Origin of the sequence: Streptomyces inusitatus (assembly GCF_014651115.1) — a bacterium.
Taxonomy (GTDB): domain Bacteria; phylum Actinomycetota; class Actinomycetes; order Streptomycetales; family Streptomycetaceae; genus Streptomyces; species Streptomyces amakusaensis.
In genome coordinates this window covers 1-112,946 of the sequence record NZ_BMWG01000006.1, presented here as the reverse complement: position 1 = coordinate 112,946, position 112,946 = coordinate 1, and the positions used below count along the sequence as shown (strand labels likewise).

General features: G+C 72.0%; 103 protein-coding genes (1 of these 103 running past the window's edge). 53 read left to right on the top strand and 50 right to left on the bottom strand.

Annotated elements, in window-relative coordinates; translation table 11 throughout:
• Window positions 1–1,475, top strand: the 3' portion of a protein-coding gene (locus IE247_RS13080; protein ID WP_229869085.1) for a GDSL-type esterase/lipase family protein. 1,831 nt of this gene lie to the left of the window's left edge; 1,475 of the gene's 3,306 nt are visible here — the last part of the coding sequence; its start codon lies beyond the left edge, outside the window; the stop codon is at window positions 1,473–1,475.
• 153 nt (window positions 1,476–1,628) lie between these two features.
• Window positions 1,629–1,790, top strand: a complete 162-nt coding sequence (locus IE247_RS13075; RefSeq protein ID WP_190123224.1) for a hypothetical protein — start codon at window positions 1,629–1,631, stop codon at window positions 1,788–1,790.
• Window positions 1,791–1,843: 53 nt separating this feature from the next.
• Here IE247_RS13075 and IE247_RS13070 read toward each other — a convergent pair whose 3' ends face one another.
• From IE247_RS13070 to IE247_RS13030, 9 genes are all read right to left on the bottom strand, one after another.
• Window positions 1,844–2,788 (bottom strand): class I SAM-dependent methyltransferase, encoded by a 945-nt coding sequence (locus tag IE247_RS13070; RefSeq protein ID WP_190123223.1) that lies wholly within the window; start codon window positions 2,786–2,788, stop codon window positions 1,844–1,846.
• Window positions 2,789–2,831: 43 nt separating this feature from the next.
• Window positions 2,832–3,974: an endonuclease/exonuclease/phosphatase family protein gene (locus IE247_RS13065; RefSeq protein ID WP_190123222.1), complete on the bottom strand. Its 1,143-nt coding sequence runs from the start codon at window positions 3,972–3,974 to the stop codon at window positions 2,832–2,834.
• Entirely contained in the window at window positions 3,971–5,005 is a 1,035-nt protein-coding gene (locus IE247_RS13060; RefSeq protein ID WP_190123221.1) for a glycosyltransferase family 2 protein, read from the bottom strand. The genes IE247_RS13065 and IE247_RS13060 overlap by 4 nt, the downstream gene beginning before the upstream one ends.
• Window positions 5,006–5,047: 42 nt before the next feature.
• Complete coding sequence (locus IE247_RS13055; RefSeq protein WP_190123220.1) at window positions 5,048–5,968, bottom strand: UbiA prenyltransferase family protein; 921 nt, start codon at window positions 5,966–5,968, stop codon at window positions 5,048–5,050.
• Between the two features lie 10 nt (window positions 5,969–5,978).
• Window positions 5,979–7,001: an NAD-dependent epimerase/dehydratase family protein gene (locus IE247_RS13050; RefSeq protein ID WP_190123219.1), complete on the bottom strand. Its 1,023-nt coding sequence runs from the start codon at window positions 6,999–7,001 to the stop codon at window positions 5,979–5,981.
• A complete protein-coding gene (locus tag IE247_RS13045) occupies window positions 6,995–8,395 on the bottom strand; it encodes an aspartate aminotransferase family protein (RefSeq protein ID WP_190123218.1) in 1,401 nt (466 codons plus the stop codon). The genes IE247_RS13050 and IE247_RS13045 overlap by 7 nt, the downstream gene beginning before the upstream one ends.
• Window positions 8,382–9,407 carry a lysylphosphatidylglycerol synthase domain-containing protein gene (locus IE247_RS13040; protein WP_190123217.1) on the bottom strand — a complete coding sequence of 342 codons (1,026 nt, stop codon included), beginning with the start codon at window positions 9,405–9,407 and terminating at the stop codon, window positions 8,382–8,384. The genes IE247_RS13045 and IE247_RS13040 overlap by 14 nt, the downstream gene beginning before the upstream one ends.
• Window positions 9,404–10,399, bottom strand: a complete 996-nt coding sequence (locus IE247_RS13035; protein WP_190123216.1) for a glycosyltransferase family 2 protein — start codon at window positions 10,397–10,399, stop codon at window positions 9,404–9,406. Before IE247_RS13035 ends, IE247_RS13040 begins: the two co-directional genes overlap by 4 nt.
• Before the next feature lie 142 nt (window positions 10,400–10,541).
• Window positions 10,542–11,486, bottom strand: coding sequence for an aldo/keto reductase (locus IE247_RS13030; RefSeq protein WP_190123215.1), 945 nt, complete (start codon window positions 11,484–11,486; stop codon window positions 10,542–10,544).
• Between the two features lie 216 nt (window positions 11,487–11,702).
• On the opposite strand from IE247_RS13030, the gene IE247_RS13025 reads away from it, so the two are divergent.
• The 3 genes from IE247_RS13025 to IE247_RS13015 all read left to right on the top strand — a co-directional run bounded on the left by IE247_RS13025 (window position 11,703) and on the right by IE247_RS13015 (window position 16,575).
• Complete coding sequence (locus tag IE247_RS13025; RefSeq protein ID WP_229869084.1) at window positions 11,703–15,041, top strand: S8 family peptidase; 3,339 nt, start codon at window positions 11,703–11,705, stop codon at window positions 15,039–15,041.
• Window positions 15,042–15,175: 134 nt separating this feature from the next.
• Complete coding sequence (locus IE247_RS13020) at window positions 15,176–16,252, top strand: VanZ family protein (RefSeq protein ID WP_190123214.1); 1,077 nt, start codon at window positions 15,176–15,178, stop codon at window positions 16,250–16,252.
• Between the two features lie 11 nt (window positions 16,253–16,263).
• Window positions 16,264–16,575, top strand: a complete 312-nt coding sequence (locus IE247_RS13015) for a hypothetical protein (RefSeq protein WP_190123213.1) — start codon at window positions 16,264–16,266, stop codon at window positions 16,573–16,575.
• Between the two features lie 90 nt (window positions 16,576–16,665).
• On the opposite strand, the gene IE247_RS13010 is transcribed toward IE247_RS13015, so the two are convergent.
• Window positions 16,666–17,106: a VOC family protein gene (locus tag IE247_RS13010; protein ID WP_190123212.1), complete on the bottom strand. Its 441-nt coding sequence runs from the start codon at window positions 17,104–17,106 to the stop codon at window positions 16,666–16,668.
• A 59-nt stretch (window positions 17,107–17,165) separates the two neighbouring features.
• A complete protein-coding gene (gene ku, locus IE247_RS13005) occupies window positions 17,166–18,269 on the bottom strand; it encodes a non-homologous end joining protein Ku (RefSeq protein ID WP_190123372.1) in 1,104 nt (367 codons plus the stop codon).
• 49 nt (window positions 18,270–18,318) lie between these two features.
• Here ku and ligD point away from each other — a divergent pair, with 49 nt between their 5' ends.
• The 9 genes from ligD to IE247_RS12960 all read left to right on the top strand — a co-directional run bounded on the left by ligD (window position 18,319) and on the right by IE247_RS12960 (window position 28,841).
• On the top strand, window positions 18,319–19,194 hold the full coding sequence (ligD, locus tag IE247_RS13000; RefSeq protein ID WP_190123211.1) for a non-homologous end-joining DNA ligase: 876 nt from the start codon (window positions 18,319–18,321) through the stop codon (window positions 19,192–19,194).
• Complete coding sequence (locus IE247_RS12995; RefSeq protein ID WP_190123210.1) at window positions 19,191–20,216, top strand: ATP-dependent DNA ligase; 1,026 nt, start codon at window positions 19,191–19,193, stop codon at window positions 20,214–20,216. Before ligD ends, IE247_RS12995 begins: the two co-directional genes overlap by 4 nt.
• Window positions 20,217–20,271: 55 nt before the next feature.
• Window positions 20,272–21,003, top strand: a complete 732-nt coding sequence (locus IE247_RS12990; protein WP_190123209.1) for a class I SAM-dependent methyltransferase — start codon at window positions 20,272–20,274, stop codon at window positions 21,001–21,003.
• Window positions 21,004–21,247: 244 nt separating this feature from the next.
• Entirely contained in the window at window positions 21,248–23,422 is a 2,175-nt protein-coding gene (locus IE247_RS12985) for a PBS lyase (RefSeq protein ID WP_190123208.1), read from the top strand.
• A complete protein-coding gene (locus IE247_RS12980) occupies window positions 23,419–23,796 on the top strand; it encodes a zinc ribbon domain-containing protein (protein ID WP_190123207.1) in 378 nt (125 codons plus the stop codon). Before IE247_RS12985 ends, IE247_RS12980 begins: the two co-directional genes overlap by 4 nt.
• A 109-nt stretch (window positions 23,797–23,905) precedes the next feature.
• On the top strand, window positions 23,906–24,640 hold the full coding sequence (locus IE247_RS12975; protein ID WP_190123206.1) for a hypothetical protein: 735 nt from the start codon (window positions 23,906–23,908) through the stop codon (window positions 24,638–24,640).
• 92 nt (window positions 24,641–24,732) lie between these two features.
• Entirely contained in the window at window positions 24,733–25,959 is a 1,227-nt protein-coding gene (locus IE247_RS12970) for a histidine kinase dimerization/phospho-acceptor domain-containing protein (RefSeq protein ID WP_308433227.1), read from the top strand.
• 45 nt (window positions 25,960–26,004) lie between these two features.
• The gene (locus IE247_RS12965; protein ID WP_190123205.1) at window positions 26,005–27,384 is read left to right on the top strand and encodes an FtsW/RodA/SpoVE family cell cycle protein; all 1,380 of its coding nucleotides are present in this window, start codon (window positions 26,005–26,007) and stop codon (window positions 27,382–27,384) included.
• Window positions 27,381–28,841 carry a penicillin-binding transpeptidase domain-containing protein gene (locus tag IE247_RS12960; RefSeq protein WP_190123204.1) on the top strand — a complete coding sequence of 487 codons (1,461 nt, stop codon included), beginning with the start codon at window positions 27,381–27,383 and terminating at the stop codon, window positions 28,839–28,841. The genes IE247_RS12965 and IE247_RS12960 overlap by 4 nt, the downstream gene beginning before the upstream one ends.
• 3 nt (window positions 28,842–28,844) lie before the next feature.
• Here the strand turns inward: IE247_RS12960 and IE247_RS12955 are convergent, their stop codons facing one another.
• Window positions 28,845–29,462, bottom strand: coding sequence for a Uma2 family endonuclease (locus IE247_RS12955; protein ID WP_190123203.1), 618 nt, complete (start codon window positions 29,460–29,462; stop codon window positions 28,845–28,847).
• Between the two features lie 105 nt (window positions 29,463–29,567).
• Window positions 29,568–30,464: an ADP-ribosylglycohydrolase family protein gene (locus IE247_RS12950; RefSeq protein ID WP_190123202.1), complete on the bottom strand. Its 897-nt coding sequence runs from the start codon at window positions 30,462–30,464 to the stop codon at window positions 29,568–29,570.
• A gap of 251 nt (window positions 30,465–30,715) precedes the next feature.
• On the opposite strand from IE247_RS12950, the gene IE247_RS12945 reads away from it, so the two are divergent.
• The 3 genes from IE247_RS12945 (at window position 30,716) to IE247_RS12935 (ending at window position 33,109) form a co-directional block, all read left to right on the top strand.
• The gene (locus IE247_RS12945; RefSeq protein ID WP_190123201.1) at window positions 30,716–31,654 is read left to right on the top strand and encodes an AurF N-oxygenase family protein; all 939 of its coding nucleotides are present in this window, start codon (window positions 30,716–30,718) and stop codon (window positions 31,652–31,654) included.
• A gap of 49 nt (window positions 31,655–31,703) precedes the next feature.
• Window positions 31,704–32,429 carry a TetR/AcrR family transcriptional regulator gene (locus IE247_RS12940; protein WP_190123200.1) on the top strand — a complete coding sequence of 242 codons (726 nt, stop codon included), beginning with the start codon at window positions 31,704–31,706 and terminating at the stop codon, window positions 32,427–32,429.
• A gap of 122 nt (window positions 32,430–32,551) precedes the next feature.
• Window positions 32,552–33,109 (top strand): hypothetical protein, encoded by a 558-nt coding sequence (locus IE247_RS12935; protein ID WP_190123199.1) that lies wholly within the window; start codon window positions 32,552–32,554, stop codon window positions 33,107–33,109.
• A 35-nt stretch (window positions 33,110–33,144) separates the two neighbouring features.
• Here the strand turns inward: IE247_RS12935 and IE247_RS12930 are convergent, their stop codons facing one another.
• Entirely contained in the window at window positions 33,145–33,678 is a 534-nt protein-coding gene (locus tag IE247_RS12930) for a DinB family protein (RefSeq protein ID WP_190123198.1), read from the bottom strand.
• A gap of 254 nt (window positions 33,679–33,932) precedes the next feature.
• Here IE247_RS12930 and IE247_RS12925 point away from each other — a divergent pair, with 254 nt between their 5' ends.
• The 3 genes from IE247_RS12925 (at window position 33,933) to IE247_RS12915 (ending at window position 36,069) form a co-directional block, all read left to right on the top strand.
• Window positions 33,933–34,343 (top strand): MerR family transcriptional regulator, encoded by a 411-nt coding sequence (locus IE247_RS12925; RefSeq protein ID WP_190123197.1) that lies wholly within the window; start codon window positions 33,933–33,935, stop codon window positions 34,341–34,343.
• 51 nt (window positions 34,344–34,394) lie between these two features.
• Window positions 34,395–34,712, top strand: a complete 318-nt coding sequence (locus tag IE247_RS12920; RefSeq protein WP_190123196.1) for a DUF8847 domain-containing protein — start codon at window positions 34,395–34,397, stop codon at window positions 34,710–34,712.
• Window positions 34,713–34,842: 130 nt separating this feature from the next.
• Entirely contained in the window at window positions 34,843–36,069 is a 1,227-nt protein-coding gene (locus IE247_RS12915) for a C40 family peptidase (RefSeq protein WP_190123195.1), read from the top strand.
• Here the strand turns inward: IE247_RS12915 and IE247_RS12910 are convergent.
• From IE247_RS12910 to IE247_RS12890, 5 genes are read right to left on the bottom strand one after another with little or no spacing between them, the layout of a single operon-like run.
• Window positions 35,997–37,253, bottom strand: coding sequence for a styrene monooxygenase/indole monooxygenase family protein (locus IE247_RS12910; protein WP_190123194.1), 1,257 nt, complete (start codon window positions 37,251–37,253; stop codon window positions 35,997–35,999). The two genes, IE247_RS12915 and IE247_RS12910, sit on opposite strands and share 73 nt — an antisense overlap.
• A 29-nt stretch (window positions 37,254–37,282) precedes the next feature.
• A complete protein-coding gene (locus IE247_RS12905) occupies window positions 37,283–37,948 on the bottom strand; it encodes a GTP-binding protein (RefSeq protein WP_190123193.1) in 666 nt (221 codons plus the stop codon).
• Window positions 37,929–38,354 (bottom strand): DUF742 domain-containing protein, encoded by a 426-nt coding sequence (locus IE247_RS12900; protein ID WP_190123192.1) that lies wholly within the window; start codon window positions 38,352–38,354, stop codon window positions 37,929–37,931. The genes IE247_RS12905 and IE247_RS12900 overlap by 20 nt, the downstream gene beginning before the upstream one ends.
• Window positions 38,351–38,833, bottom strand: coding sequence for a roadblock/LC7 domain-containing protein (locus tag IE247_RS12895; RefSeq protein ID WP_190123191.1), 483 nt, complete (start codon window positions 38,831–38,833; stop codon window positions 38,351–38,353). Before IE247_RS12895 ends, IE247_RS12900 begins: the two co-directional genes overlap by 4 nt.
• Complete coding sequence (locus IE247_RS12890; protein WP_190123190.1) at window positions 38,830–41,649, bottom strand: sensor histidine kinase; 2,820 nt, start codon at window positions 41,647–41,649, stop codon at window positions 38,830–38,832. The genes IE247_RS12895 and IE247_RS12890 overlap by 4 nt, the downstream gene beginning before the upstream one ends.
• Before the next feature lie 374 nt (window positions 41,650–42,023).
• Here IE247_RS12890 and IE247_RS12885 point away from each other — a divergent pair, with 374 nt between their 5' ends.
• Complete coding sequence (locus tag IE247_RS12885) at window positions 42,024–42,809, top strand: hypothetical protein (RefSeq protein WP_190123189.1); 786 nt, start codon at window positions 42,024–42,026, stop codon at window positions 42,807–42,809.
• Window positions 42,810–42,834: 25 nt separating this feature from the next.
• On the opposite strand, the gene IE247_RS12880 is transcribed toward IE247_RS12885, so the two are convergent.
• Window positions 42,835–43,317 carry a MarR family winged helix-turn-helix transcriptional regulator gene (locus tag IE247_RS12880; protein WP_190123188.1) on the bottom strand — a complete coding sequence of 161 codons (483 nt, stop codon included), beginning with the start codon at window positions 43,315–43,317 and terminating at the stop codon, window positions 42,835–42,837.
• Window positions 43,318–43,549: 232 nt separating this feature from the next.
• On the opposite strand from IE247_RS12880, the gene IE247_RS12875 reads away from it, so the two are divergent.
• Window positions 43,550–44,401 (top strand): lysozyme, encoded by an 852-nt coding sequence (locus IE247_RS12875; protein ID WP_190123187.1) that lies wholly within the window; start codon window positions 43,550–43,552, stop codon window positions 44,399–44,401.
• A 99-nt stretch (window positions 44,402–44,500) separates the two neighbouring features.
• Here IE247_RS12875 and IE247_RS12870 read toward each other — a convergent pair whose 3' ends face one another.
• Complete coding sequence (locus IE247_RS12870) at window positions 44,501–45,337, bottom strand: pentapeptide repeat-containing protein (protein WP_190123186.1); 837 nt, start codon at window positions 45,335–45,337, stop codon at window positions 44,501–44,503.
• A 71-nt stretch (window positions 45,338–45,408) separates the two neighbouring features.
• Window positions 45,409–47,820 (bottom strand): endopeptidase La, encoded by a 2,412-nt coding sequence (gene lon, locus IE247_RS12865; protein ID WP_190123185.1) that lies wholly within the window; start codon window positions 47,818–47,820, stop codon window positions 45,409–45,411.
• 221 nt (window positions 47,821–48,041) lie between these two features.
• Between lon and IE247_RS12860 the strand changes: the two genes are divergently transcribed.
• From IE247_RS12860 to IE247_RS12825, 8 genes are all read left to right on the top strand, one after another.
• Window positions 48,042–48,611 carry an RNA polymerase sigma factor gene (locus IE247_RS12860; protein ID WP_229869082.1) on the top strand — a complete coding sequence of 190 codons (570 nt, stop codon included), beginning with the start codon at window positions 48,042–48,044 and terminating at the stop codon, window positions 48,609–48,611.
• Window positions 48,608–49,678 (top strand): zf-HC2 domain-containing protein, encoded by a 1,071-nt coding sequence (locus IE247_RS12855; protein WP_190123184.1) that lies wholly within the window; start codon window positions 48,608–48,610, stop codon window positions 49,676–49,678. The genes IE247_RS12860 and IE247_RS12855 overlap by 4 nt, the downstream gene beginning before the upstream one ends.
• Before the next feature lie 20 nt (window positions 49,679–49,698).
• The gene (locus IE247_RS12850) at window positions 49,699–50,505 is read left to right on the top strand and encodes an ATP-binding cassette domain-containing protein (RefSeq protein ID WP_190123183.1); all 807 of its coding nucleotides are present in this window, start codon (window positions 49,699–49,701) and stop codon (window positions 50,503–50,505) included.
• Entirely contained in the window at window positions 50,502–51,899 is a 1,398-nt protein-coding gene (locus IE247_RS12845) for a hypothetical protein (RefSeq protein ID WP_190123182.1), read from the top strand. Before IE247_RS12850 ends, IE247_RS12845 begins: the two co-directional genes overlap by 4 nt.
• 116 nt (window positions 51,900–52,015) lie before the next feature.
• Window positions 52,016–52,729: a spermidine synthase family protein gene (locus tag IE247_RS12840; protein WP_373305548.1), complete on the top strand. Its 714-nt coding sequence runs from the start codon at window positions 52,016–52,018 to the stop codon at window positions 52,727–52,729.
• Window positions 52,730–52,830: 101 nt separating this feature from the next.
• Window positions 52,831–53,568, top strand: a complete 738-nt coding sequence (locus IE247_RS12835; protein WP_190123181.1) for a response regulator transcription factor — start codon at window positions 52,831–52,833, stop codon at window positions 53,566–53,568.
• A complete protein-coding gene (locus tag IE247_RS12830) occupies window positions 53,565–54,653 on the top strand; it encodes a HAMP domain-containing sensor histidine kinase (RefSeq protein ID WP_190123180.1) in 1,089 nt (362 codons plus the stop codon). Before IE247_RS12835 ends, IE247_RS12830 begins: the two co-directional genes overlap by 4 nt.
• 278 nt (window positions 54,654–54,931) lie before the next feature.
• On the top strand, window positions 54,932–58,804 hold the full coding sequence (locus IE247_RS12825; protein WP_190123179.1) for a multifunctional oxoglutarate decarboxylase/oxoglutarate dehydrogenase thiamine pyrophosphate-binding subunit/dihydrolipoyllysine-residue succinyltransferase subunit: 3,873 nt from the start codon (window positions 54,932–54,934) through the stop codon (window positions 58,802–58,804).
• A gap of 74 nt (window positions 58,805–58,878) precedes the next feature.
• Here IE247_RS12825 and IE247_RS12820 read toward each other — a convergent pair whose 3' ends face one another.
• From IE247_RS12820 to IE247_RS34235, 4 genes are all read right to left on the bottom strand, one after another.
• Window positions 58,879–62,190: an SAV_2336 N-terminal domain-related protein gene (locus IE247_RS12820; RefSeq protein WP_229869081.1), complete on the bottom strand. Its 3,312-nt coding sequence runs from the start codon at window positions 62,188–62,190 to the stop codon at window positions 58,879–58,881.
• A 5-nt stretch (window positions 62,191–62,195) separates the two neighbouring features.
• Window positions 62,196–63,206 (bottom strand): AAA family ATPase, encoded by a 1,011-nt coding sequence (locus IE247_RS12815; protein WP_190123178.1) that lies wholly within the window; start codon window positions 63,204–63,206, stop codon window positions 62,196–62,198.
• Window positions 63,207–63,342: 136 nt separating this feature from the next.
• Window positions 63,343–65,334, bottom strand: a complete 1,992-nt coding sequence (locus IE247_RS12810) for a VMAP-C domain-containing protein (protein WP_190123177.1) — start codon at window positions 65,332–65,334, stop codon at window positions 63,343–63,345.
• Window positions 65,331–65,846, bottom strand: a complete 516-nt coding sequence (locus IE247_RS34235) for a CU044_2847 family protein (RefSeq protein ID WP_229869080.1) — start codon at window positions 65,844–65,846, stop codon at window positions 65,331–65,333. The genes IE247_RS12810 and IE247_RS34235 overlap by 4 nt, the downstream gene beginning before the upstream one ends.
• A 182-nt stretch (window positions 65,847–66,028) precedes the next feature.
• Here IE247_RS34235 and IE247_RS12800 point away from each other — a divergent pair, with 182 nt between their 5' ends.
• Window positions 66,029–66,214, top strand: a complete 186-nt coding sequence (locus IE247_RS12800; protein WP_064729792.1) for a DUF6104 family protein — start codon at window positions 66,029–66,031, stop codon at window positions 66,212–66,214.
• A 43-nt stretch (window positions 66,215–66,257) separates the two neighbouring features.
• Here the strand turns inward: IE247_RS12800 and IE247_RS12795 are convergent, their stop codons facing one another.
• Window positions 66,258–67,073 (bottom strand): hypothetical protein, encoded by an 816-nt coding sequence (locus tag IE247_RS12795; protein ID WP_190123176.1) that lies wholly within the window; start codon window positions 67,071–67,073, stop codon window positions 66,258–66,260.
• A gap of 165 nt (window positions 67,074–67,238) precedes the next feature.
• Here IE247_RS12795 and IE247_RS12790 point away from each other — a divergent pair, with 165 nt between their 5' ends.
• The 4 genes from IE247_RS12790 (at window position 67,239) to IE247_RS12775 (ending at window position 70,900) form a co-directional block, all read left to right on the top strand.
• Window positions 67,239–68,126, top strand: coding sequence for a DUF4097 family beta strand repeat-containing protein (locus IE247_RS12790; protein WP_190123175.1), 888 nt, complete (start codon window positions 67,239–67,241; stop codon window positions 68,124–68,126).
• A gap of 2 nt (window positions 68,127–68,128) precedes the next feature.
• Complete coding sequence (locus IE247_RS12785; protein WP_190123174.1) at window positions 68,129–69,043, top strand: PadR family transcriptional regulator; 915 nt, start codon at window positions 68,129–68,131, stop codon at window positions 69,041–69,043.
• 70 nt (window positions 69,044–69,113) lie between these two features.
• Entirely contained in the window at window positions 69,114–70,022 is a 909-nt protein-coding gene (locus tag IE247_RS12780) for an aminoglycoside phosphotransferase family protein (RefSeq protein ID WP_190123173.1), read from the top strand.
• A gap of 77 nt (window positions 70,023–70,099) precedes the next feature.
• A complete protein-coding gene (locus tag IE247_RS12775) occupies window positions 70,100–70,900 on the top strand; it encodes a DJ-1/PfpI family protein (protein WP_190123172.1) in 801 nt (266 codons plus the stop codon).
• A gap of 16 nt (window positions 70,901–70,916) precedes the next feature.
• Here IE247_RS12775 and IE247_RS12770 read toward each other — a convergent pair whose 3' ends face one another.
• The gene (locus IE247_RS12770; RefSeq protein WP_190123171.1) at window positions 70,917–71,861 is read right to left on the bottom strand and encodes a GlxA family transcriptional regulator; all 945 of its coding nucleotides are present in this window, start codon (window positions 71,859–71,861) and stop codon (window positions 70,917–70,919) included.
• A gap of 67 nt (window positions 71,862–71,928) precedes the next feature.
• Window positions 71,929–72,780 (bottom strand): S1 family peptidase, encoded by an 852-nt coding sequence (locus IE247_RS12765; protein ID WP_190123170.1) that lies wholly within the window; start codon window positions 72,778–72,780, stop codon window positions 71,929–71,931.
• Between the two features lie 143 nt (window positions 72,781–72,923).
• On the opposite strand from IE247_RS12765, the gene IE247_RS12760 reads away from it, so the two are divergent.
• Complete coding sequence (locus IE247_RS12760; RefSeq protein WP_190123169.1) at window positions 72,924–73,940, top strand: GlxA family transcriptional regulator; 1,017 nt, start codon at window positions 72,924–72,926, stop codon at window positions 73,938–73,940.
• On the opposite strand, the gene IE247_RS12755 is transcribed toward IE247_RS12760, so the two are convergent.
• The 4 genes from IE247_RS12755 to IE247_RS12740 all read right to left on the bottom strand — a co-directional run bounded on the left by IE247_RS12755 (window position 73,898) and on the right by IE247_RS12740 (window position 77,349).
• On the bottom strand, window positions 73,898–74,452 hold the full coding sequence (locus tag IE247_RS12755) for a Clp protease N-terminal domain-containing protein (RefSeq protein WP_190123168.1): 555 nt from the start codon (window positions 74,450–74,452) through the stop codon (window positions 73,898–73,900). The two genes, IE247_RS12760 and IE247_RS12755, sit on opposite strands and share 43 nt — an antisense overlap.
• Entirely contained in the window at window positions 74,452–74,661 is a 210-nt protein-coding gene (locus IE247_RS12750; RefSeq protein ID WP_190123167.1) for a helix-turn-helix domain-containing protein, read from the bottom strand. The genes IE247_RS12755 and IE247_RS12750 overlap by 1 nt, the downstream gene beginning before the upstream one ends.
• 211 nt (window positions 74,662–74,872) lie before the next feature.
• Complete coding sequence (locus tag IE247_RS12745; RefSeq protein ID WP_190123166.1) at window positions 74,873–75,838, bottom strand: zinc-binding dehydrogenase; 966 nt, start codon at window positions 75,836–75,838, stop codon at window positions 74,873–74,875.
• Between the two features lie 275 nt (window positions 75,839–76,113).
• The gene (locus tag IE247_RS12740) at window positions 76,114–77,349 is read right to left on the bottom strand and encodes an NAD(P)-dependent malic enzyme (protein ID WP_190123165.1); all 1,236 of its coding nucleotides are present in this window, start codon (window positions 77,347–77,349) and stop codon (window positions 76,114–76,116) included.
• 528 nt (window positions 77,350–77,877) lie between these two features.
• Between IE247_RS12740 and IE247_RS12735 the strand changes: the two genes are divergently transcribed.
• The 3 genes from IE247_RS12735 to IE247_RS12725 all read left to right on the top strand — a co-directional run bounded on the left by IE247_RS12735 (window position 77,878) and on the right by IE247_RS12725 (window position 80,668).
• Complete coding sequence (locus IE247_RS12735) at window positions 77,878–78,879, top strand: ABC transporter substrate-binding protein (RefSeq protein ID WP_190123164.1); 1,002 nt, start codon at window positions 77,878–77,880, stop codon at window positions 78,877–78,879.
• Between the two features lie 86 nt (window positions 78,880–78,965).
• On the top strand, window positions 78,966–79,910 hold the full coding sequence (locus IE247_RS12730) for an amino acid ABC transporter permease (RefSeq protein WP_190123163.1): 945 nt from the start codon (window positions 78,966–78,968) through the stop codon (window positions 79,908–79,910).
• The gene (locus IE247_RS12725; RefSeq protein WP_308433224.1) at window positions 79,907–80,668 is read left to right on the top strand and encodes an amino acid ABC transporter ATP-binding protein; all 762 of its coding nucleotides are present in this window, start codon (window positions 79,907–79,909) and stop codon (window positions 80,666–80,668) included. The genes IE247_RS12730 and IE247_RS12725 overlap by 4 nt, the downstream gene beginning before the upstream one ends.
• Window positions 80,669–80,746: 78 nt before the next feature.
• On the opposite strand, the gene IE247_RS12720 is transcribed toward IE247_RS12725, so the two are convergent.
• Window positions 80,747–81,508 (bottom strand): class I SAM-dependent methyltransferase, encoded by a 762-nt coding sequence (locus IE247_RS12720; protein WP_190123367.1) that lies wholly within the window; start codon window positions 81,506–81,508, stop codon window positions 80,747–80,749.
• Window positions 81,509–81,642: 134 nt separating this feature from the next.
• Between IE247_RS12720 and IE247_RS12715 the strand changes: the two genes are divergently transcribed.
• Window positions 81,643–82,275 (top strand): CGNR zinc finger domain-containing protein, encoded by a 633-nt coding sequence (locus tag IE247_RS12715; protein WP_190123162.1) that lies wholly within the window; start codon window positions 81,643–81,645, stop codon window positions 82,273–82,275.
• Here the strand turns inward: IE247_RS12715 and sodX are convergent.
• On the bottom strand, window positions 82,179–82,598 hold the full coding sequence (gene sodX / locus IE247_RS12710; RefSeq protein WP_190123161.1) for a nickel-type superoxide dismutase maturation protease: 420 nt from the start codon (window positions 82,596–82,598) through the stop codon (window positions 82,179–82,181). The two genes, IE247_RS12715 and sodX, sit on opposite strands and share 97 nt — an antisense overlap.
• A 152-nt stretch (window positions 82,599–82,750) precedes the next feature.
• On the opposite strand from sodX, the gene sodN reads away from it, so the two are divergent.
• Entirely contained in the window at window positions 82,751–83,146 is a 396-nt protein-coding gene (gene sodN, locus IE247_RS12705; RefSeq protein WP_190123160.1) for a superoxide dismutase, Ni, read from the top strand.
• Window positions 83,147–83,189: 43 nt separating this feature from the next.
• Here the strand turns inward: sodN and IE247_RS12700 are convergent, their stop codons facing one another.
• Window positions 83,190–84,137, bottom strand: a complete 948-nt coding sequence (locus IE247_RS12700) for a GNAT family N-acetyltransferase (RefSeq protein ID WP_229869079.1) — start codon at window positions 84,135–84,137, stop codon at window positions 83,190–83,192.
• Window positions 84,138–84,252: 115 nt separating this feature from the next.
• Between IE247_RS12700 and IE247_RS12695 the strand changes: the two genes are divergently transcribed.
• Window positions 84,253–85,431 carry a DUF1266 domain-containing protein gene (locus IE247_RS12695; protein WP_190123159.1) on the top strand — a complete coding sequence of 393 codons (1,179 nt, stop codon included), beginning with the start codon at window positions 84,253–84,255 and terminating at the stop codon, window positions 85,429–85,431.
• The gene (locus IE247_RS12690; protein WP_190123158.1) at window positions 85,428–86,585 is read left to right on the top strand and encodes a DUF1266 domain-containing protein; all 1,158 of its coding nucleotides are present in this window, start codon (window positions 85,428–85,430) and stop codon (window positions 86,583–86,585) included. Before IE247_RS12695 ends, IE247_RS12690 begins: the two co-directional genes overlap by 4 nt.
• Window positions 86,586–86,639: 54 nt before the next feature.
• Here the strand turns inward: IE247_RS12690 and IE247_RS12685 are convergent, their stop codons facing one another.
• Both IE247_RS12685 and IE247_RS12680 read right to left on the bottom strand, forming a co-directional pair.
• Complete coding sequence (locus tag IE247_RS12685) at window positions 86,640–88,670, bottom strand: glycosyltransferase (RefSeq protein ID WP_190123157.1); 2,031 nt, start codon at window positions 88,668–88,670, stop codon at window positions 86,640–86,642.
• A 399-nt stretch (window positions 88,671–89,069) separates the two neighbouring features.
• Window positions 89,070–90,029 carry a LysR family transcriptional regulator gene (locus tag IE247_RS12680; RefSeq protein ID WP_190123156.1) on the bottom strand — a complete coding sequence of 320 codons (960 nt, stop codon included), beginning with the start codon at window positions 90,027–90,029 and terminating at the stop codon, window positions 89,070–89,072.
• Between the two features lie 178 nt (window positions 90,030–90,207).
• Between IE247_RS12680 and snpA the strand changes: the two genes are divergently transcribed.
• Window positions 90,208–90,867 carry a snapalysin gene (gene snpA / locus IE247_RS12675; RefSeq protein WP_190123155.1) on the top strand — a complete coding sequence of 220 codons (660 nt, stop codon included), beginning with the start codon at window positions 90,208–90,210 and terminating at the stop codon, window positions 90,865–90,867.
• A 141-nt stretch (window positions 90,868–91,008) separates the two neighbouring features.
• Here the strand turns inward: snpA and IE247_RS12670 are convergent, their stop codons facing one another.
• From IE247_RS12670 to IE247_RS12660, 3 genes are all read right to left on the bottom strand, one after another.
• On the bottom strand, window positions 91,009–91,449 hold the full coding sequence (locus tag IE247_RS12670; protein ID WP_190123154.1) for a DUF6304 family protein: 441 nt from the start codon (window positions 91,447–91,449) through the stop codon (window positions 91,009–91,011).
• Window positions 91,450–91,781: 332 nt separating this feature from the next.
• On the bottom strand, window positions 91,782–92,813 hold the full coding sequence (locus IE247_RS12665) for a family 2 encapsulin nanocompartment cargo protein polyprenyl transferase (RefSeq protein ID WP_190123153.1): 1,032 nt from the start codon (window positions 92,811–92,813) through the stop codon (window positions 91,782–91,784).
• A 113-nt stretch (window positions 92,814–92,926) separates the two neighbouring features.
• Window positions 92,927–94,348: a family 2B encapsulin nanocompartment shell protein gene (locus IE247_RS12660; protein ID WP_190123152.1), complete on the bottom strand. Its 1,422-nt coding sequence runs from the start codon at window positions 94,346–94,348 to the stop codon at window positions 92,927–92,929.
• Between the two features lie 288 nt (window positions 94,349–94,636).
• On the opposite strand from IE247_RS12660, the gene IE247_RS12655 reads away from it, so the two are divergent.
• Together IE247_RS12655 and IE247_RS12650 are read left to right on the top strand one after the other, a co-directional pair.
• Complete coding sequence (locus IE247_RS12655; protein ID WP_190123151.1) at window positions 94,637–95,227, top strand: N-acetylmuramoyl-L-alanine amidase; 591 nt, start codon at window positions 94,637–94,639, stop codon at window positions 95,225–95,227.
• Between the two features lie 73 nt (window positions 95,228–95,300).
• A complete protein-coding gene (locus IE247_RS12650; RefSeq protein ID WP_190123150.1) occupies window positions 95,301–96,284 on the top strand; it encodes a 1-aminocyclopropane-1-carboxylate deaminase/D-cysteine desulfhydrase in 984 nt (327 codons plus the stop codon).
• On the opposite strand, the gene IE247_RS12645 is transcribed toward IE247_RS12650, so the two are convergent.
• Window positions 96,251–97,861 carry a Na+/H+ antiporter gene (locus IE247_RS12645; protein ID WP_190123149.1) on the bottom strand — a complete coding sequence of 537 codons (1,611 nt, stop codon included), beginning with the start codon at window positions 97,859–97,861 and terminating at the stop codon, window positions 96,251–96,253. The genes IE247_RS12650 and IE247_RS12645 overlap by 34 nt on opposite strands.
• Before the next feature lie 84 nt (window positions 97,862–97,945).
• On the opposite strand from IE247_RS12645, the gene IE247_RS12640 reads away from it, so the two are divergent.
• The 3 genes from IE247_RS12640 (at window position 97,946) to IE247_RS12630 (ending at window position 100,036) form a co-directional block, all read left to right on the top strand.
• Window positions 97,946–98,206 (top strand): UBP-type zinc finger domain-containing protein, encoded by a 261-nt coding sequence (locus tag IE247_RS12640; RefSeq protein WP_190123148.1) that lies wholly within the window; start codon window positions 97,946–97,948, stop codon window positions 98,204–98,206.
• A gap of 421 nt (window positions 98,207–98,627) precedes the next feature.
• The gene (locus IE247_RS12635; RefSeq protein ID WP_190123147.1) at window positions 98,628–99,041 is read left to right on the top strand and encodes an ATP-binding protein; all 414 of its coding nucleotides are present in this window, start codon (window positions 98,628–98,630) and stop codon (window positions 99,039–99,041) included.
• Window positions 98,930–100,036, top strand: coding sequence for an RNA polymerase sigma factor SigF (locus tag IE247_RS12630; RefSeq protein WP_229869077.1), 1,107 nt, complete (start codon window positions 98,930–98,932; stop codon window positions 100,034–100,036). The genes IE247_RS12635 and IE247_RS12630 overlap by 112 nt, the downstream gene beginning before the upstream one ends.
• 77 nt (window positions 100,037–100,113) lie before the next feature.
• Here IE247_RS12630 and IE247_RS12625 read toward each other — a convergent pair whose 3' ends face one another.
• Window positions 100,114–100,530: a hypothetical protein gene (locus IE247_RS12625; RefSeq protein WP_190123145.1), complete on the bottom strand. Its 417-nt coding sequence runs from the start codon at window positions 100,528–100,530 to the stop codon at window positions 100,114–100,116.
• A gap of 100 nt (window positions 100,531–100,630) precedes the next feature.
• Here IE247_RS12625 and IE247_RS12620 point away from each other — a divergent pair, with 100 nt between their 5' ends.
• Together IE247_RS12620 and IE247_RS12615 are read left to right on the top strand one after the other, a co-directional pair.
• The gene (locus IE247_RS12620; RefSeq protein WP_190123144.1) at window positions 100,631–101,599 is read left to right on the top strand and encodes a diacylglycerol/lipid kinase family protein; all 969 of its coding nucleotides are present in this window, start codon (window positions 100,631–100,633) and stop codon (window positions 101,597–101,599) included.
• A gap of 316 nt (window positions 101,600–101,915) precedes the next feature.
• On the top strand, window positions 101,916–102,173 hold the full coding sequence (locus tag IE247_RS12615; RefSeq protein WP_003953983.1) for a WhiB family transcriptional regulator: 258 nt from the start codon (window positions 101,916–101,918) through the stop codon (window positions 102,171–102,173).
• A gap of 226 nt (window positions 102,174–102,399) precedes the next feature.
• Here the strand turns inward: IE247_RS12615 and IE247_RS12610 are convergent, their stop codons facing one another.
• Together IE247_RS12610 and IE247_RS12605 are read right to left on the bottom strand one after the other, a co-directional pair.
• Entirely contained in the window at window positions 102,400–103,890 is a 1,491-nt protein-coding gene (locus tag IE247_RS12610) for a sensor histidine kinase (RefSeq protein WP_190123143.1), read from the bottom strand.
• Between the two features lie 333 nt (window positions 103,891–104,223).
• Entirely contained in the window at window positions 104,224–104,838 is a 615-nt protein-coding gene (locus tag IE247_RS12605) for a TetR/AcrR family transcriptional regulator (protein ID WP_190123142.1), read from the bottom strand.
• A gap of 80 nt (window positions 104,839–104,918) precedes the next feature.
• On the opposite strand from IE247_RS12605, the gene IE247_RS12600 reads away from it, so the two are divergent.
• Window positions 104,919–105,707, top strand: a complete 789-nt coding sequence (locus IE247_RS12600) for an SDR family oxidoreductase (RefSeq protein WP_190123141.1) — start codon at window positions 104,919–104,921, stop codon at window positions 105,705–105,707.
• A gap of 13 nt (window positions 105,708–105,720) precedes the next feature.
• Here the strand turns inward: IE247_RS12600 and IE247_RS12595 are convergent, their stop codons facing one another.
• From IE247_RS12595 to IE247_RS12575, 5 genes are all read right to left on the bottom strand, one after another.
• Entirely contained in the window at window positions 105,721–106,791 is a 1,071-nt protein-coding gene (locus IE247_RS12595) for an SIS domain-containing protein (RefSeq protein WP_190123140.1), read from the bottom strand.
• 78 nt (window positions 106,792–106,869) lie between these two features.
• A complete protein-coding gene (locus tag IE247_RS12590; protein WP_190123139.1) occupies window positions 106,870–108,423 on the bottom strand; it encodes a glycoside hydrolase family 3 protein in 1,554 nt (517 codons plus the stop codon).
• A gap of 9 nt (window positions 108,424–108,432) precedes the next feature.
• Window positions 108,433–109,299 carry a carbohydrate ABC transporter permease gene (locus IE247_RS12585; protein ID WP_373305554.1) on the bottom strand — a complete coding sequence of 289 codons (867 nt, stop codon included), beginning with the start codon at window positions 109,297–109,299 and terminating at the stop codon, window positions 108,433–108,435.
• A 44-nt stretch (window positions 109,300–109,343) separates the two neighbouring features.
• Window positions 109,344–110,363: a carbohydrate ABC transporter permease gene (locus tag IE247_RS12580; RefSeq protein WP_190123138.1), complete on the bottom strand. Its 1,020-nt coding sequence runs from the start codon at window positions 110,361–110,363 to the stop codon at window positions 109,344–109,346.
• 110 nt (window positions 110,364–110,473) lie between these two features.
• Window positions 110,474–111,781, bottom strand: coding sequence for an extracellular solute-binding protein (locus IE247_RS12575; RefSeq protein WP_190123137.1), 1,308 nt, complete (start codon window positions 111,779–111,781; stop codon window positions 110,474–110,476).
• 303 nt (window positions 111,782–112,084) lie between these two features.
• Between IE247_RS12575 and IE247_RS12570 the strand changes: the two genes are divergently transcribed.
• A complete protein-coding gene (locus IE247_RS12570; RefSeq protein WP_190123136.1) occupies window positions 112,085–112,849 on the top strand; it encodes a GntR family transcriptional regulator in 765 nt (254 codons plus the stop codon).
• Window positions 112,850–112,946 lie beyond the last annotated feature (97 nt).

Below are 112,946 nucleotides of genomic sequence, written 5' to 3'. Positions count from 1 at the left end.
CGGTGATGCCGCTGGGTGACTCGATCACCCTGGGCGTGGGCAGCAGCACGCGCACCGGCTACCGGCCCCTGCTGGCGCGCCGTCTCGCCGACACCACCGACGCCCTGCGGTTCGTGGGCTCCATGCGGGACGCCGACGGAACCCGTCACGAGGGGCACTCGGGCTGGCGCATCGACCAGCTCCAGGCCAATATCGGGCCCTGGCTGACCGAGGCGAAACCCAATGTCGTGCTGCTGCACATCGGCACCAACGACATGGACCGCGATCACCAGGTCGGTACCGCGCCCCAGCGGCTGGGCGCGCTGATCGACCAGATCCACACGGCCTCGCCCGCCACCGCGGTCGTCGTCGCCTCCCTCGTACCCGCGACCGAACCCGCCGTCCAGGCCCGGGTCAACGCCTACAACCGGGCGATCCCCGGCATCGTCGCCGACCGGGTCGCCAGGGGCTACCGGATCACCCAGGTCAGCATGGACAGCCTCACCACCGCCGACCTCGACGACACACTCCATCCGAACAACGCGGGCTACCAGAAGATGGCCGAATCCTTCCTCGGCGGGATCGCGACTCTCTCCCGCAACGGCTGGATCACGGAGAAGATCGACGTCAAGCCCCTGCCGCCCCAGCAGCCGGCCACGGCCGGCGACTACGACGTCGACATCAACGGCGACGGCCGCGCCGATTACCTCGTCGTCGACGACAACGGCGCCGTCCGCGCCTACACCAACACCGCGAACGCCAACGGCACGGTGAAGTGGACCGACCAGGGGTACATCGCCTCCGGCTCCACCGGCTGGACCGGCAGCCAGGTCCGCTTCGCGGATGTCGGCGGCGACAGCCGCGCCGACTACCTCGTCGTGGAGCCCAACGGGGCCACCCGCGCCTTCCTCAACCAGGGCGGCGACGGACGCGGCGGCTGGCACTATCAGGGCTATATCGCCTCCGGCTCCACGGCCTGGACCGGCGACCGGGTCCGCTTCGCGGATGTCGGCGGCGACGCCCGCGCCGACTATCTGATCGTGGAGCCCAACGGTGCCACCCGTGCCTTCCTCACCACCGCCCATGCCACCACCGGCGCTGTGAAACTGGTCGACCAGGGCGTCATCGCCTCCGGCTCCACCGCCTGGACCGGCGACCGGGTCCGCTTCGCCGACATCGGCGGCGACGCCCGCGCCGACTACCTGATCGTCGACGACAACGGCGCGACCCGTGCCTTCGTCAACCAGGGCGGCGACGGACGCGGCGGCTGGGAGGACCGCGGCACCGTCGCCTCCGGCTCCACCGCCTGGACCGGCGGCCAGGTCCGCTTCGCCGACATCGGCGGCGACGCCCGCGCCGACTACCTGATCGTCGACGACAACGGCGCCATCCGCGCCTTCGCCAACACCAGCGCCCCCACCGGCCCCGTGAAGTGGACCGACCAGGGCGTCATCGCCACTGGTACGGGGGCGCCCGGCAGCCGGGTCCGTATCTAGTCCGCCCCCCGGGCCTCCCGCGCCTCCCGCGCCTCCCGGGAGACACTCCCGCCCATGAGGGATAATGACCCACATGCCCGTAATGACCTTCCCTTCGCGCGTGTTCGAGCCAGACCGGCCCCAAGGCGGGGCGTCTGGGGAAGGACTCGAACGATGGCGCATTCACCGCATCGGCGATGGAAGGGCTGCTGCCTGCTCTGCGCGGGGCACAAGGTGCGGGGCACCGGCCGGTCGGAGAAGGATCCGGCGGCCGTGCGGCGGCGGCTGGGGAAGTCCCGGCGGCTGAGCCGGCGGGATCTGGGTGATCAGGGCTGATGTTTTCGCCGCTCTCGGGCCGCGGTCATGGCGACCGCGGCCCGAGGGTGTTTTCAGGCCGCGTGACGCCACCAGAAGGAGCCGGGGTCGTAGTGGTGGGTGACGCCGAGGCGGTTCCAGAGGGGGGCCAGGAGGCGGCGGAGGGCGGGGTCGGAGTGGATGAAGGCGTTGGGGAGCTGGATGTCGAAGCGGTGGGGGGCGGCCGTCATGAGGGCGGCGAGGAGGTACTGCTCGGAGTAGTGGCGCCAGCGCCAGGACTCGGGGTAGTCGGCGGGGAGCATGATGTCGTGGACGTGGATGAGGACGCCGGGCTTGAGGCGGGGCAGTAGCTCGAAGAAGAAGACCATGACGTCGGAGCCCATGTGGAGGCGGTGGGAGCCGTCGAGGAAGAGGATGTCGCCGGCTTCGAGCTCGTCGAAGACGCGGAGGTCGGCGTTCTGGAGGGGGACCCGCTCCAGCCGGTCGCAGAGGTGGTCGATGCCGGCGCGGGGCTGGGGGTCGATGGAGATGATCTCGGTGGTCAGGCCGAGGTCCTCAATGGCGCGGCGGGCGAACTTGGTGGAGTTGCCGGAGCCTATCTCCAGATAGCGGGCGGGGCGCTCGGCGGCGAGGAAGCCGTAGAGGGAGAGGGCGTCCAGCGGGGGGAGCCAGGTGTTGCCCCAGTAGGCGGTGGAGGCCTTCTCGACGCCGCGGAGGGGGATGCGGGCGAGCAGGTCGCCGTGTTCGAGGAAGCCGCGCAGCCGGTCGGCGTAGCGCTCACGGTTCTGCTCCAGCAGCTCGCGGACCTCGGCGAGTTCGGCGCGGGGCTCGGGGGTCACCACATGGTCGAGGAAGACGGGCTTCGCGAGGCCGAAGGCCCACATGAGCAGGCCGAAGGGCAGGGGTTTCCGCTCCAGCCGGTTCAGGGCGCGCCGCAGTACGGGGGCCTTCTCCAGCAGGGTGCGGGAGGGCTCCGGGGCGGTGGCGGGAGCGGGGGCGGGGGAAGGGCGCGTACGCATGGCGGTGGTCCTTTCGGCGCGGGTCAACCGGCCGGTGAGCCGGTCAGAGGGAGATCCACAGGTCCTGCATGCGGTGCTCGGAGATGCCGTCGGTGGGGCGGAAGTCATAGCGGTGTACGTGTACCGGGCCGGCGGTGAAGCTCCAGTCCAGCCGCCACAGGGGGTATGCCCGGTGGATCGCGGCGTTTCCCGCGAAATCGGCGCGGGCGGGGAACTTCCAGCTCAGCGGGGTGAAGTCGGTGTTGGCGCGGAGTGCGTCCGAGGCCCGGTCGCGGAGGGGGCGCAGCTCGCGCATCGAGTCGGAGGAGTTGAAGTCTCCGGTGATGAGCTGGGGGTGGGGGTTGGCGGCCATGTCGCGTTCCAGGCCGCGGAATTCGGCCTGTCGCCAGGCGTGTTTGCGGCGGAGGTAGGCGTTGAGGTCGAGGCCGGAGAAGGGGTTGAGGTCGAGTGCGAGCTGCACGGTGATGTGGACGTTGTAGACGCTGAGGGTCTTGTCGCCGATACGGAGGTCGGTACGGAGGATCTTGTCGCGGAGGAAGACCCGCTCGAAGGGGGCGTCGGGGCCCAGTTCGGCCCCGGGGCCGACCGGGGGGCTGGCGGTGATGGGGTGGCGGGAGAGGGTGAGGAGTTCGCCGCGCCGGGCGATGTGGTGGCCGGGGAACTCGGCGCGGAGGCGTTGGTCGTCGTCGAGGCGGGCGTAGCCCTTCTCGCCCCGGCCGGGGGTCCAGCGGACGTGTTCCTGGAGGAGGTAGACGTCGGCGTTCTGGCGGTGGAGGAGGGCGTAGAGCTTGTCGGTGCCCGCGCTCCGGCCCCAGTACTGCGTGTTCAGGGAGACGATGTGCAGCGCGCCCGGCGGGACGGGGTGTTCGGAGCGCCACAGGGCGGGCCAGTTGAGTCCGGAGCCGGTGGTGAGGGCGAGCAGCAGGGCGGTGGCGGACAGGAGCGCCGCCCGGGTGCGGCGGGGGCCGCAGGCTGCCGCGGCGCAGAGGAGGAGGAGCGCGGGGACGGCGGTGAGGAGGAGGGGCGGGGTGGCGTCGAGGGGGATGGCCCAGTGCCAGCGGCCGCTGAGGAGCCAGCGGACGGTGGCGTAGAGCAGCCAGAGGGCGGCGAGGGCGAGCAGGGTTCTCCCGTACCAGAGGCGGGCGGTGCGGGCGGCGCGGCGGCGGGAGGAGAGCGGCCCCGTCATGCGGTGGCGGCGGGGGCGGGGGCCTCGGCGTAGAGGCGGCGGAAGCGGGGGCTGACGGCGTACTGCGCGAGCCCGGCGGCGAGTCCGGCCGTCACGGCGGCGTTGACGAGGAGATGGGCCAGGGTGAAGCGGAGGAGGAAGGCGGTGCCGCGTTCGCGGTGGACGAAGCGGTACTGGCCGAGATCGGCGAGTACGGAACCGGCCAGCGCCAGGGCGGTGACGAGGGCGGCCGAGGGGTGCCGGGGGATCAGCGGCAGGGTGGCGAGGGCGACGGCGGCGAGCAGGGAGGCCACCGCCCGGCCGCCGGTCTCCATGCCGCGCATCGCCCGGCCCCGGTCGAGGTAGAAGGGGACGCGGAGCCTGCTGCGGACGAAGGCCTTGCGGAGCAGCGGGCGCAGTCGGCTCTCGTCGGAGAGCCGGCCCCGGATGCGGGAGGTGAGGAGCAGGGGGCTGCGGGCGGCGAGGCGTTCGGCGTGGTCGATCTCCTCGGTCTGGCGCAGTGCCGGGTTGAAGGGCCCGGCCTGTTCGAAGGCGGTTCTGCGGACCGCGCCGAGGGCGTAGAAGCCGCCGCTGACCAGGCCTTCGGCGCTCTTGCGCCAGTAGTGGTACTGGAGGATGCGGTACTGGCCGATGAAGCCCTCGGGGAAGAGGGGTTCCTTGTCGGGGATGCCGAACACGGCTCCGTACGAGGGGTTCTCGGCGAAGAGGGCGACCGCTTCGGCGACGGCGTCCTTGTGCATGGTCAGGTCGGCGTCGAGGAAGAAGACGATGTCGCCGGTGGTGTGGTGGACGCCGAGGTTGCGGGCGGCCCCGGGGCCGCCGTTGTGTTCGGCGCGGACGAGGGTGACGGGGTGGGCGGCGGCGAGTTCGGCGGAGCCGTCGGTGCTGGCGTCGTCCACGACGACGACTTCCAGCCTGGGGTGGCTCTGGGCCCGGATGGATCTCAGACAGAGGTCGACGGTCCGGCGGTCGTTGTAGAGGGGGACGACCACCGAGACGAGAGGAACGAGAGGGACGAGAGGGACGGGCATACGGGTCCTCGGGGGGGTCGGTCTGCCGAGCGGGAAGGAAGGTCAGAGAAAGAGGTGCGCGGTGGCGAGCAGACCCGCCCAGAGGGCGAAGGCGGCGACCATGGCCCGGTCGAGCAGAAGGGTGCGTACGGGATCGCCCCCGCCGCTGCGCACGGTCACGATCTGGAGGTACCGGAAGAGCGCGAAGAGGGCGCAGGGCGCGGTGAGCGGGGCGGCGACCGCCGTCAGGCCCGATTCGAGGCGCAGATGGAGCAGATAGCCGACCGTGGTGAGGGCGGCGCAGAGCACGAGGACGAGATCGAGGAAGTGGGCCGAGTACCCGGCGAGGGCCGGGCGGTGGCCGGTGCCGGAGACGCCCAGCTCATGGCGGCGTTTGCCGAGGATCAGCAGCAGGCAGAGGGTGAGGACGGTCAGCACCAGCCAGCCCGCGACCGGGCGGCCGGAGGCCGCGTAGCCGCCGAGGAGCCGCAGGACGAATCCGCCGGCGACGGTGAAGACGTCCAGCAGGGGCAGATGTTTGAGCCGCCAGCTGTAGGCGGCGTTCAGCGCGAGATAGCCGAGCACCGGCCAGGATCCGGCCGGGCCGAGCGCGATCAGCGCCCAGGTCAGCAGGGCGGCCAGGAGTGCGCCCAGGGCGAGGGCGGTACGGGTCCGCAGCCGGCCGGAGGCGAGGGGGCGGTGGCGTTTGACGGGGTGGCGGCGGTCGCGCTCCACATCGGCGATGTCGTTGACGATGTACACCAGCGAGGAGGCGAGGACGAAGGCCGCCGTCGCGAGGGCGACGGTGACGGTCGTGTCCCACCGGGCGGTCGCGCCCAGCAGCGGCAGCGGGACGACGAGCAGGTTTTTCGGCCACTGGCCGGGGCGGACGAGGGCGAGCGGGGCGGGAAGCCTTCGGCGGGTTCCCGGCCCGGGGGACGCGGGCGGCGGTGTCGTGGGGCGGGCGCGGCTCACCAGGGTCATCGCGCGCCCCTCAGAAGAAGATCTTCGCGGCGGACAGCAGGCCCTGGCTCCATGGGTCCCGGCTGGTGCGGCCGGTGGAGCCGCCGCCGGGGCGCTCGTGGCGGGCGGTGCGCCACCACTCGTACGTCCGCAGGATCGCGTCCTGGTTGGAGAGCTTGGGGGTGAAGCCGAGGCGGTCGGCGGCCTTGTCGATGCTGACGTACGAGTCGTCCATCAGCTTGTGGAGGAGCCGTCCGTACACCGGCGACAGCCTGGCCCGCTGGAGCCCGGCGAGCACGGTGAGCGCGGGGCGGGCGGGGAGTCCTATGACGCGTTTGCCGTGGCCCGCCGCGTCCAGGACGGCCTGGAAGTCCTCGCGGAGGGTGCGGAATTCGGCGGCGGCGAGGTTGTAGGTGTCGTTGGCGACCGGGTCGGGGGCGGTGAGGACGGTGGTGACGGCGTCGGTGAGATCGTCGATGCCGAACATCTGGATGCGGACGTCGCCCTTGCCGAGGACGGGGAAGTTGCGGCCCTCCTCGGCCCATTCGAAGAGCATGGAGAAGAGGCCCATGCGGCCCGGTCCCACGAAGGTCTTGGGCCGGAGGATCGGTACGCACATGCCCTCGGCGCGGTGGCGTTCGGCGATCTCCTCGGCGGCGGCCTTGGCGCGGCTGTAGGTGTCGACCGGTTCGCGGGGGTGCGACTCCGGGGTGGGGACCCGCTTGGGGAGTCCGTAGACGGCGGTGGAGGAGATGTGGACGACGCGCGGGGTGCGGGCGGCGCGGGCGGCGGCGAAGACGTTCTCGGTGCCGCCGACGATGATGGAACGTATCTGCTCGTCCGGGTAGCTGGGCAGCGCCGCCGCCGCGTGGACCAGCGCGGCGGAGCCGTCCAGGGCCCGGTCCATCAGGGCGCGGTCGCGGATGTCGCCGACGAGCTCCACCCCGGGGGCCGCGCGCAGATCGACGCCCCGGACCCGGTGGCCGTCGGCGGCCAGCCGTTCGGCGAGCCTTGAGCCGAGCATTCCGGCGGCGCCGGTGATCGTGATCACCACTGGGATCTCACCTTCTGCTTGATGAAGCGGGTCACCAGCCGGGTCAGCCCCAGGTCCAGCACCTCGCCGAGTGCTTCGACGGCGCGCTTGGCCTCGGTGGGCGGGGTGACCAGGGAGGGGCCGAGGACCAGCGGATTGAGGCCGTTGAGGGTGTAGTACGCGTAGATGTCGTGGTCCTCGTAGAGGGCGTTGATCACCGCGCAGGTCACCAGCTTGGTCTTGAAGCGCGGGTCGCGGGCGAGTCCGCCGGGGGCGAGCCTGGCGACCAGGTCGAGCAGCCGGGGGCCGCCGTCGACGAAGACGCCCCAGAGCGCGCCCGCGCCGGTCACCCGGCCGATGGCGTCGGGGTACTCCCTGGCCAGGGCGTTCAGGCCCGGTCCGAGGACCGCGCCGAGCGCGCGGGCACGGGCCGGATAGTCGTCCTCGACGGCGATGTTGACCGCCTCCAGCGCGGTCGCGCACTCCTCGCCGAAGCCGTAGTAGGTGGTGGAGGTGGACTGGAGGAGCGCGTCGCCGAGATTGTCGTAGGCGCGGCGGAGCACGGGTTCGCGGGCGATGTAGGCGGAGACGGAGGACTTGCCGCCGCCGAAGGACTTGGAGGTGGTGAGGATGTCCGGGACGAGCCCCTCGTACCGCATGAAGTGGAAGAGCGAGCCGGTCTTGCCCCAGCCGCTGTAGATCTCGTCGAAGATCAGCACGATGTCGTGGCGGGTGCACAGCTCGCGCAGGCCGCGCAGGAACTCCTCGGAGCACTGCTGGACGGTGGAGGCGCTGAACGGCTCGATGAGGAGGGCGTAGACATCGCCGGGGTGGGCGGCGACCGCCGCGCGGACCGAGTCGAGATCGCCGTAGCGGAAGGTCCCGATGCCGGGGATGGTGGGGAAGGGGAACTGGCTCTGGCCGGTCAGTCCGCCGGAGCCGAGCAGTTTGCCGTGGAAGGCGCAGTCGGCGCGGAGGACGGTGCCCCGGCGGCCGTTGTGGTATTTGTACGCCAGTTTCACCGCGCCCTCGACGGCCTCGGCCCCCGAGTTCGGCAGGAAGGACATGGTCAGATCGCCGGGGAGGACTTCGGCGAGATTGGCGGACAGGGCGGCGAGGTAGGGCGAGAAGTAGGTCTTGTGGACCTCCATCCGCTTCTCGCGGGCGAAGCGCTCGCGGACGGCGAGGATGCGCGGGTGGTTGTGGCCGTGGTTGAGGACGCCGACCCCGCCGGTGAGATCGAGGACGCGGCGGCCGTCGGTGAGGGTGAGATAGGGGCCTTCGGCGTGGTCGACCAGCTCGCGGCCGAAGCCGAAGGAGGTCATCAGGGACACCTGGCTCTTGTTCACATGGCGTCGGTAGAGGTCGTGGACCTCGCCGATGTCCAGGCGCTGGGCGTCGTCAAGGGTGTACACGGGGGTCTCCCACGGGGGTCGGGTTTCTGAGGTCTCTGTGCCGTGCCCAGGTGAGGACCACGGCCGAGCCGCCGAGTTCGGCGGCCACGCACACGGCCCGGCTGGCGATCGCGGCCGTGGCCGCCGCCCCCGCCGGGAGCACCGCCGACAGGGCGGCGGTGATCGTCAGCTCCCGTACGCCCCAGCCGTCGGGCACGATCACGGCCAGGCTGCTGACGACCGCCGCCAGGGCGAACGCGCCGACGGCCGTGGTCAGTCCGGACCAGGGCGGGGCGTCCAGGGCGAGCACCAGGAACCACAGGTGGAGGCCGGAGATCAGCCAGGACGCGAGGGCCAGCAGGATCGACCGGCGTACGGCGCTGTCCGGCGGCGGCTGGACCGACTGCCCGAAGAGCCGCAGCAGCGCGGTGACCGGGCGGGTCGCCAGCGCGGGGCGGACCGTGCAGGCGAGCAGGGCGAGCGCGGGGAGGCAGAGCCACGGCCAGTGGCCGCCGCCGGGCAGCGCGGCGGGCGCGGCGAGCAGGGCGACGCCCGCGCCGGTCACGATGGTCAGGGCGAGGGCCAGCAGATAGGCGGAGGTCATCCGCGCGCCGGTGACGCCGGCCGCCCGCCCGTGGGTGACATGGGCGAGGAGTCCCCAGATCCGGCCGGGGATGTACTTGCCGAGCTGGCCCAGGAAGAAGATCCGGGCGGCCGTCAGGCCCCTGACCCGGTGCTCGCCGGGGACGAGCGCCCGCCAGGAGCGCACCGCGAGGAACAGCCCCGCGAGATACGCCGTGAGGGAGGCGGCCAGCAGCGGCAGCGCCTCGGCGCGGGCGAAGGCGCGGGCGGCGGCCGGGCCCTCGTCGCGCAGCAGCAGTACGAGGCCGATGAGCGCGGCGAGGACGACCACGGGGGTGAGGAAGCGGCGTACGGCGCGGTCGACGGCCGGGGAGAACAGCCGGGCGGCGAGACCTGCGCCGGGACCGGGACTCGCGTTGGGGCCGGGTCTCGTGCCGGGACCGGTGCTCATGCCGGGCTCCGGTCGCCGGTCGGCGCCGGGGCGGGCCTCGGGGCGAGTGCCATGCGGACGGCGCCGGTGGCCGCGCCGGTCAGCAGGGCGCCGTGGACGAGGAGATGGAGCCCGGCGACGTACGGCGCGAAGGCAGGGCCCCGGTGCCGGGCCGCGAAGCGCAGCAGGCCGAGATTGGCCCCGCAGAAGGCGAGGGCGGCGAGCGCGGGCACGGCGGGGCGCACCGGGAGCAGGGGCAGGGTGGCGAGGGTGAGGGCGGCGGCGGCCACCGAGGCGGGGGTGTTGGCGGTGAGGTTGCGCCGGCCGCTGCGGCGGGCCGAGGCGAGCGCGGGCACCAGCAGCAGCGCCCGGCGGTAGGTCTCGGCGAGCAGCGGGAGCAGCCGGTGCTCCTCGTCGTGGTGGGCGACGATGCGGTCGGTGAGCACGATCCGGTAGTGGGGGGCGAGCCGGTCGCTGAACTCCAGGTCCTCCGAGTCGCGGAGGCTCTCGTCGAAGCCGCCCACCCGCTCGAAGACCTCGCGCGGCAGGGCGGCCTGGGCCAGGAACGCGGTCTGCGTCTCGCCCACTCCGCGCGCCCGCCACCAGTGGGCGTGGAGCACCTTGTACCGCTCGACGGGGCCGTCGTCGTACAGCGGATCGGGGGCGATGACGCCGTGGACGCAGCCGCAGCGGGGGTCGGCGCGCAGGATGTCGACGGCGGCGGCGACCGAGCCGGGGGTGAGGGCCTCGTCCGAGTCGAGGAAGAAGACGATGTCGCCGGTGGCGGCGGCGACACCGGTGTTGCGGGCCGCCGACACGCCCCTGTTCCGTTCGTGACGCAGCAGGGTGCAGGGGCGGGTGCGGGCGATCTCGGCCGTACGGTCGGTGCTGGCGTCGTCCACCACGATCACCTGGTGGATCCGGGAGGTCTGGGCGTAGACCGAGTCCAGGCAGGCGGCCAGGGTCCGGGCGGAGTTGTGGGCCGGTATGACAACCGATACGGAGAGCGTCATACGGACAGTTCAGTCGCGCGCCGTATCGGTTGCGTATTCCGTGGCTATCGTGCGGTTATCACGTGACTATTGATCAGCTATCGGCCGATTATCAGTCGATTATCGGTCGGCTATCGACACGATATCGATCACCGGAGATCCTTCAGCGGCCCGCGCTGTCGAGACGGCGGCGCTGGTCGTCGTCCAGCCGGAGGGCGAGCGAGCCCATGGCCTCCTCCAGCTGGGCCACGGAGCTGACGCCGACGATGGGCAGGGCGGCCGGGTCGCCGTCGAGCAGCCAGGCGAGCACGGTCTGGTTCACGCTCGCGCCCAGTTCGTCCGCGACCTCGCGCAGGGCGGCGAGGCGGGGGCCGGTGCCGGGGTGGTCGTAGGCGGCCGGGAGGGCGACGTCCTTCCGGGCGTAGCCGCCGGAGAGCAGCGCGCTGTAGACCCAGAGCCGCAGATCGCCCTCGGCGCCGACGTAGTCGAGGAGTTCGGGGGTGACGTGCCGGTGGCCGGAGGAGGGCAGCGGTATGTCGAAGCGGGGCTGGAGATAGGAGTGGCGGTACTGGAGGTGGGTGTAGCGCGGCCGGTCCCCGGCGAGCGCGCGGGCCCGCTCCACGCTCCACACGGCGTGGTTGCTGACGCCCAGCTCGGCCGCCTTGCCCTCGTCGACCAGGGCGGCGAGCGCGCCGACGGTCTCGGCCAGGGGGACGCCCCGGTCCTCGACGTGGGACCAGTAGACGTCGATCCGGTCGGTTCTCAGCCGGCGCAGGCTGTCCTCGGCGGCGGAGCGGATCGCCTTCGCGGAGAGGCCCTCGGTGCCGCCGGGGCCGGGTCCGGTGCCCGAGGCGGCGGGCCGGCCGCCGGCCTTGGTGCTGATGACGAAGTCCTCGCGGACGCCACGCCGGGCCAGCCAGTTCCCTACTGTGATCTCGCTCTCGTCACCGGTTCCTCCCTCGACCCAGTAGGCGTAGTTGTTCGCGGTGTCGAGCACCGTGCCGCCCAGTTCGGCGAAACGGTCGAGAATCGCGAAGGACAAAGGCTCGTCCACGGTTGTGCCGAAGGCCAGAGTGCCGAGTGCGATGGTGCGATCAGGTGTCGTCATGCGATCACTCTGACAGTTAGAGCTGACTCACAGTCAATTGATAGCGCCGCTGAGCCCGTTGAGTTCGCGTGTTCTCTCGCGGCATACTGCGAGGCCCCGGGGGGACGGGCTGCGTACAGCCTGTCGACCAACCCCCCGGACGGGTGAACGAGCCACGTTCACCCTCTTCGCTCATCTCCAGGGGGAGACTTGCGTAGTCAAGTAAGCAAGGTGGCCGTGACCACGATCGCCGCGGCGGCAGCCGTGGCACTGACGGCGGGCATGACCGGCCCGGCGGCAGCGATCGAGGAGCGTGCCGAGACCCAGAGCGCCGCCTTCGCCCAGTCGGGCAAGGCCGGCGCCGGGCGTACCGAACACCGGATCACCCTGATCACCGGCGACCGTGTGCTGGTGGACGCCAAGGGCCGGGTCACCGGTCTGGAGCGCGCCAAGGGCCGCGAGGACATACCCGTGCAGACCCGCACGGTCAACGGCGACACCTATGTCATTCCGCTCGACGCAGCCGAGCTGATCAGCTCGGGCAAGCTCGACCGCCGCCTCTTCAACGTCACTCAGCTGAGCAAGGCCGAGAGCCGCAAGGCGCACCGCGACGGCCTCAAGGTCATCGTCGGCTACCGGGGGGCCTCGGCCCAGGCGGCCAAGGCCGATGTGCGGGCGGCGGGCGACACCGAGGTGCGCCGCAGCCTGAAGACGCTGAACGCGGACGCGGTCACCACGCCCGAGCAGGACGCGACCTCCCTGTGGGAGGCCCTCACCAAGCCCGGCGACAGCGGGCGCGCCACGGCGGCGGGCATCAGCGGGGTGTGGCTGGACGGCGTCCGCCGCGCCCACCTCGACAAGAGCCGCGCGCAGATCGGCACGCCGAAGGCGTGGAGCGCCGGTTACAAGGGCAAGGGCGTCAAGATCGCGGTGCTGGACACCGGCGTCGACGCCACCCACCCGGACCTCAAGGACCAGGTCGTCGGGGCGAAGAACTTCACCGCCTCCCCCGACACCAAGGACCGCTTCGGCCACGGCACCCATGTCGCGTCCATCGCGGCGGGCACCGGCGCGAAGTCGGGCGGCAAGTACGCCGGTGTCGCCCCCGAGGCCAAGGTCCTCAGCGGCAAGGTGCTCGACGACAACGGCTCCGGCGACGACTCCGGGATCATCGCGGGCATCGACTGGGCCGTGGAGCAGGGCGCCAACGTCATCAACCTCAGCCTCGGCGGGTACGACGGCCCGGAGCTGGACCCGCTGGAGATCCACGTCAACAAGGTGACGGCGGAGAAGGACGTCCTCTTCGCCATCTCCTCCGGCAACGAGGGCCCCGGCGCGGGCACGGTCGGCTCGCCCGGCAGCGCGGAGGCCGCGCTGACCGTCGGCGCGGTCGACGACAACGACAAGCTGGCGAACTTCTCCAGCATCGGCCCCCGGGCCGGCGACGGCGGCCTCAAGCCGGACGTCACCGCCCCCGGTGTGGACACCACCGCCGCCTCCGCCCCCGGCAGCCTGATCGCCAAGGAGGTCGGCGAGAAGCCCGCCGGATACTTCTCGATCTCGGGTACGTCGATGGCGGCCCCGCACGCGGCCGGCGCGGCGGCGCTGCTCAAGCAGCAGCACCCGACGTGGAAGCCCGCGCAGATCAAGGGCGCGCTGGCCGGTTCCGCCAAGGGCGGCAAGTACAGCGCCTTCCAGCAGGGTTCGGGCCGTATCGCGGTCGACCAGGCCATCAAGCAGACCGTGATCGCCGAGCCGGTGTCGCTGAGCTTCGGGGTGCAGCAGTGGCCGCACACCGATGACAAGCCCGTCACCAAGCAGGTCACCTACCGCAACCTGGGCACCGCGGACGTCACCCTGGACGTCTCGGCCACGGCGACCGACCCGAAGGGCAAGCCCGCCCCGGCCGGCTTCTTCACCCTCGGCTCGAACAAGGTCACCGTCCCGGCCGGCGGCACCGCGACCGTCGATCTGACGGCCAACACCCGCCTCGGCGGCACGGTCGACGGCCACTACTCGGCGACCGTCGTCGCGACGGGCGGCGGCCAGAGCGTCCGCACGGCCGCCGCGGTCGAGCGCGAGGTCGAGTCGTACGACGTGACCGTCAAGCACACCGGCCGCGACGGCAAGCCCGCGCCCAACGGCCGCACCAGCCTCTTCAACTTCGCCAACGAGGGCCGCTGGTACGACGTCAGCGACCCGTCGGGCGAGCAGACCATCCGGGTGCCCAAGGGCGAGTACGTCGTCGACGGCATCGTCGTGGTCGACCCGGAGAGCTGGACCAAGGGCGTCGACGTCCTCGTCCAGCCCAAGCTGAACGTCAACAAGAAGACGACGCTCAACATCGACGCCCGTGTCGCCAAGCCGGTCGACATCAAGGTGCCGGACGCCAAGGCCAAGGCTTCGTTCGGCGTCTTCGAGTACAGCCTGGACTTCAAGGACGGCGGCTACGGCAGCGGCTACTTCGCCGACAGCTTCGACCAGTTCCGGACCGCCCACCTCGGCCCCGAGGTGACGGACGGCTCGCTCTCCCAGACCTTCTCCACCCAGTGGCTGGTCGGCGGGAGCACGGAGTACAACACTGTCTCCGGCGGCAAGACGAAGAAGGTCTCGGCCGGATACACCAAGCACTACAAGGCCGCCGACCTGGCCACCTTCAAGGCCGGACTCGGCTCCTCGGCCAAGAACAAGCAGGCCGAGCTGCGGTTCTGGGGTTACCTGCCGGGCTCCGGCGGCAGCGTCTCCTCCGCCGGTCCGGTCAAGGCGCCCGGCACCCGGACGGTTCACCTCTCCACCGACTCCAAGGTGGAGTGGAATGTGAACTACAACCAGATCGGCGGTGTCGACCCCGACGGCTGGCCGATCTACGACGGTGGGTACCAGATCCCCTCCACCGCGTACAAGGCGGGCAAGACCTACTCCGAGAACTTCAACACCGGCGTCCACGGCCCGGTCGTCGGCAAGGAGTTCGGCGTCTTCCGCGAGGGCAACGAGCTGGCCGGATCGGTCCCGGTCTTCGGTGACGGCGCGGGCCACGCGGGCTGGTCGGGCCTCTCCTCGGCCAAGACCACCCTGCACCGCGGCAAGACCAAGGTCGGCGAGAACAACGACCCGCTGTACGGCGAGAAGACCTTCAAGGTGGGCGCGGCCGACGCCGAGTACACCCTCGCCACCTCCCAGAAGCGCGACGCCAAGGCCGGCGCGGTCGCCAGCCGCATCGACGCCAGCTGGACCTTCCGCTCCAAGAAGCCCGCGGCCAACAAGTCGTCCCAGGTGCTTCTCTCCACCGCGCACTTCGGTGCCAAGGTGGGCCTGGACAGCACCGTCCCGGCCGGCAAGACCCAGTCGGTGCCCGTCACCGTCCACGGCCCGGCCGCGGGCAAGAACCTCAAGTCCCTCACCGTCAAGGTCTCCTACGACCAGGGCAAGACCTGGAAGAAGCTGACCGTCACCAAGGGCAAGGTCAGCGTCAAGAACCCGGCGAAGGGCAAGGGCATCGCGTACCGCGCCGAGGTCGCCGACAAGAAGGGCGGCAAGTCCTCCTTCACGGTCTACAACGCCTACCTCGGCAAGTAACCACACGCATTACTTGTACAACTGACTGAGCGCCGGGAGACCGGCGAACGAGGGCGGCCCATCGGAGACTTATCCGATGGGCCGCCGCTCTGTGCGGCAACGGACCTACCCTCTTCTGTGAGAACACCTTCGCCATGCTGACCGCTGTGTTTCGGGACCACGGAGAATTCGTGGCCCTCGCCCTCGTACTCACCCTCCTCGCCGGAGCCCTCGCCCACCGGGCCGCCCGCGCCCGGGGCGATCGTCCGGTGGTCACGGCCCTGTGGGTGGCCTGCACCACCGCGGTCCTCTCGCTGACGCTCTGGACCACGGGCGGCGCGACCGATCTGCGGTGCGTCATCGACAGGGACGTGCTGGAACCCTTCCGGCACCTGGAGGGCAGACTCAACGCGGCGATGTTCGTCCCCTTCGGATTCCTGGGCGTCCTGGCCACCCGCCGGGTCGCCCTCATGGCCTGCCTCGCCCTGGTGCTGCCCGTCTCGATCGAGACCGTCCAGGTACTGACGTCGCCCCTCACCGGCGGCTGCGACCCCAGCGATCTCGTCGCGAACACCTTCGGCGCGATCTGCGGGGTGGGCCTGGGGGTCGTGGTCAACAGGATGCGCAGAAGACCCTGTGCCCCGACGCCGCGCTACGCGCTGGCCGCCTGCGGGGTGGCCTTCGTCCTCCTGGGGGCCTCGTGGGCGGCATGGGTGAATGTCACCGTCTGGGACCGGACGATGACCCTCGCCTCGGCGAGCCCCGCGCAGAAGGCCGCCGTCGGCGAGGCCCTGAGACGGTCCTTCGGAGACCGCTACCCGATCACGGGCGTCGACTTCACGAACGGGGAGGCGGGCACCGGAACGGTCACCGCTCATTTCGCCGCCGGGTCCGCCGAGTTGTCATGGCCCGACCTTGAGCATTTCACGGTGAACCTGATCCCCCGGCGGGTCGAGGAAGGGCACGCCTTCCCCGTACCGGGCGCCAGCGGACCCGTCAGAACGCACAAGGAGGCGGAGCGTGTCGCCCTCGCCTACGCCGAGCGATTCGCCCCGTGGGGGCTGAGGCGATCGGTCATGGACGTCGAGCGCCTCGGCGAGGAATCGTCCCCCGGCTGGCTGGTCAGCTGGCGGCACCGGGACGGAGACCTGCCGACGCCCACCCGCCTGGATGTCCTCGTCGACTCCGAAGGGCACATCAGCGACCTGATCACACGCCGTGCCGGCGAGTAGAGTCTCCGCGTATGAGCCCCCCGCAGCCACCCGGTAAGCACCCCCTGGATCCGGCCGGGGCGATCATCCGCTCCGTCGCCTCGCGCATGGCGCGCCGCCTCGCGGGCCGGCCGTTGCCGGTGGGGGCGCTGTCGTCGGTCATGGAGCTGACGGAGAACGACGAGACCGAGATGGCCATGGACGAGATCGGACGGGTGATCGAGTACTACCGGCTCCCGGTTCTCCGGGCGGAGTACGGAGAGCTGCTCCTCGCCGCCGAGCAGCTCGACTCGCTGGACTCGCTCACCGACACCGGGGTCGAGCGGTTCGTCGTCGACGGTTAGCCGTCGGGGGTCGGCCCGTCGGCAGTCGGCCCGTCGGCAGTCGGCCCGTCGGCAGTCGGCAGTCGGCAGTCGGCAGTCGGCAGTCGGCAGTCAGCCGAGCTGTTCGGCGAGGGCGAGGACGATGCCCGCGGGGCCCCGGAGATAGCAGAGGCGGTAGGCGTTCTCGTAGCGGGCCACCTCGCCGAGGAGTTCGGCGCCGTGAGTACGGAGACGGGCGAGGGTGTCGTCGATGTCGTCGACGGCGAACATGACGCGGTGCAGGCCCAGTGTGTTGGGGGGCGGGGCCGCGGGCTCGGGGCGGCCGGCCGCGGGGGTGTGGTACTTCGCCAGTTCGAGCCTGCCGCTGCCGTCCGGGGTCCGCAGCATCGCGATGTCGCTCAGGATGCCGTCGAGACCGACGGTGCGGTCCGCCCAGAGTCCTTCGATCCGTGCCGTGCCTTCCAACTCCATGCCCAGCTCGGCGAAGAACGCGACGGCCGCGTCCAGGTCGTCCACGACGATGCCGACGTTGTCCATACGCTGAACAGCCATGCCTCCGACCATAAGGGCCGGGGCGAACCGCCGCCTCCGGTACCGGACCAGGACCTTGGCTAGGAGGCGTGGCGGCCGGAGGTCTTCCTGACCGCCTTCTTGGCGGTCTTGACGCTCTTGGCGGGCTTCTTCGCCGCCGCCGACGTGGTCTTCGTGGCCGCGGGTTTCCTCTCCGCGCTCTCCGCGCTCTCCGCGGTCTCCGCCCTCTTCGTGCTCTTCGTGCTCTTCGTCGCGGTCGACTTCTTCGGTGCGGCCTTCTTGGCCGCGGTCTTCCTCGCGGTGATCGTCTTCTTCGCCCCCGCTCCCCCGCCGGAGCCGCTCCCCCGGCCCTTGATCGGCGTCACCTCCGCGACCCGCGCCCCGTCGCCGTCCCCGTCGCCCCCGCGCGACTGCCTGGCGGCCCGCACGCTGTTCTCCAGCGCCGCCATGAGGTCGATGACCTGCCCGTCGCCGGGCTCCTCGCCGGCCGCGGCGGGAAGGGCCGCGCCGCCGTCGGCCTTGGCGGCGATCATGGATTCGACGGCCTCGCGGTAGTCGTCGTGGAGGGAGGACATGTCGACTTCGCCGAGGGTGTCCATCAGGGCGTCCGCGAGATCGAGTTCGGCGTCGCGGACGGTCACCTCGGACTCGGGGGCGATGCCCTCGGGGCGGCGGATCTCGTCGGGCCAGAGAAGGCCGTGCATGGCGATCACGTCGTCCACGACACGGAGCATGCCCAGGCGCTCCCGGCCCCGGAGGGCGAACTTGGCGAGGGCGACCTTCTGGCTCCGTTTGAGGGCCTCGCGGAGCAGGGTGTAGGGCTTGGCGGCGGGGACGCCGTTGGCGGAGAGATAGTAGGCGGCGTCCATCTGGAGCGGGTCGATGGAGGCGGCGGGGACGAAGGCGACGATCTCGATCGTCTTGGCCGTCGGCAGGGGCAGCGCCGCCAGATCCTCGTCGGTGATCGGGATGATCGACCCGTCCACGTCCTCGTACCCCTTGCCGATCTCGGCCGACGGGATCTCCTTCTCCTCCAGCTCGCAGACCTTGCGGTAGCGGATCCGGCCGCCGTCGGCCGTGTGGATCTGGCGGAAGGCGACGGAGTGGTTCTCGGTGGCGTTGACCAGCTTGATCGGGATGCTGACCAGGCCGAAGGAGATAGCGCCGTTCCAAATGGATCGCACCATTAATCCCTCTCCTCCGAAAAATCCTTATTCGTGGGATTCTCATCGTATGACGCCGATCACCGAGGTGGCCGGGCGGCGGCTGGCGCTCAGCAATCTCGACAAGGTCATCCACCCCGCGACCGGCACCGCCAAGGGCGAGATGCTGCACTACTACGCCCTCACCGCCGATGCGCTGCTCCCCCACCTCCGTGACCGGCCGGTCTCCTTCCTGCGGTATCCGGACGGGCCCGGGGGCCAGCTGTTCTTCACCAAGAATCCGCCGCCCGGTACGCCATCGTGGGTACGGACCACCCCCGTGCCCCGCTCGGAGGACCCGGGCGCGCGCCAGATCGTGGTGGACGATCTCCCGTCGCTGATGTGGGCGGCGAACCTGGTGGTGGAGTTCCACACCCCGCAGTGGCGGGCCGGACGGCCCGGCGTCGCCGACCGGCTCGTCCTCGATCTCGACCCCGGCCCGCCCGCCACCGCCGCCGACTGCTGCGCCGCCGCCCTGTGGCTGCGGGAGCGGCTGGCGGCGGACGGGCTCGAAGCCTGGGTGAAGACCTCGGGCTCCAAGGGGCTGCATCTGATGGTGCCGATCACCCCGACCGGCTCCCGGGAGGTGTCCGCGTACGCGAAGGCCCTCGCCGTGGAGGGGGAGGCCGCGCTGCCCCGGCTGATGCTGCACCGGATGGCGCGCGCCCTGCGGCCCGGGAAGGTCTTCGTCGACCACAGCCAGAACGCCGCCGCGAAGACCACAGCCGCGCCCTACACCCTGCGGGCCCGTGCCGAGCCGACCGTCTCCACGCCGCTGACCTGGGAAGAGGTGGCGGACCGCCGGAATCTGAGCTGTTCGCTCGCCGATCTCGCCCCCCGGCTGGAGCGGTACGGCGATCTCTTCGCCCCGCTGGCCGACCCCGGCCGGGCCCGGCCGCTGCCATGAATCCGGCCACCCGCCCCGACTCGCCGCTCCGGCCGCCGCTGCGGGTGGCCCGCGCGGAGGCGGTCAGCGTGCTGCCGCGCGGCGCGAACCTCGCGTACGAGCCGAAATTCGACGGCCACCGGATGCTGATCTTCCGGGTGGGCGGGGAGACGGTCCTCCAGGCGCGCTCCGGGCGGATCGTCACCGGCGCGTTCCCGGATCTGGCGGAGGCGGGGCGGGCGCTGCCGGAGGGCTCGGTGCTCGACGGCGAGGTGGTCGTCTGGACCGGCGGGCGTACGGATTTCGCCGCCGTCCAGCGGCGCGCCACCGCGACCCCGGGGCGCGCGCCCGCGCTGGCGCGCCGGCTGCCCGCCTCGTACGCCGCCTTCGATCTGCTCGCGGAGGGCGGCGAGGATGTCCGGGGCCTGTCGTACGAGGCGAGACGGCGGCGGCTGGTGGCGCTGCTGGCCCCGCTCGGGCCGCCGCTCCAGGCCGTGCCGATGACCCTGGACCCGGAGGAGGCGGTGAGCTGGTACGCCTCGCTGCCCGCGATCGGCGTCGAGGGGCTGGTGATCAAGCGGCTGGACCAGACGTACCAGACCCATCCGGGCGGGGCCCGGGCCTGGCGGAAGCTGCGGCACACCGCCGTGCGCGACGCGGCGGTCATCGGCTTCACCGGCCCGGCGGAGCGCCCGGCGGCCCTGGTGGTGACCGTGCCGGACGACGACGCCCCGGTGGTGACGAGTCCGCTGGCCCCGGCGCTGCGGCCGCAGGCGGCGGCCGCCCTGCCCCCGCTCGCGGCGGTGCCGGGCGAGCCGCCCCGGGCGATGGCCCTCGGGATCGGCGCCATCGCCTATCTGCCGGTGGAGCCGGGGCTGATGGCCGAGGTCGAACAGCGCACCACCCGGCACGGCACGACCTCGGTGGTACGGCTGCGGCTGCCGCAGGACCTCGACGCGGACGCCACGGGCGACACGAGTGGTACGGACGACACGGGCGGCGCGGACGACACGAGCGGCGCGGAGACGGACGACGGCCTCTGATTCGGGGCCGAAAATGACGGCGACGGCCACCTGGTTGAAGCGTAAAGTGCGGGCCGTGGATCCAGCTGACTTCTACACCGGTATCGTCGCCGAACTGTACGGACCGCTGAAAGCGGTGTCCCAGGACCCGGCCCCCTACGCGGCGTTCGTCCAGGAGGCGGGCGCTCCGGCGCTCGAACTCGGGTGCGGGGACGGCGATCCCCTGCTCGGTCTGCGCCGGCTCGGACTGGATGTCGAGGGCGTCGACTCCTCGGCGGACATGCTGGACCGATGTCGCCGCCGGGCGCGGGCGGAGGGCCTGGACGTCACCGTCCACCACCAGCGGATGGAGGCGCTCGACCTGCCGCGCCGCTACCGCGCGGTCTTTCTCGCCGGGCCGACCTTCAATCTCCTCCCCGACGACGCCACCGCGCTGGCCGCCCTCCGGGGCGTCCGCGCTCATCTCGCCGAGGGGGGCACCGCCCTCGTGCCCCTGTTCGTCCCCTCGCCCACCCCCGCCGAACAGTTCGGCCGGGTACGCACCGCCACCGCCGACGACGGCGCCGAACTGCGGGTGTCGGTGGTGTCCGAGGAGCGGGACGAGTCCGCGCGCACCCAGACGACGCTGCTGCGCTACGAGCGGCACCACGGCGGCGGAAGCACCGTCGTCGACCGCCCCTGGACGATCCACTGGCACAGCCGCGAGGGCTTCGAGTCCCTCGCCGCGACCGCCGGTCTCACCGCGGTCTCCGTCCGGGACACCACGGAAGCCACCCTTCAGGAATACCGACTGCGAAGCACCGATTGAGGGACCGGCCGCGCCGGGACCCGGCATTTGTTGGTACGGACTTATTCGCGGCATAGCGTGCTGCCCATACGCACGATGCCCCGATCCGACGACAGACGCTATCGACCATGAAATCAGGCCGGGGGCCTTCTGGGCAATATCCCCTCGATGTCCTGGGAGTGGTGCACACTCTCCCCAAGCACTCGGTCACGACAGCTCGTTCCGAGCGCGGAAGAGTTTCGCACGGCTCTTGGGAGGGGGCGGCGTGTTCGGGGGAATCGACGAGGTCGACTGGGCCGCGCTGGAGCATGCCTATGGACCGGCGGATGATGTGCCGGGCCTGCTGAGGGGCCTGGCGTCCGCCGATCCGGCGGAGCGCGAGGCCGCGCTCGACGGTATGTACGGCGCGGTTCATCATCAAGGCGATGTGTACGACGCGACATTGGCCTGTATACCGTTCCTGCTCGAATTGGCGGCGGATCCCGCGATCCAGGATCGCGGGGGCATTGTCGAGCTGCTGACCAGCATCGGCGGGATCGATCTGGACGGAGACGAAGAACTCGACCCGGATGACGAGGAGTTCGAGTACGCGGCGAATTACGCCATGGCCTCTTCGGCGGTGACGGCGGGGGCCGATGTCTTCCTCGCGCTCCTCGACTCGGACGACCGGGGGGTGCGGCTCACCGCCCCGCTGGCGCTCGCCACCCTGCACGGCGAACCGGATCTGGTACTCGGCCTGTTGCGCGAGCGGCTGAAGATCGAACAGGACTCCGAGGTGCGGTTCGCCTGTGTGGAGGCGGCCGGGCGGATAGCGCTGCGGCACGGCAGGCTCGCCTCCGAGGTGGTCGAGTGGCTGATCGAGCTGGCCCATCTGCCCTACGAGCCGGCACCGGGCCCGACTCCCGGCCCCGCTTCCGGCCCGGCCCCATGTAAAACCGTGCCCCCGGGCACCCCGGGAGCCTGGGACGCCCGGGGTTCGTACGACGCCGGGCTCCGGCTCTCCGCGCTCGCCCAGCTCGCCCGGTGCGCGCCGCAGGCGCTGCCCGCCGATGTGGTGCCGGGGGTGATGGGCCTGCTGCGGGAGGCCGGGGCGGAGACCGGGCCCGCTCACGGGGAAGCCGGCGAGGGCACGGACAGGGGCGGGGAGGGCGGGCCGCGCGCGCCGTGGACCGGCGATCTCCTCCGTACCCTGCACTCCGGCCTCGGCGACCGGGTCGCCGAGCGCACCGCCCTCCTCGCCGGACAGCTGCGCAGCCCCGACCCCGCCCAGCGGATCGACGCCATCCGGATGAGCAGCGGGCTGTTGCGCTCCTGGCGCGGCGAGTACGGCGAGCTGATCGGCCTGATCGGGGAGCAGCTCGACGCGGCGGAGCCCCGGCTGGCGAACGCCGCCGCCACCGCGCTCGGGGAGCTGTTCAAGCTGGCCGCGCCCGCCACGGACGCGCTCGCGGAGTTCGTGAGCGCCGAGCCCTCGCACTGGGTGCAGGAGTGGGCGAGCGGGCCCCGGATGCTCGGCAGCGCGGTGGCGGCGCTCGCCCGCGCCGGTGACGCGCGGGTGGTGCCGGTGCTGGGGCGGATGCTGGAGCTGCCGGAGGCCCCGCAGGATCTCGGCTATGTGCTGGACCATCTGGGCCCGGCGGCGGCCCCGCTCGCCCCCGCGCTGCGCGGCCGGCTGGCCGAGACCCGGCTGGACCACCGGCTCTACGACGTCGCGGGGCCGCTGCTGTACGGGCTCACGGCGCTGCGGGCGGTGGACGCGCTGCCGGAGGTGCTGCGCATACTGCGCGGCGCTCCCGAGTACCGCAGGGAGTGGGTGGAGGAGCTGGTGCTGCGGGCGCTCGCCGCCTTCGGCCCGGCCGCCGGGGAGGCGGTGCCCGATCTGCGGGCGCTGCTCGGCCGCGCTCCCCTGCTGCCCGGGGGGTTCGGGGTGAAGGTCGCGACGGCGTTATGGGCGGTGGAGGGCGACGCGGACGCCGTGCTGCCGACGCTGCGCGCGGCGCTGGCCTCGGCGGACTCCGGGACGCGCCGCTCGGCGGCCTGCACGCTGGGGTCGATGGGTCTCACCGCCAATCCGGCCTTCCCCGAGCTGCGGCTGCTGCTGCGGGCCTCCGATCCCTGGACCCGGGTGGACGGGGCGCTGGCGCTGTGGCGGGTGACCGACTATCCGGAGCCCGCCTGGCGGCTGCTGCGGAGCTCGTGGGGCGCGATGCCGTTCACCAGGGTGCCGATAGCCGAGCGGCTGGCGGAGCGGGCGTGGACCGCGGGCCCGCCGGTCGCGGAGTGCGCCGAGGGCGCGGAGCGGGTGCTGAGCGCCGAGCTGTCCCGGCCGAGGCGTCACAACGCCGTGGACGGGGGATACGGCAGCCATGACATCGTGAGGGACGAGAGGCTGCTGGCCCTGTGCCGGCGGGCGCTGACGAGGGAGAGACCGGGCGCATGATCATTTTCGGTACCAAGGGGTACATCCACCAGCTGGCGATACTCACCTTCGTGTGCGGCTTCTGCGGCAACCCGGCCGCGCACACGCTGCGCAAGCGGATCACCAAGTTCACGCTGTTCTTCGTGCCGCTGTTCCCCGTCTCCACGAAGTTCGCGACGCAGTGCACGTTCTGCGGCGCCGAGCGGAAGGCGAGCCAGGAGGAGGCGGACCAGCTGCTGGCGCAGAGCGCGGCCGGGCCCGGGCTCTCCGGTTCCGGCCCCTCGGCTCCGGGGGCACAGGGCTTCGCGGCAGGCGGCCAGGGGCAGGGCCAGGGTTACGGCCAGGGGCCGCAGGGGCCGCGGGGTCCGCAGGGGGGCAATCCGTACCAGCGTTGACGCGCCGGGGCCCGGCCCGGCGGGGTGCCGGGCGGTGCGCGACGTTTCCGAAATCTCCCTGCGCATATGGTGGACGGACCGACCGGCCGTCCATCCGACGAGGAGAGCCTTGCGCCCGCGCCCGCCCCGACCTCCGTACGCCGCGCTGCTCGGGGTGACGGCCGCCGTCGCCGTGCTGGCGGGCTGCGGCGACGCGGGCCGGGTGAAGAGCGCCGGGCCGACGTCGACGGCCACCGGCCCCGTACGGCTGTGGCCCGGGCTGCCGCCGGTCACCGCGCCGCCGTACGACTACGGCGAGGCGGACACCGCGCTGGTCCGGGGCGTGAAGGTGCCCTCGGGCGGGGTGCGCGGACTGGATCCGGTCGCCGTGCTGCGGGCCGAGGAGACCGTCGGCCCCGACGGCAGGCGCGGCATCGACGGGATCTACCAGCAGACCTCGGCCAAGCTCCGCGACTGCGGGAAGAAGCCGAGGTCGTGCCCGGTGCTCGTGCCGTACCACCGCGATCTGACCGGCGACGGCCGCGAGGAACTGATCATCGGGATCACCATGCCGGAGCAGCAGACGGCGGTCCGCTGCTACATGCCCGACGCGAAGGGCCGGCTGACGCGGATCATGGCCACCTCCGACCAGCTGGTGAGCGTGCAGCTGGCGGGCCGGGACATCATTCTGCGCTCGGTCTCGGCCGGGATCCCCGGGTACGAGTACCGCACGGCCTGGTCCTGGGACGGCCGGCATCAGGCGATGCTCCAGACGAGTGACGAGATCGTCCGGGTGAAGCCGCGCTCCGCCGAGCGCCCCCCGGCCCCCAAGGCATCCTCCGGCCCCCCGGCGGAGGGGCGGTGAGACGGACCGCCCGCCGCGCCCGCCTGCCCCGGCTCTCGCTGCCCCGCTGGACGGCGACGCTCACCTGGAAGGCCGCGCTCTTCATCACGGTGATGTGCTGCGCCCTCGCCGCGCTGCTGGGGGCCCTGGTGCACGCGGCGGTGACGACCCAGACGGTGGACCGGGCCCGGGAGAAGGCCCTCGGCAAGCTGGCGGAGGTCACCGAGGCGTACGAGGCGGGCGAGCCGCTGCCCCCGTACGCGGGGGTGAATCCGCCGGGGCTGCCCGACGCGCTGCGCGAGCTGGCGCTGCGCGGGGAGCACGGCACGATGGTGAGCACCCATCGGGACCGTCCGACCATGTGGGCGGCGGGCCCGGCCGACGGGCGGGCGCTTTCAGTGCGGATCGACTACACGCTGAGCGCCCGGACGATCACCGGTCTCGACCACGCGATCGTGGGCTCCTCGGTGCTGGCGATCGGGGCGACGCTGCTGGTGGGCGCGTTCGCGGTGACCCGGGTGACCCGTCGGCTGCATCTGACCGCGCAGGTGGCGCGGCGGATCAGCGCGGGCGATCTGGACGCCCGGGTGAACGACCCCAGGACCGCGGATCCCAGCAGGCCGCAGGACGAGGTGGCGACGGTCTCCGGGGCGCTGGACACGATGGCGTCCTCGCTCCAGAGCAAGCTGCTGAGCGAGCAGCGTTTCACCGCGGACGTGGCGCACGAGCTGCGCACCCCGCTGACCGGTCTGTCGGCCGCCGCCGAGCTGCTGCCGGAGGGGCGGCCCGCGGAGCTGGTGCGGGACCGGGTGCGGACGATGCGCTCCCTGACCGAGGATCTGCTGGAGATCTCCCGGCTGGACGCGGGCCGGGAGAAGGTCGATCTGGACGTGTACGAGCTGGGGCGGCTGGCCGAGCGGGTGGTGCGGGCCTCGGGCACGGAGACCGAGGTGCGGGTGGTGCGGGACACCGCCGTGGAGACCGACCGGCGGCGGCTGGAGCGGGTGCTGGGGAATCTGGTCGTCAACGCGCACCGGCACGGGCGGGGGCCGGTGGTGCTGACCGTGGACGGTCCGGTGGTGACGGTCGAGGACCGGGGGCCGGGCTATCCGGCGTATCTGCTGGAGCACGGTCCGGCGCGGTTCCGCACCGAGGGCGGCAGCGGCAAGGGGCACGGTCTGGGGCTGACGATCGCGGCGGGGCAGGCGGCGGTGATCGGCGCGGAGCTGCGGTTCCTGAACGCGGCGGAGGGCGGGGCGGTGGCCCGGGTGAAGCTGGCCCACTCGTGTCCGGCACAGCCGACGCACGGCATGACGCAAGGCATGACGCAAGGCGCATAGGGAACATCAGGGACATAAGCATGCGGGCTTGCTACGTTGCGCAGCATGACCGCAACGACGAGGGCCGCGGACGCTCCCCCGCCCGCCCCCCGCCTGCCCAAGCGGCGCGGCGTCGAACTCTCCCTCCTGATCGGCGCCGTCCTCATCACCGTCCTCGGCTACACGATCGTCGGCGTCACCCGCGATCACGCCGTGCCCCCGGACATGCCGCGCCACGGCGCGGGGCTGGCCGCGCTCGCGCTCCTGGCGCATCTCGCCGTACGGCTGTGCGCCCCCTTCGCCGATCCGCTGCTGCTGCCCATCGCGCTGCTGCTCAACGGCCTCGGGCTGGTGCTGATCTTCCGGCTCGATCTGGAGACCCCGGAGTCGGTCGCCGCCCCCGCCCAGCTGATCTGGTCCACGCTCGGCATCGCGCTGTTCATCGCCGTCGTCGCGGTGCTCCGCGACCACCGGGTGCTCCAGCGGTACGCCTATCTCTCGGTCGCCGCGGCGCTGGTGCTGATGACCGTGCCGATCTTCTTCCCCGCCGTGAACGGCGCGCGGATCTGGATCCGGGTCGGCGGACTCTCCTTCCAGCCCGGCGAGTTCGCCAAAATCCTGCTGGCCGTCTTCTTCGCCGCGTATCTCGCCGCCAACCATCACACCCTGGCCCTCGCGGGCCGCCGCTTCTGGCGGCTCCAGCTGCCGACCGGCCGGGTGCTGGGGCCCATCGCCGCCATCTGGCTGATCAGCGTGGGCGTCCTGGTGCTGGAACGGGACCTGGGCACCTCGCTGCTCTTCTTCGGGCTCTTCGTGGTGATGCTCTACGTCGCCACCGGCCGGACCGGCTGGATCGCGGTGGGGCTCACCCTCGCCGCGGCCGGGGCCTTCGCCGTCGGCACACTGGAGCCCCATGTGCACGGGCGGGTCGAGGACTGGCTGAACCCCTTCGCCTCCATCGAGGCGGGCGAGGGCCCCAGCCAGGTCGCCCAGTCGCTGTTCGCGTTCGGCGCGGGCGGGATGCTCGGCACCGGGCTCGGGCTCGGGCACTCCACCCTGATCGGCTTCGCCGCCAAGTCGGACTTCGTCCTCGCCACCGCCGGGGAGGAGCTGGGGCTGGCGGGGCTGAGCGGGATCCTGCTGCTGTACGCGCTGCTGGTGGCCCGCGGCTACAAGTGCGGGCTCTGTCTGCGCGACCCCTTCGGGCGGCTGCTCGCCGTCGGGCTCGCCTCCATCGTCGCGCTCCAGGTCTTCGTGATCACCGGCGGAGTGACCGGGCTGATCCCGCTCACCGGCATGGCGATGCCCTTCCTGGCGCAGGGCGGCTCCTCCGTCGTCACCAACTGGGTCATCGTGGCGCTGCTGATCCGGGTCAGCGACTCGGCCCGCAGACCGCTGCCCGAGGCGAGCGGGCCCCTGGTCCTCGCGGCGGGAGAGCGCCGGTGATCCGCCATGCCCGGCGCGCCGCCGCGCTCTGTCTGGTCCTGCTGGCCGCACTGCTGCTCAACGCGGCCCGGGTGCAGCTCATCGAGGCCGGCTCGCTGGACCGCAACCCGGCCAACCGGCGCTCGGTCATCGCCCGTTACGCCGAGCCGCGCGGCGACATCCTGGTCGGCGGCCGGCCGGTCACCGGCTCCCGGGACAGCGGCCAGCAGCTGCGCTACGAACGCACCTACACCGACGGCCCGCTGTACGCGCCGGTGACCGGGTTCTCCTCGCAGACGTACGGCACCACCCTGGTGGAGAGCGCCGAGGACCCGATGCTCTCGGGCACGGACCCGCTGCTCTCCCCGTTCCCGCTCTGGAACGACCTCAGCCGGGGCCGGCCCGCGGGCGGGCGGGTCGTCACCACCCTCGAACCGGCGATGCAGAAGGCCGCGTACGCGGGACTCGGCGGCAAACGCGGCGCGGTGGCCGCCCTCGAACCCTCCACCGGCCGGATTCTCGCGCTGGTGAGCAGCCCCTCGTACGACCCCGGCGTCCTCTCCGGCACCGGGCGGGCGGTACGCGAGGAGTGGGCGCGGCTCAATGCCCTGCCCACCCAGCCCATGCTGAACCGGGCGATCCGGCAGACCTATCCGCCCGGCTCCGCCTTCAAGATCGTGACGGCCGCCGCCGCGCTCGACGCGGGCGTGGTCACGGACCCCGAGGCCCCCACCGGCACCCCCGACCCGTATCTCCTGCCCGGCACCCGCACCACCCTCCCCGACGCGGCGGACGGCTGCGGCGACGCCTCGCTCGCGTACGCCATCCAGTGGTCCTGCAACACCGTGATGGCCGAGCTGGGCGTACGCGTCGGAGGGCCCGGAATGCTCGCGGCGGTCCGCCGGTTCGGCTTCAACGACCACACTCTGAGGATCCCCTCGGCCGTCGTCCCCTCGAACTTCGACACCCATATGTCGGTGGACCAGCTCGCGCTCTCCTCCATCGGCCAGTTCAACACCACCGCCACCCCCCTCCAGATGGCGATGGTCTCGGCCGCCGTCGCCAACGGCGGCGCCCTCAAACACCCCTACCTCGTGGACCGTGTCACCTCCGGCGGCGGCACCCGCACCGTCACCCAGGCCCACCAGCGCTCCTACCAGCAGGCGATGACCCCCTCCACCGCCCACCAGCTCCAACGCCTCATGATCTCCGCCGTCGAGCAGGGCACCGGCTCCTCCGCCGCCATCCCCGGTGCCACCGTCGGCGGCAAAACCGGCACCGCCCAACACGGCCTCAGCAACTCCGGCACCCCCTACGCCTGGTTCATCTCCTGGGCCCAGCGACCCGACTCCGTCCAACCCTCCGTCGCCGTCGCCGTCGTCGTCGAGGACGCCGAAGCCGTCCGCGGCCACATCAGCGGCGGCGGCAGCGCGGCCCCGATCGCCCGGGCGGTGATGGAGGCGGGGCTGCGGAGGTGAGGGTTACGGGGTGGGGCGGGGGCGGGGACGGGGGTTCAGCGTGGACAGATCGACGTCCAGGGGGAATGGACGTTCAAGCTTGAGCTGCTTGTGGTGAATTCCCATGAAGCTGTACGACTTGGCGGCCGGGTCGAGTTCGTAGACGTGCACGACGGGAAGGCCGTCGCTCTCCTCCACACGCCAGAAGTGCGGGATGCCCGCGCGGGCGTACTTGTGGGGCTTGACCTCGCGGTCGCGCTCGATGGAGTCGGCGGAGACCACCTCGACGGCGAGAAGGACGTCTTCAGGGTTGAACGAGGTCTGCCGTGCGCCCGTGTCCGCGTCCACCGAAACGACGAGCACGTCCGGCTCGGGACGATTCCTCTCGTCCAGCCTGACTGTCATCTCCGCGATCGCCTCCCACTCCTCCGGCACCTGCGACATCAGCGCGTGCACCAGGTAGTGGATGGTGCGCGTGTGGAATCGAGTCTGCGGACTCATGAGGATGAGGCTCCCGTCGATCAGCTCCGTGTGCGGAGGAAGATTCGGAAGCTTGTCGAGGTCGTCCGCTGTCCAGCCGCCGCCCGGCGGCCGCAGCCACTCGACGTGCTCGTGGTGCACGTACTCGCGTGCGGCGCTCATGATTGCTCCCATGCGACGGAGTCTGCCTGGCAGTGCCAGCGTACCCAGGAGAGATGCCATAAAGCCGCCCATACGGGTGAGCGAGACTCGCACACATTGACGCCCTCACCACTCGGGGAGTGCCTCGCGGCGGGCGAGCCAGGCCGGGGGGACGGAGTCGACGCCGGTGGCGGAGGAGACGATGCCGCCGGTGATGGCGCAGGTGGTGTCGGTGTCACCGAGGGCCTCGGCGGTGGACCAGAGGGCGGCTTCGAGGTCGTGGGGGTGGCGGGCGGCGGTCCAGACGGCGAAGGGGACGGTGTCGTCGGCGCGGGTGTGGCGGCCGTTGCCGAGGAGGGCGGCGGCCTTGTGGGGCGGGGTGGTGAGGGGGAGGGCGGCGGCGCGGCGGAGGCCGTCGTGGACGGTCCCGAGGGGGGTGCGGTCGGCGACGGCGTCGACGGAGAGGGCGTGGCGGGCGGAGAGCGCTGCGGCCACGGCGACCGCGACCGCGCCCGCGACGCCCTCGGGGTGGGCGTGGGTGACCCGGGCCGAGAGTTCGGCCTGCGCGGCGGCGCGGTCCGGGTCGGCGGAGAACCAGGCGCCGAGCGGGGCGACCCGCATCGCCGCGCCGTTGCCGAAGCTGCCGCCGTCGAAGAGCCGGGGCGCGAGCGTCCGCCAGCTCCCGGGCTCCGCCAGCAGCCGGGGCAGCAGGAGACGCATCCCCTGCCCGTAGCCGCGCGCCGGATCGTCCTCGTAGGCGCGGGCGAAGGCGGCGGCCAGCCGGTCCTGGTCGATCTCGCCGCAGCGCGAGAGCGTCTGATGGACCGCCAGCGCGAGGGCGGTGTCGTCGGTCCAGCGCCAGTCGGGCTCCTCGGGGGTACGGCGGGCCCTGATCTCGTCGAGCGCGCGGGCGGGGTCCCGGAGGGGCGGGAACCAGCGCTCCCCGAAGGCGTCGCCGAGGGCGAGCCCCTGGAGGCTGCGGAGGGCGGCTTCACGGTTGGCCTGGGTAACGGTCGAGGTCATGACGCCATGCTGCCGGAGCGGACACGCTCCGTACATCCGTCGCCCCGGCCGGGAACCGGGCCGTTTCCGTCCCGCGCGCGGACGGTCTCCGGGCGGTCTCCGGGCGTTTTCCCGCCGGGCTTCCGCCGGGTTCTCGCCGGGTTCTCGCCGGGTTCTCGCCGGGTGTTGACGAGCTTGCTGACGGGGAGTCTCATAAGGGATGACCGGGGGCGCGCCCGCGCCCCGGCCGACGCCCACGAGGGGCCGCCCGTATGACGACGACCACCGGCACCCGCGACCCACGCCTCCGGTACGACGCGCTCGGCCCGCTCCGCGACCGCGAAACGGTCGCCCGCCGACTGCTGGAGGCCTCCGCCAAGCACTCCTTCGACCCGGACCGGGAGCTCGACTGGGACGCGCCCTTCGAGGACGGCAAATGGTTCCTCCCGCCGGAGCTGGTCTCCCTCCACGGCACCCCGCTGTGGCGGCTGATGCCCGAGGAACAGCGCCGGGACCTGTCCCGGCACGAGGCCGCCTCGCTGGCCTCGCTCGGCATCTGGTTCGAGGTCATCCTCATTCAGCTGCTGGTCCGGCACATCTATGACAAGCCTCTGACCAGCCAACACGTCCGCTACGCACTCACCGAGATCGCGGACGAGTGTCGGCACTCCATGATGTTCGCCCGCATGATCGAGCGCGTCGGCGCCCCCGCGTACCCCGTCCCCCGGCGCTACCACGACATCGCCCGCGTCCTGAAGACCGTCTCCACCACCCCCGGCTCCTTCGCCGCCACCCTGCTCGGCGAGGAGATCCTCGACTGGATGCAGCGGCTGACCTTCCCCGACGAGCGGGTCCAGCCGCTGATCCGGGGGATCACCCGGATCCATGTGGTTGAGGAGGCACGCCATGTGCGGTACGCGCGGGAGGAGTTGCGCCGCCAGATGGCGACCGCGCCGCGCTGGGAACGGGAGTTGACCCGGGTGAGCTGCGGCGAGGCGGCGCGGGTCTTCTCGGTCTGCTTCATCAACCCCCGGGTGTACACGGAGGTGGGCCTAGACCGGCGCGAGGCCGTCGCCCAGGTGCGCGCGAGCGGACACCGCCGCGAGGTGATGCGTTCGGGGGCGCGCCGGCTGACCGATTTCCTCGATGACATAGGGGTGTTGGGCGGGACCGGCCGCCGGCTGTGGAGAAGCTCGGGGCTGCTGGCGTGAGCAGGGGCGACGGCGTTCGATGTCATAGCCAAGCCCTAGGCTTTCAGGCATGACGACACCCGTGACCACCCGTGCGTACCGACGGCTGAGCGTCGAGGAACGCCGGGGGCAGCTGCTCACCGCCGCGCTCAGGCTCTTCGCGCACCAGCCGCCGGAGGAGGTCTCCCTCGACGACGTGGCGGAGGCGGCGGGGGTGTCACGGCCGCTGGTCTACCGCTACTTCCCGGGCGGGAAACAGCAGTTGTACGAGACGGCCCTGCGCTCGGCGGCGGACGAGCTGCGGCGATGTCTGACCGAGCCGCCGTCCGGGCCGCCGACGGAGCGTCTTGCGCGGCTCCTCGACCGGTATCTCGCCTTCGTGGACGCGCGCGACACCGGCTTCAGCGCACTGCTGCGCGGCGGCAGCATGGCCGAGACCTCCCGTACGACCGCGATCGTGGACGAGGTCCGGCGCACCGCCGCCGACCAGATCCTGGTCCACCTCGCCGCCGCCCGCCCGGGACCCCGGCTGCGGATGCTCGTCCGCACCTGGATCGCGGCGGTCGAGGCGGCCTCGCTGATCTGGCTGGACGAGAACAAGCAGCCACCCGCCGAGGAGCTGCGCGACTGGCTCATCGACCATCTGATCGCCCTCCTCGCCGCCTCCGCGACGACCGACGCCCAGACCGCCGCCGCGGTGCGCGGCCTGCTGGCCCTGGAGCCCGGCGACGGCCGCGCGGCCCGGCTGGCCCGCCGGGTGGGGGCGACGCTGCGCGGGGCGGCGAATCTGTCCTAGGGAGCGCCCGGTGCGCGCCGGGTACGCCCCCGTGCGCCGAGCTCTCCACTGGTTCGCCCGTCGCTCCGGGCGTACGCTGCGCGCACCCTTGAACTCCACTGAGCAGTACGGAAGTTGAGCCCATGGACGAGCGCCCCGCAGACCCCGGCGACCGGCCCGACCCCGCCGGTCCGCCCGTACCGGCATTCCCTCCCCGGCCGCCGCTGCCGCCCCGACCGCCCGTACAGGAAGAGCCTTCGAAGGCGACGGTTCTGCGGCGGCGGGCAGTCGGCCTGGCGACCGGCATCCCGCACGCGGTGGGGCTGACGCTCCTGCTGCTCTTCGAGCGTTACGAGAATCTCTCGCCGAGCCACCTGGCCGAGGAGCGTCCCGTCTTCTTCATCCCGATCAGTGAACTGACGGAGTACGGCTGGTTCCTCTTCGCCAACGATCTCGCCGTCAGCCTGACTTTCGGCAAGGAGGAGGCCTTCCTCTGGGCATCCGTACTGATCGCCCTCCTGGTCCGCCTCAACCGGGCGGGACCCGCCAAACCCCAGTTCGTGCTGTCCGTGGCGGCGGCGGTCTACTGCTCGCTCATCTCCCTCGCCTTCGTGTACTACCTGCTGCAACCGAGCTGGTGGATCCTTCTCGTCCTGGGCGCGGCGGCCGGCGCCGTCGTCCGGCTGGCCACCCGGCGCTGATCCGCCGAGCCGCCGACCCGCCGGGCCCCGGCGGGTCAGAAGCCGGCGGTCCCGTCGATGCGTTCCCTCAGCAGATCCGCGTGCCCGTTGTGCCGGGCGTACTCCTGGTTCACATGGGTGAGGATCCAGCGGAGGGAGACCGTCGTGGAGCCGAGGAAATCCACCGCCCGCCCGTCGGCCTCGCCGGTCTCGTCCAGTGACTCGGCGGCGGCGCTCAGCTCGCGGCTGCGAGCCGTCTCCGTGCGCCAGACGGCGAGGACCTCCTCGTACCCCCGCTCAGGATCGAGGGCGAATCCGCCGCCGGACGCGCGCCCCCCGTACAGCTCGGGGACGTCGAGTCCGGCGAAAACGCGCTGGAACCAGAGCCGTTCGACGGTGGCCAGATGCTGGAGCAGTCCGAGCAGGGTCAGTGTGGAGGGCTCGGCGGCCGGGGTCCGGAGCTGGGCTTCGGTGAGGCCCGCGCATTTGAGTGCCAGGGTCTCGCGCTGGAAGTCCAGCCAGGCTTCGAGCGTGGTGCGTTCGTCGGCGTGCGGGGGCGGGGTGACGCGTCCGTCGGGCAGTGTGGGCATGGGTTCCAGCCTGCCACAACGGCTTTGACGGCGGCGAGGAGTTGATCAGGGGCGGCGCGCCGGGAAGCCGTGGCGGCGGGCGACGGCCACCACGATGAGGGACGGGATGCGGAAGCTTCCCGTCCGCCACAGCGGAGTCGGGAACGGCGGAGCCGGGAGCGGCGGTTCGAGCCGTGCCTGCGGTCATGCCGCGTATGCTCGAACGCTAACACTGATGTGAAGGTCAAGCGACGACGAGACGCGAGGGCGGTCACATGCGCATCGGAGAGCTGTCCGAACGCACCGGAACCCCACGCCGGCTGCTGCGCTACTACGAGGAACAGGGGCTGATCCTCGCCACCCGGGCGGCGAACGGCTACCGCCACTACGACGAGCCCTCCGTCGACCGGGTGCTCCAGATCAGGGGGCTGCTGGACGCGGGGCTGCCCACCCGGATCATCAAACAGATCCTGCCCTGTCTGGACAAGCCCCGGATCATCCACTTCCCCGACGCGACACCGGAGATGATCGGGACCCTGGAGCGGGAGCGCGACCGGATGACCCGCCGTATCGAGTGTCTGACCCGCAACCGGGACGCGCTCTCGGAGTATCTCGACGTGGTCTGCCCCGAAGGCGGTCCCGTCGGCGGCACCGTCAGTGCCCCTGTCAGCGGCCCCGTCGGCTGATCCGCGCGCCCGGTGGCGGGCCGGGGCCGGGGCTGGGCGAGACTGGCCGGTGTGAGAAGCGAGAACACCCCCTTTGTCGGCGGTCCGCTGGACGGGCGCGTACTGCCCGTGCTCGTCGGACCCACCGGCCACCCGCCGAAGTGGTACGAGATCCCCGTGCCGAACGACGACGGCCGCCCGCCGACCGCGCACGCCTACCGGCGCGAGCCCCTCGGGTACACCAAGCGGCTCGGCCTTCAGCGGGGGTGGAAGTACGTCTACGCGCCCGACGGCCGGGAGCGGCGCGAGCTGAAGTGGCCGTGGTCCAAGCCGGGCGGTGGCGGCGAAAGCGGCGGGGGCGGCAGCGGCACACGAGCCGACACGCCGTAGCCGGGGCGGACTCCGACCCGACGGGTGACCGGGTTGCGCCGATCCGGCCACCGGCGGGGCGGCCCGGGTGGCGGCCCCGCACGATCGGTGCGTGGGGCGGACCGGCCGCCCGGCGACCGGAGGTGATGTGGTGTCAGGCGGACTGCTGCGTACGGTGTGCACGGCCGCGCTGGTGACGGCCGTGGCGGTCACGGCCGCCCCCGCTCCGCCCTGGGCGGCCGCCGCCGAGCGGCGGCCCGGGGACGCCGCCGTACCCGTGCCGGGCGAACAGGGCGCCGCCGGGCCCGGGGCCGAGGCCGTGCCGGAGGCGCTGACCCGGCTCCAGACGCTGTACCGCGACGCCGAGGAGGCGGGCGCTTCCCACAGCGCCGCCGAGCGGCGGCTGAAGGCCCAGCGGGCCAGGACCGCCCGGCTCGGGCGGGAGCTGACGCGCGCGCGGGAAGAGCTGGGCCGGAGCCGGGTGGCGGCGGGCCGGCTGGCGCGGGAGCAGTACCAGGGGCACTCCGAGCTGTCCTCGCTGCTGAGGGCCCTCCTCGCCCGCCACCCCGACCAGGCCTTCGCCCAGGCCCATCTGCTGGAGCGGGCCGCCGCCCACCGGCTCACCACCACCGCCCGGCTGGAGAAGGGGGCCGAGCGGGCGGCCGCTCTCGAACGGGAAGCGCGCGCCGCGCTCGCGCGGGAACGGGAGCTGGCCTCGGCTCGGAAGCGGGCGCGGGACACCGCGACACGGCGGCTGAGGGCGGTGGAGGAGTCCCTCGCCTCCCTCACGGCCGCCCAGATCGCCCGGCTGACCTCGCCGGGGGTACGGGATCAGGTCATGGCGGCGGGCGGCCCGAGCACCTTCGGACGGCGGCCGACGGAGCGGGGCGCGAAGGCGGTGCGGTACGCCGTCGAGCAGATCGGGAAGCCGTATGTGTGGGGCGCGGAGGGGCCCTGGTCGTACGACTGCTCCGGGCTGACCTCCCAGGCGTGGGCGGCGGCCGGGCTGCGGATCCCGCGTACCAGCCAGGAGCAGTGGGCGCGGCTGACCCGGGTGCCGCTGAGCGAGCTGCGCCCCGGCGATCTGGTGGTCTACTTCCCCGGGGCGACCCATGTGGCGATCTATCTGGGCGACGGGACGGTGGTCCAGGCCCCCCGCCCGGGCGCGGTCGTGAAGGTCTCCCCCGTCGCCGCCAATCCGGTGCTGGGGGCGGTGCGGCCGGATCCGGACGGCGCGGTGCTCGGCGAGGGCGCGTACGTCCCGCCGCCGCTGCCCGAGGGCGCGGCGGCGGGGGACGACACGGGCTACTCGGCGGCGGAGGCGCCCGCCGAGGCGGTGACCTCGGCGAGGTACTCCCCGGCGAGTGCGGGGTCGTAGAAGAAGTTCTCGAAGTCGGCCGGGTCGTTGAAGCCGTTCGCGACCCGGTCCGCCACCGGCTGGAGCTGTCCGGCCGCGCCGAAGAGGTTCAGCACATGCTCGGGCGGGGGCGCGAGCATGGTGTTGGTCCACTTGGTGACGTGCTGGGCGGTCTCCCAGTAGCGGTCGAACGCGGACTGCATCCACGCGCCGTCGAAGGGCTTGTCCCCGTGCTCCACGATCGCCCGGAGGTAGGAGGCGGCGCACTTGGAAGCGGAGTTCGAGCCCTGGCCGGTGATGGGGTCGTTGGCGACGACCACGTCGGCGACGCCGAGGACCAGTCCGCCGCCGGGCAGCCGGCCGATCGGCTTGCGCACGGTGGGGGCGTAGCGGCCGGCCAGGGTGGCGCCCGAGTCGGTCAGCTCGACCTTGGAGGCACGCGCGTACTCCCAGGGGAGGAAACGTTCCAGCAGTTCGAGTGTGAGCTTCAGGTGCTCGGCCGGGTCCTTGACGCCCTGGAAGACATCGAGCGGTCCGCCGGGGATGCCCTCCCAGAAGAGGATGTCGGCGCGGCCGGAGGTGGTGAAGGTCGGCATGACGAACAGCTCGCCGACGCCGGGGACCAGATTGCAGCGGACCGCGTCGAACTCGGGGTGCTCGGGGCGCGGTCCCATGCCGTGCACATAGGCGACGGCGAGGGCGCGCTGCGGGGCGTCGTACGGGGAGCGGGCGGCGTCCCTGGCGAACATCGAGACCAGCTCGCCCTTGCCGGCCGAGACCATGACCAGGTCGTAGGCGCGGGAGAAGTAGTCCAGGTCGCCGACGGCCGCGCCGTGGATCACGAGCTGTCCGCCGCGCTGGGCGAAGGTCTCCATCCAGCCGGCCATCTTCACGCGCTGGTCGACGGATTGTGCGTGGCCGTCCAGCTTGCCGACCCAGTCGACGAGCCGCTGGGACTCCGGTCCGGCGACGGAGACGCCGAGGCCCTCGATCCTCGGGGCCTGGGACTCCCAGAAGTTGATGCCGAGGTCGCGCTCGTGCTGGAGGGCGGTGTGGAACATGCACTGGGTGGACATCACACGGCCGGTGCGGATCTCCTCGGCCGTGCGGTTGGACATCAGTGTGACGTCGTAGCCCTTCGACTGGAGGCCGAGGGCGAGCTGGAGGCCGGACTGACCGGCTCCGACAATCAGTATCTTCCGCATCCGGGGGGAGTCACCTTCGTCTGTCTCGGCTATTCGGGAGTGGTTTCGAGCGCGTGGGCCACCAGTCCGAGCAGGGACTCGATCACGGTGGTCCGGTTGCGTGCGTCCATGATCACAATCGGTACATGTACCGGTATGGTCAAGGCCTCCCGCACATCCTCGGTCGCGAAAAGCTCCGATCCGTCGAAATGGTTGACGGCGACGAGGTAGGGCAGCCCGCTGCTCTCGAAGTAGTCGAGCGCGGGGAAGCAGTCCGACAGCCGGCGGGTGTCGGCGAGTACGACGGCGCCGATCGCGCCGCGCGCGAGGTCGTCCCACATGAACCAGAAGCGCTGCTGTCCGGGTGTGCCGAACACGTACAGCACCAGGTCCTCGTCCAGGGTTATCCGGCCGAAGTCCATGGCGACGGTGGTGGTGAGCTTCTCGGGCGTGGCGGAGAGATCGTCGGTCTCCTCGCTCGCCTGGGTCATCAGCGCCTCGGTCTGGAGCGGGGTGATCTCCGAGACCGCGCCGACGAAGGTCGTCTTGCCGACGCCGAAGCCGCCCGCCACCACGACCTTGGCGGCGGTGGGGGCCCGGGTGTGGTCGAGCTGCCAGGCCTGGAGGCCGTCCTCGGCGGGATCGGGCCGCGGGTCGGGCAGGGGCTCGGGGCCCCGTATGCCGGAGCCGAGCGTGTCAGAGGCGGCGGAGTCCACTCAGCACCCTTTCGAGCAGTGCGCGTTCGGGCCGTCCCGGGCCGTGCCCGGTGCCGTACACACGGATCTTTCCCTGGTCGGCGAGGTCGCTGAGAAGCACCCTGACGACGCCCAGCGGCATCTTGAGGATCGCCGAGATCTCGGCGACCGTACGCATTCTTCGGCACAGCTCCACGATGGCCCGCAGCTCGGGCATGACCCGGCTGGAGAGATCGCCCTTGGGCAGCTCCCGGCGCTCCTCCGGAGCCTCCAGGGCGGCGACGAAGGTCTCCACCAGCAGCACATGGCCGAAGCGGGTGCGGCCGCCGGTGAGTGAGTAGGGGCGTACGCGGGCGGGGCGGCGGCCCTCGCCGCGCACGGGTAGCCCGGCGGGGGTCGAGGAGGGCGGGGGCGGTGAGGCCGTCACAGGGAGCCCTCCAGGGACTGGCGGAGTTCACTGCGGAGTTCGGGGGTGAGGACGTGTCCGGCGCGCCCCACGAAGAGTCCCATGTGGTACGCGACGACCGACATGTCGCAGTCGGCCTCCGCCTGTACCCCGAGCAGTGAGCCGTCGCTGATCGACATGATGAACACGCAGGCGCCCTCCATGGCGACCATCGTCTGTTTGACGCCGCCGCCGTCCATGAGCCGGGCGGCGCCGATGGTGAGGCTGCCGATGCCCGAGACGATGGTGGCGAGATCGGCGCTGGAGCCTCTGGGGCTCTGGCTCTCCTGCCGGGCGGCGCTCGCGGTGTTCTGCTCCGGGTCGGAGGAGAGCAGCAGCAGTCCGTCGGACGAGACGACGGCGACCGAGCGCAGTCCTGGCACCTCCTCCACCAGATTGCTCAGCAACCAGTGCAGATTGCGGGCCTCACTGCTCAGGCCGAACGTGCCGGTCGCGGTCAACTGCGTGCCTCCTCGACTGTGTCCCCCGCTTCTTGGACGGTCGTGCCGGTCGTGCCCGCGATCTCCGCCTCCGCCTCCTTGCGGCCCTTGTCGGCCGCCTGCTGGAAGCCCCCCAGCTTGCGGCGGAGTGCGTCGGCGTCGACGCTGCCGGTGCGTTCGCCCGGCGCGGCGACAGGCTTGACGATCTTGGGTGTGCGCTTGGGCAGGCCCTTGTCGGTGACCCGGTCCCAGGCGGGCGCGGGTCCGGCGGCGGGCGGCTCGGCGACGGCGGCCGGGACCTCGGGGACCTCGGGAGCCTCGACGGGCTCCGGGTCGGCGCTCTCCGGAGCGGGCTGCTCCGGCAGGCGCATGGTGAAGGTCGGCTCGTCGGCCCCGGAAGCCTCCGGGTCGCCGTCGGCGGTCCGCTCGTGCGTGTCCGGCTCGGGCTCCCGCTCCCGCTCCCGCTCCCGCTCCTGCCGTGTCTCGTCCCGTGTCTCGTCCCGCTCCCGCTCCTCCTCCGAGGCGCGGATCGCCGCCTCGGCCGCCGCGACGAGCGGATCGGCGGAGTCCTCGGCCGCCGCCCCCCGGGCGGCCAGCGGCCGGCGCTGACCGGCGGGCAGGGCGTTGGAGTTGACCTCGGCGACCGATCCCGGCAGCTGGACCTGGGTGGAGCCGGTGTCCGACATGGACGCCGGGCTCTCGGCCGGCGGCTCGTCGGGGAGCAGCCCCTGCGGCAGCACCACGACGGCGGTGACCCCGCCGGGCGACTGCTCGCGCAGTTGTACGCGCACCCCGTGCCGGGCCGCCAGCAGCCCGGCGACCCGGAGCCCCAGCCCCTCGGCGTCGCTGCCGGAGGGAGCCAGCTCGTACGCCTGCGGGTCCTCCAGCCGGGCGTTCAGCTCGGCGAGCCGCCCGGCGGTCATCCCGATGCCGCCGTCCTGTACGGAGAGCATCACCTCGCCGCTCTCCAGCAGCCAGCCCGACAGCTCGACCTGGGCGTCCGGCGGAGAGAAGGAGGTGGCGTTCTCCAGCAGCTCGGCGAGGAGGTGGCTGAGGTCGTCGGCGGCGAAGCCCGCGACCTGGGAGTGCGGCGGCAGGGACTGGATGACGACCCGCTCGTACCGCTCGATCTCGCTCACGGCCGCGCGCAGCACATCGACCAGCGGCACCGGGCCCACATGTCCGTGGCCGTGCTCGGCACCGGCGAGGACCAGCAGGTTCTCGCTGTGGCGGCGCATGACGGTGGCCATGTGGTCGAGCTTGAAGAGGGTGGCGAGGCGCTCGGGGTCCTGCTCGCGCTCCTCCAGCTTCTCGATCACCGAGAGCTGGCGCTCGACCAGGCCGAGGGTGCGCAGCGAGAGATTGACGAAGGTGTGGTCGACGGTGTGGCGCAGCCGCCGGAGTTCGGCGGTCAGCTCGCCGGTGGTCTCGCGCAGCTCGGCGCGGGCCTCGGAGAGCTTGGCGGCGAGCGCGTCGCGGGAGCCGACGGCTTGGGCGCGCTCGTTCTCGGTGTCCGCCGAGCGTTCGGCGAGTCCTCGGACGGCGCCGTGGAGGGTGTTGAGGGAGCGGACGACCTGGGCGAACTCGTCGTTGCGGCCGGTGAAGCCGATGGGCTCGGCGCTCTCGGGGGCGGCGGCGAGGCGGGCCGCGCCGATCCGGAGGACGGCGAGCGGGCGGGTGAGGGTGCGGGCGACGGCGGCGGAGACGCCGATGGAGAGCAGCACCAGGCCGCCGAGGACGGCGACCTGGATCTCCAGGGCGGTGACATCGTCGTCACGGAGCCGTTCGAGGCCGGTGATGCGCTGGGAGGCGAGGGTGGACTCGACGCCGCGCATCTGCTCGATACGAGCGGTGAGGGCGGTCTCCAGCTTCTTGTGGTCGGTGTCGCGCTCGCCGCCGGACAGCTCGGGCTGGTCGGTGAGGCGGGAGAGATAGCCCTCGGCGGACTTGACCTCGGCGCCGGTGACGGTGGCGGCCAGGGAGTCGCGGGCGTCCTTGGCGGCGGCCTGGTCGAAGTCGGCGAGGGCGGCCAGCTCGCGCACCCGGGCCTGCTGGGCGGCGGCGCTCAGCTCGGCCCGGGCCCGCCGGGCCTCCTCGCTCTCCTCGCCCTCGGTCTGGGTGGGCAGTCCGGTGATGGAGTCGACGGCGGTGACCGGCGCGGGGCCGGGCACGGCGAGGGCGGCCAGCAGCAGCCCCCGGGTGGCGGAGGCCTGTTCGACGGCGAGGCCCAGTTCGGCGGAGGCGCGGGCGGCTTTGGTGGCCCCGGCGGCGCGCGGCGGGGACATGTCGGCGAGTTCGTCGGCGAGGGCCTGGAGAGTGCCGATGACGGCGGTGTACGCCCGGTGGGCGTCGGTCGCGGAGCCCTTGCCGGTCAGCGCGGTGCGGCGGACCGAGGGGACGGTGGCCAGCTCGCGGCGGAGTTCGGCGCGGTCCTCGGGGGCGGCGGTGCGGATCTCGTCTATCTGCCGGTCGACCCGGGCGGCGCGCGCGTCGGTGACCTGGCGGCGGTCCTTCTCTGGGCCCCGCTGCTCGTCGCGTCCGGCGGCGATGTACGCGGTGACCTCGTCGCGCTCGTCGGAGAGCGAGTGGGCGAGGGTGACCGCCTGCCGGTTCAGCTCGGCGAGGGTGACCAGCCGCTGGGACTCGCTCAGCTCGGCGGAGCCGGCCAGTATTCCGGGGGCGCCCGCGCCGATGACGACGAGGCTGACGACCGCCACGCCTATGACCAGCCGGTTCCGCACCCGCTTGGCCCGGCCTCCGGCGACGGGGACCGGCGCGGGGCCCTGTGCCGGATACGTCTCAGGGACCAGGGGGGCCTGAGGCCGCTTCTTCTGCACCGGTGCTCGCAATCCTGCTTGACTCGTCCACCTTTTGAACCGTGAAGCAGAGATGACGACCGGTCACACACGTGATCCCACCCCTGGCACGACATAAGACCATTCCAGTGCATTTGGGAAGGGAGGCGCGCATCGGCCGCTCCGCCACCTGAACGAGTGAACATCACTGGGGAGTTGGCAAACAACTCCTCTCGGTTGCCGTCGGAGGCATTCCGCGGACGCTGACTGGATCTTCCGGCCGGGCTTTGGCAGGATGCGCGCCCGCAGCTTCACCCGATGGTCCGTCAGGCTTTTCGAACACCCGCTGACCTGCCCGTACGAATTGTTTGTGCGTTTGTGCAGGACGCGTGAACGAGTCATGCAGACTGGGGTCCATGCGCATGGATCTGGCCACTTCCCCCGGCTCACCCGAACGCCCCAACGAGGACTGGGCATCCGTGGCCCTGCCCGCGTCGGGCCAGGGAGGATCACTGGTGGTGCTGGACGGGGTGACTCCTCCGAGCGGGGAGTACGGCTGTGAGCACGGCGTCCCCTGGTTCACCGCCCGGCTCGGGGGCGCGCTGCTCGAACTGTCCGCTTCTCGGCCGGATACGCCCTTGGCCGGGATTCTCTCCGAGGCAATCAGGCGCACCGCCGACGCCCACCGTAAGAGCTGTGACCTTTCTCACGTTCGAACTCCACAGGCAACGGTCGTCCTCGCCCGCTGGGGAGGCCCTTCCGGCGATCTGGAGCATCTGGTGCTCTCGGACTCGGTGCTGCTGATCGAGTCGCCGGAGGGCGAGGTGCGCGCGGTGCTGGACGACCGGCTCGACCGGCTGCCCCGCGAGGCGCTGCGCACCCACGCCTCGGCGGACGCGCTGCGCAACGCGGAGGGCGGCTTCTTCACCGCGGCGGCGGACCCGGGGGTGGCCGCCCGCGCGGTGACGGGCCGCACCCCGATGGCGGCGGTCCGCTCGGTGGCGGCGCTGACCGACGGGGCCTCGCGGTGGGTGGAGATGTTCGGGCGGGGCGACTGGGCCCAGTGTCTGGGGGTGCTGCGCAAGGAGGGGAGCCAGGGGCTGATCGACCGGGTGCGGGAGCTGGAGTCGTCGGCGGTGCGCGAGGGCACGGCCCGGGGGAAGGCGCACGACGACGCGACGGCGGTACTGGCGGAGTTCTGAGAGGGGGATCCGGCGGCCCCGGCGTTCAGTCCTCCGCGCGGGTGTTCAGCTGATGCAGCAGCCGGGCCAGTTCCGAGATCTCCGCGCGGTCCCAGCCGGCGAGCTTGGCGACATAGCGTTCGCGGCGGACGTCCCTCACTCGGCGGAACCGGGTCAGACCTTCTTCGGTGAGCCGTACGAGTGACGCCCGGCCGTCCGCCGGGTCGGGCTCCCGGACCACCAGGCCCAGCTCCTCAAGGGCGCGGAGCTGGCGGCTCATCGTCGCCTTGCCGACGCCGAAATACCCCGCGAGATCGGTGGCGCGCAGCGAGCCCGACTCCTCAAGCCGGACGAGAAGACCGTAGGCGGCGGCCTCCAGATCGGGGTGGAGTTGACGGGCCATCTCACCGGCCGAGGCCCTGGCGCGGCGGTGGAAGACGGCCAACTCCCTTTCCAGTGCGAGGAATACCGGATCCGCCCCGCTTTCCTCCCGGGCTTCGACCTCGCTTCCCGTACCGCTTCCGTGCACGTCAGCACCCCTCGTACGCTTTCCGAATCCTGAAAGTTTCCGCCAACGGCACCGATAGCCGCAGCTCGTTAAGTATTTCGCAGGCATAGACCAACGGCGGCACTTCGCTCCCCTTCCCGGGCGGGTTTCTCCGCGCGTAGCGTCCTATATGACATGCCCACACCATATTGCTCCATCGCGGTATGTCGGTTCATCGTCATATCCCCCCACCGAAGGTCTTCAGAGGCACGCTATGTCCGTGCACAGATCCGGAACGACCGTTCCCCTCAGCTCGTCGGGGAGACCCCGCCGCTCGCTCCTGGCGACGGCCGGCGCTCTCCTCGCGGTCCTCTCCCTCCTCCTCACCCTCCCCGGCCCGGCCGGCGCCTCCGAGGCCCCGCCCCGGGGCTCGGCCCATCTGGGCATCGGGGTCATCGAGCACGACGGCCAGGGCGGCCTGCCGCCGGAAAGCCGCGTGGCCCAGACGGAAGGCGTCGACGTCGCCAGCCACCAGGGCAACGTCGACTGGCCGACCCTGTGGAACAGCGGGGTGAAGTGGGCCTATGTGAAGGCCACCGAGGGCACCTACTACAAGAACCCCTACTTCTCGCAGCAGTACGACGGCTCCTACGGCGTCGGAATGGTGCGGGGCGCGTATCACTTCGCCACCCCCGACACCACGAGCGGCGCGGCCCAGGCCGACTACTTCGCCGACAACGGCGGAGGGTGGGCCCGGGACGGCAGAACCCTGCCGGGGGCGCTCGACATCGAGTGGAATCCGTACGGCGACGCCTGCTACGGCAAGTCCCAGTCGGGGATGGTGACCTGGATCCGGGACTTTCTGAACCGGTACAAGGCCCGCACCGGACGGGATCCGGTGATCTACACCGCGACGAGCTGGTGGACGCAGTGCACCGGGGACTACGCGGGCTTCGGCGCGAGCAATCCGCTGTGGATCGCCCGCTACAACACCACCCCCGGGACGCTCCCGGCCGGCTGGAGCGCGCAGACGATGTGGCAGTACACCTCGTCCGGGCCCCACGTCGGGGACCACAACAAATTCAACGGGGCCCACGACCGGGTCGTGGCCCTCGCCAACGGCTGACCGCCCCACCCCGTCCTGGCGGCCGGCCGTCCCGGAACGGCCGCCCCGCGCTTCCCCCCTGGCCCGGGACCCGTATGCGGTTCAGGACCCGTATGCGGTTCAGGACCAGTGCGCGGGGCGGTCCAGTGCCGGCGGCAGCGAGGTGGCGGCGTCGCCGCGCGCCGCGTTCACCTGCGGCTGGGTGAGGAAGATGCTGCCGGTGAGATCGGCCCCCGACAGATCGGCGGCCCGCAGGTCCGCCCCGATCAGATCGGCCAGCCTCAGATCCGCGCCCCGGAGGTCGGCGGCGATCAGATACGCGCCCCGCAGGCTCGCGCCCCGCAGATCCGCGCCCTTGAGCCTGGCCCCCATGAGGTCGGCCCCCCTGCGGTCCTTCTTCTTCCGGCCGCCGCCCGCCCCCGCCCGGACCAGCTCACTCGTACGGAGCAGCAGGGTGTTGACCCGCTGCCGGTGGGCGGCGACATCGAGAGCGGCGAGGTCCTCGGGGCCGAGCAGCGTCAGGGCCTCGGTCCGGGCGAGCAGCGGCCGCAGCTCGGCGTGGAGGGAGCGCGCGGGGGCGAGGGTGAGCGCCTCGGTCAGATACCAGAGCAGTTCCTGGAGCTGCCGTACGACGGGGAAGACCTCGAACATCGAGGCCGCCGTCGCCGGGGAGCGCCGCCAGTCGGCGCCGCCGAAGGTGACCAGCGAGACCTTCTGGCCCGCGCCGAAGCAGTCGTAGACGGTGCAGCCGGTGAATCCGCTCGGCCGCAGCCGGGTGTGGATGCCGCAGCGGAAGTCCTCGCCGAGATTGCGGCACGGCTCTCCGGCCCTCTTGTCCACGGCGAAGTCCGCCGACGCGGAGAAGGGGAGGGCGACACAGCACAGGCCCGCGCAGTTCGCGCAGTCGGCCTTCAGCCCGTGCCCGGCCCGGGAGGCCCGGCCAGTGACCGATCCCATCGGCCCATTGTGCGGGCCCGCGCCCGCCGCCGGCCGCCGCCCCTCGCGGGGACGGCGGCCGGGACTCAGTGTCAGGCGGCCTCGGCGAGGACCGGCGCGGCGGCCGGGGTCAGGGCGATCTCCAGCACCTGGCGGACGTCCGTCACCGGGTGGATGTCCAGCTTCGCCAGGACCTCCGCCGGGACGTCGTCCAGGTCGGGCTCGTTCCGCTTGGGGATCACCACGGTGGTGATGCCCGCCCGGCTTGCGGCCAGCAGCTTCTGCTTCAGACCGCCGATGGGCAGCACCCGGCCGGTCAGCGACAGCTCACCCGTCATCGCCACGTCCGTACGCACCGGACGCCCGGAGAGCAGCGAGGCCAGCGCGGTCGTCATGGTGATGCCGGCGCTCGGGCCGTCCTTGGGGACCGAGCCCGCCGGGAAGTGGATGTGCACACCCCGGTCCTTGAGGTCGGCGACCGGAAGCTCGGTCTCCGCGCCGTGCGAGCGCAGGAAGCTGAGCGCGATCTGGGCGGACTCCTTCATCACGTCGCCCAGCTGACCGGTGAGGGTCAGCCCGGACGCGCCGGTCTCCGGATCGGCGAGCGACGCCTCCACGAAGAGGACGTCGCCGCCCGCGCCGGTCACCGCGAGTCCGGTGGCGACACCGGGCACGGCGGTACGGCGCTCGGCCGGGTCCTGGGCGGACTCGGGCACATGGTGCGGCCGTCCGATCAGGGCGCGCAGCTGCTCCGCGCCGATGGTGAACGGCAGCTCCCGCTCGCCCAGCTCGTGCTGTGCGGCCACCTTGCGCAGCAGCCTGGCGACGGCCCGCTCCAGGTTTCGCACGCCCGCCTCACGGGTGTACTCGCCCGCGAGCGCGCGCAGCGCCGACTCCTCCAGGGTGATCTCGGCGCTCTCCAGACCGGCCCGCTCCAGCTGGCGCGGGAGCAGATGGTCCCGGGCGATGACGACCTTCTCGTCCTCGGTGTAGCCGTCGAGACGGACCACTTCCATCCGGTCGAGCAGCGCCTCCGGAATGGCCTCCAGCACATTGGCGGTGGCCAGGAAGACGACATCGCTCAGATCGAGTTCGACCTCCAGGTAGTGGTCGCGGAAGGTGTGGTTCTGCGCGGGGTCCAGGACTTCGAGGAGGGCGGCGGCCGGGTCGCCCCGGAAGTCCGATCCGACCTTGTCGATCTCGTCCAGCAGGACCACCGGGTTCATGGAACCGGCCTCCTTGATCGCCCGCACGATGCGGCCGGGCATCGCTCCGACGTAGGTGCGCCGGTGGCCGCGGATCTCCGCCTCGTCGCGGACGCCGCCGAGCGCGACCCGGACGAACTCGCGTCCCATCGCGTGCGCGACGCTCTGGCCGAGGCTGGTCTTGCCGACTCCCGGCGGGCCCACGAGGGCCAGCACCGCGCCGCCGCGCCGTCCGCCGACCACGCCGAGCCCCCGGTCGGTGCGGCGCTTGCGCACCGCCAGGTACTCGGTGATGCGTTCCTTCACGTCCTTCAGGCCCGCGTGCTCGGCATCCAGCACGGTCTGCGCGCCCCGGATGTCGTACGCGTCCTCGGTGCGCCTGTTCCAGGGCAGTTCGAGCACGGTGTCGAGCCAGGTGCGGATCCAGGAGCCCTCGGGGCTCTGGTCGCTGGCGCGCTCCAGCTTCTCGACCTCCTTGAGCGCGGCCGTACGGACGTTTTCCGGCAGGTCGGCGGCTTCCACCCGGGCGCGGTAGTCGTCGGACTCCTCGCCCTCGCTCTCGCCGTTCAGCTCGCGCAGCTCCTTGCGGACGGCGTCGAGCTGACGGCGGAGGAGGAATTCGCGCTGCTGCTTGTCGACGCCCTCCTGGACGTCCTTGGCGATGGACTCGGCCACGTCCTGCTCGGCGAGGTGCTCGCGGAGCTGGTCGGTGGCGAGCTTGAGCCGGGCGACCGGGTCGGCGGTCTCCAGCAGCTCGATCTTCTGGGCGGTGGTCAGGAAGGGGGAGTAGCCGGCGTTGTCGGCGAGCTGGGAGACGTCCTCGATCTGCTGGACGCGGTCCACGACCTGCCAGGCCCCGCGCCGCTTCAGCCAGTCGGTGGCGAGCGCCTTGTACTCCGTGACCAGCTCGGCGAGCTGGCCGGGCAGCGGCTCCGGAAGCGTCTCGTCGATCCGGGTGCCCTCGACCCAGAGCGCCGCCCCGGGTCCGGTGGTGCCCGCGCCGATGCGCACCCGGCCGCGGCCCCTGATGAGCGCGCCGGGGTCGCCGTCGGAGAGCCGTCCGACCTGCTCGACGGTCCCGAGGACGCCGATCGCCGCGTACTTTCCGTCGACCCTCGGAACAAGGAGCAGCTCCGGCTTGCTGCCACCGGTGTGACCGGCCTGGGCGGCTTCCACCGCGGCCCTGACCTCGGTGTCGATCAGGTCGAGCGGCACCACCATTCCGGGCAGCACGACCTCGTCGTCGAGCGGCAGCACGGGCAGGGTGAGCGGTGTGAACGTCTGGGACTCAGCAGCCATGATCTCCCCTTAGGCAGTGAAGTTGAGCTATGTGGACTCAATGCACGGGAGCCTCCGGATGTTCCCGGACCTCCGTTCGCTGTGAGCGATCAGGTGGGCGGGTGGCCCGCGAGCGGCGTGAGGAGGCGCCGTGAACCGGGCGCGGGCCCGGCGGCGATAGAGCGGTCGTGAGATGGATCCGCCCCGCGCGGGCTGACACAGGAGACACGGACCCGGGACCGGTGGAGCCGGACCGCGACGACGCCGCGCTGTTACGGGCCGTGGCCCAGGGCGACGCGGACGCGCTGGCCACGCTCTACGACCGGCATGCGGGCTGGCTGCACACCCGGCTCAGCCGCCGCTGCGGCGATCCCGAGACCGTACGGGAGGTGCTCCAGGACACCTTCGTCGCCGTCTGGCGCTCCGCCGCTTCCCATCGGGGCGGCGAGGCGGGCGGCTGGCTCTGGGTGATCGCCGCCCGCCGGCTGGTCGACGCCCGGCGGGCGCACGCCCGCGCGGAGCGCCGGCCGCCCGTGCGGACGGCCGCCCCGACCGCGCCGTCCGCCGAGGACCGGGTGCTCGCCGGGCTGGAGTACGGCGATGTGGGAGCGGCCCTGGACCGGATCTCCCCCGAGCTGCGGGAGGTACTGCGCGCCACCGTCATCGACGGCCTCACCACCCGTGAGGCGGCCGGGCTGCTCGGGATACCCGAGGGCACCGTCAAGACCCGGGCCATGCGGGCCCGCCGCGAGCTGCGGGCCGCGCTGGCTCTGCTCGCACCCGACACATCCCCGCTGGGAGGCACGGCATGAGCGGCTGGCACGTGAGCGGGCCGCTGGCCGAGCGGTACGCGAGCGGCACGGCCGCCGAGGCGGAGACCTGGTCGCTGGAGAAGCACGTGGAGACGTGCGGACGCTGCGCCGCCTCGGTGTCCGCCGCCGTACGGGCGGGCGCGGCGGGCCCCGCGCTCGACGGGATCCGCGCGGCGGTGCTCGCCGAGGCCCGGCGCTTCCCGGCCCCGGTCCCGGGGCGGGCGGGGGAGGCGTCGCCCGCCGCCCGGAGGGTGTGGCCGGGAGGCCGCCGGGCCCGGGGGGAGGCGGCCGGCGCGCCTTCCGGGCCGCCGGGTCCGGGGGGAGGGCACCCGCCCGTGCCCGAAGGGCGGCGGAGGAGAGAGCGTGTGCCCGCTGCCGCGCGCCGGGCGGGGCTTTCGCGACGTGCCCCGTCCCGGGCCTCCCGGCCGGGCCCCGGCCCGCTCGCCCGGCTGCTGTGGGCGGCCGGTCCGGCGCTCCGCCCGTCCTGGCTGACCGCGCTGGCCCTGGTGCTCGGCGGCTCGCTGTTCCTGGCGTACGGGGTGGGCTACGACTCCACCCGGCCGCTGCTGCTCGCGCTCTCCCCCGCGCTGCCGCTGACGGGGGTGGCCATGTCGTACGGGCGGTACGCCGACCCGCTGCACGAGATCGCCGCCTCGACCCCCTCGGGCGGGCTGCGGCTGCTGCTCACCCGTACGGCGGCGGTGACGCTGGTGAGCGTCCCGGTGCTGGCGGCGGCGGGCGCGCTGCTGCCCCCGCCGGCCACCGAGGTGCTGAAGGTGCCGGGGCCCGCCGCCTGGCTGCTGCCGAGTCTGGCGCTGACGCTGGCGGCGCTCGCGCTGGGCTCCTTCGTGGGCTGCCGGTACGCCGCCCTGGCGGTCGCCGGGGTGTGGGCGGCGCTGACCCTGGCGCCCCGGCCGGGGAAGCCGGGGCTCCCGTTCTTCGTCACGGAGCTGCCGGAGTGGGTCTCCGGACCCTCCCCGCAGACCTGCTGGGCCGCCGCCGCCGTGGTGTGCGCGGGGCTGCTCGCCGTACGCCGCTCATCCTTCAATCGACTGGAGACGCTGTGACAGGGACGGGTGCGAGGGTCATGGGACTGACCGTCACCCACCGGAGGGCGATCGCGCTGGACAGCGTGGACCTGGACTTCGGTACGGGGGTGCACGGGCTGCTCGGCCCGAACGGGGCGGGCAAGACCTCGCTGATCCGGGTGCTGGCGACGGTCGCGGCACCCGCCGGCGGCCGGGTGGAGCTGCTCGGCCAGGACATGACGGCGCACCGGGAGCGGTCGCGGGTGCGGCGGCGGCTGGGCTATCTGCCGCAGGAGTTCGGTTTCTACCCGGGGTTCACGGTCCGGGAGTTCGTGGCCTACGTGGCCTGGCTCAAGGAGATGCCGGCCTGCTCGGTCGCGGACGCGGTGGAGCGGGCGGTGGAGAGGGTGGGACTGATGGACCGCATCGACGCCAAGGTGAAGACGCTCTCGGGCGGGATGGTCCGCCGGGTCGGCATCGCGCAGGCGATCGTGAACGAACCGGATCTGCTGCTGCTGGACGAGCCGACCACCGGTCTCGATCCGGAGCAGCGCGTCGATTTCAGAGCACTGCTCCGCGAAGTGGGCACCGCCTGCGCCGTCATCGTCTCCACCCATCTCGCGGAGGACGTCGCCGCCGCCTGCGAACAGGTCACGCTGATGGAGTCCGGCCGCGTCGCCTTCCGCGGCACGACCGCCGAGCTGAGAGAACTGGGCGAGGCCACCCCCCACGACGCGCCCGACGGCACGGTCAGCCCGATCGAGCGCGGCTACACGGCGGCCCTCCGGCTCCACCGCGCCTCCAGCTGGGACCCGGGCACGGCCCCCGATACGGGTTCCGGCTCCGGCTCGAAAGCGGGCCGATGACCTCCGTACCCACCTGGCGCGCCCACCCGGTCCGCGCCGAACTGCTGCGCGGATCCGCGCCCTGGGCGGGGGCCGCCGTCCTGGTGGTGCTCGCCGTGCCGCTCATCCTCACCGCGCACGAGTGGCAGGGCGGCTGGGCCCAGACCCAGGCCCTGCTGCGCAGCGTGCTCACCCAGCTCGCGGCCCCGCTGGCCGTCGCCGCCGGGTGCTGGCAGGGCCAGCGGGAGCACCGCCGGGGCACCCGGGAATTACTGCGGAGCGCGCCCCGCACCCGGCTGGCCCGGACGCTGACGGCGGCGCTGCCCACCGCGATCTGGACCTCCGGGGCCGCGCTGGCCGCCTCCGCCGGCGCGCTGCTCGCCTGCTGGCCGTACACGTCGGCGGGCGGCCCGGTGTTCTCCGCCGTCTTCGCCGACGCGGGCACCGTCGGCGCGCTGTCCCTCTTCGGCCATGTCGCCGGGGCGGTGCTGCGCTGGCGGCTGACGGCTCCGGTGCTCGCCCTCTGCACGCCCTTCGCCGAGCTGCTGCCCGTGATGTCTCTGTGGCCGATCCCCGACCGCCCGCTGAGCCCGGCCCCGGCGACGCCGATGCTTCAGACCTCGATCCCGGTGTGGTGGCAGCCCCTGGCGACGATCGTCTGGGTGGGCGGCCTCGGCGCAGCCGCGATCCTGCTGTACGCGGCACGCCGCCGCGTGTACGGCCTGCTGCCTCTGGCCGCGGCGCTCGTGGCGGCGACGGTCCTCGTCCAGGGCAGCGAGCACGCGTGGCGTCCCGACCCGCTGGCGTTACGTCTGGCCTGCGACGACACCGTCCGGCCCGAGATCTGTGTCTCGGGGGCGCACCCCGGGATGCTGCCGGAGGTGAGAAAGGCCCTCTCCGGTCTCACCGCCCGGCTGGAGGGGGTCGAGAACACCCATGTCCGCCTGGTGGACATCCACCAGAGAATGATGCAGGCCCACGTCACGACCCAGGGCGGCACCCATATACCGGAGCGCGACCCGGACGTTCTCACGATGCGCTCGGTCGCCCTGGTCGGCCAGGACGTGATCCGCGGCCGGCTGACCGACCCCGAGCAGTTCGCCTGGGACACCGCCCAGTCCCTCACCGGGGAGGCGATCTGGTGCGAGGCGCGCCGGAAGGACATGGAGGTCCACCGGATCGACCGGGCCGTCACCGAGTTCCTCGCCCCGAACCCCGCCGGGGCCGCCGGCCAGGACTGGAGCGGTCTCGGGTCGCCGTCGGCGCGGGACGGCGGAGAGCCGGGGGACCGGGAGGCGCTCGCCGCGGTCCTGGACCGGCTCAGGGCCATGGGCGACGAGGAGCGTCGGCGGTGGCTCTCCGAGTACTTCGCCTCCGCGCGCGGCTGCGAGTCGACCAGGGTGCCCGCGCTCTGAGACCGGCCGGGTATGCCGTCCGGGGGGGGGCGGCATACCTGGCCAAAACCGTTTGCCCTGCCCGCTTCCGGACACCAGCATGACCCCCACCGCCCCACCCCGGCCCGGAGGTCACCTTGTCCCTGAGCGTTCCCGTCGGCTCCGCCGACCCCGTCGATCCCGCCCATCCCGTCACCCTCGACCGGCGCGAGGGACCGTACGGGGAGGTCGTCCTGCGCCGCCGGGGCGAGCATCACGAGATCATCGCCAATGGCTGCTTCCTGATGGACACCTCCGACGGGCGCTCGGAGCGGCTGCTCATCGACGCCGCGCACGAGGCGCTGCGGGCGGCGGGCCGGGAGCGGCCCTCGCTGCTCATCGGCGGGCTGGGCGTCGGCTTCTCGCTGGCGCACGCGAGCGTCAATCCTCAGTGGCGACACATCGCCGTCGTGGAGCGAGAACAAGCCATCATCGACTGGCATCTGAGCGGCCCACTCGGCCGATTCTCGGCTTCCGCGCTCGCCGATCCGCGGAGCGTGATCCTCCGCACGGATCTGCTGACGCACCTCCGTGAGACAGAAGTCCGCTATGACGCGCTCTGTCTGGATATCGACAATGGGCCCGACTGGACGGTCACCGAGGACAACGAAACGCTCTACTCCCCGGCCGGACTCGCCTTGTGCCAGCGGGGGTTGACCCCCGGAGGGGTGCTCGCGGTGTGGTCCGCGCAGCCCTCCCCCGCTTTCGAAGAGACATTGCGGAATGCCGGATTCACCGGGGTAAGAACCGAAGAGATCCAGGTTGCCCGAGGCGTACCGGACGTGGTCCACCTCGCCGTCCGGTCCGCGTAGCCCGAAGTCTCCAACTGCCTTTACGCTGCTGAGCTACACAACTCTCACACCACAGATCTACCTAGCGCTGCGAGCACAGACAGCGCTTACAGGGGCGGGCGATGGAACAGACACACACCACCCACAACGGCGTGGCGGCCACGCCCGGCGCCCAGCGCAGAGTGCTGGTCGTGGAGGACGACTCGACCATCGTCGACGCCATCGCCGCCCGGCTGCGGGCGGAGGGCTTCCTCGTCCAGACGGCCGTCGACGGGCCCGCCGCCGTCGACGCCGCCGAGGCCTGGCAGCCCGATCTGATGGTGCTCGATGTGATGCTCCCCGGCTTCGACGGTCTGGAGGTCTGCCGCCGGGTGCAGTCCCAGCGCCCCGTCCCGGTGCTGATGCTCACCGCGCGGGACGACGAGACCGACATGCTCGTGGGACTCGGCGTCGGCGCGGACGACTACATGACCAAGCCGTTCTCCATGCGGGAGCTGGCCGCCCGGGTGCATGTGCTGCTCCGCCGGGTCGAGCGGGCCGCGCTCGCCGCCGTCACCCCGCGCAGCGGGATCCTGCGCCTGGGCGAGCTGGAGATCGACCACGCGCAGCGCCGGGTGCGGGTCCGGGGCGAGGACGTGCATCTGACGCCCACCGAGTTCGATCTGCTGGTCTGCCTCGCCAACACCCCCCGCGCCGTCCTCTCCCGGGAACAGCTGCTCGCCGAGGTCTGGGACTGGGCGGACGCCTCCGGCACCCGGACCGTCGACAGCCACATCAAGGCGCTCCGCCGCAAGATCGGGGCCGAGCGGATCCGTACCGTGCACGGCGTCGGCTACGCGCTGGAGACGCCGGCCCCATGAGGTGCCGCCCGGAGCAGCGGCGGCGCAGGGGCGTGTCCATCTCGATCAAGACCAAGCTCGGCACCCTGGTCGTCGTCTCGGTCTTCATCACCACCGGGCTGCTGCTCGTCGCCCTGGAGACCTCCACCGAGCTGCGTTTCATCACGGTCTTCTCGGTGATAGCCACCCTGCTGATCACCCAGTTCGTGGCGCACGGCCTGACCGCGCCGCTGGAGGAGATGAGCACGGTGGCGAAGGGGATCTCGCACGGTGACTTCACCCGCCGGGTGCGCGGCGCGGACCGGCGGGACGAGCTGGGCGACCTGGCCTCCACGATCAATCTGATGGCGGACGACCTGGAGGCGGTGGACCGGCACCGCAAGGAGCTGGTCGCCAATGTCTCGCACGAGCTGCGCACCCCGATCGCCGCGCTCCGGGCCGTCCTGGAGAACGTGGTGGACGGGGTCTCGGCGGCCGACCCCGAGACGATGCGCACCGCGCTCAAGCAGACCGAGCGGCTGGGCCGGCTGGTGGAGACCCTGCTGGACCTGTCGCGGCTGGACAACGGCGTCGTACCGCTGCGGGCCCGCCGCTTCGAGGTGTGGCCCTATCTCTCCGGGGTGCTGAAGGAGGCCAATCTCGCCGCGGGCCGGCGCGGGCTGGCGTCCGGCTCCGGGCGGCACACCCGTACGGACGTGCATCTGCATCTGGACGTGGCCCCGCCGGAGCTGACCGCGTACGCGGACGCCGAACGGCTGCACCAGGTGGTCGCCAATCTGATCGACAACGCGGTGAAGCACTCACCGGCACACGGCCGGGTGACGGTACGGGCCCGGCGCGGGGCGCAGCCGGAGTCGCTGGATCTGGAGGTCCAGGACGAGGGACCGGGCATTCCGGAGCAGGAGCGCCATCAGGTCTTCGAGCGGTTCAACCGGGGAAACGTCAGTTCCCCGCACGGAAAGGGGAGCGACGGCGGCACGGGGCTGGGGCTGGCGATCGCCCGCTGGGCCGTCGATCTCCACGGCGGGCGCATAGGGGTGGCCGAATCGGCTCGGGGGTGCCGCATCCTGGTCACTCTTCCGGGGATCCACCAAGCGCGGGGTTGACGTAAGGTTCGAGGCGGAAGCGAGCCTTCAGCCGAAAGATGATCAGGCCGGGGCCCCTGTGCGGGGGGACGGACCGGTGGATTCGCCGCCGCGTGGTGCCTCATACCAGCGGTGTGGGCCAACCGTGCTTATTTCCCGCCATACCAAGCCCCGAAACCCGTCTTTCGGTGTGACTTGCGCGACTGTCGCCCGCCCGGCCTGCACCTCTCGGCCATGGAGGCGTAGCCTTGATTCCCGCTGTCCATCACCTTGTGAAGCGGAAGAGGGCGGTTGCCGCCGTGTCGTCTCAGTCCCCCAGTAACTCCAACGCTCCGACCGACCAAAGCGCTCAGGGAATCGACCCTGCCGCCGCGTTCGGCCCCAACGAGTGGCTCGTCGACGAGATCTACCAGCAGTACCTCCAGGATCCCAATTCGGTCGACCGAGCCTGGTGGGACTTCTTCGCCGACTACAAGCCCGGCGCGAAGAACACCGCCGCCTCCGGAGCGGAGTCCGAGGGCACGCCCCCGGCCGCCCCGGCGACCCCGGTGACCCCTCAGGCCGCGACGCCCGCGCCCCGCGCGGCGACCAACGGAGCCGGCCCCGCGACTCCGCCGGCCGCCCCCGCGGCGCCCGCCGCCGCCCCGGTGGCCCCGCCCGTGGCCCCCGCGCCGGTCAAGGCGGCCCCGGCCGCCCCCGTCGCCCCGGCCGCGAACCCCGCGCCCGCCGCCGCCGCACCGAAGCCCGTGAGCGCCGCTCCCAAGGCCGCCCCGGCCAAGGCGGCCCCCGCGAGCGCGAGCGCCGACGGCCCGGAGCTGGTCACCCTGCGCGGCCCCGCCGCCGCCGTGGCGAAGAACATGAACGCCTCGCTGGAGGTGCCCACGGCCACGTCCGTGCGCGCCGTCCCGGTGAAGCTGCTGTTCGACAACCGCATCGTCATCAACAACCACCTCAAGCGCGCCCGGGGCGGGAAGGTCTCCTTCACCCACCTCATCGGCTACGCGATGGTGCAGGCCCTCAAGGCCATGCCCGCGATGAACCACTCCTTCGCGGTCAAGGACGGCAAGCCGACCCTGGTCAAGCCGGAGCACGTCAACTTCGGTCTCGCGATCGACCTGGTCAAGCCCAACGGCGACCGCCAGCTCGTCGTCGCGGCGATCAAGAAGGCCGAGACGCTCGACTTCTTCGAGTTCTGGCAGGCGTACGAGGACATCGTCCGCCGCGCCCGGGGCAACAAGCTGACGATGGACGACTTCACCGGAGTCACCGTCTCGCTGACCAACCCCGGCGGGCTCGGCACCGTCCACTCCGTGCCGCGGCTGATGCCCGGCCAGTCGGTGATCATGGGCGTCGGCTCCATGGACTACCCGGCCGAGTTCCAGGGCACCTCCCAGGACACCCTGAACAAGCTGGGCATCGCCAAGGTCATGACGCTGACCTCGACCTATGACCACCGGGTGATCCAGGGCGCGGCCTCCGGCGAGTTCCTGCGGGTCGTGGCGAACTTCCTCCTCGGCGAGGAGGGCTTCTACGACGGCATCTTCGAGGCGCTGCGGATCCCCTACGAGCCGGTCCGCTGGCTCAAGGACATCGACGCCTCGCACGACGACGACGTCACCAAGGCCGCGCGGGTCTTCGAGCTGATCCACTCCTACCGGGTCCGCGGCCATGTCATGGCCGACACCGACCCGCTGGAGTACCGCCAGCGCAAGCACCCCGACCTGGACATCACCGAGCACGGGCTGACCCTCTGGGACCTGGAGCGCGAGTTCGCCGTCGGCGGTTTCGCCGGCAAGTCGCTGATGAAGCTCCGCGATGTGCTCGGTGTGCTCCGCGACTCGTACTGCCGCACCACCGGCATCGAGTTCATGCACATCCAGGACCCGAAGCAGCGCAAGTGGATCCAGGACCGGGTGGAGCGCCCGCACTCCAAGCCGGAGCGCGAGGAGCAGCTTCGGATCCTGCGCCGGCTGAACGCCGCCGAGGCGTTCGAAACGTTCCTTCAGACGAAGTACGTCGGCCAGAAGCGGTTCTCGCTGGAGGGCGGCGAGTCCGTCATCCCGCTGCTCGACGCGGTCATCGACTCGGCCGCCGAGTCGCGCCTGGACGAGGTCGTCATCGGCATGGCCCACCGGGGCCGTCTCAATGTGCTGGCCAACATCGTCGGCAAGTCGTACGCGCAGATCTTCCGCGAGTTCGAGGGCAACCTCGACCCGAAGTCGATGCACGGCTCCGGCGACGTCAAGTACCACCTGGGCGCCGAGGGCACCTTCACCGGCCTGGACGGCGAGCAGATCAAGGTCTCGCTGGTCGCCAACCCCTCCCACCTGGAGGCGGTCGACCCGGTCCTGGAGGGTGTCGCCCGCGCCAAGCAGGACGTCATCAACAAGGGCGGCACGGACTTCACCGTCCTGCCGGTCGCCCTCCACGGCGACGCGGCCTTCGCGGGCCAGGGCGTCGTCGCCGAGACGCTGAACATGTCGCAGCTGCGGGGCTACCGCACCGGCGGCACGGTCCACGTCGTGATCAACAACCAGGTCGGCTTCACCGCCGCCCCGGAGTCCTCGCGCTCCTCGATGTACGCCACCGATGTGGCCCGCATGATCGAGGCGCCGATCTTCCATGTGAACGGCGACGACCCGGAGGCCTGTGTCCGCGTCGCGCGGCTCGCCTTCGAGTTCCGCCAGACGTTCAACAAGGACGTCGTGATCGACCTCATCTGCTACCGCCGCCGCGGTCACAACGAGGGCGACAACCCGCAGTTCACCAACCCGCAGATGGTCGCGCTGATCGACAAGAAGCGCTCGGTGCGCAAGCTCTACACCGAGTCCCTGATCGGTCGCGGCGACATCACGCTGGAAGAGGCGGAGCAGGCGCTCCAGGACTTCCAGGGCCAGCTGGAGAAGGTCTTCGCGGAGGTCCGCGAGGCCACCAGCCACCCGTCCCCGACGCTCGTCCCGGACGCGCAGGCCGAATTCCCGGTGGCCGTCACCACCGCGATCTCCCAGGAGGTCGTGAAGCGGATCGCCGAGTCCCAGGTCAACATCCCCGACAATGTCACGGTGCACCCGCGGCTGATGCCGCAGATGCAGCGGCGCGCCTCCTCCGTGGAGGACGGCACGATCGACTGGGGCATGGGCGAGACCCTCGCCATCGGCTCGCTGCTGATGGAGGGCACCCCGGTCCGGCTCTCCGGCCAGGACACCCGCCGCGGCACCTTCGGCCAGCGCCACGCGGTCCTGGTCGACCAGGAGACCAACGAGGACTACACCCCGCTGCTCTACCTGACCGAGGACCAGGCCCGCTACAACGTCTACGACTCGCTGCTCAGCGAGTACGCGGCGATGGGCTTCGAGTACGGCTACTCGCTGGCCCGCCCGGACGCGCTGGTCATGTGGGAGGCGCAGTTCGGCGACTTCGTCAACGGCGCGCAGACCGTGGTGGACGAGTTCATCTCCTCCGCCGAGCAGAAGTGGGGACAGACGTCCGGCGTCACCCTGCTGCTGCCGCACGGCTACGAGGGCCAGGGACCGGACCACAGCTCCGCCCGCCCCGAGCGCTTCCTCCAGATGTGCGCGCAGAACAACATGACGGTCGCCATGCCGACGCTGCCGTCGAACTACTTCCACCTGCTGCGCTGGCAGGTCCACAACCCGCACCACAAGCCGCTGATCGTCTTCACCCCGAAGTCGATGCTGCGTCTGAAGGCGGCGGCGTCGAAGGCGGAGGAGTTCCTCACCGGCGGTTTCCGCCCGGTGATCGGGGACTCCTCGGTGGACCCGTCGGCCGTGCGCAAGGTCGTCTTCACCTCGGGCAAGGTCTACTACGACCTGGACGCCGAGCGGGTCAAGCGCGGCATCACGGACACCGCGATCATCCGTCTGGAGCGTCTGTACCCGCTGCCGGGTGCGGAGCTCCAGGCCGAGATCGCCAAGTTCCCGAACGCCGAGAAGTACCTGTGGGCGCAGGAGGAGCCGGCGAACCAGGGCGCCTGGCCGTTCATCGCGCTCAACCTGATCGACCACCTGGACCTGGCGGTCGGCGCGGACGTCCCGCACGGCGAGCGGCTGCGGCGGATCTCCCGTCCGCACGGCTCGTCCCCGGCGGTGGGTTCGGCCAAGCGTCACCAGGCGGAGCAGCAGCAGCTGGTCAGTGAGGTGTTCGACGCCTGACATCCGGGCGAGGAATGCCTCCGAGGGGCCGGTGCCGAAAGGCGCCGGCCCCTCGGCCGTGCCCGGCGGGGGGCTCAGGGCTCCAGCCGGGCGACCTCCTGCCGGATGAGGTCCCCGGCCGCCGAGCCGGCCCCGGTGAGGAGGGCGAGCACCGCCCGGTGCTCCTCCAGCGCGCGTTCCGGGCCCGCCGTGCGCTCCAGCCGGCCCGCCCTGGCCCACTGGGCGGTGATCGCGCCCGCGAGCAGCCCGTCGGGCCCGTCCTCCTCGGCCTTCCGGTAGTGGGCGACGGCCGTCCGCAGCGGCTCCGGCGCCGCCGTGCGCGCGGCGAGCAGCGCGGACGCGAGCGCCCGGTACCACCAGGCGTACCCGGCCAGCTCCGGATCGGCGGCGGCGCGGGCGGCGGCCCCCAGCGCCCAGTCCGCCTCGTGGAGGTCGGCGACGCGGCCCTGGGCGCGGAAGCGTTCGATGTACGCCTGGCCCAGCAGCGCCCGGCGGCGCGGCAGCTCCGGGTCGGCGGCGGCGGTCGCGGCGATCGCGGTGCGCAGCACCCGTACCGCCGTGTGGACGTCGGCGGGCGCGTCCTTGTCCGCGCCGCGTTCGGTCAACTGCCGGCCGAGCGCGGTGAGCACCGCCGTACGCCCCGGGTCGGCGCGGGGCAGCAGGGGCAGGGCCTCGGTCCAGGCGGCGATCGCGGAGTCGCGGTGGGACCAGCTCCCGGTGGCGGTGTAGCGCTGTTCGAGGAGGCGGGCCATGCGCAGCAGGATGTGGGCCTGGGCCGCCTCGTCGTGGCCGACATTGCGGCGGGCCTGGTCCAGGGCCTGGAGTATGCGGAGTCTGGTGTCGTCGTCGGGGCGTTCGTCGGCGAACTCGATGGCGTCGGCGTAGTCGAGCCAGGCGCGGCACAGCTCCCGCTGGTCGACGGCGTCCCAGTCGATGCCGTCGATGCCGGTGTACAGATCGTCCCCGGCGCGCTCCGCGTGGGCGCGCGCCGCCGCCGGGTCCTGCCGGGCCGGTGGGACGGGGCCTTCGCCCCGGTGGTGGCGGGCGAGTTCGAGGTGGAGCGCGCCCCGGACGAGCAGGGCGGACTCATGGCGCTCGTCGGTGCGGAGGTCGGCCAGGGGGTCGGGGAGGCCCGCCTCGACGAGGAGGCGTACGACGCCGAGGGCGGTGGTCATCAGCTGGGTGAACCAGTCGCCGGGGGCGGCGGGGCCGCGCAGGGCGTGGGGCGCGCCGAGGACGGCGAGGCGGCGCAGTACCCGGATGCGGGCGGTGGCGGCCGATTCGCGCAGGCCGCCGGGGGAGCCGGGCGGGGCGTCGGTCAGCTCGGCGAGGGCCGCGTCGGCGGCCGAGAGAAGGACGGCGGCGACGGGTTCCGGTTCTTCGCCCGCCTGCATCCAGGCCCACTCGGGGACCAGTTTGGGGCTGAGCCGGCCGCCGGCGACGTCCTCGGCGAGTGCTTCCAGGACCCTGGCGAGGGTGAGATGGGCCCTGGGCGGGCCGCCGGAGATCGCGTTCTGCGCGGCGTCGAGCGCCTCGGGCAGATCCTCCGGCAGCGGGCGCACCAGCCAGCGGCGGAGCAGCGCGTCGGCGAGTTCGTCGTAGAGCCCGGCGCGCTCGGTGGTGCGCCGCTCGGCCTGGGTCGCCGAGCCGAGGAGGCGGATCGCGGCGTCCAGGTCCCGTACGGTGCCGTGCTCGCCGAAGTGCGCGAGGCAGGCGCGGGCCCTGGCGACCAGCCCGGCGGGGCCCTCGCTCGGCAGCCGGGCGGGCGGTGCGGCGGGCCGGTTTCCGCCGCCGAGGCTGCGCAGCACCTGGGCGGAGACCTGGGCGAAGGGCCACAGCCGGTGGGAGTCGGGGCCGGTGGGGCCGGTGGGACGCGGGTCGACGGAGCCGGTGAGGAAGGCGGCGGCCATGGCGGGGAAGTTGCGCACGGTGCGGCCGTAGCGGGACTCGACGTACTCCGAGCTGTGTTTGAGGACCAGTGCCGCGCTGCCCGCGCCGAGCCGCTCCAGGAGTTCTTCCCGTACGCCGTCGAGGAAGGCGTAGGAGGGGGCGGTGTCGTCGTCGAAGGCGGTGGCGGGGTCGGGGTCCTCGCGCCGCAGGAGTCCGCTGAGGAGGACTTCGGCGAGGACGTCGGGGCCGCTGCGGGCGAGCATGGCGCGCTGGACGAGCCGCATCACCGGCAGGGTCAGCGGGACGGCGGAGAGATAGACGGCGAGCTGGGCGGCGGCCGGGGAGGCGCTGCGGCGGAAGGCCCTGACCCGCTCGGCGGGGGCGACGCGCCGGGTGTGGCGGGGGCGGGCGGTCGCGGGCTGGTGGCGGCGGAGCACGATCCCGGCGGCGGCGCCGAGGGTCTGGCCGGTCGCGCCCGCGATCAGCCTGGTCCATGCCTCGAAGGAGGTGCGGCGCAGGGCGAGCACGGGGACGGGCAGGCCCCGGGGTACGGGGGTGCCGCGCCCGGGGGTGAACTCCAGCCGTCCGGCGGGCCCCTCCCGGCGTCTGAGGAGTCCGGGGACGGCGGGCAGATGGGTGCGGCCCCACATGCGCTGCGGCAGCGGCTGGACGACGGCGACGGGCGCAGTCGAGGCCCAGGTGTGGAGCAGCCGCTGCATCCGGCCGCTGCGCCACATCGGTCCGGCGCAGTCGCTGAGTACGAGGGTGAGCTGCCGTCCGGTGGGGTCGCCGAGCTGGGTGGGGGGCGGGTCGTCCGGGCGGATGCGGTGGACGGCGATCTCGCGGAAGGCTCCGGCGCGCTCGCAGACCTGGCGCAGCTCTTCGAGGGCGTCGCCCCAGACCGCGTTGGAGCTTGACTCGTCCATGACGAGGGCGATCCGGGCCTCGCGGCGGCGGACGGTGGACAGGACGGGGACGACGAGGCCGGTGTCGGCGGCGTGGTCGGCGGTGGCGCTCTCGTCGAGTTCGCGGCGGACCGGGCGCATCGGGGAGCGGTAGCGCTGGAGGGGGCGCAGGGAGCGCTCCAGCGCGGGGCCGTCGGGCAGGGCGGCGGGCGCGGGCACGGGGACGCGGCGCATCGCCCGGTCGGGGAGGACGCCGTGGGCGGCGGCCGACCGGGCGGAGGCGTAGAGCCCGACCCGTGAGCGGGGCGCGGGCGGCGCGGGGAAGGCGGGGGCGCCGCCCGGTTCGGGTCCGCCGGGCGGGGGCTGTTCGCCGCCGCCGTCCGCCGTCCGTCCCGTCGGGTGGGGCGGGGGTCCGACGGCGGGCGGCGCGGGGGGTACGTACCGTGCCAGCCAGAGCGCGTCGGCCATCTCCTCGGCGGTGGGGGCCAGCTCGGCCTCGCGCAGCCGGGCGACGAGCGCGACGAGGGGTGCTTCGGGCACGGACGGCACGGACGGCACGGACGGGCGGGCGGCGTCTCCCGGCGGGGGCATCGCGGTCACCGCTGGCGGGTGTCGAGGGGGCGCATCAGCAGGCCGGCGATCTCCTCGCGGCGCGCCGGATCCGTCCGGACGGTGTGCTGGGTGAGGTAGATCGCGTTCAGCAGCTGGTCGGTCGGCCGGAGTTCTCCGTCGCCGTCCTCGCTGGTGAAGCGGCTGATCAGATCGAGGTTCCCCTCGTCGGCCCCGGCTCCGAAGTGCGCCTGCACCATCGCGGCGAGCCGTTCGTCGCGCGGCGGGTCCAGATGGAGATGGATGCAGCGGCGCAGCAGGGGGGCGGGGAAGTCGCGCTCGCCGTTGCTGGTCATGACGACGAAGGGGAAGGCGTGGCAGCGGACCCGGCCGTCGCGGACCGGCACCCGGCGGCCGTCGTGGCTGAGGACGTGGACCTCGCGCTGGCCGGGCCGGTCGGCGGCGCGCTCCAGCTCGGGGAGGGCGAATTCGCCCTCCTCGACCACATTGAGCAGATCGTTGGGGAGGTCGATGTCGCTCTTGTCGAGTTCGTCGATGAGCAGGACGCGGGGCCGCCGGGTGGGCAGCAGCGCGGTGCCCAGCGGTCCGAGCCGGATGTAGCGCCCGATGTCGTCGGGTTCGCGCTGCTCGCGCTCGGCGAGCTGGGCGTCCTGGAGCCTGCCTATGGCGTCGTAGGTGTAGAGGCCGTCCTTCAGCTCGGTGCGGCTGACGACGGGCCACTGGAGGACGCGGCCGAGACCCAGTTCATAGGCGACCGAGTGCGCGAGTGTGGACTTCCCCGAGCCGGGTTCCCCGGTGACGAGCAGGGGGCGGCGCAAATAGAGCGCGGCGTTGATGAGGTCGAGCGCCCGGGCGTCCTGCGCGGGCGGGGCGCTGACCCGGGAGCCGAGCCGGCGGGTGGAGGAGGCGTCGATCGGGGGTACGGGGTCGGGCAGCGGCTCCCCGGAGAAGGCGCGCCAGGGCGGGGGCGGCGGGAGGGTGTGGATGCGGTCGGGGTCCGGAGCGCCGACGCCCCGGTAGATCAGCCAGTCGTCCATCGCTCGCTCCTCGTTGACGGCCGGTGGGTCGGTGAACCGGTGGCGGACAACGCCGGATATGTACCCAGGCCGTCGGCGTCCCATGGCCGTCGGCGGCGATCTCTCGTACGTCTCTCCATTAGGAATGCCTCCCTCCTCATGGGGAGTCGACGGGTCCGTCCTCGTCGGCGGGGAGCGGCCGGCCGGGGTCGTCGTAGAGCATGGCGACGCCCTCCGCCCAGTGTCCGCCGTTCCGCGATCCGCTGATGTCGTCCCGGACGCGGCGCAGCCGTTCGGGGAGTTCGAGGATGTCGGCGGCCTGGGCGAGGAAGCGCGCCGCGCCGTCGTGGAGCCGTTCGCAGAAGTCGGCGCAGCCTTGCTCGGGGTGGCCGTCGGTGTGCCAGAGCGCCACCGCGTGCCCGGTCTCCAGGGCCATGCCCATCGCCCGCCGGCCCACTCCGCTGCCGGCGGGCCGGCACAGCACCGGTACGGCGGAGGGCGCCGTGCCCTCGAAGTGGCGGAGTCTGGGGACCTGTCGGTGCGGGGGCGTGCGCAGCGCGGTCGGGGCTCCGGCGCGCTCCATCGCGCGCCAGCGGCGCACCCAGACACTGTCCGGTTCACCTCGTCTGGCGATATCGCGCAGCACCACCATCCGCCGTACGCCGACATACGCCGGTTGATGGAGCCGCGCCATCTCGGTGAGCTGCCAGCGGTGCACGGCGGTGTCGAAGTGGTCGGCGGGGAGCGCGACTTCCAGCGGGGCGGGCGCACCGGGCGCGTCCACCAGCGCGAAGACCTCGGCGAGCGGTTCGCGCAGTCTCCGTACGAGCTGTTCGGGCGGGATGCCCTCGCCGGTCTGCTCCTCGTGGAGCGGCTCGTTCAGATCGTGGCCGTCGTCGACGCGGATCCGCCAGTAGAAGCGGACGGCGGCGGCCGCGATGACGCGCTCCAGCTCCACGATGACCACGGCCGAGCCGTCGCCCGGCCGGGGGTAGCGGACCACGATCCGGTGCCGGCCGCCGCCGGGGGCGAGCGGGCGGCCGATGCCGGCGGGCAGGGTGGCCTGGGTGACCACGGTGTGCACGATCCGGGGCACGTCCTGGAGCCGCCGGGCGACCCACTCGGCGAGCGGGGCGGGCTCGCCGCCGCGCCCGCGTTCGTACTCGACGACCAGCTGGAGGTAGTGGAGCGCGGCGATCGCGGCGACCGGCTGCCCGGCCTCGTACAGGAGTCCGTGGCCGTCGCGCCAGGCGTACGGGAGGAGCTGGCCGGGGGGTGCGGCGACGCCGCCCCGGGCCTTCTTGGCGAGTTCCACGACGGGCCGGATGCCGTCCGGCGGGGCGACCCGGGCCAGCAGGGAGAGGGCCTCGCGGCGGTCGCGGGGGCTCCACTGGTCGCCGCCGGTGTGCACGCCCGCGCCGGGGAGCTGCTGCTGGCGCTCGGTCCAGTTGTGCCCGGTGATCTTCGGGGAGAGGCCGTGCCAGCGGTCGTGCGCGGCCATCAGCGGCTGGTAGAGGGGTCCGAAGCGGCGCAGCGCGGTCGCGGCGATGGCCATGCCGCCGTCGCGCCCGGTGCGCCGGGACTTGAGGACGCCGACGACCGCGCCGGTGTGGACGTCGAGCACGGGGGAGCCGGAGCCGCCCTTGGGGAACTCGGCCTCGGGGCGGAAGCGCAGGCCGTAGTCGTCGTCGAAGCCGTTGATCTTCGCGGTGGCCTTCCAGCGGACGGGCCGCCCGCCGTCCTCGGGGCGGTAGCCCTGGACGACGCCGCGCCCGCCGGGGTGGTCGGTCCGGTCGGTGAGCCAGACGCACTCGTGCTCGACGCCGTCCTCCATGATCCGGACGAGCGCGAGGTCCTGTTCGACGGGGACGCGCTGCTCGGGGCGGGGGTCGCCGTCGAGCAGCCAGCGTTCGAGCCGGGCGGCGAGCGGCCTGCCGCCGTTCACCTCGCTGCCGGTGACGCCGAAGACCAGCGCCCGGTCGCCGCGCAGCTGCGGGGCGAGGACATGGGCGCAGGTCAGGATCCATCCGGGGGCGACGAAGAAGCCGCTGCCCCACAGGGCGTGCGGCCCGTCGGCGACGCCCGGGGCGTGGAGGTGGACGGTCGCGGCCCGGGTGAGGGCGTCGATGACCGGGTCGGCGTCTGTCATGGCGCGGTCTGGGGGTTCGGCGGGTTCTGGGGGTTCTGCGGGTTCTGCGGGTTCTGCGGGTTCTGCGGGGGCGCGGACGGCCGGGGCGGAGCCTGGGGGGTGGGCGGCGGTGACGGCGGCGCGGCAGGCGGCGGTGGCGCGGCGGCCGGCGGGCGCGGGGGTCTGCCGTACGGCGCGTACCCCGGCTGCTCGCCCAGATACCAGACCAGGGTGACCTGGACGGAGGCCTTCGCCTCTCCCGCCGCCAGCACCGCGAGGGCCGCGCCGGACTGTACGGTCAGCTCCACCCCGAAGGAGACGCTCGCCTCGTCGGGCCGCGCGGCCACGGCGGACGCCAGCACGGTCTCGCCGACGCCCCGGATCAGCTCGTCGAGCTGGCGGACCCGCGCCGCCGCCTGGTCGGCGAACCCCACGTCCTCGTCGTCCTCGCCGTACCCCCCGCCGGAGCCGGAGAGCCGGGCGTGCACCACCGCGCCCCCGGGAAGCTCGATCCGCCGCACGCGTCCGTCCACGGTGTCCCCCGTCCTCGACGGCCAACTGGGGCCTGCCCTCCCCCAGTACGTACCGCACCTGGGGGCGCTCTGAACGGCGAACGCCGTCCGGGCTCCGTCCCGGTCCGCCTCCGGCCTCCCGGCGGGGCCCGAAGTCGCCGTAGGCTGAGGAGGTAGTCCCCCACCCGTCCCAGGAGCATGTCTTGTACTTCACCGATCGTGGCATCGAGGAGCTGGAGAAGCGGCGCGGCGAGGAAGAGGTCACCTTCGAGTGGCTCGCCGAGCAGCTCCGCACCTTCGTCGATCTGAACCCCGACTTCGAGGTCCCGGTCGAGCGGCTGGCCACCTGGCTCGCCCGGCTGGACGACGAGGACGAGGACGAGGACTGAGCCCCTGAGGGCGTAGCTCCCGGTAGCGCCCGGCTGCCCCGGCTCAGGCGATCGGCTTGGCCCAGGGCAGCCGGCGCAGCGCCACCGCCCCGTTCAGCATCAGCACCGCCCCCGCCGCGACCCAGCCCGCGCTGCCCCGCCGCAGCCCGTAGAGCGCCAGCGGCACTCCCGCCGCGAGCTGCACCGCGCCCAGCGTCCTGGCGCGGTCCTGGTCGTCCCGTTCCTTCAGCCAGTGGTCGAGTCCCTCCTCCACGGCGTGGAACTCCGCCCGTACCGCGTCGCGCCACCCCGCCCACTCCACCGTCTCCGCGCCCAGCGCCCTGGCCGTCGCCCTCAGCCGCCCGCCCGGTTCGCCGGGCAGCAGCCCCGGGGGCAGCCGCAGCCCGGCCCTGGTCAGCACCGCCACCAGCCCCAGCAGCCGGGCCCGCGCGTCGGAGGCGGTGTCCGGCCTGGTGAGCGGGTCGAGCGACTGCACATCGAGTACGGGGTCGAGCCCCAGGCGCGCGGCGAAGGTGTGCATGGCCTCGCTCTCGCCCGCCGGGGTGCCGTCCGCGAGCCATACGTAGCCGACCGGCCGCCGAAACCCCGAGGCGAGGGTGAATCCGGCGCGCTCCGCGTCCCACCACAGGGCCAGCGTGGGCCGATTGGTGGCCACCGCGACCGCCGAAGCCCATCCGGCCAGCACCCTGTCGACCTGCTCCCCCGCCTCCCGCCAGGGCTTTCCCTCGGGTACGAGCACACTCCAGTCGTCGCCCGCCGGGGCGAGCAGCTGCCGCTCGCGCAGCAGATGGGCCGCCGGCCGCACGGTGGAGGGCTCGGCCCGGCAGAGCAGCAGTGCGCCCACGGGTGTCGCGTTCATGAGGTTCACGCTAGGGCAGTTTGCCCGCCTATGACGCCTTATGGGGGTCAACCGTGGCCGGATGATTCCTTGACATCCCCTCTTCGCGATATATCGTATCTAGCAGAAGACGCGATATGTTGCGTCGAGGTCCATACGGTCCGGTTCAACGGGGAGGTCAACGTCATGGCGGAGTCGACGACGACGTGGGAGGTCGCCGAAGCCCGAAGGCTCACCTTCGACGAGCCGGTGACAGCGCTCCAGGTGCATGTCGTCAATGGGACGGTCAATGTCGTCGGCACGGAGGAAGGCTCCGCCCGGCTGGAGGTCTCCCGGATCTCGGGCCCGCCGCTGACCGTGACCCAGGACGGCTCGACGCTGACCGTCTCCTACCCCGATCTGTCCGCGAAGGGCTGGCTCAAGTGGCTCGACCCGAAGGGCCGCGACCGTGAGGTGACGGTCTCCCTCACCGTCCCCTCGGAGGCCTCCGTCGAGGTCGGCGTGGTCGGCGCGGCGGCGGTCGTCTCCGGCGTCCGGGGGAGGACCACCGTCCACAGCGTCACCGGCGACGCCACACTGGTCCGGCTCTCGGGCGAGGTCGTCGCCGAGACCGTCTCCGGGAATCTGGAGGCCCAGTCCGTCACGGGCCCGCTGAACTACCAGTCGGTCTCCGGCGATCTGACCGTCATCGAGGGCGGCGCGGGCTCCCGGGTGCGGGCGGACTCCGTCAGCGGGGACATGCTCATCGACCTGGCGGCGACCGGCGACACCACACCGACCCCCGCCGACATCAAGCTGAACACGGTCACCGGCGAGGTCGCCATCCGGCTCCCGCACCCCACCGACGCGAAGGTGGAGGCGAACACCACGAGCGGCGCTCTCTCCAACGCCTTCGACGATCTGCGGGTCAGCGGCCAGTGGGGCTCCAAGAAGCTCACCGGCACCCTCGGCGCGGGCACCGGCACCCTGCGCGCCAGCACGATGTCCGGCTCGATCGCGCTGCTGCGCAGACCGCCCGCCGACGACACCGATGACACCGACAGCACCGACGAGACCCCCGGAAAGGTGCTCTGAACATGCCTCCCGTATTCGCCCACGGCCGGCTGCGGCTGTATCTGCTCAAGCTCCTGGACGAGGCCCCTCGCCACGGGTACGAGGTGATCCGCCTCCTGGAGGAGCGTTTCCACGGCCTGTACGCGCCCTCCGCGGGCACGGTCTACCCCCGGCTCGCCAAGCTGGAGGCCGAGGGCCTGGTCACCCACGCCACCGAGGGCGGCCGCAAGGTGTACTCGATCACCGAGGCGGGCCGCGAGGAGCTGGCCGGGCGCGGCGGCGAACTCGCCGATCTGGAGCTGGAGATCCGGGAGTCCGTCTCCGAGCTGGCGGCCGAGATCCGCGACGACGTACGCGGCGCGGCCGGGAAGCTGCGCGACGAGATGCGCGCCGCCGCGGCGGAGACCCGCACCTCCCCCCGCGCCGAGAAGGAGAAGGACAAGGAGAAGGAGGAGTGGCGCAAGGTCACCCATGAGTGGCAGGAGCAGGCCCGCCGCGCCCGCGAGGACGCCCAGCAGGCCCGCCGCCAGGCCAAGGACGCCCAGGACAAGGCCCGCCGCGAGATGCAGCGCATCGCCAAACAGGTCCAGGACCAGGTCCAGGACCACTTCGCCCGCGGCGACTGGCCCACCGGCGTCCGCGAGGGCCTCTCCGAACTCACCGCCCACCTGACCGGCCTCACCACCAAGCCCGCCAAGCCCGCCCCGGCCCCCGAGCCCACCGCCCCGGCCCCCGACTGGCCCGGGACCCCCACCGACTCCACCGGCGACCCCGCCCGCGACCTCGACCGCCTCCTCGACCGCTTCCGCGACGACATCCGCGACGCCGCCCGCGACCACGGCATCACCGAGTCCCAACTCGCCGACGCCCGCGCCCACCTCGCCACGGCGGCCACCCACATCGTCGCCGACCTCCTGAAGAGGAACGGCAAGCGCTGACCCGGCCCCCGGGCGCTCACACCTGAAACCCCGCAGTGGGGAGCGGGCCGCGTCGTTACCCTTGATCCGCATGACGCATACCGAGATCGAGATCACCGCCGAACTGATCCGGGAGCTGCTGCGCGACCAACACCCCGACCTGGCCGATCACCCCGTGAAACTCGGCGCGCGCGGCTGGGACAACCAGTTGTGGCGGCTCGGCGACGAACTCGCCGTCAGGCTGCCCTGGGCGACGGAGTCGGCGGACGCGCTGCTGCGCAAGGAGCACGCCTGGGTGCCCGCCCTCGCCCCGCGCCTCCCGCTGCCGGTCCCCGTACCGCAGCGCTTCGGGGAGCCGTCCAAGAGGTTTCCCCGGCCCTGGATCGTCACGACCTGGGTGCCGGGTGAGCCCGCCGACCGGGAGCCCGTGACGCGGGGTGCGGAGGGGGCAGAGGCCTTGGCCGCGTTTCTGACGGCGCTTCACCGGCCCGCGCCCGTGGGGGCGCCCGTCGGGCGGGACCGTGGGGGGCCGCTGGCCGGATGTGCCGAGTGGTTCGCCCGCTCGTTCGCCTCGGTCACGGAGTCGGGGCTGATCCCGGCCCCGGAGGGGGTACGAACGGTGTGGGAGGACGCGGTGGCGGCGCCCGACTGGGAGGGCCCGGCGGTGTGGCTCCACGGGGATCTGCATCCGGCCAATGTGCTGACCGAGGACGGCACCCTCCGTGGTGTGATCGACTTCGGTGATCTCTGCGCGGGCGATCCGGCCTGCGATCTCGCCGCCGCCTGGTCACTGCTGCCGGACGGCGCGGCAGACCGCTTCTTCGAGGTCTACGAACCGGCCGTGGACGACGCGACCGCGCGCCGCGCCCGGGGCTGGGCGGTGCTGCGCGCGCTCGGCGGCGTCCTCATCGGGGACGCCGGTGACCACGGCCGCCCCGGGGGCAAGTCCACGTGGGGCCCGCCCGCCCGTGCCACGCTGCGACGTTTGATCACGGCGTAGGGACGGCCCGGGAACCCGGCCGGGGTCACGGCCGACTCCTGAAGCACAAGTCGCGGTGTTATCAGGAGGGTTGAGGGATGAGTGACGAGCGGGAGCGGAGTCGGCGCGGGGTGTTGCGGACGGCTGCGGGTGTGACGCTGGGGGCGGGGATCGCGGCCGGGGTCCCGGCGGGCACGGCAGCGGCGGCGACAGCGGGAAAGGGAGAGGGAGAGGGAGAGGCGCGGAAGCCCGGACCGGTGGAAGTGGCGGTGCTGCTGTACGAGGGGTTCACCGCGCTGGACGCGGTGGGGCCGTACGAGTCGCTCTGCCGGGTGCCCGGCGTACAGGTGACGATGGTGGCGGTGAAGGCCGGGCCGGTCCTGACGGACACCCGCGACATGGAGATCGTCGCGACGAAGTCGCTGCGCCAGGTCCCCCGCCCGGATGTGATGGTGATACCGGGCGGCGGCGGCGCGGGCATGTACGCCGTACTGGAGAACACCCGGATCCTCGACTGGGTCCGCCGGGCCCACCGGCACACCCTGTGGACCACCTCGGTCTGTGCCGGGGCCGCGATCCTGGGCAAGGCCGGGCTGATGCGCGGGGTGCCCGCCACCACGCACTGGGCCCTCCGCGACTATCTGAAGGAGGTCGGGGCGATCGACACACCGGGTCGTTTCGTCGAGTCCGGAAAGATCATCACGGCGGCCGGGATCTCCGCCGGAATCGACATGGGCCTGTATCTCGCCTCGCGGCTCTCGGACGAACGGGTGGGCCGGGCCCTGGAGCTGGCGCTGGAGTACGACCCGGAGCCGCCGTTCGGCACCGGCAGCCCGGGGAAGACGGACGCCGGGACGCGGACGCTGGCGCTGAAGCTGCTCGCCGACGCGGCGCCCTGACCGCCCGGCGGCGTTCTCATCTCCGGTGGGAGGCCCGGTAGGCCCTCGGGGTGGTGCCCGTCAGCCGGTGGAAGTGGCGGCGGAAGCTCGCGGGGGAGCCGAAGCCCGTACGGGAGGCGATCTCGTCGATCGTCGCGTCCTCGGTCTCCAGGAGGTGGCGGGCCCTCTCCAGCCGGGCCCGCAGCAGATACTGACGCGGGGTGAGCCCGGTCTGCCGGAGGAATCGGCGGGCGAGGCTGCGGGGGCTGGTCCTGGCGTGGGCGGCGATCTCGGCGTGGGTCGGCGAGTGGCGGAGATCGCTCTCCAGCCAGCGCATGGTGGGCTCCAGACCGGCGGTCTCGGCCAGTTCGCGGTCGATCTCCTCGCGGGTGGCCCCGGCGTCCTCGTACACGGGGGCGATCAGCCGCCGGGCGGTCCGCCCGGCGACCGACGGTCCGTGGTCGAGGCCGACGAGATGGAGGAAGAGGTCGATCCCGCCGAAGACGCCCGCCGAGGTGGGGAAAGGACCGTCCGTCACCACCGCCCCGGCGGGGTCGACCTCGATACGCGGGTGGCGGGCGGCCAGTTCGGCCGTGTGGTGCCACTCGGTGGTCGCGCGGTGGCCGTCGAGCAGTCCGGTGGCCGCGAGGGTGAACGCCCCCGTGCCGACGGCGGCGACCCGGCAGCCCCGGGCCGCCGCCGCGCGCACCGCGTCGAGCACGGCCGCCGGGGGCTCGGCGAGGAAGCCGTCATGGCCCGCGAGGACGACCGTGTCGGCGTCGGCCAGCCCCTCCAGCCCCCAGGGGGCGGCGATGTCCAGGGGCAGGGGCCCGGCCGTGGCGCGGAAGCCGGGTCCGGCGCAGATCCTCAGCTCGGCGCGGGCGGGGCGGTGGACACAGGCGGCGGCGTCCAGGACCAGGCCCGGGGTGGTGAGCTGGTGTCCGGGGACTCCGTCGAGTACGAGCAGGGCGACCACGGGCATGGGACGAAGGTATCCCGCCGTCGGACCGGGCCCGCCCGGTCCGGCCGGTCCGGCCGGTCCGCCCGGATCAGCGGTGCTTCCGGATCGTCTCCTTGATCCAGCCCTTGTGCGCGGGCACCGAGGTCCAGACGCCGGGGCCGTCGCCGCACTTCGTCTCGGCGCCCCGGGGGTTGCCGTCGCCCGAGGTCGCCCCGACCAGCTGCCAGCGTCCGCCGATCCGCTGGATCTGCGGACCGCCCGAGTCGCCCGCGCATCCCATGGCGTCGGGGACCGTCGAGCCGGTGCACAGTTCGGCCCCGGACTTGAAGGGGGAGCAGGCCGAGTCGGCGATCCGGCGGGTGTCGAGCTGCTGGAGCCGCTCGGCGAAGGACCAGCCGGGGCCGTCGACCGTATTGCCGAAGCCGAGGATCCGCGTCCGCTCGCCCACCTTCGGGGCCCGGTCGGCGATGCGCGCGGGCTGCTGGAGGACCGGCCGGTCCAGCTTGAGCAGGGCGAGGTCGTGATGGCCGCGCGGGGCGTCGCTCACGGCGTAGTCGGGGTGGATCACCTTCTTGACGACGGTGCGCACGGTCCCGCCCCTGCTCTGGTGCTCGCTGCCGACGCGGACCGTTCCCGTCGGCTCGGTGGGGAGTTCCGGATGACCGGCGCAGTGGGCGGCGGTCAGCACCCACTGGGAGTCGATCAGGGTTCCGCCGCACACCCCCTGGAACGTGCCGTCGGGCGTCTGCATCGTCTGCGGGACGGAGACCATGAACGAGTACCGCTGGGTGGAGTCCTCCCCGTTGACGACGGCCCCGGCCCCGCCGGCCAGACCGGTGACGGCGAGGGCGGCGACAGCGCCGACCGCCGCCGTACGCGCCAGGGTCCGGCGGGCGGGGCGGGTCGTCCGGTGCTGCTTCTGGGAGGTCGGCCTGGCCATGGTGAACATCCTTCTCACGGAGGTGGGGTGGGGTGCGCGCGGTCCGGTCCTCTTCTCGTTTCCGGTGCGTGCGCTTTCATCCTCCGGGCCGCCGACCGCTCGGAAACAGCCACGGCGATGCCACCCTCGGTTAAATTCTGGCCATGACAGTCGTCGCCCTGCTCGTCCTCGACGGAGCCCCCGGACCCCAGCTCACGACCCCCGGGCTGCTGTTCGGGGCCGTCTCGCGACGCACCGGCCGGGGGACGGACCCGTACGAACTGAGGGTCTGCGCCGGACCCGGCTTCCGCACCACGGCCGGGCCGGGCCCGTTCGGGCTCGCCGCGCGGTGGGGGCTGGACGGCCTCGACGGGGCGGAGACCGTGATCATGGCCGGATACGACGGCTTCCGCGAGGAGCCCCCGGCGGCCGTGCTCGACGCGCTGCGCGCCGCCGCCGGGCGGGGTCGCCGGATCGGCGCGGTGGGCACGGGTACGTTCGCGCTCGCGGCCGCCGGACTGCTCGACGGCCGCCGGGCCACCACCGACTGGCGGCACACCGGGGAGCTGGCCGTACGCCGCCCCCGGGTCGAGGTCACCGCCGGGGAGGCCGTCGTGGCCGACGGCCCGTTCCTCACGTCGGCGGGGGTCCTCGGCGGCAAGGACCTGTGGATACGGCTCATCGAGGAGGACCACGGCGAGCCCGTGGCCCGGGAGGCGGACCGACGGCTCTTCCTCCGGCTGCCCGACGCGGGCGAACTCCCCGGGCGGGAGGGCGGTCTCGCGCCGACGGTACGGTGGCTGGAGGCGGGTCTGCACCGCCCGCTGACCCTCGCGGAGATCGCCGCGCACACCGGAACCAGCGTCCGCACCCTCAACCGCCGCTTCCGCGCCGAGACCGGCCTCAGCCCCCTCCAGTACCTCCTCCGCCTCCGCGTCGAACGGGCGCAACAGCTCCTGGAACGCGGCGACCTCCCCATCGAGCACATCGCCGCCCGCACCGGCCTCGGCACCCCCGCCAACCTCCGCCACCACTTCCAGCGCCTCAACGGCACCACCCCTGGCGTCTACCGGGCCGCCTTCCGCTCGATGGTCGCCATGTTCACCCAGGACTCCCCCGAGTCCCCCGGCCACCCCGACTACCCCGGCTGCCCGCCGGGCAGCAGCCTCGCCACCGACTGATACGTCGCGCCGTGATCGGCGAGGACCTCCGAGACCACGCCCGGCGCGGTCGTCAGCGCCAGCAGAAGATGCTCCCCGCCGATGCGGCGGTCGCCGCGTTCGGCGGCGATGCGGAGGGAGCGTACGAGGGTCTCCTTGGCCGCCGGGGCGAAGGAGCCGCGCCGACGGCGCTTGGCGGGGCGGCGGGGGTGCGGATGAAGCGCGCCGGGGCCGTGATTCTCCTCGGCGCGGGCGACGACCGAGTCGATGTCGATGCCCAGACCGGCGAGAGCGTCGGACTCCGAGCGGGAGAGGCCCGCCCGGCGGTGGGCACGGGCGAGGGCGGCCTCCAGGGAGGCGCGACGGTCGTGGACGCCGAGGGCCGCGAGGGTGAACGCGGTCCGGGTGCCCTCCTGTTCGAGCATGGTGAGCAGAAGGTGCTCGTCGGTGACGCGGTCGGCCCCCGTCCGCCGCGACACTTCGACGGATCCCTCCACCACTTCGCGGGCGTCCCGAGTGAATCGCTCGAACATCACTGCCTCCCGTGCTTCTTGTGGACGGCCTGCCGGCTGACCCCCAGCTCGGCCGCGATCTCCTGCCACGACCACCCCTGGTCGCGGGCGCTGCGCACCTGAATGGCCTCAAGCCGCTCCAGCAGCCGCCGCAGGGCGGCCACCGCGCGCAGCCCGACGCGCGGGTCGCGGTCGCCCGCGCTCTCGGCGAGATCCGTCGCTTCCGTCATACCTGTCAACCTACGTTGACGAGTGAGTGACGTCAACCAAAGTTGACAGAGTCATGGGCTGCGGCGAACCGGGAGGGCGTCCGCAGCCCCGGCGAGGCCCCCGGGACCGGCTCGCCCTGGCGGCCACCGTGGGCCGTGCCCTGAAGCGACGGCGCGGCCGGGAGGCCGGTCACGTCCGGTCGGCGCGCAAGCGACGGAATCGGCCCGTCCGTCAGGAGGGAGTCAGCACCACCTTCCCGAACAGCCCCCCGCCCGCCATCCGTTCGAACCCCTCACGGGCCCGGTCCAGCGGAAGCACCTCGTCGATCACCGGCCGCACACCGGTCGCGGCGCAGAAGGAGAGCAGATCCTCCAGCTCGTCCTTGGACCCCATGGTCGAGCCCACGATCCTCAGCTCCAGGAAGAAGACCCGGGTCAGCTCGGCGTGCGAGGGACGGTCCCCGCTGGTCGCGCCGGAGATCACCAGAGTGCCGCCCGGGCGCAGCGACTTCACGGAGTGGGACCAGGTGGCCGCGCCGACCGTCTCGATCACGGCGTCGACACGGCGGGGCAGCCGCGCGCCCGGCTCGAAGGCGTCCTCCGCGCCCAGCTCGACGGCCCGCGCACGCTTGGCCCCGTCGCGGCTCGTGGCGTACATCCGCAGCCCGGCCGCCCGGCCGAGCACAATCGCGGCGGTCGCCACTCCCCCGCCGGCGCCCTGCACCAGCACCGAATCCCCGGGCCGTACGCCCGCGTTGGTGAAGAGCATGCGGTACGCGGTGAGCCAGGCCGTGGGCAGACAGGCGGCCTCCGCGAAGCTCAGCTCCTTCGGCTTGGGCAGGATGTTCCAGGTCGGCACGGAGACCTGTTCGGCGAAGGTGCCCTGATAGCGCTCGGTGAGGATGGAGCGGGGCTCGGCCGGGCCGACGCCGTGGCCGCTCTGGCCGATGACGGAGTGAAGCACCACCTCATTGCCCTCGGCGTCGACCCCCGCCGCATCACACCCGAGGATCATCGGCAGCCTGTCCTCGGCGAGACCGACGCCCCGCAGGGACCAGAGGTCATGGTGGTTGAGAGAGGCGGCCCGGACCGTGACCGTGGTCCAGCCGGGATGCCCCTCGGGAGCCGGGCGCTCACCCAGCTCCAGGCCGTTGAGGGGATTCTCGCGGTCGATGCGTGCTGCGTAGGCGGCGAACATGGCCCGACCCTAGATCCGCACCCGCCGTGACGGAACGGTCCCGGGGTGTGAGACACGCCGCCGGTCCGCCGACCCCGCCGGACCGCGGGCCGCACTGCCCATAATTGGCCGAAACCAATCCTGTGGCATCGGCCAAAAATAGCCTTATACCGTGCTGACCTGTGCAGATGCTGCAATCAGCGGACATGTTTAACCATCAACGGGAAAACGGACGGGCGGGGCTCGGACCGGCTCGCACAGCCGGTCCGGGCCCCGCCCGCACCTCGGTGGAAGGACTACCGCCGTGCGACGCCCTCGGCGCGCGCCGCCGCCGCCACCGCCGCCGTCACGGCGGGGGCGACCCGCTCGTCGAACGGCGAGGGGATGACGTAGTCGGCCGCGAGGTCGTCGCCGACCACATCGGCGAGCGCGTTGGCCGCGGCGATCTTCATGCCCTCGGTGATCCGGGAGGCCCGCACCTGGAGCGCGCCCGCGAAGATCCCGGGGAACGCCAGGACGTTGTTGATCTGGTTCGGGAAGTCGCTGCGGCCGGTGGCCACCACGGCCGCGTACTTGTGCGCGATGTCCGGGTGGATCTCCGGGGTCGGGTTGGCCATGGCGAAGACCAGCGCCCCGGGGGCCATCGACGCGACGGCCTCCTCGGCGACCGTGCCGCCGGAGACGCCGATGAAGACGTCCGCGCCCGCCAGCGCGGACTCCAGCGAGCCGGAGAGCCCGGCCTTGTTGGTCAGCTCCGCCAGCTCCCGCTTGACCGGAGTCAGATCCTCGCGGTCGCGGCTGACGACGCCCTTGCGGTCGCTGAGCGCCACATCGCCGAGACCGGCCTCCAGCAGGAACTTCGCGATGGCCACCCCGGCCGCGCCCGCGCCCGAGATCACCGCGCGCAGATCGCCCAGCCCGCGGCCGGTCAGCTTCGCCGCGTTGCGCAGGGCGGCGAGGGTGACCACCGCCGTACCGTGCTGGTCGTCGTGGAAGACGGGGATGTCCAGCCGCTCCTGGAGCTTGCGCTCGATCTCGAAGCAGCGCGGCGCGGAGATGTCCTCCAGGTTCACGCCGCCGAAGGAGGGAGCCAGCCGCACGACCGTCTCCACGATCTCGTCCGCGTCGGTGGTGGCGAGCGCGATCGGCACCGCGTCCACACCGCCGAACTGCTTGAAGAGGATCGCCTTCCCCTCCATCACCGGAAGCGAGGCCTCCGGACCGATGTCGCCGAGACCGAGCACCGCGGTCCCGTCCGTGACCACGGCCACGACCTGGGACTTCCAGGTGTAGTCGTGGACCAGCTCCGGATTCTCCGCGATCGCGCTGCACACCTTGGCCACACCGGGCGTGTACGCGAGGGAGAGGTCTTCCTTGTTCCGAACGGGCACGGTCGCCTGGACGGCCATCTTGCCGCCTCGGTGGAGCGCGAAGGCGGGATCGAAGGGCTCGCCGGGAGCACTCTCCGTACCGCTGTCGCCCTCGCTGCTCTCGCTGCTCACGCTGCGAGAATTGACGATCTCCGCTGCCATTGATTTACCCCTTAAGTCTTCATCAGTTGAGGGTTTCCACTCCCGGATGAGGAGGGTGGGCGGGCACCGTGTCCGTGCCCCGCGCCGGCGGCCTGCCGCCCTGCGGGGTGTGGTGCGGACACGCGGGCACGCCGCACACGCGCCCTGAGCCCCGGATGAGGGGTGTAAGGATCCTTCTTACCCGACCAGGGCCGTCGAGGACGAGTCGATATTCCGATACGGACGTGACTCGTCACCGATTTCAGGACACGTCGGCTAAGCGCGCTTTTTCCGGCCTGGAGGCCGCCGCACACAGCAGAACTTCCGGCCGGAGGGAGGTATTCCCGCGAAAGGTACGGCGGTGATGCGCCGTCGGCGGGGGGTCGGGGGTGTCCCGTTACCCGATTTTGACATGCGTGGCCCCCTGAATGGGCTAGTCCGAATGGCAAGATGCCGAAAACACTCAAGGTCGCGCATCTCGACGACGAGGACGCGATCGGGATACGACCACGAAATGGCAGCTCTCTGACCCGCCGGAGGACCCCGAACATGACCGCAAGCACCACGCGCCGCACGACCGCCCAGAAGGCCCGGAAGACCCTCAACTCCCGGATCGCCGCGGTCGGCGCCATCGCGGTCGCCGGCACCATGCTGCTGACCGGCTGTGGCGACCAGACGAACTCGAAGGAGGGGAGCCCCAAGGAGACCGCGGGCGGCTCCTCCTCCACCGCCGCCGCGAGCGAGAACAAGCTCCACGCGATGCTGCCCCAGGCGATCAAGGACAAGGGCGTCGTCAAGGTTGGATCCGACATCGCCTACCCGCCGGTCGAGTTCAAGGACGACTCGGGCAAGACGGTGGGAATCGACCCGGACATCGGCGCCGCCCTCGGCAAGGAGCTGGGGGTGGAGTTCGAGTTCGAGAACGGCACCTTCGACACCCTCATCACGGGGCTGCGCTCCAAGCGCTACGACATCGCCATGTCGGCCATGACGGACACCAAGGACCGCCAGAACGGCGTCGACTCGGACACCGGCAAGAAGGTCGGCGAGGGCGTCGACTTCGTCGACTACTTCACCGCCGGTGTCTCGATCTACACCAAGAAGGGCGACGACAAGGGCATCAAGGCCTGGTCCGACCTCTGCGGCAAGAAGATCGTCGTGCAGCGCGGCACGGTCTCCGAGGACCTCGCCAAGGCCGAGAACAAGAAGTGCGGCGACAAGGGCAAGATCACCATCGAGCCGTACGACAACGACCTGGAGGCCCAGACCCGGCTGCGGGCGGGCGGCGGCGACGCCGGCTCCGCCGACTTCCCGGTCGCCGCGTACGCGGCGGAGACCTCGGGCGGCGGCAAGGACTTCCAGATCGTCGGCGAGCAGGTCGAGGCGGCCCCGTACGGCATCGCGGTGGCCAAGGACAACGCCCAGCTGCGTGACGCGATCAAGGCGGCGCTCGACACGATCATCAAGAACGGCGAGTACAAGAAGATCCTCGACAAGTGGGGCGTCGCCGCGGGCGCGGTGACCGAGGCCAAGGTCAACGGCGGTTCCTGACCCGGTCGGGGCGGCGGCGGGCTCCATGAGCACGCCGGCCGCCGCCCTCCGGTCAGCACCTGATTTTCGCCACGGAAAGGCTCCCTGTGACTGCCGACATCAAGAAAAAAGGACCGGAGGACGCGCCACCGCCGCCGCCGGCGGCCGGAGCGGAGGCCATCAGGGCCGTCCCCGTCCGGCACTACGGCCGGTACGTCACCGCCGTCGTCGCCATCGCGCTCTTCGGGCTGATCGTCTACGCCTTCGCCCAGGGCCGGATCAACTGGGGTGCCATCCCCGACTACTTCTTCGACGACCGGATCATCGAGGGCGTCTGGAAGACCCTCCTCCTGACCGCGCTGTCGATGACCATCGGCATCGTCGGCGGCGTCCTGCTCGCCGTGATGCGGCTGTCGAAGAACCCGGTGACCTCGTCCATCGCCTGGTTCTACATCTGGTTCTTCCGGGGCACCCCGGTCCTGGTCCAGCTCTTCGTCTGGTTCAACCTGGGCCTGGTCTTCGAATTCATCAACCTGGGCTTCTACCGGGACGAGTGGTCGGACTTCATGACGCCGTTCCTGACGGCGCTGCTGGGTCTGGGGCTCAACGAGGCCGCCTACATGGCGGAGATCTGCCGGGCCGGTCTGCTCTCGGTGGACGAGGGCCAGACCGAGGCCTCGCACGCGCTGGGCATGAGCCACAGCAAGACCCTGCGCCGGGTCGTGATCCCGCAGGCGATGCGGGTGATCGTGCCGCCGACGGGCAACGAAGTCATCAATATGCTCAAAACGACCTCGCTGGTGGCCGCCGTCCAGTACAGCGAACTGTTCCGGCAGGCACAGAACATCGGCCAGAACTCCGGCGCACCGGTCGAGATGTACTTCCTCGCCGCCGCCTGGTACCTGGTGATGACCTCGATCCTCAGCGTCGGCCAGTACTACCTGGAGCGGCACTACGCGCGCGGCTCCAGCCGCACCCTGCCGCCGACCCCGCTCCAGAAGATCAGGCAGAGCGTGTTCTCGGTGCGCCGCCCGAAGGGAGTCTCCACGTGAACGCCATGGTCAAGGCGGAGGGCGTGCACAAGTCCTTCGGCCAGATCGAGGTCCTCAAGGGCATCGATCTGGAGGTCGCCCCCCGTGAGGTCTTCTGTCTGATCGGCCCCTCCGGGTCCGGCAAGTCGACCTTTCTGCGCTGTATCAACCATCTGGAGAAGATCAGCGCCGGCCGGCTCTACGTCGACGGCGAGCTGGTCGGCTACCGGCAGAAGGGCGACCGGCTGTACGAGCTGAAGGACAGCGAGGTCGCGCTGAAGCGGCGGGACATCGGCATGGTCTTCCAGCGCTTCAACCTCTTCCCGCACATGACCGCGGTGGAGAACGTCATGGAGGCCCCGGTCCAGGTCAAGGGCGAGACCAGGGCCACCGCCCGGGCCCGCGCGCTCCAGTTGCTGGACCAGGTGGGGCTGGGCGACAAGGCCGGAAACTATCCCTCCCAGCTCTCCGGCGGCCAGCAGCAGCGGGTGGCGATCGCCCGTGCCCTGGCGATGGACCCCAAGCTGATGCTCTTCGACGAGCCGACCTCGGCGCTCGACCCCGAGCTGGTCGGCGATGTGCTGGACGTGATGCGCCAGCTCGCCGAGGACGGTATGACGATGGTCGTGGTGACCCATGAGATGGGCTTCGCGCGTGAGGTGGGCGACGCCCTCGTCTTCATGGACGACGGCGTGGTGGTGGAATCCGGCCATCCGCGCGATGTGCTGACCAACCCCCAGCACGACCGCACCAAGTCGTTCCTCTCCAAGGTGCTCTGAGACGTACGGACGAAGAGGGCGGTACGGACACCTCCGGGCGACCGGAGGGCGCCCTGCCGCCCTCTCGCCGTACCCGGCCTACTTCAGCGCGAGCAGCAGGCCGTCGCTGGGCGAGGACCACACCGCCCGGGCCTCGCCGAAGCCCGCCGACCGCAGGGTCTCGGCGTGCCACTGGAGGGAGGGGGTCTCCCCGTCGGCGTGCCCGCCGTAGATCTCGAACCGCCGGGCGGTGGGCCCGGCGAGCGCCGGGTCCGCCGCGGCGAGCGCCCACCACTCCGCCCAGTCGACCGCTCCGCCCTCCTTGGCGCGGTCCATCACCGCGTGCCGGTGGGCGCGCTCGGCGGCGTTGATCCTCGGGGTGGTGCGGTCGATCATGCGGTCGGCGTTCATCAGCACCCCGCCGTCGCGGACCAGCCGGGCGAGCTGCCCGTAGAGGGTGGCGAGCGGCCCGCTCCGCAGCCAGTGCAGGGCGGTCGCGGTGAGGACGGCGTCGTACTCGGTGTGCGGGAGCGCCCCGGTCCAGTCGGGGGCGGTCAGATCGGCGGTGACGAAGGTGACGCGGTCGTCGCCGGCGAAGGAGCCGCGCGCGATGGTCAACAGGGCGGGGTCGAGATCGACCCCCGTGCTGCGCGCATCCGGGAACCGCCGGAGCAGCCGGTCCGTAATACTTCCTGTACCGCACGCGAGGTCCAGCACGCGTGGGGTGGGGCCCACCGTGGCCTCGACCATGTCCAGCATCACCCGGAAGCGCTCCTCGCGGTCGGGCATGTACCACTCCTGCTGGCGGTCCCAGCTCTGCTGCCAGGCCTGCCAGTCGGTCCCCGCCGTCCCCGTCCCCATCCCCGCCGCTGTCGCCGTACGCGTACCCGCCACCGTCTCCGACACTGGAAACCCTCCGTACGTAATACCCTGAATACAGAAGTACCCATTACTTCTGCCGCAACGACCATAGACCGCCCCGGTAAGGACTACAAGTGGAACTGGCCTATTACTCGGACTATGCCGTGCGCCTGGTCAACACCGAGGAGCCGGCTCGCAACAAGGACTCCCTCACCTCGGTCGAGGCCGTCCGGGAGCTGTTCGGCGAGTCCCGGCAGGCGGCCCGCCGCGCCACCGACGCCGATGTGACCCGCTTCCGCTCGGTGCGCGGCCGGCTGCGGGCGGTCTTCGCGGCGGCCGACGAGGGCGACGAGACCCGGGCGGTCGATCTGCTGAACTCCCTGCTGCTGGAGTTCCCCGTCAGCCCCCAGATCTCGGGGCACGACTTCCGCGACGACGACACCGGCCGCCCCAAGTGGCACATGCATCTGGCCGACCACCCGTCCAACGCGACGGCGGGCTACGCGGCGATCGCCGCCATGGGCCTCGCCATCCACCTCACGGAGTACGGCGTCGACCGGCTGGGCCTCTGCCAGGCCCCGCCCTGCCGCAACGCCTACCTCGACACCTCGACCAACCGCTCCCGGCGCTACTGCTCCGACCGCTGCGCCACCCGGGCCAACGTCGCCGCCTACCGCGCGCGCAAGCGCCTGGAGACCGAGCGGTCGCAGAGCACCGGCCGCACCGCGGTCAGCACCCACGAAGCCACCGCCGCCGCCGACCGCTGATCCGGCCTCCGCGGCCGGAACCTGCCGCACACCCGCCCGAGCAACAGCTCCGGGGGGACGGCCCCGAACACCCGGCTGTCCCCCTCGGCCCCCGGATTGTCACCCAGCACCCACCAGCCGCCCCCGCGCCGCTCCACGAGCCGCTTGACGATCAGCAGATCCTGCTGAAGGGGATGACGGAGCACCGCGACATCCCCCGGCCTCACCCGCGCGCCGTAGTGCACCAGCAGCTGATCGCCCTGCCGCAGCGTCGGATACATGGACGGCCCACTCACCTCCGCGACCCCGAACGGAGCCGTCGGCTCCCGCCCGCGCTCACTCATCCGCACACCTCCGGGTCACAGCGTACGGTCGGCCGCGAGTCCCATGGCGACCCCGGACTTTCGACCTAAGCCCCCGGGGGCACCCGCGAAAACGGCTCCCTCACGGAGTAATGTCCCCCCTTGAGAAGACGATCACGAGGAAGGACTGTTCAATGCTCTCCCGCCTGTTCGCCCCCAAGGTGAAGGTCAGCGCCCACTGCGACCTCCCCTGCGGTGTCTACGACCCCGCCCAGGCCCGTATCGAGGCCGAGTCGGTCAAGGCCGTCCAGGAGAAGTACCAGGCCAACGAGGACGCGCACTTCCGCGCCCGCGCCACGGTCATCAAGGAGCAGCGCGCCGAGCTGGCGAAGCACCACATCTCGGTGCTCTGGAGCGACTACTTCAAGCCCCCGCACTTCGAGAAGTTCCCCGAGCTGCACCAGCTCGTCAACGACACCCTGAAGGCCCTGTCGACGGCGAAGGCCTCCACCGACCCGGCGACGGGCCAGAAGGCGCTGGACCACATCGCCCAGATCGACAAGATCTTCTGGGAGACCAAGAAGGCCTGAACCACGGCCTCCTTCCGGGCGACACACATCCGCACCCGGGCTGTCACGGCCGCCGATCACGGCGGCCCCGACGGCCCGGGTGCGATGTTTTTCCCGAGTTCCCCAGTTCCCGAGTTCCCGAGGCCCACGCGTCCCGGTGCAGGTCCCGGACCTCCGGGCGGGGGTGGAAGCCGGCCGAGGCATAGGCGGTGACGGCGGCGGTGTTGGCGCTCGGGGTGGAGACGAGGGCGCTTGAGGAGCCGAGGGCGCGGAGGGCGGAGGCGGCGGCGAGGGTGATGGCTCGGCCGTGGCCGTGGCGGCGGTGGTCGCGGTGGACGCCCATGGGTTCGAGGAGTCCGGGGCGGCCGGGGCCGGCGGACCAGACGGTGACGGCCGCGACCGCGTCGCCGCGGGTGTTGTGGGCGAGGAGGGAGCGGGCGTCGGTGTAGGGGGCTCCGGCGGCCATCGCGTGCCAGCGCTGCTCGGTGAACTTCGAGCCGTCGAAGGCCGCCCGGTGCACGGCGGTGAACAGCCGTGCCCGCTCGGGTCCGACGGTCTCGATCCGGAGGCCCGGGTCGTCGACCGGCTCCGTGAGGTCGCGGCGCAGGGACGTCCAGGGCTCGCCGGGTTTCCAGCCGGCTTCGGAGAGCAGGTCCTGGAGCAGGGCGCCCGTGGGCGACTCGATGTCGGCCGCGCCCCCGGGGAGCACACCGCGCTCCGGGGCGGTGATGTCCCCGGCCATGCGCCGAGCGGTCTCCTCGTCCCGCAGGGCGTCCGGCGCGATCGCCAGCCGCAGCAGGCCGGGGCCGTCCAGCAGTCCGACGGCGAGGATCCGGCCGTCCCGGCTCCAGGTCCTGACCGCCTCGGCGGTCGCCTCCGGGCCCGTTCGCCAGAACCAGCCCAGGTCACCCGGGTGGAGTTGCGTCGGGGCCCCGTCGTGCTGCCACTGCCGCAGTGCGCGTACGGCCTCGTCCAGCCCGTCGGTTCCCGGCTTTCCCAGTACGGTCGTCATGCCCCCGATCACACACCACCGCGGCGGCGGTCCGCATCCGGTTTCCGGGTCGCTCCGGCGGCCTCGGGGGTACCTGACCTGCCTCAAGTCCGGGCCCGTTTCATAGGATCGGGCCGTGACGACGGGGACAGCGGGCGGCGGGGCGCCGCCGACGGAGATCGAGCGGGAGCTGGGCGCGGCGGCGGGCGGGAGCGGGTATCCGGCGGCGGGCGGGCGGCGGCTTCCGGTGCTGCGGGCGCTGTCGCGGGTGCGGTTGTATCTGCTGACCGCGCGGGTGCACGCGGACTCCCCCGGGCTCGCGGCCCCGCTGCCGACCCGGCGCGACAGCGCGACCGGGCAGCTGTCCGTGCCGGTGCTGACGGCCGGGATGCTGCCGCCCTGGCACCCGGAGTGGGTGTTCCGGGAGACGGGTCTCGCCGAGCTGGCCCGGATCTGGCCGGACGGCGCACGGCTGCTCGCGGTGAATCCGGGGACGCCGTACGCGGCGACCCTGGCCGCCCGGCCGTCGGACCGGCGGGAGTGGCCGCGCATCGCCGCCTCGATCGGCGGGCCGCCGCGAAACCGGCTGCTCACCCATGCCGACGGCCCGCTGTACGGGCCCCTCGCGCACGGTCTCGCGCTCGGCGGGCAGCTTGCCGTGCGGAACGGCATCGTCTGGAACCAGCTCGGCGCGGCCTACGTGGAGTACGGCACGGACCGGGCGTGGCTGCGCGACCCGTGGGGCGTGGGCAATCGCGCCGGGTACGAACGGGTGGTCGAGTCGCTGATCGCGACCCGGCTCGTCGGCCGGACGCACGAGTCCGTGCTGCGGACCCGCCGCGCGCTGGCGGACCGGCTGGGGCGCACCCCGGCGGAGGACGAGTGGTCCGCCGAGGTCGTGGAGACGCTGTCGCGGCGCGGTGCGCCGGGGGCCGATTTCTCGGCTGCGGCGGAGTCGATGCGGCGTGTCACGGAGTACGAGGGAAGGCTGCGGGCCGACGGTCTGCTGACGCCCGGCGGCCGGGTGGACACGCTCGCCTCGTTCGACCACGGCCGGGCGGTCAATGTCGTACGGCTGGCGCTCGGCGCGCGCTACTGCGACCCGGCGGGGGCCGAGCGGGCGGTGCTGCGGATCGGGGAGGCGGCACGGCGGGCGTACGACTCCTGGACTGCGTTCTCGCTCGGCTACACGCTGACCCGGCTGATCCACTTCGACGGCGACCCGGACGGCGGCGCGTACCACGATCTGACCGCTCCGCACCGGATCCTCGCCCAGGACCCCATGAGCCCCTACCGGAACATACCGTGGTCATGAACGCGATCCCCGGAGCCCCCTGGGCCGCGCCGTCGGTGACGGAGCATCTGCTGTACGAGGCGGGGGCGCGCGGTGACACGGAGGCGCAGCTGCGGGTGTTGGCCGATGCCGAGTTGTACATAGCCGCTCCGAAGGCGGAGGCCGACGCGCGGCCGGAGACGGTGGTGTGGCGGGTGCACCGGGATGCGGCGGGGTGGGGGCATCGGACGGTGCTGACGCGGGGGATGCTGCCGCCGTGGCATCCCGAGTGGGTGTTCCACGGGGTCTCGCTGAAGTGGGTCGCCGAGTTCGGCTGGCCGGATTCGGGGCAGTCGCTGTCGGTCAATCCGGGCACTCCGGCGGCGGTGCTGCTGGACGCGGCCCCGGGCCACCGGGCGCTGTGGCTGCGGCACTACGCGGAGAACGAGCGCCCGGACGGGGACCGGCTGATCGCGCTGCGGCACGGCGCGCTGCACGGGCCGCTCGCGTACGGGCTGGCCTGCGGGGCGCATCTGGCGGTGGGCAACGGGGTGCCGTGGAACGAGGTCGGCACGGTCTATCAGGAGTACTCGCGGCAGCTGGAGTCCTTGCGCGAGGGCTGGGGCATCACCGGGCGGGAGGAGTGGCAGCGGCGGTTGAACGCGCTGCTGGACGCGCGCGACAGCCCGCCCGAGCAGGATTTCGTCCTGCGGGTGCGCGAGCGGCTGCGGGAGGGCATCGGGCAGACGCCGACGGCCGAGCTGTGGCGGGAGACGGCGGCCGGGCACGCCCAGGACATCGGGGCGGACCCGGCGGCGGTGCGGGGGATCGAGGAGCTGGTACGCCGGGTGCTGCGGTACGAGGCGCGGTTCCGGGCCGACGGGCTGCTGGCTCCGGACGGCAGGGTGGGCAGCACCGTCGCGTACGACTACGGGCGGGCGGTGAATCTGGCCCGGTGGGGGCTGGCGGCCCGGTTCTGTGATCCGCGGGAGGCGGAGCAGGCGATCGTGTACGCGGGGGCGCTCGGGAAGTCGGCGTACCCCTCGTGGGAGGGGTTCTCCGCCGGGTACGCGCTGGGCCGGGTGCTCCGCTTCGACGGGGAGGAGTACGGGCGGTTCTACGAGCAGAACGTGATCGCGCACCGGCTGCTGACGGAGAACGAGGGCAGCCCGTGGCGGAACATCCCCTGGCGGTGAACGGCGCGTGCCCCCGGCCCGCGCGGGCGGGGCGGGGGCACGGACAGGGGTCGGTCAGATGCCGATGCCGAAGCGGCGGCGGAGACCGGCGACCGGGTCGACCAGGGCCAGCCGGACGGAGAAGACCTGGTGCTTCTCCATCGGCTTGGCGTAGGCGGGCAGGCCCCGGCGGCGGAAGCGGGCGGTGGCGAGACCGGGGGTGTTGGGCACCCAGACGGTGGCGGGGAGGTCCGGGGAGCTGAGGCAGACGGCCAGCTCCCAGACGCCGGCCGGGAGCGCCTTGTCGGCGAAGGCCTTGGCCAGGTTGACGTGGAACTCGAAGGGGCCGGGGGCGGCGAGCGATCCGGTCTGGAAGGCGGCGAGGTCGACCGTACGGCCGGTCGAGCTGGCCCGCACGACGAGGTCGCCGGGCGCGACGGCGGCGTTGACATGGCCGGAGATGACGACGGTGCCGGGCGCGTTCTCGGCCCAGGCGGCCTTCTCGACCTTCAGATGGGACTGGAGGCGGTGCTTGCGCTGGCCGACGTCGAGGGTGAAGTTGCCGTACGGCTTGGTGAAGTACGGGGTGATGACGTGGGACGCGCCGTCGGGGGTGTGCACCAGACGGGGCCGCGCCTCGGAGTCGATGGAGTCGGAGCGCTTGTTGCCGGTGCGCCCCTCCTTGACGATGCCCTGGCTGCGTACCCGCATGTGCAGGTCCCACAGGCCGGAGGGGAGCATCTGGCCGTCGGCGGCGGTGAGGGTGTCGACGGTGACGCGGAAGCCGGACTCGCCGTACTCGTACATGCCCTCGCCGACCGCCTCGGTGACCCCGGGGGCGCTGACGCTCTCGGCGGGGAAGCTGTACTCGACGCCGCTGTCGCGCTCGCGCAGTACGGCCTCGATGGCGGTGTCGACGGTGTCGACGGTGTGGATGTACGCGTGGCCGGCGAGGTGCAGCTCGGAGCCGGTCAGCTCGGCGGTGTCCAGGTGGTGGCGGACGCCCAGCTGGCGGGTGATGTCGAAGCAGTGGTCCGGGATGCCCCGGGCGGGGTCGCGGAAGTAGGGGTACGCCCCGTAGGCGCGGCCCTTCTCGACGACGACCTTGTCGCGCTTCTTCGCCTGGTCGAAGCGGGTGACCTCGCGGAGCTCCTCCAGCATGCCGTGGCCGGCGAGGTGGAGCCGGAGCCGGTGCATCGCGGGGTAGCGCTGGGCCAGCTCCTCGCTGAGGTTGGCGGTGATCATCTGCTGTATCTCGGCGAGCGCCGAGTCCCGTATCTCGGGCTCGGTCTCGCGCAGCAGGTGGCGCAGCGCCGACTTGATGTCGACGTCGAAGTGGCGGCGGAGGAGGATGTCCCGCTTGGCGCTGCTCTTGACCTCGCGGGCCAGCAGTTCGAACATCACCTTGAGGTACTTGATGCGCGGGTGGGTGCCGCGGGTGGTGCGGGTGACGTTGTTGCCGTCCTCGCGCTCGACCCAGTAGTAGCAGTCGTAGTCGGCGACGACGGAAATGCCCGAGGCGTGCAGATACGCCATGGAGACGAAGGGCTGGTCCTCGCCGGTGCGCATGTCGGTGCGGAATCGCAGTCCGAGGCGCTCGATGAGTTCGCGGCGGAAGAGCTTGAGCGGGTTGAGCGTCCAGTAGACCGCGGAGCCGAACACATCGGTCTTGGGCTGGTTGCGCTTGAACATCGACTTGGGCGCGCCCCGGCCGCCGACGCCGACCATCTTGCCGAGCACCACGTCGGTGCTGTTGGCGTCGGCCATGGCGACCATGCGCTCAAGGGCCTCTTCGCCGAGGTAGTCGTCGGCGTCGAGGAAGAAGATGAAGCGTCCCCGGGCCAGCTCGATGCCCGCGTTGCGCGGGGCGGAGGGGCCGCCGGAGTTCTCCTGGTGCACCACTCGCACCATGGAGGGGAACTCCTCGGCCAGCCGGTCCAGCTCCTCGCCGGTGCCGTCCGTCGAGCCGTCGTTGACGGCGATCAGCTCGATGCGGTCGCGGCCGAGCGTCTGGTCCACCACGGACCGTACGCACCGGGTCAGGTAGGGCATCGCGTTGTACGCGCCGACGACGACGGAGACGTCGGGGACAGCCGCATCCGGCACACGGTTCACAAAAATCTACCTTCTGGTAACGGAAGAGAACACTGCCTCGGGCACCGCCGCGTGCGCGACGCCGGCCGCGCGCCGGCGGGCGTACCGCGGCGGACGCGGTGGTGCGCGCGGGCCATGCCGGACAGCGGTGGAACCGCTCAGGCGGCCGGGATGAAAGTCATCTTAGCAGTGTATTTTCCAGCCAATTTGCTAATTAGCTATCGCTAATACAAATGGCCTTTTGAGTGCGCTCCGATTGCGCTCACCTGGGAAAGCGACAGGCGGAGGGATTCCGGTGCGGCGTTCGCGATAAGCGAAGACGGAGCGCCCGAGACCCACGGAGACACCGGCTGTCACCTGCCCTCCGGCGACGTGGTAAAGCGATTTTTCCGCTATGGGAGCCCGGCGCCCTCAGGCCGCCGGGGCGGTCAGCAGCGGGCTCTTGTGACGGAGCAGCCACTGACGGTACGCCGCCGCCCCCGAGGCCACCTCCCGGTAGGCCGCCTCAAGATCCGCGTACACCCCCGCGTACCGCTCCCCCGTGCCCGGCGGGGAGCAGAGCAGCAGCCGCACCGCGAGCGGGTCGCCGCGCAGCGGGCGGACCACCATGTCCTCGCGGGGGGCGGAGGTCGGCTGACAGGGGGCGACCGCCTCGCCGACCGCGACCAGGGAGGCCGCGGTGTGGTAGTCGCCGTGCAGGACGGAGGGGTTGATGCCGGCGGCGGCGAGCACCCGGCGCAGCCCGTCCCACTCGCCGTCCACGGTGGGGTCGACGATCCAGCGGTCGCCGGCCAGATCGGCGAGTTCCACGACGGCGTCCGAGGCCGCCGGGTGGTCGCGGGAGAGGGAGACGAACTGCGGCTCGCGCTCGACGAGCACGCGCACCGTCAGCTCCCCCGGCAGCCGCAGCGGAGAGCCCTCCACCTCGTGGACGAAGGCGACGTCGAGCTGTCCGGCCGCGACCATGCGCAGCAGCGCGTTGGCGGAGACGTCCATGTGGAGGGAGATGTCGGTGCCGGGCAGTCTGCGGCGGAGCCGGCCGAGCCAGCCGGGGAGGGCGCGGCTCGCGGTGGATCCGACGCTCAGCCCGGGGCCGCCGCCCCGGGCCGCCGCCGCCTTGGCCTCGACCACGAGGGCGGCCATCTGGGCCACCAGCGGGCGGGCCCGGGTCAGCACCGCGCGGCCCACCGGGGTGGGCCGGCAGCCGGAGCGCTCGCGCCAGAAGAGCTGCGCGCCGAGGGAGTTCTCGATACGCCTCAGCTGGGTCGTCAGCGACGGCTGGGTGACGCCCAGTTGCCGGGCCGCCTTGTGCAGGCTGCCCGCGTCCGCGATGGCGCACAGGGCGCGGAGGTGTCTCAGATCGAGCTCCATGACCCGAGAGTAGGACCGGCTCCGGCGGTCACACCAGACACACAGTTCGGGCACCAATGGACGGACATGGACATGACGATTCGTTGGTGTTATCGGGAGTTGGCATCATCCGCGAACGGGCTTCCTGCCCGAAACTCGCCGTACCGAATCCGTTCACCGGACGAGTAGGAGCCCCCACATGCGTCACCCCCGAGCCGCCTTCTCCGCCGCCCTCGGCGTCGCTCTCGCCGCCGCACTCGGAGCGGTGCCGGCCACGGCGACCGCCGCCCCCGCTCCCGCGCCCGTCGCGACTCCCTCGTACGTCGCCTACGAGGGCTCGGCCGAGGACAAGAAGGCGACCAAGGCCTTCTTCGACGCGGTGCTGAGGTCGGTCGCCGAGAAGCGCGCCGCCAACCCGGGCGCCCGGGTCGTCACGGTCACGTACAACGCCTCCACCGCGCCCACCTTCCGTGCCCAGATAGCCCGTTCCACCCAGGTGTGGAACAGCTCGGTGAGCAATGTCCGCCTCCAGGAGGGGAGCAACCCCAGCTTCCGCTACTACGAGGGCAATGACTCCCGGGGCTCGTACGCGAGCACCGACGGCCACGGCCGCGGCTACATATTCCTCGACTACCGGCAGAACCAGCAGTACAACTCCTACCGGGTGACCTCCCACGAGACCGGCCACGTCCTCGGACTGCCGGACAACTACCGGGGCCCGTGCAGCGAGCTGATGTCGGGCGGCGGCCCCGGCACCTCCTGCCAGAACGACACCCCGAACGCGCAGGAGCGCTCCCGGGTCAACGCCCTGTGGGCCAACGGCCTCGCGTCGGCGATGAAGCAGCTCTCCTCCCGCTGATCCGGGACACCCCGTGATCCGAGGCACCCGCTGATCCGGGATCCGCGATGACCCGGGGGACGTCCGGCCGGTCGGCGGCGGGACGTCCCCCGGTGCGTGCCCCGGTGACCCGGTGCGTGACCCGGTGCGCGGCCCGGACCCTCAGGCGTCGGCGGAGGTGAGGGTCGCCAGCTCGGCCCCGTCCGGGAGCTGTTTCTGGATACGGTCGAGCGCGTCGTCGAAGTCGCCCCCGGCGACTCCGGATTCATAGGCCGCCCCGCCGTAGTGCAGGGTCAGATTGAGATCCGCCCGGTCGAGCGACCCCTCGGGCCTCAGTTCGCCGAGCGTCAACAGACAGCTGAGCGTGGCCCGTTCCACCGAGCCGCCCGCGTGGACGGGGAGCGGTATGTCCCATTCCAGTACACAGGAGGAGAGAACGCCCTCCGCCCCCACCGTCTCCAAGGCGGCGAAAGTCGCCCCTTCGTACTCAACACCCCTGATGCGCGTGCGCAGTTGCCGTCCGTGCGCCGCGATCGTGACCGCTTCCGCGCCACGTCGGTCGCGGTACCAGCCCGCCCAGACTTCAGTCGACTCCGATGACATGGCGCGGACTGTAGCGGTACGGGAGCCTCCACCGAACAGCAGGGATGGCTCAGACCGTGCGTATCGTCGCACCGGGAGCGCCGGGGGACCGCTCACTCGGGGCTCCGGCGTACTCGGCACAGGCTGAATTCCGACAGGGCCCGGGGCCCCAGAAGGGGACGAAGGCCCCCAGAGTCTTGCGTCGCTCGATGACGGTACCGACAGGCTCCCCGCACGCCGGGCACCTCGGCCCGGCCTGTGGGTCGCGGACGGTCCGACGTCCATCGCTGCCCATGCCTCCAGGGTACGGCGGCGGGGAGGAAGGGGCAGCGCGGGCGGCGGGGCGGATTCATTCATCGGGTGCGGCGGGTCACGAACTCCGCCAGGGCCAGCAGATCGCCCGCCGCCGCCAGGTCGGGGACCGCGCGGGACAGCTCCTGGACGGCCACGCCCATCCGCTCGGCCGCCTGGTGCTGGGCCCAGTCGCGGCCGCCCGCGCGCTCCACCGCCTCGGCGGCGCGGAGGATGTCGGCCGGGGACATCGGGGCCCCGTAGAGCGCGGCCAGCTCCTCGCCGGCCGGGGTGCCCGAGCCGAGGGCGGCCACCACCGGGAGGGACTTCTTGCGGGCGGCGAGATCGGCCCCGGCCGGCTTGCCGGTGCGGCCGGGATCGCCCCAGATGCCGATCAGATCGTCGATCAGCTGGAAGGCCAGCCCGGCCTCCCGGCCGAAGGCGTCCAGGGCGCTCGTGCGCTCCGGCGTCGCCCCCGCGTACAGCGCGCCGAGCGCGCAGGAGCAGCCCAGCAGCGCCCCGGTCTTGGCGATCGCCATCGTCAGGCACTCGTCCAGCGACACGTCGTGCGGGGCGCGCTCCTCGAAGGCGCAGTCCGCCTGCTGGCCCGCGCACAGCTCCACCACACAGGCGGTGAGCCGCTCGATCGCCGGCCCCGAGGCGGGGTGGCGGTCCTCCGCGAGGACGCGCAGCGCGAGGGCGAACAGCGCGTCACCGGCGATGATCGCGTCGGGGACGCCGAAGACCGTCCAGGCGGTGGGGCGGTGCCGCCGGGTGGTGTCGTCGTCGATGACGTCGTCGTGCAGCAGGGTGAAGTTGTGCACCAGCTCCACCGCGACGGCCGCCCGGACGGCCCGGCCGGGATCGCCGCCGAAAGCCCGCGCGGCGGCCAGGACCAGGGCGGGCCTGACGGCCTTGCCGGTGGCCCCGTCGGCCGGGGAGCCGTCCGCGTGCTCCCAGCCGAAGTGGTACATCGCGACCCTGCGCAGCGGACCGGGGAGGGTCTCCACGCTCGCTCTCAGCTCGGGACCGACGACATCACGGGCATGCTCCAGAAGGGCGAGGGCCTCACGGCCCTCCACAGCCTCCGACATGGTCAACTCGCGGTCCTTTCGACTGGGTTCATCCGGTGCGCCGGGGAGCAGGGGTGGCGGGGGTGCGGTCGGCGCGGCCGCCCGGGGGAGCGGGCCGCGCCGCCGCGGTCGGCTCACCCCCGGCGGCCCACCTCGACGTTCTCCAGCACTCCGAGTGCGTCGGGGACCAGCACGGCCGCCGAGTAGTAGGCCGTGACCAGGTAGGAGATGATCGCCTGCTCGTTGATGCCCATGAAGCGCACCGACAGGCTCGGCTCGATCTCGTCCGGGATGCCCGCCTGCTGGAGGCCGATGACGCCCTGGTCGGCCTCGCCGGTGCGCATGCAGATGATGGACGTGGTCCGGGCCGCGGTGATGGGGATCTTGGAGCAGGGGAAGATCGGCACGCCGCGCCAGGCCGGCACCTGGCTGCCGCCGACCTCCACGGTGCCGGGGACCAGCCCGCGCCGGTTGCACTCGCGGCCGAACGCGGCGATCGCCTTCGGATGGGCCAGGAACAGCTTGGAACCGCGCCGCCGCGAGAGGAGCTCGTCCAGGTCGTCGGGGGTGGGCGCGCCGTCGTGCGGCTGGAGGCGCTGCGAGTAGTCGCAGTTGGCCAGGAGTCCAAACTCCCGGTTGTTGACCAGCTCGTCCTCCTGGCGCTCGCGGAGCGCCTCGACGGTGAGCCGGAGCTGCTGCTCGGTCTGGTTCATCGGCTGGTTGTAGAGGTCGGCGACCCGGCTGTGGATCTTCAGCACGGTCTGGGCGACGCTCAGTTCGTACTCGCGCGGGGAGAGGTCGTAGTCGACGAAGGTGTGCGGGACGACCGCCTCGCCGACATGGCCCGCCGACAGGTCGATCGCGGCCTCGCCGTATGTGTTGGTCCGCTGCGCGGGCAGCGCGGCGAACCCGGCGAGATGGCTGCGGAGCGACTCCGCGCGGTCCGCGAGATTCAGTACGTCGTCCCTGGTCAGCACGAGGACCGTACAGGCGGTGGCGGCGCGGGCGGTGTACTGCCAGACGGCGTCGGCGTCGGTGAGGGACGCCTCGCCCAGATAGGCCCCGTCGGCGAGGACGTCGACCACGGTCTCGTCGCCGTAGGGCCCCTCGCCGATCTGTTCCACCCTGCCGTGGGCCAGCAGGATGACCCGGTCGGCCGGGGTGCCCGCCTCGGCGAGCGGCCGGCCCGCCTCGTACGTCCGCTGCTCACAGCGGTTCGCCAGCTCGGCGAGGGCCGCCTCGTCCTCGAATCCGCGCAGGGCGGGCAGCTCCCCCAGCTCGGCGGGGACGACCGCGACCCGGTCGCCGGTCTGGACGAAGGTCACCCGGCCGTCGCCCACCGTGTAGGTCAGCCTGCGGTTCACCCGGTAGGCGCCGCCTTCGACCTGCACCCATGGGAGCATCCGCAGCAGCCACCGCGAGGTGATCTCCTGCATCTGCGGGACGGACTTGGTGGTGGTGGCCAAATTGCGCGCGGCGGCTGTGCCGAGGCTCTGTTGCGCCGGCCGCTGCTCATGCAGCTCGCCGCCGACTGCGCCAACCGAACCAATCGACATGGGACTTCCTCTCGATCATGCGTTTGAAGAACAGGCCTTTTGTTCGTTGCCGGCCTGCAAGAAGAAGCCTTTCAGCACGGAGAGTCCTAGCACCATTACACAAATGAGTGGGATTACTTTCAGCACGGCGGGGCAGCCCCGGCAGAATTCTGAACGAACGGGCGAGATGACTGAATCGGATCGCACAGCGGCCGAACGCGTAGCCCTGGCCCAGGAGTTGGAGTAAAAGCTGTAAATGCACAGTACGGAACATTCCGTGCACACTCCTCGCACCTCAGGGAGCCGGCCATGTCCTCACCCATGTCCGCGAAGAGCTTTCTCGACGCACTGCGCGGCGAAGGCCTGACAGTCGTCGAGGTAGGCGACTGGCGCGATCACAACCGCAACAGCAAGGGCCCCTGGGGGCCGGTGCACGGTGTGATGATCCACCACACCGTGACCCAGGGAACGGCGAACAGCGTCGCGCTCTGCCGCGACGGCCGCATCGATCTCCCGGGGCCGCTCTGCCACGGAGTCATCGCCAAGGACGGCACCGTCCATCTGATCGGCTACGGCCGCGCCAACCACGCGGGCCTGGGCGACGGAGACGTCCTGAGCGCCGTCATCGCCGAACGGACGCTGCCGACCGACAACCAGGCGAACACCGACGGCAACCGGCACTTCTACGGTTTCGAGTGCGTCAACCTCGGCAACGGCCACGACCCCTGGCCGGCCGTCCAGCTGGAGGCGATCGAGCGCGCCTCGGCCGCGGTCTGCCGGCACCACGGATGGACGTCCCGCTCCGTCATCGGCCACAAGGAGTGGCAGCCGGGCAAGATCGACCCGCTCGGCTTCACCATGGACTCTCTGCGCGAGCGTGTCCACGAGCGCCTCAAGTAACCCCGCCGCCGCCCATCGCCCGCCGCCCCGCCTCCGGCTGTCGCCGCAGGTGGGCGCGGGTGACAATGAGGGCGTGCCCCCCGAAGCGCCCGACCTCGAAGCCGCCCTGCGGCCCCGGCTGCCGTCCCCGGTCCAGCCGGTCGAGGACGAGCCCTTCACCAGCCGGGGCATACGGCTGCTGCTCAAGCGCGACGATCTGATCCACCCGGATCTGCCCGGCAACAAATGGCGGAAACTCGCGCCCAATCTCCGGGCGGCCGCGGGCCGCCCCCTGCTCACCTTCGGCGGCGCGTACTCCAACCATCTGCGGGCGACGGCCGCCGCCGGACGGCTGCTGGGCTGCCGGACCACCGGTGTCGTACGCGGCGACGAACTGGCCGGACGCCCGCTGAACCCCTCCCTGGCCCGCTGCGCGGCGGACGGCATGCGGCTGGTGTTCGTGGACCGGGCGACCTACCGGCGCAAGGACGACCCGGAGGTGCTGGCGCGCATCCTCGCCGAGAGCGCCCAGGACGGCGACGTCCAGGTGATACCCGAGGGCGGCAGCAACGCCCTCGCCGCGCGGGGCTGCGCCGACCTCGGCCGGGAACTCGACGGGACCGCCGATGTGGCCGCCGTCGCCTGCGGCACCGCCGGGACCCTCGCCGGACTGGCGGCGGGCCTCCCGCCGGGCGCGCGCGCCCTGGGTTTCCCCGTCCTCAGGGGCGGCTTCCTCGCCGCCGAGACGGAGCGCCTCCAGCTGGCGGCGTTCGGCGGGCGCACCGGCGACTGGTCACTGGACGAACGCTTCCATTTCGGCGGATACGCCCGTACAACCCCAGAACTCACCCGTTTCGCTGAGGGGTTCGAGGCCCGCCACGGGCTGGCCCTGGAACGTATATATGTCGCCAAAATGCTCTTCGGCCTGACCGCTCTGGCGGCCGAGGGCGCGTTCGCCCCCGGCACCACCGTGGCCGCCGTCATCACCGGCCGGCCGGAGCCGGCCGATCGGCCGGGGACCAGCGATCGGCCGGAGCCCGCCGGTCAGCCCGACGCCCCGTCCTCCTCGTCGCGGTAGGCGGCGGCCTCCTCCAGGTCCAGCCGGCGCAGCAGGGTGCGCAGCATCTCGTCGTCGATCCGGCGGCGGTCGCGGAGGTCGACGAAGACGGATCTCTCCGTCTCGATCATCTCCCCGGCGAGCCGCCGATAGGTGGCGTCCGCCGATTCCCCGGTGATCTCGTTGACCGCCCCGAGCCGCTCCCAGACGGCGTTGCGCCGCCGCTCCATGACGGTGCGCAGCCGGTCCTGGAGCGGCTGCGGGAGGGCGTTGCGCTCGTCGGTGAGCAGTTCGTCCAGCCGGCGGTCGGCGGCGGCGGACGCCTCGCTCTGGGCCTGGGCCTCGGCGAGGGTCTGCGCACGGGCGTCGGGCGGGGGCAGTTTCAGCGCTCTGATCAGCGCGGGGAGGGTGAGTCCCTGTACCACCAGGGTCCCGATCACGGTGGTGAAGGTCAGGAAGAGGATCAGATTCCGGGCCGGGAAAGGGGCCCCGCCGGCGGTGGTCAGCGGGATGGAGAAGGCGATGGCCAGCGAGACCACCCCGCGCATCCCGGCCCAGCCCACGATCACCGGGGCCCGCCAGTCGACGGCGGGCTCCCGCTCCCTGATGCGCGCGGAGAGCCGGCGCGGCAGAAAGGTGGCCGGGAAGACCCAGACGTAACGCACCGCGACCACCAGGAAGAAGACCGCGAGTCCGTACGCGAGGGCCTCGCCCACCCCGTACGCCCCGAGCCCTTCGAGGACGTACGGGAGCTGGAGGCCGATCAGCGCGAAGACGGTGGATTCCAGGATGAAGGCGACCATGCGCCAGACGGCCTCCTCCTGGAGCCGGGTGGCGAAGTCGACCTGCCAGCGGCGGTGGCCGAGATAGAGCCCGACGACGACCACGGCGAGCACTCCGGAGGCGTGGAACTGCTCGGCGGCGGCGTAGGCGACGAAGGGGATGAGCAGCGAGAGGGTGTTCTGGAGCAGCGGCTCGCCGAGATGGGTGCGGAGCCAGTGGATGGGGACCATCAGCAGCAGTCCGACGCCCACGCCGCCGAGCGCGGCGAGGGCGAATTCGGCGATGCCCTGACCCCAGCTCGCGGCCTCGCCGACGGCGGCGGCGACCGCCACCCGGTAGGCGGTGATCGCGGTGGCGTCGTTCACCAGGGACTCGCCCTGGAGGATGGTGGTGATTCTGGACGGCAGCCCCAGTCTGCGGGCGATCGCGGTGGCGGCGACGGCGTCCGGCGGCGCGACGACCGCGCCGAGCACCAGGGCGGCGGTGAGCGGCAGCGCGGGGATCAGGAGGTGGGCGAGCCAGCCGACGGCGACGGTCGCGAAGAGGGTGTAGCCCACCGAGAGCAGGGCGACGGGGCGCGCGTTGGCCCGCAGATCGAGGTACGAGCTGTCGAGCGCGGCCATGTGCAGCAGCGGCGGCAGCACCAGCGGCAGCACGATGTGCGGATCGAGGGTGTAGTCGGGCACGCCGGGGATGTACGCGGCGATCAGCCCGGCGGTCACCAGGAGCAGCGGCGCGGGCACGGGGGTTCTGCGGGCCGCTCCGGCGACCGCGGCGCTGCCCGCGATCAGCGCGACCAGTGACAGTGCTTCCATGCGCCGTCCTCAGGGGCTCTTACCCGTCGCCGGGTGGCGTACGCCGACGGGAAGGCGCGCCGTTCGCGCCGTACCCTGGCCATCATGAGCGAGTGTCCGCATGTGGCCGAGCTGCCCCGCCCGGAGCCGGCCCCGTTGAGCGAGACCTGCCCCGAGTGCCTGGCCGCCGGGGTGCAGCCGGTGCATCTGCGGCTCTGCCTGGTCTGCGGCCATGTGGGGTGCTGCGACTCCTCGCCGCTGCGGCACGCGAGCGCGCACTTCACCGAGACCGGGCATCCGGTGATGCGGAGCTTCGAGCCGGGCGAGAGCTGGCGCTGGTGCTTCGCGGACGGGGCCCTCGTCTGACGACCCCCGTACGGCGGGGTCCCGTACGGCGGGACCCTCGTACGACGGAGCCCTCGTACGGGGTGGCCGCGGCCCGCCCGGCGGACGGACGTACGACCCCGGGAGCCGTCCGGGACACCCCGGCGCGGCGAAGAGCTTCGGCAGGTCGGGAACCCGGGCGGCGGTTCGTCCGTCTGAAGCGTGGGTACGTCAACCATCCACCCCTTCCGCGCAATTGGATCCCGCGCACCTCTAGCCACTGCATGTGTTCATATGCTTACCATGAGTGACAGGGGCTGAGGGGTGGGGGCCCGGCGACAGCGCACCATGGATCGCGATAGCGTCGCCGAGCCAGTACCGGCTACGTACGGACTGCGTAGCGACGGCTTCGGGATCTTTCTCCCGTGGCCCGGAAAGAGCTTGTGTCACCTTGGAGGTGAGGGTGTCCCAGATCGCAGGCGAGCCCGGGACCCAGGACTTCGTGGAAGTCCGGCTGCCCGCTGCGGGTGCCTATCTGTCGGTGTTGCGTACGGCCACGGCCGGACTCGCGGCACGATTGGACTTCACCCTTGACGAGATCGAGGATCTGCGGATCGCGGTCGACGAGGCGTGCGCGATCCTGCTCCAGCAGGCGGTCCCCGGCTCCGTACTCAGCTGTGTCTTCCGGCTGATCGACGACTCGCTGGAGGTCACGGTCTCCGCGCCGACGACCGACGGGCGGGCCCCGGAGCGCGACACCTTCGCATGGACGGTGCTCTCCGCGCTGGCGGGCATGGTCGACTCATCGGTCGCCGAGGACCGCACGGTCTCCATCAGCCTGTACAAGAAGCGCGGCGCGGGACCCGGTCCGGCGTGAGAAGCGAGGACGGTCCGGTGCGCGACGAGCCTCCCTCGCTGCACGGCTTCCCGGAGCAGCACGCCCGACCGCATCCGGAGGACGGGCCCGCGGGCCCGGGGGCCGCGGCGGCCGCGGCCGACCAGGCGCGGGCCGGGGGCACGTCCCCCGGCTCCAGCGGGGATGCCCCCGCCCAGGCGGAGCCCTTGGGGAAGGCGGGCCATATGACCGAGCATGTCCATGAACAGCAGCAGCACCATCCGCAGGACCGCAGCGGGGCACGGGCGCTCTTCATCGAGCTGCGCGAGCTGCCCGACGGCTCCGTGGAGCGGGCCGAGCTGCGGAACCGGCTGGTGCGGATGCATCTGCCGCTGGTCGAGCATCTGGCGCGGCGGTTCCGCAACCGCGGCGAGCCGCTGGACGATCTGACGCAGGTCGCGACGATCGGTCTGATCAAGTCGGTGGACCGGTTCGACCCGGAGCGGGGCGTCGAGTTCTCGACCTATGCCACCCCGACGGTGGTCGGCGAGATCAAGCGGCACTTCCGGGACAAGGGCTGGGCGGTCCGGGTGCCCCGCCGGCTCCAGGAGCTGCGGCTGTCGCTGACCACGGCGACGGCGGAGCTCTCCCAGCAGCACGGCCGCTCGCCCACGGTGCACGAGCTGGCCGAGCGGCTGGGCATCTCCGAGGAGGAGGTGCTGGAGGGTCTGGAATCGGCCAATGCCTACTCCACACTCTCCCTGGACGTCCCCGACACGGACGACGAGTCGCCCGCCGTCGCGGACACCCTGGGCTCCGAGGACGAGGCGCTGGAGGGCGTCGAGTACCGGGAGTCGCTGAAACCGCTGCTGGAGGATCTGCCGCCGCGCGAGAAGCGCATTCTGCTGCTGCGGTTCTTCGGCAATATGACCCAGTCGCAGATCGCGCAGGAGGTCGGCATCTCCCAGATGCACGTCTCCCGGCTGCTGGCCCGCACTCTGGCGCAGCTTCGGGAGAAGCTGCTGGTGGAGGAGTAGGCCGCCCTCCGGTCCTCCGGCGGGGAAATACGGGAGGGGGTGGCGGGACACCGTCCCCCACCCCCTGAAGCCCTCGGCTACGCGTCGCGGGCGCCCGGGCCCCGGATGTCGAGGGCCTGGGTCGTGGTCGGGTTGACCAGCAGCACCAGGCCGGAGACGGCGACGGCCGCGACCAGCATGCCCAGCGGGATCATCCCGCCGGACGCGCGCAGCAGCGTCCACGCCGGGATCAGCGCCATGAGATGGGTGATCAGCGCCGGTCCCCGGCTCCAGCTCCGCCGCAGCAGCAGTCCGCGCGCGGCGGCCAGCGGGAGGACGCCGAGTGCGATCAGCGTCACTCCGCCCATCTCCGCCTGGGTGGGATTCTCGGGTCGGCCCAGCACTCCCATGACCAGCATGTAGACGCCGTAGACGACCAGTGCCAGGCCTTCCAGGCCGGACACCGCCGCCGCGGCGGTCAGGCGGGCAGGGCGCGGGGTCTGGTCTTCGCTCACCCGAGAAGGGTAGCCGCCGCCCGGATCCGGGGGCCGGAGCAGGGTCCGGCCCGGCACCCGGGGCTGGGCCGGGTACCCCCGGGTAGGTACGCTGCAACGCATGCGCGCACTCCTCGTGGTCAACCCGGCAGCAACCACCACCAGTGCACGCACCCGTGATGTGCTGATCCACGCGCTCGCCAGCGAGATGAAGCTGGAGGCCGTCACCACCGAGTACCGGGGCCACGGCCGGGACCTGGCGCGCCGGGCGGCCGAGTCCGGGGAGATCGACCTCGTGGTCGCCCTCGGCGGCGACGGCACCGTCAATGAAGTCGTCAATGGTCTACTCCACAGCGGTCCCGACCCCGAGCGGCTGCCCCGGCTCGCCGTGGTGCCCGGCGGTTCGACCAATGTCTTCGCCCGCGCCCTGGGGCTGCCGAACGACGCCGTGGAGGCCACCGGCGCGATTCTGGACGCGCTGAGCGAGCAGAGCGAGCGGACGGTGGGGCTCGGCCTCGCCTCCGGCACTCCGGGCACCGAGGACGAAGGGGTCCCGTCCCGCTGGTTCACCTTCACCGCCGGGGTCGGCTTCGACGCGAGCGTGATCGGCCGGGTCGAGCAGCAGCGGGAGCGCGGCAAGCGCTCGACGCACGCGCTCTATGTGCGTCAGGTGCTGCGGCAGTTCCTGGAGGACCCGCACCGCAGACACGGGATGATCACACTGGAGCGCCCCGGGCAGGCCCCGGTCACCGATCTGGTGGTCTCCATAGTCGCGAACACCTCGCCGTGGACCTTCCTGGGCAATCGCCCGCTGTACGCCTCGCCCAAGGCCTCCTTCGACACGGGCCTCGACGTGCTCGGGCTCTCCCGGCTCTCGACGCCGGCGGTGGCGCGCTTCGGCACTCAGCTGTTGACGTCCAGCCCCGAACGGGGACCGCACGGCAAGCACGCGATTACTCTCCATGACCTCACCGACTTCACCTTGAATTCAAAGGTTCCACTGCCTTTTCAGATGGACGGTGACCACCTGGGACTCCGTACGAGCGTGACGTTCACAGGCGTACGCCGTGCACTGCGTGTGATTGTGTGAGTAGAAGGCTCAAACGGCCTTTATCTCGAACGTACGGACTGGGCTCCACCCCATAGAATGACGGCTGTGACCTAGTCGACACCGAGGAATCAAAAAAAACTTCCCGGAAGGGGTTGTATCCGTCGCCGAGGTTTGCGAGTCTCTTCATGGCGATCGGGACGGCCCGCAGAATCGGCCCGCAGATCACCGGAACCCCTCCCCAAACCCTGGACCACCTCGGCATGATCGATGGTCGGCCCTTCCGTTGCGGGGGGATTCGTGAAAGCGTTCACATTCACAAGCAACTTGCAAGTCATACCAAGGAGAGGTAGCAGCCATGGACTGGCGTCACAACGCCGTTTGCCGCGAGGAAGACCCCGAGCTCTTCTTCCCCATCGGCAACACCGGTCCTGCGCTGCTGCAGATCGAGGAAGCCAAGGCCGTCTGCCGTCGCTGCCCCGTCATGGAGCAGTGCCTGCAGTGGGCGCTTGAGTCCGGCCAGGACTCCGGCGTCTGGGGTGGCCTCAGCGAGGACGAGCGCCGCGCGATGAAGCGCCGTGCCGCTCGCAACCGGGCGCGTAACGCCAGCGCCTGAGAGAGCCACCGCAGCGAGCCTTGAGCATCCGGCGGCGCGTACAGCGAGTACGCACTCACCGCCCACGAGCCGCAGCGCGCAGCAGTAACCAAACAGCATTCGAGCCCCGGACCGCATTCCAGGTCCGGGGCTCGCTGCTGTACACGGACGCACGGATACACGGACACGGACTCATCGGCGTATCGCCGTGAATACGCTCCGAAACAGTGCTCAATCCGCTCCGGAATTACTTCTGGGCAGGTACCGGGATATCGAGTACGACCCGGGTGCCGCGATCCGGCTCGGAAACCGGGAGCATGTCGAACGTTCCGCCCAACTCCCCTTCCACCAGGGTCCGTACGATCTGCAGACCGAGATTTCCGGCGCGCTGGGCGTCAAAGCCCTCGGGCAGTCCCCGGCCGTCGTCCTGGACCGTGATGAGCAGCCGGCTGACGCGTTCGTCGCCGCGCCACTCGCTCCGTACCGCCGACACCTCGACCGAGCCGCGCTCCCCCGACGGGAAGGCGTGCTCCAGGGCGTTCTGGAGGACCTCGGTGAGCACCATGGAGAGCGGGGTGGCGACCTCGGCGTCGAGGATGCCGAAGCGGCCGGTGCGACGGCACTCGACCTTGCCGGGGGAGATCTCGGCGACCATCGCGATGACCCGGTCGGCGATCTCGTCGAACTCGACCCGCTCGTCCAGATTCTGCGAGAGGGTCTCGTGCACGATGGCGATCGAGCCGACCCGGCGCACGGCCTCGTTGAGGGCCTCCCGGCCGCTCGCCGAGTCCATCCGGCGGGACTGGAGCCGCAGCAGCGCGGCGACCGTCTGGAGGTTGTTCTTCACCCGGTGGTGGATCTCCCGGATGGTGGCGTCCTTGGTGATCAATTCTCGCTCGCGGCGGCGCAGTTCGGTGACGTCGCGCAGCAGCACCAGGGAGCCGATCCGGACGCCCTTGGGCTTGAGCGGAATGGCGCGCAGCTGGATCACCCCGCCGTTGCCCTCGACCTCGGCCTCGCGCGGCGCGTAGCCGCTGGCGAGTTTGACCATGGCCTCGTCCACCGGGCCGCGGGCGGGCGCGAGTTCTGCGGTCACCTGTCCGAGGTGGTGGCCGACGAGGTCGGAGGCGAGGCCGAGCCGGTGGTAGGCGGAGAGCGCGTTGGGACTGGCGTACTGGACGATGCCGTCGGCGTCGAGCCTGATCAGCCCGTCGCCGACGCGCGGGGCCGCGTCCATGTCGACCTGCTGGCCGGGGAAGGGGAAGGAGCCCGCGGCGATCATCTGCGCCAGGTCGGAGGCCGACTGGAGATAGGTCAGCTCCAGCCGCGACGGGGTCCGCACGGTCAGCAGATTGGTGTTGCGGGCGATGACCCCGAGGACCCGGCCCTCCCGGCGCACCGGGATCGACTCGACCCGTACGGGGACCTCCTCGCGCCACTCCGGATCGCCCTCGCGCACGATACGGCCCTCGTCGAGGGCGGCGTCGAGCAGCGGGCGGCGGCCGCGCGGGACGAGATGGCCGACCATGTCGTCCTGGTAGGAGGTGGGGCCGGTGTTGGGCCGCATCTGCGCCACGGAGACATAGCGGGTCCCGTCGTGGGTGGGGACCCACAGGACGAGATCGGCGAAGGACAGGTCGGAGAGCAGCTGCCACTCCGAGACCAGCAGATGGAGCCACTCCAGGTCGGAATCACTGAGAGCGGTGTGCTGGCGTACGAGGTCGTTCATGGAGGGCACGTGTGCGAGCGTACCCGTGGCCCGCGCGGAAGGCGTCGGGCGGCCGGGCGGACTGGGGCGAAGGCGGAGCGGGGACGGGGTGAACAGGGGGCGCGCCGGGGGCCGGAGGGCCGCGGTCCCAAGCAATCCCCGCCGATCCATGGACATCCGCGAATGGTCTAGTCCACAATGAATGGGCAAGCGAAACTTCCGCTCTCCCCGCACAGGAGAGTGGAACGAGGCCCCTGCGCTCTCTGCCCTGACTGCGCTTGGACCTCTCCACGGCCGCGCGGGCCCGCACACTCGCCGGCCGGAGCACTCCGGGCTGCGGTGCCGGACGGGTTGAGGGTCCCGTCAGGCGCCGCGGCCCGCGGGTCTGTCCGGCCACGCCCGCATCGCCACCTCCACCACCTTGGCCAGCTCATCGGCCGACGCCCCGTCCCTGGCCTGCTGGGACATCCCCTGAAGCACCGCCCCGGCGTACCGGGCCAGCGTCCGCGCGTCCGTGCCCGGCGGCAGCGCCCCTGACGCGACATCCGCGCCGATCCTGCTCTCGAACGCGGCCAGACCGGCCTCGCGGCGCTCCCGCAGGGCGGCCCGCACATCGGCGGCCGTGCAGTTGGCCGCCGCGCTGATCATCAGACAGCCCCTGGGGTGCTCCGGATCCGTGTACTCCACGGCCGCCTCGCCGAGCAGCCGCCCGATGGCGGCACGCGCCGTGCCCTCCTCGGCCAGCGCCCGGCGCCCGAAGTCGCCGTAGCGGCCCGCATAGCTCTCCACCACCTCGCCGAACAGCGCCTTCTTGTCGCCGAAGGCCGCGTACAGGCTGGGTGCGCCGATGCCCATCACCCGGGTGAGGTCGGCGATGGACGTCGCCTCGTAGCCGTGCTCCCAGAACGCCATCGTGGCCTCGTGGAGGGCCTTCTCACGGTCGAAGGAGCGGGGGCGGCCGCGCTGTCTCGTCGCCATGGCCGTCATTCTATAGCGCCCACTAGATAATCTGATACGGTCCTTTCTGTAGCGACCGCTAGGTAAAGGGGGGCGCGGCCATGGGCGCGCTTGGAGCGACAGAACAGAGGTCCGGGAAGCTCGCGGGGCGTACGGCGCTGGTCACCGGCGGCGGCCGGGGCATCGGGCGGGGGGTGTCGGAGCGGCTGGCGCGGGACGGCGCCCGGGTCGCCGTGCACTACGGCGGCGACGAGGAGGCGGCGCGGAAGACGGTGGCGGCGATCGAGTCGGCCGGCGGCTCGGCCTTCCCTCTCCGCCAGGAGCTGGGCGGGCCGGGCGACGCGGCGGCGCTGTGGGCGGAGTTCGACCGGCTCACGGACGGCGCGGGGCTCGACATCCTGGTCAACAACGCGGGGATAGGCACGGCCGCGCCGTTCGCCGAGATCTCGGAGCAGGAGTACGAACGGCTCTTCGCGGTCAATACGAAAGCGCCGTTCTTCCTGGCCCAAGAGGGTCTGTCCAGACTGCGGGACGGCGGCAGGATCATCAATGTGTCCTCCGGGCTCTCCCGTGCGGCGGTGATGCCGGAGCTGATCGCGTACGCCATGACCAAGGGAGCGCTGGATGTCTTCACCCGGGATCTGTCCAAGACCCTGGGCCCGCGCGGCATCACCGTCAACTCGGTGGCCCCGGGCATCATCGACACGGACGGGACCTCGGCCATGCTGCGCGCGAGCGACGAGGCGTGGGCGGCCGCGGCGGCCCACGCCGCACTCGGCCGGGTGGGCGAACCGCGGGAGGTCGCGGACGTGGTGTCCTTCCTCGCGTCCGACGACTCCCGGTGGATCACCGGGGCCTGGATCGATGTGACCGGCGGTTCGCTGCCGTAGGGGCGGCGGGGTCTCAGCGGGTCTCGGTCACCTTCGCCAGGGCTCGGGGGGCGTCGGGGTCCTGGCCGCGGGCGATGGTGACCTCGTAGGCGAGGAGTTGCAGGGGGAGGATCTCCAGGACGGGCTGAAGCTCCTCGGGGACACCCTGGGTGGGCAGGGTGAAGCCCGCGGAGGCGGCCTCGACCTGGCGGGAGGGGCCGATGACCACCAGGTCGGCGCCTCGGCCGCGGAGTCGGTCGAGGACGGGCTGGAGGGCTTCGCCACCCTTGCCGTCGGTGACGACGGCGATGACCGGGGAGATGTTGTCGACCATCGCCAGCGGGCCGTGGAGCAGATCGGCGCCGGAGTAGGACAGGGCCGGGATGTAGCTCGTCTCCATGAGCTTCAGGGCGGCCTCCTTCGCCGTGGGGTAGCCGTAGCCCCGGGAGGTGATGACCATGCGCTCGGCGAAGCGGTAGCGCGAGGCGAGGCGGCGCACCTCGTCCTGGCGGTCCAGGATCCGTTCCGCCAGCTCCGGCAGGGCCCGGGCCGCCGCGCCGTCCGCGCCGCGCAGTCCCTCGATGAGGAGGTAGAGCGCCAGCAGGGAGGCGGTGTACGTCTTGGTCGCCGGGAGGGCCTTCTCGGGGCCGGCGAGGATGTCGATGTGGAACTCGGAGACCGCCGCCAGCGGGGAGTCCGGGTTGTTGGTGACCGCGAGCGTGATCGCCCCCGCCGCGCGGGCGGCCCGGGTGGAGTCGACCAGGTCGGGCGAGCCGCCGGACTGGCTGACGGTGATGACGAGGACGTCCCGCAGATCGGGCCGGGCCCCGTAGGCCGTGGTGGTGGACATGGAGGTCAGCCCGCAGGGCAGCCCCAGCCGGATCTCCAGCAGGTATTTCGCGTACAGGGCCGCGTTGTCGGAGGTGCCGCGCGCCGTCAGCAGCACGAACCGGGGCCGGCGCGCCGCGATCAGCGCGGCCGTCTCATGGATCCGCGGCGCACCCCTGTCCAGGATGCGCCGCAGTACCTCGGGCTGTTCCGCCATCTCGCCGGACATGATCCGGCCGGGGTGTTCGCTCTGGTCGGCCGGGTGAGTGGCGTCCATGCTGGCCTCCGGGCTTTCCGTGCGCCGGGGGCGGGGCGGCGAGCCGCGACCCGCCCCGGCGCGTACGGTCCGCTTCGGTCAGGCCCCGGCGCCCTGGCCGGTGATGACCTCCGCGGCGGCCCGCCCGCAGACGCGAGCGGCGCCGTGGGTCGCGATGTGGAGCGCGCCCTTGGGCGTCGCGCGGTTCACGCCCATCTCGACCACGACCGTGTCGGGCCGGGCGTCGATCAGCGCTTCCAGCGCCGCCGCCATCCAGGCGTGGCGGTGGACATCGCGTACCACTGCCACGATCCTACGGTCTGCCGCCTTGGCCAGCACCTCGCTCACCAGGGCCGACGCATCGGCCTCCGGCTCGCCGTAGGTGTCGGCCACGGTGCCCGGGAGCAGCTTCGCCAGCTCCGGGGCGACACCCCAGGGGGTCTCGGCGCCGACGGCGATATTGGCCACCGGGGCGAACGAGGCGACATAGGGCGTGCCGGTGACGGGCTCGTAGGGCAGTTCGCCCGCCGTGACCCGGATCGCTCGGCGCGCGGCGATCAGTCCGATGTCGGAGCGGACGGTGCCGGGCGCGCTCCCCTCCTGCTGTGCCGCGCCCGGCTCCGCCGCGGCCGTCCTGGCCCGCCGGGTCCACTCGGCGAGGGAGCGCACGCGCGCCGCCGCCTCGGCCAGTCGCTCCTCGGGCAGATCTCCGTTGCGTACCGCGTTGACCAGGGCGTCCCGCAGGGACAGCACGGTGCCCTCGTCGGCGAGCCCGCCGCCGACGCAGATCGCGTCGATGCCGGCCGCGATGGCGAGGACGGAGCCCCGCTCGATGCCGTACGTCGAGGCGATGGCCTGCATCTCGATGCCGTCGGTGATGATCAGACCGTCGAAGCCCAGCTCCTCGCGGAGCAGCCCGTTGAGAATCTGCGGGCTCAGCGTGGCGGGACGGTCGGCGTCGAGAGCGGGCAGCAGGATGTGCGCGCTCATCACGGCCTTGGGGCCGGCCGCGATCGCCTCGCGGAATGGCAGCAGATCACGGGCGTGCAGGGTGTCGAGGCCCACATCGATCCGGGGCAGCGCGTGGTGCGAGTCCACATTGGTGTCGCCGTGCCCGGGGAAGTGCTTGATGCACGCCGCGACGCCGGCGGCCTGCATGCCCTCGACGTACGCGATGGTGTGCCGGCCGACCAGCCGGGCGTCGGCGCCGAAGGACCGTACGCCGATGACCGGGTTGTCCGGATTGGCGTTGACATCGGCGGACGGCGCCCAGTTGAGGTCGACGCCGCAGGCGGCGAGCCTGCGGCCGAGCTCCTGGGCGACCTCACGGGTGAGGTCGGTGTCGTCCACCGTGCCCAGCGCGTAGTTGCCGGGGAAGGAGGAGCCGTCGCGCACCTCCAGGCGGGTGACGTCACCTCCCTCCTCGTCGATGGCGACCAGGACGTCGTCCCGCTCCGCGCGCAGCTGCGCGTTGAGGGCGGTGAGCTGCTCGGGGGTGACGATGTTGCGGCCGAACAGTCCGACCGCGGCGAGGCCCTCGCCGATCTGGCGGAGCAGCCAGTCCGGCGCGGTGGTGCCGACGAAGCCCGGCTGGAGGACGGTCAGCGCGTCGCGGGTGAGGGTGTCCGAGGACCCTCGTACAACGGTGGTCATGGAGGGTCCTTATCCCTTCACTGCGCCGGAGGTGAGGCCCGTGGCCATCTTCTTCTGGATGAACATGAAGAAGATGACGACCGGGATCGCGATCATCGTCGACGCCGCCATCAGCGCGCCGTAGTCGACGCCGCGGGCGGTGGTGAAGTTCGTCAGCCAGACGTTCAGCGTGAACTTGTCGTTGTCCTGGAGGACGATGTACGCGAGCAGGTACTCGTTCCACGCGTTGATCAGCGAGTAGATCGAGGCGGCGGCGAGGCCGGGGGCGAGCAGCGGGAAGATGATCCGCCAGAAGGCGCCCATCTGCGTGCACCCGTCCACCATCGCGGACTCTTCCAGCTCCTTCGGGATGTTGATCACGAAGCCGCGGATCATCCAGGTCGCGAAGGGGAGCGTCGAGACCAGGTAGATGACGATGACGCCCCAGTACTCGTTCAGCGCGCCGAAGTCGTTGAGCTGGAGGTAGATGGGGATCAGCATCGCGGTGGGCGGCAGCAGCTGCACCAGGATCAGCACGATCATGAAGGCCCGGCGACCGTAGAAACGGAAGCGGCCGATCGCGTACGCGGCGACGGTGGCCATGATCATCGCGCCGACGACGGCGGTGAAGCTGACAATCAGGCTGGACTTGATCGCGGTGCCGAAGTTCTCGTAGTCGATGGCACGGGCGAAGTTGTCGAACGTGAACGACGACGGCCAGAGCGTCTGGTCGTAGCTGCGGATCTCCTTGTTGGGCCGCAGGGCACTGACGACGAGCCAGTACACCGGGAAGATCATGACCACGAAGGCCACGACGCCGATTCCGTTGTAAACGAAACGGCTCTTCTTCTTACGGTCCGACGAGGGCTTCTTCTTACCGGTGGGCACGGACTTCACAGTGGTCACGGGCGTATCGGTCTTCGGCGCGGAGGCGGTGGCGCTCAATCGACCTCTCCGATCTTGAGCAGCTGGCGCAGGTAGTACACGGCGACACCGGACAGCAGAAGCACGGTGATCAGGGAGATGGCCGCGCCCTGGCTGAAGGAATTGGACTCGAATGCCTTGTTGAAGGCGTAGAGGCCGATGACTTCGTATTCGGGCTCGGGCTTGCTTCCGCGCATCAGCCAGACCTGGCCGAGCACATTGAAGTCCCAGATCACCGAAAGCGTGGCGACCATCTGGAAGACCGGCTTGATGACCGGGAAGGTCACATAGCGGAAGTTGCCGAACGCGTTGACGCCGTCGATCGCGGCGGCCTCTTCCAGTTCCTTGGGAACCTGGGTGAGAGCCGCGTACAGCGTGATCGCGACAAAGGGAATGGCTCCCCAGACGACGACCGCGCCGATGATGAGGAAGCCCTGCTTGTAATCGAGCCACCAGTTGTGGCCCTGGAAGTCGAAGCCGAGGTGCTTCGTCAGGACCATGTTCAGGACGCCGTAGTCGGAGTCCGAGAGCCAGCGGAAGATCGAGGCCTGGACCATCAGCGGAATGGACCAGGCGGCGATCAGCGCGCCGGTGATCATAAGCCGCGCCCAGTCCGACATGCGCTGCATCATGAGCGCGATTCCGAGACCGATGGCCAGGGTGGCGACCACGCAGATGGCCATGAAGACAATGGTCAGAACGACCGAGTCCCAGAAGGCCGAATCCCCGAGGATTTCCGTGAATTGCTCGAAGCCGACCCAGGGGGCCGGCGCACCGGTCCACAGCTCAGTGCGGCCCACGTCCTGGAAGGACATGATTGTCGTCTTGATCAGCGGCCAGACGAACACCGCGAGAATCGCCACGACAGTCGGGGCGATCAGGAAGTAGGGCAGCAGCGCCCCCTTGTTTCTCCGACGTCCGCCTCCCCCTGATGTCTTGGGTTCGTGGACTTCCGCTGGCCGCTTGTCGGCCACCGCGGTGTCGGAGGCTTGGGGGTCCGGTCCCCCGGGGGTCTTGAGCATGTCGGCGGCACTCATCGTGCGTGGCCTTCCGTTCGGACTGTTCACCTGAAGGCGGGGGTGATGGGGCCGCGCGGTGGCGCGGCCCCATCACCCCCGGGGAGATCAGAGGGTCTAGACCGCTAGGGTCAGGACTTCTCGTTGATCAGGGCGTTGATCTCCTCGTCGGCCTTCTTCGTGGCGTCGGCGACAGAGGTTCCACGGATGATCTGAAGCAGCATCTGCTCCAGGATCTCCTTCTTCTCGATCGCGGCCCAGCCGGGGGCGATCGGGGTGAACCAGGCGCCCTCGACGGCGTTGGCGGCCGGCGCGGTCTCGGGCTTGGTCTTCAGGACCTCAAGCTGCTTGGTGTTGTTCGGCAGCGTGTTCTTGGCGGTGAGCGCTTCCTGGTTCTTCTCGTTCGTGTAGATCGAGATCCAGTCCTCGCCCAGGTCCTGCTGCTTGGACTTGGAGATGACACCCAGGTCCGAGCCACCGATGAAGGTCGGGAGCGGCTTGCCCTCGGGGCCGGGCATGACCACGGGGTGGATCTTGCCCTTCAGCTCGCCGTTGCCGTTGCCCTCGGAGTCGGTGACGCTGCCGGCCTCCCACGCGTTGCCGTAGAGGACAGCCGTCTTCTCGTTGGCCATCACATTGGCGTGGTCCTGCTCGTCCTTGGTCTTGTCGGCCTTGTTGTACTTCTTGACCAGGTCGACGAAGTGCTGGATGCCCTTCTGGGCCTCCGGCGTGGAGAGCTGGCTCGACCACTCCTTGCTGCCCTCGTCGTACTTGGCGATCTGGCCGCCGTACGCGGAGACGTAGGACATGGCCGCGTACCAGTAACGACCCGGCAGGTACAGCGCGGAGAACGCCTTGTCGTCCTTGCCGTACTTGGCCTGCACCTTGTCCAGGGCCTTGATGAGGTCGGCCTCGGTCGCCGGCATCTTGTCGACGCCCGCGCCCTTCTGGAACATCTCCGCGTTGTAGATACCGACGCGGGCGCCACCGTAGTAAGGCACGCAGTAAAGGGTGCCCTCGTAGGTGCAGGTGTCCTTCAGACCCTTGATCCAGGTGTCCGAGTTGGCGTACTTCTTCTCGTCCTTGATGGGGGCGAGGGCCTCGTTGAGGATGTACGTCATGGTCTCGGTGTTGCCGAGCTCGACCACGTCGGGGAACTTGTCACCGGAGAGGGCGGCGTCGAGCTTCTTCGTCTTGTCAGCCCAGAGCTGGTACTGAATCTTGACGTCGACCTTCGGGTACTTCTTCTTGAACTCGTCGTTCGCGGCCTTGACGACCTCAGGCCAAGTGGACTGAGCGTCATTCATCAGCCACACGGTGAGAGTTCCCGTACGGTCCTTCGGGTCCTGACCGGCTTTGGTGCCGGAGTCCGAGCTACAGGCCGCAACCGAAGCCATCATGACCGCTACACCGACCGCAGCTATGAGCTTGCGCTTCACGCCACCCTCCTCAAGGGATGCAGATTTCCCCCCACCACCCGGGAGTCGCACAACACGCAGAGAGCAGCGCTTTTCGGTCTGCCCGTGGGGCTGGGACCTGGTCTTTAATGGTTTAGACCAGTACCCGGAGCTTGGCCTAGACCTTTAGGGGTGTCAAGGGTGTATAAGAAGGGCAGTCGCGTCCGTTATAGGACCGACACCTGAGGGAGGGCGACGACCCGTGACCGGACCGTGCCACCATGTGAGCCGCTACAGACGGAGGAGCCGGTGACGGCAGCAATGCAGGAGTCGGGAAGGCGGGCAATGACCACGGACGGGGTGGGTACGGAGACCGAGGGCGGGCCCCAGACTCGTACCGCGCGTGTCCCCAAGTACTACCGGCTCAAGCGCCACCTTCTGGACATGACAGAGACTATGCCGCCCGGGACTCCCGTGCCCCCGGAACGCACGCTCGCGGCCGAATTCGACACCTCGCGCACGACCGTCCGCCAGGCGCTCCAGGAGCTGGTAGTCGAGGGCCGACTGGAGCGTATCCAGGGCAAAGGCACGTTCGTGGCCAAGCCGAAGGTCTCCCAGGCGCTCCAACTGACCTCGTACACGGAGGACATGAGAGCCCAGGGACTGGAACCCACTTCTCAGCTGCTGGACATCGGCTATGTCACGGCCGACGACAGTCTGGCCGGACTGCTGGACATCTCGGCGGGCGGCCGGGTGTTGCGCATCGAGCGGCTCCGGCTGGCGAGCGGCGAGCCGATGGCGATCGAGACGACCCATCTCTCGGCGAAGCGTTTTCCGGCGCTGCGCCGGAGCCTGGTGAAGTACACCTCTCTCTACACGGCGCTCGCGGAGGTGTACGGAGTCCATCTCGCCGAGGCCGAGGAGACCATCGAGACCTCACTCGCGACACCGCGTGAAGCGGGGCTGCTGGGGACCGATGTGGGGCTGCCGATGCTGATGCTTTCACGCCATTCTCTGGACGGCGGGGGCGAGCCCGTGGAGTGGGTCCGCTCGGTCTATCGGGGCGACCGCTACAAGTTTGTCGCCCGTCTGAAGCGCCCCGCGCACTGACCGGCCGAAGGGGGCGGGCGGGCCCCCCCCCCCGGGGGGCGGGCCCCCCCCTCGCCCCGGCCCGCCCCCCGCCCGGCCGCCGGGGCCCCGCCCCGGG

Excerpts from the sequence above, each read along its gene's own strand:
- IE247_RS12640 (WP_190123148.1), top strand. The coding sequence starts at position 97,946 with ATGAGCGAGTGTCCGCATGTGGCCGAGCTGCCCCGCCCGGAGCCGGCC.
- IE247_RS12765 (WP_190123170.1), bottom strand. The coding sequence starts at position 72,780 with ATGGCCAGGCCGACCTCCCAGAAGCAGCACCGGACGACCCGCCCCGCC.
- IE247_RS13030 (WP_190123215.1), bottom strand. The coding sequence starts at position 11,486 with ATGACGACACCTGATCGCACCATCGCACTCGGCACTCTGGCCTTCGGC.
- IE247_RS13015 (WP_190123213.1), top strand. The coding sequence starts at position 16,264 with ATGAGCCCCCCGCAGCCACCCGGTAAGCACCCCCTGGATCCGGCCGGG.
- IE247_RS12875 (WP_190123187.1), top strand. The coding sequence starts at position 43,550 with ATGTCCGTGCACAGATCCGGAACGACCGTTCCCCTCAGCTCGTCGGGG.
- sodN (WP_190123160.1), top strand. The coding sequence starts at position 82,751 with ATGCTCTCCCGCCTGTTCGCCCCCAAGGTGAAGGTCAGCGCCCACTGC.
- IE247_RS13035 (WP_190123216.1), bottom strand. The coding sequence starts at position 10,399 with ATGACGCTCTCCGTATCGGTTGTCATACCGGCCCACAACTCCGCCCGG.
- IE247_RS12935 (WP_190123199.1), top strand. The coding sequence starts at position 32,552 with ATGGACGAGCGCCCCGCAGACCCCGGCGACCGGCCCGACCCCGCCGGT.
- IE247_RS13065 (WP_190123222.1), bottom strand. The coding sequence starts at position 3,974 with ATGACGGGGCCGCTCTCCTCCCGCCGCCGCGCCGCCCGCACCGCCCGC.
- IE247_RS12590 (WP_190123139.1), bottom strand. The coding sequence starts at position 108,423 with ATGACCACCGTTGTACGAGGGTCCTCGGACACCCTCACCCGCGACGCG.
- IE247_RS12670 (WP_190123154.1), bottom strand. The coding sequence starts at position 91,449 with ATGTCATCGGAGTCGACTGAAGTCTGGGCGGGCTGGTACCGCGACCGA.
- IE247_RS12830 (WP_190123180.1), top strand. The coding sequence starts at position 53,565 with ATGAGGTGCCGCCCGGAGCAGCGGCGGCGCAGGGGCGTGTCCATCTCG.
- IE247_RS12605 (WP_190123142.1), bottom strand. The coding sequence starts at position 104,838 with ATGGCGACGAGACAGCGCGGCCGCCCCCGCTCCTTCGACCGTGAGAAG.
- IE247_RS13010 (WP_190123212.1), bottom strand. The coding sequence starts at position 17,106 with ATGGCTGTTCAGCGTATGGACAACGTCGGCATCGTCGTGGACGACCTG.
- IE247_RS12885 (WP_190123189.1), top strand. The coding sequence starts at position 42,024 with ATGCGCATGGATCTGGCCACTTCCCCCGGCTCACCCGAACGCCCCAAC.
- IE247_RS12735 (WP_190123164.1), top strand. The coding sequence starts at position 77,878 with ATGACCGCAAGCACCACGCGCCGCACGACCGCCCAGAAGGCCCGGAAG.
- IE247_RS12815 (WP_190123178.1), bottom strand. The coding sequence starts at position 63,206 with ATGGACGACTGGCTGATCTACCGGGGCGTCGGCGCTCCGGACCCCGAC.
- IE247_RS12965 (WP_190123205.1), top strand. The coding sequence starts at position 26,005 with ATGACCGCAACGACGAGGGCCGCGGACGCTCCCCCGCCCGCCCCCCGC.
- IE247_RS12820 (WP_229869081.1), bottom strand. The coding sequence starts at position 62,190 with ATGCCCCCGCCGGGAGACGCCGCCCGCCCGTCCGTGCCGTCCGTGCCG.
- IE247_RS12720 (WP_190123367.1), bottom strand. The coding sequence starts at position 81,508 with ATGGGGACGGGGACGGCGGGGACCGACTGGCAGGCCTGGCAGCAGAGC.
- IE247_RS12645 (WP_190123149.1), bottom strand. The coding sequence starts at position 97,861 with ATGGAAGCACTGTCACTGGTCGCGCTGATCGCGGGCAGCGCCGCGGTC.
- IE247_RS12845 (WP_190123182.1), top strand. The coding sequence starts at position 50,502 with ATGACCTCCGTACCCACCTGGCGCGCCCACCCGGTCCGCGCCGAACTG.
- IE247_RS12790 (WP_190123175.1), top strand. The coding sequence starts at position 67,239 with ATGGCGGAGTCGACGACGACGTGGGAGGTCGCCGAAGCCCGAAGGCTC.
- IE247_RS12930 (WP_190123198.1), bottom strand. The coding sequence starts at position 33,678 with ATGCCCACACTGCCCGACGGACGCGTCACCCCGCCCCCGCACGCCGAC.
- IE247_RS12690 (WP_190123158.1), top strand. The coding sequence starts at position 85,428 with ATGAACGCGATCCCCGGAGCCCCCTGGGCCGCGCCGTCGGTGACGGAG.
- IE247_RS12995 (WP_190123210.1), top strand. The coding sequence starts at position 19,191 with ATGAATCCGGCCACCCGCCCCGACTCGCCGCTCCGGCCGCCGCTGCGG.
- IE247_RS12680 (WP_190123156.1), bottom strand. The coding sequence starts at position 90,029 with ATGGAGCTCGATCTGAGACACCTCCGCGCCCTGTGCGCCATCGCGGAC.
- IE247_RS12570 (WP_190123136.1), top strand. The coding sequence starts at position 112,085 with ATGACCACGGACGGGGTGGGTACGGAGACCGAGGGCGGGCCCCAGACT.
- IE247_RS13075 (WP_190123224.1), top strand. The coding sequence starts at position 1,629 with ATGGCGCATTCACCGCATCGGCGATGGAAGGGCTGCTGCCTGCTCTGC.
- IE247_RS12785 (WP_190123174.1), top strand. The coding sequence starts at position 68,129 with ATGCCTCCCGTATTCGCCCACGGCCGGCTGCGGCTGTATCTGCTCAAG.
- IE247_RS12850 (WP_190123183.1), top strand. The coding sequence starts at position 49,699 with ATGGGACTGACCGTCACCCACCGGAGGGCGATCGCGCTGGACAGCGTG.
- IE247_RS12745 (WP_190123166.1), bottom strand. The coding sequence starts at position 75,838 with ATGTTCGCCGCCTACGCAGCACGCATCGACCGCGAGAATCCCCTCAAC.
- IE247_RS12750 (WP_190123167.1), bottom strand. The coding sequence starts at position 74,661 with ATGACGGAAGCGACGGATCTCGCCGAGAGCGCGGGCGACCGCGACCCG.
- IE247_RS12620 (WP_190123144.1), top strand. The coding sequence starts at position 100,631 with ATGCGCGCACTCCTCGTGGTCAACCCGGCAGCAACCACCACCAGTGCA.
- IE247_RS12950 (WP_190123202.1), bottom strand. The coding sequence starts at position 30,464 with ATGACCTCGACCGTTACCCAGGCCAACCGTGAAGCCGCCCTCCGCAGC.
- IE247_RS12655 (WP_190123151.1), top strand. The coding sequence starts at position 94,637 with ATGTCCTCACCCATGTCCGCGAAGAGCTTTCTCGACGCACTGCGCGGC.
- IE247_RS13040 (WP_190123217.1), bottom strand. The coding sequence starts at position 9,407 with ATGAGCACCGGTCCCGGCACGAGACCCGGCCCCAACGCGAGTCCCGGT.
- IE247_RS12615 (WP_003953983.1), top strand. The coding sequence starts at position 101,916 with ATGGACTGGCGTCACAACGCCGTTTGCCGCGAGGAAGACCCCGAGCTC.
- IE247_RS12770 (WP_190123171.1), bottom strand. The coding sequence starts at position 71,861 with ATGCCCGTGGTCGCCCTGCTCGTACTCGACGGAGTCCCCGGACACCAG.
- IE247_RS12700 (WP_229869079.1), bottom strand. The coding sequence starts at position 84,137 with ATGACGACCGTACTGGGAAAGCCGGGAACCGACGGGCTGGACGAGGCC.
- IE247_RS12665 (WP_190123153.1), bottom strand. The coding sequence starts at position 92,813 with ATGTCGGAGGCTGTGGAGGGCCGTGAGGCCCTCGCCCTTCTGGAGCAT.
- IE247_RS12775 (WP_190123172.1), top strand. The coding sequence starts at position 70,100 with ATGAGTGACGAGCGGGAGCGGAGTCGGCGCGGGGTGTTGCGGACGGCT.
- IE247_RS12835 (WP_190123181.1), top strand. The coding sequence starts at position 52,831 with ATGGAACAGACACACACCACCCACAACGGCGTGGCGGCCACGCCCGGC.
- IE247_RS13020 (WP_190123214.1), top strand. The coding sequence starts at position 15,176 with ATGCTGACCGCTGTGTTTCGGGACCACGGAGAATTCGTGGCCCTCGCC.
- IE247_RS12795 (WP_190123176.1), bottom strand. The coding sequence starts at position 67,073 with ATGAACGCGACACCCGTGGGCGCACTGCTGCTCTGCCGGGCCGAGCCC.
- IE247_RS12910 (WP_190123194.1), bottom strand. The coding sequence starts at position 37,253 with ATGCGGAAGATACTGATTGTCGGAGCCGGTCAGTCCGGCCTCCAGCTC.
- sodX (WP_190123161.1), bottom strand. The coding sequence starts at position 82,598 with ATGAGTGAGCGCGGGCGGGAGCCGACGGCTCCGTTCGGGGTCGCGGAG.
- IE247_RS13070 (WP_190123223.1), bottom strand. The coding sequence starts at position 2,788 with ATGCGTACGCGCCCTTCCCCCGCCCCCGCTCCCGCCACCGCCCCGGAG.
- IE247_RS12780 (WP_190123173.1), top strand. The coding sequence starts at position 69,114 with ATGACGCATACCGAGATCGAGATCACCGCCGAACTGATCCGGGAGCTG.
- IE247_RS12600 (WP_190123141.1), top strand. The coding sequence starts at position 104,919 with ATGGGCGCGCTTGGAGCGACAGAACAGAGGTCCGGGAAGCTCGCGGGG.
- IE247_RS13060 (WP_190123221.1), bottom strand. The coding sequence starts at position 5,005 with ATGCCCGTCCCTCTCGTCCCTCTCGTTCCTCTCGTCTCGGTGGTCGTC.
- IE247_RS12740 (WP_190123165.1), bottom strand. The coding sequence starts at position 77,349 with ATGGCAGCGGAGATCGTCAATTCTCGCAGCGTGAGCAGCGAGAGCAGC.
- IE247_RS13055 (WP_190123220.1), bottom strand. The coding sequence starts at position 5,968 with ATGACCCTGGTGAGCCGCGCCCGCCCCACGACACCGCCGCCCGCGTCC.
- IE247_RS12940 (WP_190123200.1), top strand. The coding sequence starts at position 31,704 with ATGACGACACCCGTGACCACCCGTGCGTACCGACGGCTGAGCGTCGAG.
- IE247_RS12925 (WP_190123197.1), top strand. The coding sequence starts at position 33,933 with ATGCGCATCGGAGAGCTGTCCGAACGCACCGGAACCCCACGCCGGCTG.
- IE247_RS12955 (WP_190123203.1), bottom strand. The coding sequence starts at position 29,462 with ATGAGCGCCGCACGCGAGTACGTGCACCACGAGCACGTCGAGTGGCTG.
- IE247_RS12945 (WP_190123201.1), top strand. The coding sequence starts at position 30,716 with ATGACGACGACCACCGGCACCCGCGACCCACGCCTCCGGTACGACGCG.
- IE247_RS12580 (WP_190123138.1), bottom strand. The coding sequence starts at position 110,363 with ATGAGTGCCGCCGACATGCTCAAGACCCCCGGGGGACCGGACCCCCAA.
- lon (WP_190123185.1), bottom strand. The coding sequence starts at position 47,820 with ATGGCTGCTGAGTCCCAGACGTTCACACCGCTCACCCTGCCCGTGCTG.
- IE247_RS12980 (WP_190123207.1), top strand. The coding sequence starts at position 23,419 with ATGATCATTTTCGGTACCAAGGGGTACATCCACCAGCTGGCGATACTC.
- IE247_RS12760 (WP_190123169.1), top strand. The coding sequence starts at position 72,924 with ATGACAGTCGTCGCCCTGCTCGTCCTCGACGGAGCCCCCGGACCCCAG.
- IE247_RS12810 (WP_190123177.1), bottom strand. The coding sequence starts at position 65,334 with ATGACAGACGCCGACCCGGTCATCGACGCCCTCACCCGGGCCGCGACC.
- ligD (WP_190123211.1), top strand. The coding sequence starts at position 18,319 with ATGACGCCGATCACCGAGGTGGCCGGGCGGCGGCTGGCGCTCAGCAAT.
- IE247_RS12970 (WP_308433227.1), top strand. The coding sequence starts at position 24,733 with ATGTGCTGCGCCCTCGCCGCGCTGCTGGGGGCCCTGGTGCACGCGGCG.
- IE247_RS12630 (WP_229869077.1), top strand. The coding sequence starts at position 98,930 with ATGGACGGTGCTCTCCGCGCTGGCGGGCATGGTCGACTCATCGGTCGC.
- IE247_RS12595 (WP_190123140.1), bottom strand. The coding sequence starts at position 106,791 with ATGGACGCCACTCACCCGGCCGACCAGAGCGAACACCCCGGCCGGATC.
- IE247_RS12755 (WP_190123168.1), bottom strand. The coding sequence starts at position 74,452 with ATGTTCGAGCGATTCACTCGGGACGCCCGCGAAGTGGTGGAGGGATCC.
- snpA (WP_190123155.1), top strand. The coding sequence starts at position 90,208 with ATGCGTCACCCCCGAGCCGCCTTCTCCGCCGCCCTCGGCGTCGCTCTC.
- IE247_RS12870 (WP_190123186.1), bottom strand. The coding sequence starts at position 45,337 with ATGGGATCGGTCACTGGCCGGGCCTCCCGGGCCGGGCACGGGCTGAAG.
- IE247_RS12855 (WP_190123184.1), top strand. The coding sequence starts at position 48,608 with ATGAGCGGCTGGCACGTGAGCGGGCCGCTGGCCGAGCGGTACGCGAGC.
- IE247_RS12660 (WP_190123152.1), bottom strand. The coding sequence starts at position 94,348 with ATGTCGATTGGTTCGGTTGGCGCAGTCGGCGGCGAGCTGCATGAGCAG.